This is a genomic window from Variovorax sp. 10N432, from assembly GCF_056394465.1.
Genome location: NZ_JBFTHX010000009.1, coordinates 57,672 through 166,971, shown reverse-complemented (window position 1 = coordinate 166,971; position 109,300 = coordinate 57,672). Strand labels below are relative to the sequence as shown.

114 protein-coding genes, 2 tRNA genes, 1 pseudogene and 1 riboswitch (2 of these 118 only partly in view) are annotated in these 109,300 nt (G+C 67.6%); of the genes and pseudogenes, 63 read left to right on the top strand and 54 right to left on the bottom strand.

Annotated elements, in window-relative coordinates; genetic code table 11:
• From AC1DF3_RS13500 to AC1DF3_RS13480, 5 genes and pseudogenes are all read left to right on the top strand, one after another.
• Positions 1–555, top strand: the 3' portion of a protein-coding gene (locus AC1DF3_RS13500) for an ABC transporter ATP-binding protein (RefSeq protein ID WP_286532582.1). It extends 150 nt beyond the left edge of the window; the window shows 555 of its 705 coding nt (coding positions 151–705); its start codon lies beyond the left edge, outside the window; its stop codon occupies positions 553–555.
• A 51-nt stretch (positions 556–606) separates the two neighbouring features.
• Positions 607–1,008 carry an SRPBCC family protein gene (locus tag AC1DF3_RS13495; protein ID WP_286532584.1) on the top strand — a complete coding sequence of 134 codons (402 nt, stop codon included), beginning with the start codon at positions 607–609 and terminating at the stop codon, positions 1,006–1,008.
• A gap of 12 nt (positions 1,009–1,020) precedes the next feature.
• Positions 1,021–1,116, top strand: a pseudogene (locus tag AC1DF3_RS13490) (DUF6429 family protein); the annotation flags it as partial.
• A gap of 111 nt (positions 1,117–1,227) precedes the next feature.
• Positions 1,228–1,536 (top strand): FitA-like ribbon-helix-helix domain-containing protein, encoded by a 309-nt coding sequence (locus AC1DF3_RS13485; RefSeq protein ID WP_478139879.1) that lies wholly within the window; start codon positions 1,228–1,230, stop codon positions 1,534–1,536.
• Positions 1,537–1,648: 112 nt separating this feature from the next.
• On the top strand, positions 1,649–2,119 hold the full coding sequence (locus AC1DF3_RS13480) for a PIN domain-containing protein (protein ID WP_478139878.1): 471 nt from the start codon (positions 1,649–1,651) through the stop codon (positions 2,117–2,119).
• Here the strand turns inward: AC1DF3_RS13480 and AC1DF3_RS13475 are convergent.
• The gene (locus AC1DF3_RS13475; protein ID WP_301815076.1) at positions 2,116–2,733 is read right to left on the bottom strand and encodes an NAD(P)-dependent oxidoreductase; all 618 of its coding nucleotides are present in this window, start codon (positions 2,731–2,733) and stop codon (positions 2,116–2,118) included. The two genes, AC1DF3_RS13480 and AC1DF3_RS13475, sit on opposite strands and share 4 nt — an antisense overlap.
• A gap of 97 nt (positions 2,734–2,830) precedes the next feature.
• On the opposite strand from AC1DF3_RS13475, the gene AC1DF3_RS13470 reads away from it, so the two are divergent.
• Positions 2,831–3,790: a LysR family transcriptional regulator gene (locus AC1DF3_RS13470; protein ID WP_478139877.1), complete on the top strand. Its 960-nt coding sequence runs from the start codon at positions 2,831–2,833 to the stop codon at positions 3,788–3,790.
• Here AC1DF3_RS13470 and AC1DF3_RS13465 read toward each other — a convergent pair.
• From AC1DF3_RS13465 to dnaG, 4 genes are all read right to left on the bottom strand, one after another.
• Positions 3,735–4,862, bottom strand: coding sequence for an HPP family protein (locus AC1DF3_RS13465; RefSeq protein WP_478139876.1), 1,128 nt, complete (start codon positions 4,860–4,862; stop codon positions 3,735–3,737). The genes AC1DF3_RS13470 and AC1DF3_RS13465 overlap by 56 nt on opposite strands.
• Positions 4,863–4,866: 4 nt before the next feature.
• Positions 4,867–6,105 (bottom strand): multidrug effflux MFS transporter, encoded by a 1,239-nt coding sequence (locus AC1DF3_RS13460; protein WP_478139875.1) that lies wholly within the window; start codon positions 6,103–6,105, stop codon positions 4,867–4,869.
• Positions 6,106–6,194: 89 nt separating this feature from the next.
• On the bottom strand, positions 6,195–8,504 hold the full coding sequence (rpoD, locus tag AC1DF3_RS13455; protein ID WP_286532598.1) for an RNA polymerase sigma factor RpoD: 2,310 nt from the start codon (positions 8,502–8,504) through the stop codon (positions 6,195–6,197).
• 299 nt (positions 8,505–8,803) lie between these two features.
• Entirely contained in the window at positions 8,804–10,762 is a 1,959-nt protein-coding gene (dnaG, locus tag AC1DF3_RS13450) for a DNA primase (protein ID WP_478139874.1), read from the bottom strand.
• Between the two features lie 81 nt (positions 10,763–10,843).
• Here dnaG and AC1DF3_RS13445 point away from each other — a divergent pair, with 81 nt between their 5' ends.
• Positions 10,844–11,848: a YihY/virulence factor BrkB family protein gene (locus tag AC1DF3_RS13445; protein WP_286532602.1), complete on the top strand. Its 1,005-nt coding sequence runs from the start codon at positions 10,844–10,846 to the stop codon at positions 11,846–11,848.
• A gap of 190 nt (positions 11,849–12,038) precedes the next feature.
• Here the strand turns inward: AC1DF3_RS13445 and AC1DF3_RS13440 are convergent, their stop codons facing one another.
• Together AC1DF3_RS13440 and AC1DF3_RS13435 are read right to left on the bottom strand one after the other, a co-directional pair.
• Complete coding sequence (locus AC1DF3_RS13440) at positions 12,039–12,797, bottom strand: 3-hydroxyacyl-CoA dehydrogenase (protein ID WP_478139873.1); 759 nt, start codon at positions 12,795–12,797, stop codon at positions 12,039–12,041.
• Positions 12,798–12,940: 143 nt separating this feature from the next.
• The gene (locus AC1DF3_RS13435) at positions 12,941–13,498 is read right to left on the bottom strand and encodes a phasin family protein (RefSeq protein ID WP_286524543.1); all 558 of its coding nucleotides are present in this window, start codon (positions 13,496–13,498) and stop codon (positions 12,941–12,943) included.
• A 235-nt stretch (positions 13,499–13,733) separates the two neighbouring features.
• Between AC1DF3_RS13435 and AC1DF3_RS13430 the strand changes: the two genes are divergently transcribed.
• Positions 13,734–14,171 carry an acyl-CoA thioesterase gene (locus tag AC1DF3_RS13430; protein WP_286532606.1) on the top strand — a complete coding sequence of 146 codons (438 nt, stop codon included), beginning with the start codon at positions 13,734–13,736 and terminating at the stop codon, positions 14,169–14,171.
• A gap of 69 nt (positions 14,172–14,240) precedes the next feature.
• Here the strand turns inward: AC1DF3_RS13430 and AC1DF3_RS13425 are convergent, their stop codons facing one another.
• Positions 14,241–14,642, bottom strand: coding sequence for a hypothetical protein (locus tag AC1DF3_RS13425; RefSeq protein ID WP_286532608.1), 402 nt, complete (start codon positions 14,640–14,642; stop codon positions 14,241–14,243).
• 38 nt (positions 14,643–14,680) lie between these two features.
• Complete coding sequence (locus tag AC1DF3_RS13420) at positions 14,681–14,914, bottom strand: CsbD family protein (protein ID WP_286524538.1); 234 nt, start codon at positions 14,912–14,914, stop codon at positions 14,681–14,683.
• 187 nt (positions 14,915–15,101) lie between these two features.
• Between AC1DF3_RS13420 and pncB the strand changes: the two genes are divergently transcribed.
• Genes pncB through AC1DF3_RS13395 form a run of 5 tightly spaced genes read left to right on the top strand, consistent with a single transcriptional unit; the run spans position 15,102 to position 21,246 of the window.
• Positions 15,102–16,319 (top strand): nicotinate phosphoribosyltransferase, encoded by a 1,218-nt coding sequence (gene pncB / locus AC1DF3_RS13415; RefSeq protein ID WP_286507398.1) that lies wholly within the window; start codon positions 15,102–15,104, stop codon positions 16,317–16,319.
• The gene (locus AC1DF3_RS13410) at positions 16,316–17,746 is read left to right on the top strand and encodes a sodium:proton antiporter (protein ID WP_286532611.1); all 1,431 of its coding nucleotides are present in this window, start codon (positions 16,316–16,318) and stop codon (positions 17,744–17,746) included. Before pncB ends, AC1DF3_RS13410 begins: the two co-directional genes overlap by 4 nt.
• 2 nt (positions 17,747–17,748) lie before the next feature.
• Positions 17,749–18,735, top strand: a complete 987-nt coding sequence (locus AC1DF3_RS13405; protein ID WP_286532614.1) for a 2-hydroxyacid dehydrogenase — start codon at positions 17,749–17,751, stop codon at positions 18,733–18,735.
• Between the two features lie 4 nt (positions 18,736–18,739).
• Complete coding sequence (locus AC1DF3_RS13400; RefSeq protein ID WP_478139872.1) at positions 18,740–20,074, top strand: DNA recombination protein RmuC; 1,335 nt, start codon at positions 18,740–18,742, stop codon at positions 20,072–20,074.
• Positions 20,071–21,246, top strand: coding sequence for an MFS transporter (locus AC1DF3_RS13395; RefSeq protein WP_286532616.1), 1,176 nt, complete (start codon positions 20,071–20,073; stop codon positions 21,244–21,246). Before AC1DF3_RS13400 ends, AC1DF3_RS13395 begins: the two co-directional genes overlap by 4 nt.
• Here AC1DF3_RS13395 and AC1DF3_RS13390 read toward each other — a convergent pair whose 3' ends face one another.
• The 3 genes from AC1DF3_RS13390 to earP form a co-directional block, all read right to left on the bottom strand.
• The gene (locus AC1DF3_RS13390) at positions 21,247–22,116 is read right to left on the bottom strand and encodes an LOG family protein (RefSeq protein ID WP_286532618.1); all 870 of its coding nucleotides are present in this window, start codon (positions 22,114–22,116) and stop codon (positions 21,247–21,249) included.
• 127 nt (positions 22,117–22,243) lie between these two features.
• Positions 22,244–22,798 (bottom strand): elongation factor P, encoded by a 555-nt coding sequence (gene efp, locus AC1DF3_RS13385; protein WP_286367245.1) that lies wholly within the window; start codon positions 22,796–22,798, stop codon positions 22,244–22,246.
• Positions 22,799–22,952: 154 nt separating this feature from the next.
• Entirely contained in the window at positions 22,953–24,020 is a 1,068-nt protein-coding gene (gene earP / locus AC1DF3_RS13380; RefSeq protein WP_478139871.1) for an elongation factor P maturation arginine rhamnosyltransferase EarP, read from the bottom strand.
• 49 nt (positions 24,021–24,069) lie between these two features.
• Between earP and AC1DF3_RS13375 the strand changes: the two genes are divergently transcribed.
• The 4 genes from AC1DF3_RS13375 to AC1DF3_RS13360 all read left to right on the top strand — a co-directional run bounded on the left by AC1DF3_RS13375 (position 24,070) and on the right by AC1DF3_RS13360 (position 28,280).
• A complete protein-coding gene (locus tag AC1DF3_RS13375; protein ID WP_478139870.1) occupies positions 24,070–24,552 on the top strand; it encodes an OsmC family protein in 483 nt (160 codons plus the stop codon).
• A 5-nt stretch (positions 24,553–24,557) separates the two neighbouring features.
• Entirely contained in the window at positions 24,558–26,525 is a 1,968-nt protein-coding gene (gene uvrC, locus AC1DF3_RS13370) for an excinuclease ABC subunit UvrC (protein ID WP_286532627.1), read from the top strand.
• A gap of 319 nt (positions 26,526–26,844) precedes the next feature.
• The gene (pgsA, locus tag AC1DF3_RS13365) at positions 26,845–27,411 is read left to right on the top strand and encodes a CDP-diacylglycerol--glycerol-3-phosphate 3-phosphatidyltransferase (RefSeq protein WP_478139869.1); all 567 of its coding nucleotides are present in this window, start codon (positions 26,845–26,847) and stop codon (positions 27,409–27,411) included.
• Positions 27,408–28,280 (top strand): DMT family transporter, encoded by an 873-nt coding sequence (locus tag AC1DF3_RS13360; RefSeq protein ID WP_286532633.1) that lies wholly within the window; start codon positions 27,408–27,410, stop codon positions 28,278–28,280. Before pgsA ends, AC1DF3_RS13360 begins: the two co-directional genes overlap by 4 nt.
• Here the strand turns inward: AC1DF3_RS13360 and AC1DF3_RS13355 are convergent.
• Complete coding sequence (locus AC1DF3_RS13355) at positions 28,273–29,211, bottom strand: LysR family transcriptional regulator (protein WP_478139868.1); 939 nt, start codon at positions 29,209–29,211, stop codon at positions 28,273–28,275. The two genes, AC1DF3_RS13360 and AC1DF3_RS13355, sit on opposite strands and share 8 nt — an antisense overlap.
• A gap of 74 nt (positions 29,212–29,285) precedes the next feature.
• On the opposite strand from AC1DF3_RS13355, the gene AC1DF3_RS13350 reads away from it, so the two are divergent.
• The 7 genes from AC1DF3_RS13350 (at position 29,286) to AC1DF3_RS13320 (ending at position 34,507) form a co-directional block, all read left to right on the top strand.
• Positions 29,286–30,182: an alpha/beta fold hydrolase gene (locus tag AC1DF3_RS13350; RefSeq protein WP_478139867.1), complete on the top strand. Its 897-nt coding sequence runs from the start codon at positions 29,286–29,288 to the stop codon at positions 30,180–30,182.
• Positions 30,179–31,264, top strand: a complete 1,086-nt coding sequence (locus AC1DF3_RS13345; protein WP_286532639.1) for a tartrate dehydrogenase — start codon at positions 30,179–30,181, stop codon at positions 31,262–31,264. The genes AC1DF3_RS13350 and AC1DF3_RS13345 overlap by 4 nt, the downstream gene beginning before the upstream one ends.
• Positions 31,265–31,487: 223 nt before the next feature.
• Entirely contained in the window at positions 31,488–31,760 is a 273-nt protein-coding gene (locus AC1DF3_RS13340; protein WP_007830705.1) for an HU family DNA-binding protein, read from the top strand.
• Between the two features lie 18 nt (positions 31,761–31,778).
• A tRNA-Val gene (locus AC1DF3_RS13335) sits at positions 31,779–31,854 on the top strand.
• A gap of 74 nt (positions 31,855–31,928) precedes the next feature.
• Entirely contained in the window at positions 31,929–33,842 is a 1,914-nt protein-coding gene (locus tag AC1DF3_RS13330) for a SurA N-terminal domain-containing protein (protein ID WP_478139866.1), read from the top strand.
• Between the two features lie 31 nt (positions 33,843–33,873).
• Positions 33,874–33,949 (top strand) — tRNA-His (locus AC1DF3_RS13325).
• Positions 33,950–34,168: 219 nt separating this feature from the next.
• Complete coding sequence (locus AC1DF3_RS13320) at positions 34,169–34,507, top strand: H-NS histone family protein (protein WP_286532644.1); 339 nt, start codon at positions 34,169–34,171, stop codon at positions 34,505–34,507.
• A 191-nt stretch (positions 34,508–34,698) separates the two neighbouring features.
• Here AC1DF3_RS13320 and AC1DF3_RS13315 read toward each other — a convergent pair whose 3' ends face one another.
• The gene (locus AC1DF3_RS13315; protein WP_478139912.1) at positions 34,699–35,685 is read right to left on the bottom strand and encodes an NADPH:quinone oxidoreductase family protein; all 987 of its coding nucleotides are present in this window, start codon (positions 35,683–35,685) and stop codon (positions 34,699–34,701) included.
• Positions 35,686–35,814: 129 nt separating this feature from the next.
• Between AC1DF3_RS13315 and surE the strand changes: the two genes are divergently transcribed.
• From surE to rlmD, 5 genes are read left to right on the top strand one after another with little or no spacing between them, the layout of a single operon-like run.
• A complete protein-coding gene (gene surE, locus AC1DF3_RS13310; RefSeq protein ID WP_286532647.1) occupies positions 35,815–36,588 on the top strand; it encodes a 5'/3'-nucleotidase SurE in 774 nt (257 codons plus the stop codon).
• A gap of 2 nt (positions 36,589–36,590) precedes the next feature.
• Positions 36,591–37,364 (top strand): protein-L-isoaspartate(D-aspartate) O-methyltransferase, encoded by a 774-nt coding sequence (locus AC1DF3_RS13305; protein ID WP_478139865.1) that lies wholly within the window; start codon positions 36,591–36,593, stop codon positions 37,362–37,364.
• A gap of 14 nt (positions 37,365–37,378) precedes the next feature.
• The gene (locus AC1DF3_RS13300; protein ID WP_478139864.1) at positions 37,379–38,326 is read left to right on the top strand and encodes a peptidoglycan DD-metalloendopeptidase family protein; all 948 of its coding nucleotides are present in this window, start codon (positions 37,379–37,381) and stop codon (positions 38,324–38,326) included.
• A gap of 4 nt (positions 38,327–38,330) precedes the next feature.
• Positions 38,331–39,317: a sigma-70 family RNA polymerase sigma factor gene (locus AC1DF3_RS13295; RefSeq protein WP_286532657.1), complete on the top strand. Its 987-nt coding sequence runs from the start codon at positions 38,331–38,333 to the stop codon at positions 39,315–39,317.
• 44 nt (positions 39,318–39,361) lie between these two features.
• Complete coding sequence (rlmD, locus tag AC1DF3_RS13290; RefSeq protein WP_286532659.1) at positions 39,362–40,795, top strand: 23S rRNA (uracil(1939)-C(5))-methyltransferase RlmD; 1,434 nt, start codon at positions 39,362–39,364, stop codon at positions 40,793–40,795.
• 45 nt (positions 40,796–40,840) lie between these two features.
• On the opposite strand, the gene AC1DF3_RS13285 is transcribed toward rlmD, so the two are convergent.
• Complete coding sequence (locus tag AC1DF3_RS13285; RefSeq protein WP_478139863.1) at positions 40,841–41,542, bottom strand: Bax inhibitor-1/YccA family protein; 702 nt, start codon at positions 41,540–41,542, stop codon at positions 40,841–40,843.
• A 165-nt stretch (positions 41,543–41,707) separates the two neighbouring features.
• Here AC1DF3_RS13285 and AC1DF3_RS13280 point away from each other — a divergent pair, with 165 nt between their 5' ends.
• A complete protein-coding gene (locus AC1DF3_RS13280) occupies positions 41,708–42,115 on the top strand; it encodes a GlcG/HbpS family heme-binding protein (RefSeq protein WP_286532665.1) in 408 nt (135 codons plus the stop codon).
• A 174-nt stretch (positions 42,116–42,289) separates the two neighbouring features.
• Here the strand turns inward: AC1DF3_RS13280 and hemP are convergent, their stop codons facing one another.
• The 13 genes from hemP to bfr form a co-directional block, all read right to left on the bottom strand.
• The gene (hemP, locus tag AC1DF3_RS13275) at positions 42,290–42,502 is read right to left on the bottom strand and encodes a hemin uptake protein HemP (protein WP_286524492.1); all 213 of its coding nucleotides are present in this window, start codon (positions 42,500–42,502) and stop codon (positions 42,290–42,292) included.
• 104 nt (positions 42,503–42,606) lie between these two features.
• A complete protein-coding gene (locus AC1DF3_RS13270; RefSeq protein ID WP_286524491.1) occupies positions 42,607–43,020 on the bottom strand; it encodes an ExbD/TolR family protein in 414 nt (137 codons plus the stop codon).
• 5 nt (positions 43,021–43,025) lie between these two features.
• Positions 43,026–43,739 carry a MotA/TolQ/ExbB proton channel family protein gene (locus AC1DF3_RS13265; protein WP_286532668.1) on the bottom strand — a complete coding sequence of 238 codons (714 nt, stop codon included), beginning with the start codon at positions 43,737–43,739 and terminating at the stop codon, positions 43,026–43,028.
• A 20-nt stretch (positions 43,740–43,759) separates the two neighbouring features.
• Positions 43,760–44,452, bottom strand: a complete 693-nt coding sequence (locus tag AC1DF3_RS13260; RefSeq protein WP_478139911.1) for an energy transducer TonB — start codon at positions 44,450–44,452, stop codon at positions 43,760–43,762.
• A 106-nt stretch (positions 44,453–44,558) separates the two neighbouring features.
• The gene (locus tag AC1DF3_RS13255) at positions 44,559–44,831 is read right to left on the bottom strand and encodes a (2Fe-2S)-binding protein (RefSeq protein WP_286532671.1); all 273 of its coding nucleotides are present in this window, start codon (positions 44,829–44,831) and stop codon (positions 44,559–44,561) included.
• Between the two features lie 116 nt (positions 44,832–44,947).
• Positions 44,948–45,628 (bottom strand): Fe2+-dependent dioxygenase, encoded by a 681-nt coding sequence (locus tag AC1DF3_RS13250; protein ID WP_286532673.1) that lies wholly within the window; start codon positions 45,626–45,628, stop codon positions 44,948–44,950.
• Between the two features lie 82 nt (positions 45,629–45,710).
• Complete coding sequence (locus AC1DF3_RS13245; protein ID WP_478139862.1) at positions 45,711–48,104, bottom strand: catecholate siderophore receptor Fiu; 2,394 nt, start codon at positions 48,102–48,104, stop codon at positions 45,711–45,713.
• Between the two features lie 218 nt (positions 48,105–48,322).
• Positions 48,323–49,705: a sulfite reductase subunit alpha gene (locus tag AC1DF3_RS13240; protein WP_478139861.1), complete on the bottom strand. Its 1,383-nt coding sequence runs from the start codon at positions 49,703–49,705 to the stop codon at positions 48,323–48,325.
• Positions 49,702–50,682 (bottom strand): FAD:protein FMN transferase, encoded by a 981-nt coding sequence (locus AC1DF3_RS13235; protein WP_478139860.1) that lies wholly within the window; start codon positions 50,680–50,682, stop codon positions 49,702–49,704. Before AC1DF3_RS13235 ends, AC1DF3_RS13240 begins: the two co-directional genes overlap by 4 nt.
• 41 nt (positions 50,683–50,723) lie before the next feature.
• Positions 50,724–51,527 (bottom strand): DUF4198 domain-containing protein, encoded by an 804-nt coding sequence (locus AC1DF3_RS13230; protein ID WP_478139859.1) that lies wholly within the window; start codon positions 51,525–51,527, stop codon positions 50,724–50,726.
• A gap of 34 nt (positions 51,528–51,561) precedes the next feature.
• Complete coding sequence (locus tag AC1DF3_RS13225) at positions 51,562–52,083, bottom strand: DUF2271 domain-containing protein (RefSeq protein ID WP_286532683.1); 522 nt, start codon at positions 52,081–52,083, stop codon at positions 51,562–51,564.
• 19 nt (positions 52,084–52,102) lie between these two features.
• Complete coding sequence (locus tag AC1DF3_RS13220; protein ID WP_478139858.1) at positions 52,103–52,747, bottom strand: PepSY-associated TM helix domain-containing protein; 645 nt, start codon at positions 52,745–52,747, stop codon at positions 52,103–52,105.
• 196 nt (positions 52,748–52,943) lie between these two features.
• Complete coding sequence (bfr, locus tag AC1DF3_RS13215) at positions 52,944–53,420, bottom strand: bacterioferritin (protein WP_286524467.1); 477 nt, start codon at positions 53,418–53,420, stop codon at positions 52,944–52,946.
• Between the two features lie 214 nt (positions 53,421–53,634).
• On the opposite strand from bfr, the gene ahpC reads away from it, so the two are divergent.
• Both ahpC and ahpF read left to right on the top strand, forming a co-directional pair.
• Positions 53,635–54,207 (top strand): alkyl hydroperoxide reductase subunit C, encoded by a 573-nt coding sequence (gene ahpC, locus AC1DF3_RS13210; protein WP_286507442.1) that lies wholly within the window; start codon positions 53,635–53,637, stop codon positions 54,205–54,207.
• A gap of 81 nt (positions 54,208–54,288) precedes the next feature.
• Positions 54,289–55,866: an alkyl hydroperoxide reductase subunit F gene (gene ahpF, locus AC1DF3_RS13205; protein ID WP_478139857.1), complete on the top strand. Its 1,578-nt coding sequence runs from the start codon at positions 54,289–54,291 to the stop codon at positions 55,864–55,866.
• Positions 55,867–55,918: 52 nt separating this feature from the next.
• Here ahpF and ppsR read toward each other — a convergent pair whose 3' ends face one another.
• Positions 55,919–56,740: a posphoenolpyruvate synthetase regulatory kinase/phosphorylase PpsR gene (gene ppsR, locus AC1DF3_RS13200; RefSeq protein ID WP_286532687.1), complete on the bottom strand. Its 822-nt coding sequence runs from the start codon at positions 56,738–56,740 to the stop codon at positions 55,919–55,921.
• 188 nt (positions 56,741–56,928) lie between these two features.
• On the opposite strand from ppsR, the gene ppsA reads away from it, so the two are divergent.
• The 7 genes from ppsA (at position 56,929) to dnaB (ending at position 63,118) form a co-directional block, all read left to right on the top strand.
• Positions 56,929–59,322 (top strand): phosphoenolpyruvate synthase, encoded by a 2,394-nt coding sequence (gene ppsA / locus AC1DF3_RS13195; RefSeq protein WP_286532690.1) that lies wholly within the window; start codon positions 56,929–56,931, stop codon positions 59,320–59,322.
• A 171-nt stretch (positions 59,323–59,493) separates the two neighbouring features.
• Positions 59,494–59,985, top strand: coding sequence for a hypothetical protein (locus tag AC1DF3_RS13190; RefSeq protein ID WP_478139856.1), 492 nt, complete (start codon positions 59,494–59,496; stop codon positions 59,983–59,985).
• A 110-nt stretch (positions 59,986–60,095) separates the two neighbouring features.
• Positions 60,096–60,470 carry a 30S ribosomal protein S6 gene (gene rpsF, locus AC1DF3_RS13185; RefSeq protein ID WP_286507454.1) on the top strand — a complete coding sequence of 125 codons (375 nt, stop codon included), beginning with the start codon at positions 60,096–60,098 and terminating at the stop codon, positions 60,468–60,470.
• Between the two features lie 4 nt (positions 60,471–60,474).
• Positions 60,475–60,777, top strand: a complete 303-nt coding sequence (priB, locus tag AC1DF3_RS13180; protein ID WP_286524444.1) for a primosomal replication protein N — start codon at positions 60,475–60,477, stop codon at positions 60,775–60,777.
• Positions 60,778–60,795: 18 nt separating this feature from the next.
• Positions 60,796–61,077, top strand: a complete 282-nt coding sequence (gene rpsR, locus AC1DF3_RS13175; protein WP_007830781.1) for a 30S ribosomal protein S18 — start codon at positions 60,796–60,798, stop codon at positions 61,075–61,077.
• A 13-nt stretch (positions 61,078–61,090) separates the two neighbouring features.
• Entirely contained in the window at positions 61,091–61,543 is a 453-nt protein-coding gene (gene rplI, locus AC1DF3_RS13170; protein WP_478139855.1) for a 50S ribosomal protein L9, read from the top strand.
• Positions 61,544–61,714: 171 nt separating this feature from the next.
• Positions 61,715–63,118, top strand: a complete 1,404-nt coding sequence (dnaB, locus tag AC1DF3_RS13165; RefSeq protein WP_286507457.1) for a replicative DNA helicase — start codon at positions 61,715–61,717, stop codon at positions 63,116–63,118.
• 65 nt (positions 63,119–63,183) lie between these two features.
• Here the strand turns inward: dnaB and AC1DF3_RS13160 are convergent, their stop codons facing one another.
• From AC1DF3_RS13160 to AC1DF3_RS13130, 7 genes are all read right to left on the bottom strand, one after another.
• Positions 63,184–63,867 carry a helix-turn-helix transcriptional regulator gene (locus AC1DF3_RS13160; protein ID WP_286532697.1) on the bottom strand — a complete coding sequence of 228 codons (684 nt, stop codon included), beginning with the start codon at positions 63,865–63,867 and terminating at the stop codon, positions 63,184–63,186.
• A gap of 49 nt (positions 63,868–63,916) precedes the next feature.
• Positions 63,917–64,396: a GyrI-like domain-containing protein gene (locus AC1DF3_RS13155; protein WP_478139854.1), complete on the bottom strand. Its 480-nt coding sequence runs from the start codon at positions 64,394–64,396 to the stop codon at positions 63,917–63,919.
• Positions 64,397–64,416: 20 nt separating this feature from the next.
• Entirely contained in the window at positions 64,417–64,881 is a 465-nt protein-coding gene (locus AC1DF3_RS13150; RefSeq protein ID WP_286532701.1) for an EVE domain-containing protein, read from the bottom strand.
• A gap of 4 nt (positions 64,882–64,885) precedes the next feature.
• Positions 64,886–65,260, bottom strand: coding sequence for a VOC family protein (locus AC1DF3_RS13145; RefSeq protein ID WP_286532702.1), 375 nt, complete (start codon positions 65,258–65,260; stop codon positions 64,886–64,888).
• Positions 65,261–65,476: 216 nt separating this feature from the next.
• Entirely contained in the window at positions 65,477–67,216 is a 1,740-nt protein-coding gene (locus tag AC1DF3_RS13140) for a PhoH family protein (RefSeq protein ID WP_286532704.1), read from the bottom strand.
• A 190-nt stretch (positions 67,217–67,406) separates the two neighbouring features.
• A complete protein-coding gene (locus AC1DF3_RS13135; protein ID WP_478139853.1) occupies positions 67,407–67,883 on the bottom strand; it encodes a peroxiredoxin in 477 nt (158 codons plus the stop codon).
• Positions 67,884–68,057: 174 nt separating this feature from the next.
• Positions 68,058–68,432, bottom strand: coding sequence for an Mth938-like domain-containing protein (locus AC1DF3_RS13130; RefSeq protein WP_286524426.1), 375 nt, complete (start codon positions 68,430–68,432; stop codon positions 68,058–68,060).
• Between the two features lie 66 nt (positions 68,433–68,498).
• Here AC1DF3_RS13130 and AC1DF3_RS13125 point away from each other — a divergent pair, with 66 nt between their 5' ends.
• The 6 genes from AC1DF3_RS13125 to moaD are packed head-to-tail and all read left to right on the top strand — an operon-like array spanning position 68,499 to position 74,551.
• Positions 68,499–69,725: a pyridoxal phosphate-dependent aminotransferase gene (locus AC1DF3_RS13125; RefSeq protein WP_286532708.1), complete on the top strand. Its 1,227-nt coding sequence runs from the start codon at positions 68,499–68,501 to the stop codon at positions 69,723–69,725.
• Positions 69,726–69,755: 30 nt separating this feature from the next.
• Positions 69,756–71,078: a homoserine dehydrogenase gene (locus tag AC1DF3_RS13120; RefSeq protein WP_286532710.1), complete on the top strand. Its 1,323-nt coding sequence runs from the start codon at positions 69,756–69,758 to the stop codon at positions 71,076–71,078.
• Entirely contained in the window at positions 71,078–72,496 is a 1,419-nt protein-coding gene (gene thrC, locus AC1DF3_RS13115; protein WP_478139852.1) for a threonine synthase, read from the top strand. The genes AC1DF3_RS13120 and thrC overlap by 1 nt, the downstream gene beginning before the upstream one ends.
• A gap of 15 nt (positions 72,497–72,511) precedes the next feature.
• Entirely contained in the window at positions 72,512–73,057 is a 546-nt protein-coding gene (gene mobB, locus AC1DF3_RS13110) for a molybdopterin-guanine dinucleotide biosynthesis protein B (RefSeq protein WP_286532716.1), read from the top strand.
• Positions 73,050–74,297 (top strand): molybdopterin molybdotransferase MoeA, encoded by a 1,248-nt coding sequence (locus AC1DF3_RS13105; RefSeq protein ID WP_286532717.1) that lies wholly within the window; start codon positions 73,050–73,052, stop codon positions 74,295–74,297. Before mobB ends, AC1DF3_RS13105 begins: the two co-directional genes overlap by 8 nt.
• Before the next feature lie 2 nt (positions 74,298–74,299).
• A complete protein-coding gene (gene moaD / locus AC1DF3_RS13100) occupies positions 74,300–74,551 on the top strand; it encodes a molybdopterin converting factor subunit 1 (protein ID WP_286532719.1) in 252 nt (83 codons plus the stop codon).
• Here moaD and dapA read toward each other — a convergent pair.
• From dapA to AC1DF3_RS13065, 7 genes are all read right to left on the bottom strand, one after another.
• Positions 74,538–75,431 (bottom strand): 4-hydroxy-tetrahydrodipicolinate synthase, encoded by an 894-nt coding sequence (gene dapA / locus AC1DF3_RS13095; protein ID WP_286532721.1) that lies wholly within the window; start codon positions 75,429–75,431, stop codon positions 74,538–74,540. The genes moaD and dapA overlap by 14 nt on opposite strands.
• A gap of 275 nt (positions 75,432–75,706) precedes the next feature.
• Positions 75,707–76,213 (bottom strand): GspH/FimT family pseudopilin, encoded by a 507-nt coding sequence (locus tag AC1DF3_RS13090; RefSeq protein ID WP_478139851.1) that lies wholly within the window; start codon positions 76,211–76,213, stop codon positions 75,707–75,709.
• Between the two features lie 40 nt (positions 76,214–76,253).
• Positions 76,254–79,355, bottom strand: a complete 3,102-nt coding sequence (locus tag AC1DF3_RS13085) for a pilus assembly protein (protein WP_286532725.1) — start codon at positions 79,353–79,355, stop codon at positions 76,254–76,256.
• A gap of 29 nt (positions 79,356–79,384) precedes the next feature.
• Positions 79,385–79,945, bottom strand: a complete 561-nt coding sequence (locus AC1DF3_RS13080; RefSeq protein ID WP_286532729.1) for a pilus assembly PilX family protein — start codon at positions 79,943–79,945, stop codon at positions 79,385–79,387.
• Positions 79,942–81,099, bottom strand: a complete 1,158-nt coding sequence (locus AC1DF3_RS13075; RefSeq protein WP_286532732.1) for a PilW family protein — start codon at positions 81,097–81,099, stop codon at positions 79,942–79,944. Before AC1DF3_RS13075 ends, AC1DF3_RS13080 begins: the two co-directional genes overlap by 4 nt.
• Positions 81,099–81,671: a prepilin-type N-terminal cleavage/methylation domain-containing protein gene (locus tag AC1DF3_RS13070; protein ID WP_286532736.1), complete on the bottom strand. Its 573-nt coding sequence runs from the start codon at positions 81,669–81,671 to the stop codon at positions 81,099–81,101. Before AC1DF3_RS13070 ends, AC1DF3_RS13075 begins: the two co-directional genes overlap by 1 nt.
• Positions 81,665–82,051: a type IV pilin protein gene (locus AC1DF3_RS13065; protein WP_286532738.1), complete on the bottom strand. Its 387-nt coding sequence runs from the start codon at positions 82,049–82,051 to the stop codon at positions 81,665–81,667. The genes AC1DF3_RS13070 and AC1DF3_RS13065 overlap by 7 nt, the downstream gene beginning before the upstream one ends.
• A gap of 279 nt (positions 82,052–82,330) precedes the next feature.
• Between AC1DF3_RS13065 and AC1DF3_RS13060 the strand changes: the two genes are divergently transcribed.
• The 3 genes from AC1DF3_RS13060 to AC1DF3_RS13050 all read left to right on the top strand — a co-directional run bounded on the left by AC1DF3_RS13060 (position 82,331) and on the right by AC1DF3_RS13050 (position 85,081).
• Positions 82,331–83,152 carry a DUF6502 family protein gene (locus AC1DF3_RS13060; RefSeq protein ID WP_286532740.1) on the top strand — a complete coding sequence of 274 codons (822 nt, stop codon included), beginning with the start codon at positions 82,331–82,333 and terminating at the stop codon, positions 83,150–83,152.
• Complete coding sequence (locus AC1DF3_RS13055; protein ID WP_478139850.1) at positions 83,149–84,489, top strand: DUF5666 domain-containing protein; 1,341 nt, start codon at positions 83,149–83,151, stop codon at positions 84,487–84,489. Before AC1DF3_RS13060 ends, AC1DF3_RS13055 begins: the two co-directional genes overlap by 4 nt.
• Positions 84,490–84,601: 112 nt before the next feature.
• Positions 84,602–85,081 carry a molybdenum cofactor biosynthesis protein MoaE gene (locus AC1DF3_RS13050; RefSeq protein ID WP_286532742.1) on the top strand — a complete coding sequence of 160 codons (480 nt, stop codon included), beginning with the start codon at positions 84,602–84,604 and terminating at the stop codon, positions 85,079–85,081.
• Positions 85,082–85,084: 3 nt separating this feature from the next.
• Here AC1DF3_RS13050 and AC1DF3_RS13045 read toward each other — a convergent pair whose 3' ends face one another.
• On the bottom strand, positions 85,085–86,077 hold the full coding sequence (locus tag AC1DF3_RS13045) for a Bug family tripartite tricarboxylate transporter substrate binding protein (RefSeq protein ID WP_478139849.1): 993 nt from the start codon (positions 86,075–86,077) through the stop codon (positions 85,085–85,087).
• A gap of 91 nt (positions 86,078–86,168) precedes the next feature.
• On the opposite strand from AC1DF3_RS13045, the gene clpB reads away from it, so the two are divergent.
• From clpB to AC1DF3_RS13025, 4 genes are all read left to right on the top strand, one after another.
• The gene (gene clpB / locus AC1DF3_RS13040) at positions 86,169–88,790 is read left to right on the top strand and encodes an ATP-dependent chaperone ClpB (RefSeq protein ID WP_478139848.1); all 2,622 of its coding nucleotides are present in this window, start codon (positions 86,169–86,171) and stop codon (positions 88,788–88,790) included.
• A gap of 5 nt (positions 88,791–88,795) precedes the next feature.
• Positions 88,796–89,128, top strand: a complete 333-nt coding sequence (locus tag AC1DF3_RS13035) for a hypothetical protein (RefSeq protein WP_286532747.1) — start codon at positions 88,796–88,798, stop codon at positions 89,126–89,128.
• 26 nt (positions 89,129–89,154) lie between these two features.
• Positions 89,155–89,568 carry an alternative ribosome rescue aminoacyl-tRNA hydrolase ArfB gene (gene arfB / locus AC1DF3_RS13030; RefSeq protein WP_286532749.1) on the top strand — a complete coding sequence of 138 codons (414 nt, stop codon included), beginning with the start codon at positions 89,155–89,157 and terminating at the stop codon, positions 89,566–89,568.
• Positions 89,569–89,647: 79 nt separating this feature from the next.
• Positions 89,648–90,436, top strand: coding sequence for a GntR family transcriptional regulator (locus AC1DF3_RS13025; RefSeq protein ID WP_478139847.1), 789 nt, complete (start codon positions 89,648–89,650; stop codon positions 90,434–90,436).
• 16 nt (positions 90,437–90,452) lie between these two features.
• Here the strand turns inward: AC1DF3_RS13025 and AC1DF3_RS13020 are convergent, their stop codons facing one another.
• From AC1DF3_RS13020 to AC1DF3_RS13005, 4 genes are all read right to left on the bottom strand, one after another.
• Positions 90,453–91,190 (bottom strand): amino acid ABC transporter ATP-binding protein, encoded by a 738-nt coding sequence (locus AC1DF3_RS13020; RefSeq protein ID WP_478139846.1) that lies wholly within the window; start codon positions 91,188–91,190, stop codon positions 90,453–90,455.
• Positions 91,168–91,857, bottom strand: a complete 690-nt coding sequence (locus AC1DF3_RS13015) for an amino acid ABC transporter permease (RefSeq protein ID WP_478139845.1) — start codon at positions 91,855–91,857, stop codon at positions 91,168–91,170. Before AC1DF3_RS13015 ends, AC1DF3_RS13020 begins: the two co-directional genes overlap by 23 nt.
• The gene (locus AC1DF3_RS13010) at positions 91,857–92,525 is read right to left on the bottom strand and encodes an amino acid ABC transporter permease (protein ID WP_286532756.1); all 669 of its coding nucleotides are present in this window, start codon (positions 92,523–92,525) and stop codon (positions 91,857–91,859) included. Before AC1DF3_RS13010 ends, AC1DF3_RS13015 begins: the two co-directional genes overlap by 1 nt.
• 76 nt (positions 92,526–92,601) lie before the next feature.
• Positions 92,602–93,435, bottom strand: coding sequence for a transporter substrate-binding domain-containing protein (locus AC1DF3_RS13005; protein ID WP_478139844.1), 834 nt, complete (start codon positions 93,433–93,435; stop codon positions 92,602–92,604).
• Between the two features lie 164 nt (positions 93,436–93,599).
• Here AC1DF3_RS13005 and AC1DF3_RS13000 point away from each other — a divergent pair, with 164 nt between their 5' ends.
• The 6 genes from AC1DF3_RS13000 to AC1DF3_RS12975 are packed head-to-tail and all read left to right on the top strand — an operon-like array spanning position 93,600 to position 99,168.
• On the top strand, positions 93,600–93,965 hold the full coding sequence (locus AC1DF3_RS13000; RefSeq protein WP_478139843.1) for a (2Fe-2S)-binding protein: 366 nt from the start codon (positions 93,600–93,602) through the stop codon (positions 93,963–93,965).
• Entirely contained in the window at positions 93,958–95,406 is a 1,449-nt protein-coding gene (locus tag AC1DF3_RS12995) for an FAD-dependent oxidoreductase (RefSeq protein ID WP_478139842.1), read from the top strand. Before AC1DF3_RS13000 ends, AC1DF3_RS12995 begins: the two co-directional genes overlap by 8 nt.
• Positions 95,403–96,551 (top strand): NAD(P)/FAD-dependent oxidoreductase, encoded by a 1,149-nt coding sequence (locus AC1DF3_RS12990; RefSeq protein ID WP_286532764.1) that lies wholly within the window; start codon positions 95,403–95,405, stop codon positions 96,549–96,551. Before AC1DF3_RS12995 ends, AC1DF3_RS12990 begins: the two co-directional genes overlap by 4 nt.
• An 11-nt stretch (positions 96,552–96,562) precedes the next feature.
• Positions 96,563–97,498 (top strand): dihydrodipicolinate synthase family protein, encoded by a 936-nt coding sequence (locus AC1DF3_RS12985; RefSeq protein WP_478139841.1) that lies wholly within the window; start codon positions 96,563–96,565, stop codon positions 97,496–97,498.
• Between the two features lie 25 nt (positions 97,499–97,523).
• Positions 97,524–98,936 (top strand): dihydropyrimidinase, encoded by a 1,413-nt coding sequence (hydA, locus tag AC1DF3_RS12980; RefSeq protein WP_286532770.1) that lies wholly within the window; start codon positions 97,524–97,526, stop codon positions 98,934–98,936.
• A gap of 10 nt (positions 98,937–98,946) precedes the next feature.
• Positions 98,947–99,168 (top strand): FmdB family zinc ribbon protein, encoded by a 222-nt coding sequence (locus tag AC1DF3_RS12975; protein ID WP_286532775.1) that lies wholly within the window; start codon positions 98,947–98,949, stop codon positions 99,166–99,168.
• An 18-nt stretch (positions 99,169–99,186) separates the two neighbouring features.
• Here AC1DF3_RS12975 and AC1DF3_RS12970 read toward each other — a convergent pair whose 3' ends face one another.
• Positions 99,187–100,887 carry a SulP family inorganic anion transporter gene (locus tag AC1DF3_RS12970; RefSeq protein WP_286532776.1) on the bottom strand — a complete coding sequence of 567 codons (1,701 nt, stop codon included), beginning with the start codon at positions 100,885–100,887 and terminating at the stop codon, positions 99,187–99,189.
• Between the two features lie 70 nt (positions 100,888–100,957).
• On the opposite strand from AC1DF3_RS12970, the gene AC1DF3_RS12965 reads away from it, so the two are divergent.
• A complete protein-coding gene (locus AC1DF3_RS12965) occupies positions 100,958–102,355 on the top strand; it encodes a coniferyl aldehyde dehydrogenase (RefSeq protein WP_478139840.1) in 1,398 nt (465 codons plus the stop codon).
• A gap of 10 nt (positions 102,356–102,365) precedes the next feature.
• Here the strand turns inward: AC1DF3_RS12965 and AC1DF3_RS12960 are convergent, their stop codons facing one another.
• On the bottom strand, positions 102,366–103,220 hold the full coding sequence (locus AC1DF3_RS12960) for an AraC family transcriptional regulator (protein ID WP_286524395.1): 855 nt from the start codon (positions 103,218–103,220) through the stop codon (positions 102,366–102,368).
• An 89-nt stretch (positions 103,221–103,309) separates the two neighbouring features.
• On the opposite strand from AC1DF3_RS12960, the gene AC1DF3_RS12955 reads away from it, so the two are divergent.
• Positions 103,310–104,554, top strand: a complete 1,245-nt coding sequence (locus tag AC1DF3_RS12955) for an MFS transporter (RefSeq protein WP_478139839.1) — start codon at positions 103,310–103,312, stop codon at positions 104,552–104,554.
• An 18-nt stretch (positions 104,555–104,572) separates the two neighbouring features.
• On the opposite strand, the gene AC1DF3_RS12950 is transcribed toward AC1DF3_RS12955, so the two are convergent.
• The 4 genes from AC1DF3_RS12950 to AC1DF3_RS12935 form a co-directional block, all read right to left on the bottom strand.
• A complete protein-coding gene (locus tag AC1DF3_RS12950) occupies positions 104,573–105,085 on the bottom strand; it encodes a 6,7-dimethyl-8-ribityllumazine synthase (protein ID WP_286532786.1) in 513 nt (170 codons plus the stop codon).
• An 87-nt stretch (positions 105,086–105,172) separates the two neighbouring features.
• Positions 105,173–105,331: riboswitch (FMN riboswitch) on the bottom strand.
• Positions 105,332–105,436: 105 nt separating this feature from the next.
• Positions 105,437–106,531: a DNA glycosylase AlkZ-like family protein gene (locus tag AC1DF3_RS12945; protein WP_286532788.1), complete on the bottom strand. Its 1,095-nt coding sequence runs from the start codon at positions 106,529–106,531 to the stop codon at positions 105,437–105,439.
• Positions 106,532–106,542: 11 nt separating this feature from the next.
• Positions 106,543–107,118, bottom strand: a complete 576-nt coding sequence (locus AC1DF3_RS12940; RefSeq protein ID WP_286532790.1) for an NnrU family protein — start codon at positions 107,116–107,118, stop codon at positions 106,543–106,545.
• A gap of 48 nt (positions 107,119–107,166) precedes the next feature.
• Complete coding sequence (locus tag AC1DF3_RS12935) at positions 107,167–107,676, bottom strand: GNAT family N-acetyltransferase (RefSeq protein ID WP_478139838.1); 510 nt, start codon at positions 107,674–107,676, stop codon at positions 107,167–107,169.
• A gap of 126 nt (positions 107,677–107,802) precedes the next feature.
• On the opposite strand from AC1DF3_RS12935, the gene AC1DF3_RS12930 reads away from it, so the two are divergent.
• The 3 genes in view from AC1DF3_RS12930 to AC1DF3_RS12920 are tightly spaced (at most 2 nt apart) and all read left to right on the top strand, a layout consistent with a single transcriptional unit that may run on beyond the window.
• Positions 107,803–108,453, top strand: a complete 651-nt coding sequence (locus AC1DF3_RS12930; RefSeq protein ID WP_286532795.1) for an FMN-binding negative transcriptional regulator — start codon at positions 107,803–107,805, stop codon at positions 108,451–108,453.
• Positions 108,454–108,455: 2 nt separating this feature from the next.
• Positions 108,456–108,860, top strand: coding sequence for a hypothetical protein (locus tag AC1DF3_RS12925; RefSeq protein ID WP_478139837.1), 405 nt, complete (start codon positions 108,456–108,458; stop codon positions 108,858–108,860).
• Positions 108,844–109,300, top strand: the 5' portion of a protein-coding gene (locus tag AC1DF3_RS12920) for a hypothetical protein (RefSeq protein WP_478139836.1). 104 nt of this gene lie beyond the right edge of the window; 457 of the gene's 561 nt are visible here — the first part of the coding sequence; the start codon lies at positions 108,844–108,846; the stop codon falls past the right edge of the window. Before AC1DF3_RS12925 ends, AC1DF3_RS12920 begins: the two co-directional genes overlap by 17 nt.

Sequence of the window (109,300 nt, the reverse complement as noted above, 5' to 3'; positions counted from 1 at the left end):
GCGGGCGCGACGCGCCAGCACGGCGGCAGCATCACGCTAGGCGGCACGGCGCTGCACAAGCTGTCGCCGCACCTGCGGGCGGCGGCCGGCATCGGCTGGGTGCCGCAGGAACGCAACATCTTCAAGTCGCTGACGGTGCACGAGAACCTGACGGCGGTGGAGCGGCCGGGCCGCTGGAATCCGCAGCGGGTCTACGAGATGTTCCCGCGGCTGGCGGAGCGCAAGGGCAACCTGGGCACGCAGCTGTCGGGCGGCGAGCAGCAGATGCTGGCCGTCGGCCGCGCGCTGGTGCTGAACCCGACCTTGCTGCTGCTCGACGAGCCGCTCGAGGGGCTGGCGCCGATCATCGTCGAAGAGCTGCTGCGGGCGATCCGCCGCATCACCCGCGACGAAGGCCTGGCGGCGATCATCGTCGAGCAGCATCCGCAGGCGATCCTCGCGATCTCCGACGAGGCGGTGGTGCTCGACCACGGCACCGTGGTGCATGCGGACCACGCGGCCAGCCTGCGGGCACAGCCCGAGGTGCTGGAGCGGCTGCTGGGGGTTGGTCGATAGGGCGCATCGGCCTAAACTCACGGGCCCTTGTTGCCGGTGAAAGGGTCGAACATGGCATCGATTCGACAGGAAATCCAGGTCGCGGCCCCGGCCGAGAAGATCTGGGACGCGGTCCGCGACGTCGGCGAAATCCACCGCCGGCTGGTGCCGGGTTTCGTCACCGACTGCAAGCTCGACGGCGATGCCCGCATCGTCACCTTCGGCAACGGCGTGGTGGCGCGCGAAGTCATCGTCGACCTCGACGACGCGGCGCGCCGCGCCGTCTGGTCGGCCAGCGGCGGCCGCCTCACGCACCACAACGCCTCGCTGCAGGTGTTCGCCGAAGACGCGGGGCACAGCCGCCTGGTCTGGATCGCCGACCTGCTGCCGCACGAGATGAAGCCGGCGATCGCGGGCATGATCGCCGAGGGGCTGAAGGCGATGAAGAGGACCTTGGAGAACCCCGGCATCTGACAGGAGAAGATCATGGAACTCGATGTGCGCGCCATCGACGAAACCGTGCTGGCGCTCCTCTATCTGACCCTGCATGAACGGAATCGGGCCTGGAAAGGCCATGAATGGGGGGCGGCAGTCTGACGGAGGCCTGCTCAGGCGCCATCCCTGGAACCGTGGCGAGTCGGTGCTAGCAATGAAAGCAATGACTACAATCGGATTCCACGGGAGGAACGCGCGATGGCAACCCTGACGATTCGCAATCTGGAGGATCCGCTCAAGAGCCGGTTGCGTCTGCGTGCGGCGGCCCGCAACCGGTCGATGGAAGAAGAGGCGCGTCAGATCCTGAGGGCCGCGCTGCAGGAGTCGCCGCAGCCGTCGCTGGATTTGAGCGCCCGCATTCGCTCTCGATTCGCGACCCTGGGCGATGTTCAATTGCCCATCGAGGCCAGGGCTCCGGTGCGCCCGCCGCCCGACTTCGGCGACGAGGCAGCCGCGTCCGCGCCGAGCAAACCAAAGTCCGCCCCTGCGCCCCGGAAACGACGATGAGCGGCCCGGCCGCTCAGAAGGCGAATGCCGCAGCGCTGCTGCGCAGCAGCTTTTCGGCGAGCCGGAGTCTCGCTCCAAAGAAGTCCAAAGCGCCGCTCTGCGAAAGCGCTCGATGAGCACGCTTCTCGACACCAACGTCCTGTCGGAACTCTTGCGGGCGACCCCCGACCCGGGCGTGCTGAGATGGTTCGAAGCCCAACCGGCCGACACCCTGTTCGTCAGTTCGATCACGCAGGCGGAAATGATGCTTGGGGCGCGACTGTTGCCTGCAGGCGAGCGGCGTGCGGCGCTCGAAACCGCTGTTCGGGCGATGTTCGACGAGGATTTTGGGGGGCGCATACTGCCGTTCGACCCCTCGGCAGCTTGGGTCTACGCCGATATCGTGAGCGCGCGGCGGGCTGCCGGTCGTCCCATCAGCCAGTTCGACGCTCAGATCGCCGCGATCGCGAAGCACCATGGTGTCCAGTTGGCGACCCGGAACGTCACCGATTTCGAGGGCTGCGGGCTCCTGGTCGTCGATCCATGGAAGTCGACATCCGGGGTCGGCAGCCGCTTGAAAATGCCGACCCGTCCGCCCCTCTAGTACCCCACCGTGAAACGCTGACGCGGATGCTTCGGGGACTCGATCTCGTCGGCCATCGCGATCGCGTAGTCCTCCATCGAGATCCAACTCTTGCCGCCGGCGTCGCTCAGCAAGCTGTCGCCGCCGACGCGGAACTTGCCCGTGCGCTGGCCCGGCTCGAAGATCGCCGAGGGCGACAAGAAGGTCCAGTCAATGTCCTTCTCCGCGCGCAGCGCGGCCAGCATCGCGCCGCCGGCGGCGGCCTCGGCCTTGTAGGCGTCGGGGAAGCCGGGCGCGTCGATCAGCGCCGCGCCGGGCGCGACCTCGAGACTGCCCGCGCCACCGACCACCAGCAGCCGCGGCACGCCGGCCTGCCGGGCGGCGGCGATCAGGGTCGCGGCGTCCGTGCCGCCCGCGAAACGGGTCGCGCTCACGAGCACGTCATGGCCGCGCAAGAGCGGCACCAGGGCGTCGAGCGCTTTCGCGTCGGCGGCGTGGAGGCTCAGTCCGGGGCGGGCGTCGACGCCGTCGACATGGCGGGCGACGCCGGTCACGCTGTGGCCGCGCGCCAGCAGTTCGTCGGCGATGCGGGAGCCGGCGCGGCCGGTGATCCCGAGAAGGGCGATCTTGCTCATGGGTGTTCCTTGGGTGGTGTTGCCCGTATCGTATGTTTCTCTATCCGATCGAAAAACCGCGTAGCATGCAATGGTTTGTTGCTTGATTCGATCGAATATGGACCGCATCGTCGCCGCCGAGGTTTTCGTCCGCATCGCCGAGCGCGGCAGCATGACCGCGGCCGCCGAGACGCTCGACATGTCGCGCGCCATGGTGACGCGCTATCTTGCGCAGATGGAGCAGTGGGCCGGCGCCCGGCTGCTGCATCGCACGACCCGGCGCCTCAGCCTCACCGAGGCCGGAGAAGAAACACTGGCGCGCTGCCGCCGCATGCTCGAGGTCGCGGCCGAGATGGCGACTGCCGCCAGCGCCTGCGCGGAAGAACCGCGCGGCCTGCTGCGGGTGGCCTGCGCGCAGTCGCTGGCCCAGGACGTGCTCGCCTCGGCGGTGGCCGACTACCTGCGCCGCCATCCCCGGGTGGCGATCGACCTGCACATCGACGCCCGGCCGGTGAACCTGATCGAGGAACGCATCGACCTCGCGATCCGCATCACCAACGATCTCGATCCGAACCTGATCGCCCGGCCGTTGGGCCGGTGCGACTCGGTGGTCTGCGCCTCGCCGGCCTACCTGGCGGCCCACGGCGTGCCGGCCAGCGTGCAGGACCTGGCAGGGCACAACTGCCTGACGTATTCCTACTTCGGCAAGAGCCTGTGGCAGTTCGAGCAGGGCGCCGAGCGCATCGCGGTGCCGGTCAGCGGCAACCTGAGCGCCAACGAATCGCAGGTGCTGCTGGCCGCGGCCATCGAGGGCGCCGGCATCGCGATGCAGCCGGCCTACTCGGCCCGCGGGCCGATCGCCCAGGGCCGGCTGGTGGCGCTGCTGCCCGACTTCGAGCCGCAGGGCCTGGGCGTCTATGGTGTCTACGCGTCGCGGCGCCAGATGCCGGCGTCGCTGCGGACGCTGCTCGATTTCCTGGTGGCGCGCTTCGCCGAGCCGGCCCACTGGCCGCCCGGCGGGCTCAGTTCTCCGGCCCGACCGCGCGGTAGAGCGCGCGCACGAAATCCGACTGCGTGATCATCCCGGCCAGGCGGCGCTCGGCGTCGATGATCGGGATGTGGTGGTGGCCGCCTTCGGAGAACAGCGGCACCAGTTCGGCCAACGGCCGGTCCTCGCTGGCCACGCGCACCTGGCGCGTCATGATCTGGCCCACCACCTCGGGCTTGTTCGACATCACGCTGCGGGTCGCGCGGATGAAGTGGCGCAGCCGGCCGCCGATGCCCTCGTGGTGCTCCAGGTCGATCTGGCGGAAGAAGTCGGCCTGGGTGACGATGCCGACCACCCGGCGCGTCCGGTCGGTCACCGGCAGCGCCTTGATGCGGCGCTCGTGCATCAGGGTCCAGGCGTCCTGCAGGGGCATGCCGAACTCGGCCACCACCGGGTCGCGCGACATGATGTCGGCGCAGCGCACGGTGCCGAGCCGCCGGTGCCAGGATTCCAACTCGGTCTGCCGGATCAGCGATTCGAGGTCGTCGCGGCTGATGTCCAGCACCTGGTTGTAGCGCGCCAGCACGGCGTCGATGTCGGCCGACATGGCGCCCGCATCGGCCCCGGGCGGGCGCGGCGGCGCCAACTGCAGGTGCGGATAGCGGCGTCCCGTCAAGCTGTTGTAGACCACGCCGGCCAGCACCAGCAGCAGCGAATCGGCGAACACCGGCAGGAAGGCGAAAGGCAGCTCGCCGGTGTGGGTCAGCACGGCCAGCAGCGCCACCGCGCCGCCCGGCGGATGCAGGCAGCGCATGGCGAACATCAGCCCGATCGCCAGGGCGGTCGCCAGCGCGCCGGTCCAGACGGCGTCGGGCAGCCAATGGGCGCAGGCAACGCCGACCAGGGCCGCGAGCGTGTTGCCGCCGATCACCGGCCAGGGCTGGGCCAGCGGGCTGGCCGGCAAGGCGAACACCAGCACCGCGCTGGCGCCGAGCGGGGCGATCAGCCAGCCGCTGCCGCCGGCCACCCATTCGCAGGCGAGGCCGGTGAACAGCAGGCCGATCGCAGCCCCCACGACCGCGCGCAGCCGTTCGCGCCCGTCGACGACGGTGGGCCCGGGCAGCCAGGCGCGGGCGAAGCTTCGCAGATCGAACGACCGCATCGCTTCAGGCCGCCTCGCCGGCGACCCGCCGACCGATCTCGGGCCAGCGCCCGTGCAGCCAGACCCAGGCCACCAGCCCGACGCCCAGCATCAGCAGCGAGGTGGCGGCCAGTGCCAGCGTGGAGTGCATCACCAGCGGCGCGACCACGCCGGCGACGATGCCGTTGGCGGTCGAGCCGATGACCGCCTGCAGCGACGAGGCCATGCCGCGGCGGTCCGGGTGCAGGTCGAGCACCAGCAGGGTCACGACCGGCACCATCAGTGCCCAGCCGAAGGCGAACACCGCCAGCGGCCACAGCGCCCAGGCGGCATGCGGGGTGAAGAGGGCGTTGGCGGCCACGTTCAGGATCGAGGTCGCCAGCATGATCACGAAGCCGTCGCGGATCTGCCGCTTCGGCGCCACCTTGCCGGCCATCCGGCCGCTGGCCCAGGCGCCGCTCATGATGCCGCCGATGGTCAGGATGAAGAACCAGAAGAACTGGGTCGGCGCCAGCGCCAGGTGCTCGCCGAGGAAGGCGGGCGCGGCCAGCACGTAGAGGAACATGCCGTTGAAGGGCACGCCGCTGGCCAGCGCCAGCAGCAGGAAGCGCGGGTCGGAGCAGAGGTCCCAGTAGCCGCGCATGAGATGCCGCACCTCGAAGGGCTGGCGATGGTCCTTGTGCAGCGTCTCTGGCAGCAGCTTGAAGTTGGCGACCCACAGCACCACGCCGACGCCGACCAGGAACCAGAAGATCGCGTGCCAGCCCAGGTGCACGAACAGGAAGCCGCCGACGATCGGCGCGATCGCCGGCGCGATGCCGAAGTAGATCGTCACCTGCGACATCACCTTCTGCGCCTCTGCCGGCGGGAACATGTCGCGGATCACCGCCCGCGAGACCACGATGCCGGCGCCGGTCGACAGGCCCTGCAGGGCGCGGAACAGCACCAGTTGCCCGATGGTCTGCGACAGCGCACAGCCCAGCGATGCGACCGTGAACACCGCCAGCCCCCACAGCACCACCGGCCGGCGGCCGAAGCTGTCCGACAGCGCGCCGTGGAACAGGTTCATGAAGGCGAAGCCGAACAGGTAGGCCGACAGCGTCTGCTGCATCTCGGCGGGCGTGGCGCCGATCGAGCGCGCGATGCCCGAGAAAGCCGGGATGTAGGTGTCGATCGAGAACGGACCCAGCATGCCCAGCACCGCCAGCAGCACGGCCAGCGCCCAGCGCGGCGCGCGCCAGAGTTTGTCGGCTTCGGGGTTCATGGGCGGCGGCTCCGGTGGATTCTTGGTGTTCTTGGAAAAAAGAAGGGCGCCCGAGGGCGCCTTCTTGTCGTCTGCTTGCGAGTGCGCGCTTACAGAGTGTCGATGAAGCTGCGCAGCTTGTCCGAACGGCTCGGGTGCTTGAGCTTGCGCAGCGCCTTGGCCTCGATCTGGCGGATGCGCTCGCGCGTCACGTCGAACTGCTTGCCGACTTCTTCCAGCGTGTGGTCGGTCGACATCTCGATGCCGAAGCGCATGCGCAGCACCTTGGCTTCGCGCGGCGTCAGGCTGTCGAGGATGTCCTTGACCACGTCGCGCAGGCCGGCCTGCATCGCGGCCTCGATCGGCGCCGTGTTGCTGCTGTCCTCGATGAAGTCGCCCAGGTGCGAATCGTCGTCGTCGCCGATGGGGGTTTCCATCGAGATCGGCTCCTTGGCGATCTTCATGATCTTGCGGATCTTGTCTTCCGGGATCTCCATCTTGGCGGCCAGGATGCTGGCGTCGGGCTCGAAGCCGAACTCCTGCAGATGCTGCCGGCTGATGCGGTTCATCTTGTTGATGGTCTCGATCATGTGGACCGGGATGCGGATGGTGCGSGCCTGGTCGGCGATCGAGCGGGTGATCGCCTGGCGGATCCACCACGTCGCGTAGGTCGAGAACTTGTAGCCGCGGCGGTATTCGAACTTGTCGACCGCCTTCATCAGGCCGATGTTGCCTTCCTGGATCAGGTCCAGGAACTGCAGGCCGCGGTTGGTGTACTTCTTGGCGATCGAGATCACGAGGCGCAGGTTGGCCTCGATCATTTCCTTCTTGGCATCGCGCGAAGACGATTCGCCTTCGTTCATGCGCTTGTTGATGTCCTTCAGCTGCGTCAGCGGCACCACCACGCGCGACTGGATGTCGGTCAGGCGCTGCTGCAGTTCCTGCACCGGCGGGATGTTGCGCGCCAGCACGGCGCTCCAGGGCTTGCCGGCGGCGGCCTGCTTCTCGACCCACTTGAGGTTGAGCAGGTTGGAGGCGACGCGGTTGCCGTTCTTGTCGTAGCCGCTGAAGTCGCGGATGAACTCTTCCTGAGGGAAGCCGCACTTGTCGACGATGATGCGGCGCAGCTCGCGCTCCTTCTTGCGGACGTCGTCGACCTGGGTGCGCACCAGGTCGCACAGCTTCTCGATCGTGCGGGCCGTGAAGCGGATCGTCATCAGCTCTTCGGACAGGGCGTGCTGCGCCTTCTCGTAGGCCGGCGTGCCGTAGCCTTCCTTGTCGTAGATCTTGTGGACCTTCTCGAACAGCACGGCGATGCGGTCGAAGCGCTCGAGCGCGTCGCGCTTGAGTTCCTCGAGCTTCTTGGTCAGCGCCTTGGAGCCGCCCTTGCCGTCGTCGTCGTCTTCCTCGTCGAATTCGTCGAAGTCTTCCTCGGCCACGTAGTCGTCGGCCTCGTTGGGGTTCGAGAAGCCGTCGACGATGGTCGAGATGACGACCTTGCCGTCACGGATTTCCTGGCCCAGGCGCAGGATCTCGGCGATCGTGGCGGGGGAGGCCGAGATGGCTTCCATCATCGCCATCAGGCCGCCTTCGATGCGCTTGGCGATCTCGATTTCGCCTTCGCGCGTGAGCAGCTCGACCGTGCCCATCTCGCGCATGTACATGCGCACCGGGTCGGTGGTGCGGCCGAATTCGCTGTCGACGGTCGACAGGGCGGCTTCGGCTTCTTCTTCGGCTTCCTCGACCGTGGTGGCGGTCGGGGCGGTGTTGTTCAGCAGCAGGGTCTCGGCGTCGGGGGTCTGCTCGTAGACGGCCACGCCCATGTCGTTGAGCATCGTGACCACGACTTCCATGGTCTCGGCGTCGACCAGCTTGTCGGGCAGGTGGTCGGAGATTTCGCCGTGCGTCAGGTAGCCGCGGGTCTTGCCCAGCGTGATCAGGGTCTTCAGGCGCGAACGGCGCTTGGCCAGGTCTTCTTCGGACAGCACGGTCTCGTCGAGGCCGAATTCCTTCATCAAGGCCCGTTCCTTGGCCTTGCTGATCTTCATGCGCAGCGGCTTGACCTTTTCTTCGGTCGTGGTCGCTGCCGGCTCCTCGCCGGCCAGGTCGTCCTCGATGTCGGACAGATCGATGTCGCTGCCCGCCGATTCATTGCCGGCCTTCGGCTTGCGGCCGCGCTTGGCGCCGGTGGTGGTGCCGGCGGCCTTGGGCGGACGGCCCACCTTCTTGGCGGCGGGCTTTTCGATGGTGGGATCGGCGGAGAGAGTCGTTTTGGTGGGCACGGTTTTCACTTTCGTTGCTGCTGACGCCTTGGAGGCGACGGCACCCGTCTTGGTTGCCTGCAGCGCGGCGGTCTTCGACGGTTTTTCTGCAGCGGGCTTCTTRGCAGCGGACACGGCAGGCTTCTTTGAACTGGGCATACGACCTCGTACAACAAGATGGACCAAGCGGAATCACACGCGCCTCGAAACCCGGCGCAGGCAGGAGCACAAACACTGAGGCTGGGGGAACGCGAGCCCCCCGGCAGCCGTCAAAAGGCAAGATGTCGGGCGAACATTTGGTGTGCAGTCCTTGCGGTGTATTGACCCTTTTCCCGTCGGGAAGTGCATTGCGCTTGGGGTCGGCCCGGAGGTGCTGCTGTCGCTCTTGCCTATTTTTGCTTCAACCAGACGCCTCGAGCGTCTGGCTAAGCCTTACATTATAGCGCGCTGCCAGTTTTTCAAGCACTGTTTGTGCTCGGCCTGAGGCGATTTCGCAACTCCAGCCGGCGCGCTTCGAGCGCCTTGTAGCGTTCCAGCGCCCGCGGATCGCTGCCGACCGCCGCGATCGCCTCGCTTTGCTGGGCTTTGAGCAGGTCGTCCAGCATGTAGTCGAGCACGTTGCGCAGTTCGCGGGCCGCATCGGCCGCCTGCTCGCCCTCGGCATCGCCGATCGGACCGCCGTCCGGGCCGGTCATGACCCGCACCGCCAGCGCTTCGAAGCTCAGGCCGCGCAGGCCCTCGCGCAGCGCCGCCCAGGGCTGGATCCCATGCTCGTGCCCCTGGCTGTCGAGCCAGGCGAACAGCTGGCCGTGCTCGCCGGGCAGGTCGCAGAGCAGGGCGTGCAGCTCGTGCGACAGGGCTTCCCATTCGGCCGGATTCGACAGCACCAGCCGCGCCGCCACGTCGGCCCGGCTGGTCGGCAGCCGGCGGCCGCCCGGGGGTGGGCGGGGAGGTGGCGGCTGGCGGAACGACTTGAAGCGCTTTTTCTCGGAACCGCCGCGCGCCTGTTCGTCGAACCACTGGTCCCGGCTGGCCCAGTCCTCCTCGGTCATTTCGGATGCGACCGGCGCGCTGGCCCGCGAAGGCGCCGGTGCGGGCGGGCGCGGCGCCGCCGGCGTCCAGAGCTCGGCCAGCTCCTGGGTGCCGAGCTGCGCGAGGGCGGCGATCTCGGCCAGCAGCTGGCGCTTGAGTGCGCCTTCGGGCAGGGCGCTCCAGAGCGGGCGGGCATTGCTGGCCATGTGGGCGCGGCCTTCGGCGGTCGACAGTTCGCAGCCTTCGCGGGCCGCCTCGATCAGGAAGCGGCTCAGCGGCGTGGCTTCGGACACGAAGCGGGCGAAGGCGTCGGCGCCGAACTCGCGGATGAAGCTGTCGGGGTCGTGCTCGGCCGGCAGGAACAGGAACTTGATGCTGCGCACGTCGGTGGCGTAGCTCAGGGCGCCGTCGAGCGCCTTGCGGGCCGCCCGCCGGCCGGCGGCGTCGCCGTCGAAGCTGAAGACCACCGATTCGGTGAAGCGGAACAGCTTCTGCACGTGCTCGGGCGTGCAGGCGGTGCCGAGGGTCGCGACCGCGTTCGGGAAGCCCAGCTGCGCCAGCGCCACGACGTCCATGTAGCCCTCCGTGACCAGCGCGTAGCCGCGGTCGCGGAAGGCCGCCCGGGCTTCGTAGAGCCCGTAGAGCTCGCGGCCCTTGCTGAACACCGGGGTCTCGGGCGAGTTCAGGTACTTGGGCTTCTCGTCGCCCAGCACCCGGCCGCCAAACCCGATGCATTCGCCCTTGACGTTGCGGATCGGGAACATCACGCGGTCGCGGAAGCGGTCGTAGCGCTTGGCTTCGCCGCCTTCCTCGGCCTCGCCGACGATCACCAGGCCGCTCTCGGCCAGCAGCGGGTCGTCGTAGTCGGGGAAGACGCTGGCCAGCGAGCGCCAGCCGGCCGGGGCGTAGCCGATGCCGAACTGCTTCGCGACCTCGCCCGAGACGCCGCGGCCCTTGAGGTAGTCGATCGCACCGGGCGATTGCCGCAGCTGCTTGCGGTAGGCCTCGCCGGCCTTCTCGAGCACCTCCGACAAAGTGGCCTGCTTCTGCCGCTGGCCGGCGGCGCGGGCCCGTTCCTCGGGCGAGGCGTCGTCCTCGGGCACCTGCAGGCCGTACTGGCCGGCCAGGTCGTGCACCGCCTCGACGAAGCCCATGCCGGCATGCTCCATCAGGAAGCCGATCGCGTTGCCGTGCACGCCGCAGCCGAAGCAGTGATAGAACTGCTTGGTCGGGCTGACCGAGAAGGACGGGGATTTTTCGCCGTGGAAGGGGCACAGGCCCATGAAATTGGCGCCGGCCTTCTTGAGCTGGACATAGCGTCCGACGATTTCCACCACGTCCGCGCGTGCGATCAGTTCCTGGATGAAAGAAGCGGGGATGGTCATGTAGGCTCGGAACTCCAAATGATACGCAAGCCGTCAGGCCCGCGCCGGGCCCACGAACCGCCGATGGCCCGAAAGCACCGAATGATCCGCCGTTCCCTCACCCACCCGATCGGCCCCGTGCTGCGCCACCCCCTGCGTTTCATCTGGCAGGCGCTCAAGAGCTTCAAGGCCAACCAGGGCCTGCTGCTCGCGGGCGCGGTGGCCTACTACGCGCTGCTGTCGATCGTGCCGCTCCTGATCGTCAGCGTCATCGCGCTGTCGCATTTCGTCGACCAGGCGGCGCTGCTGAGTGCGGTCGGGCGCTACCTGGCCTGGCTGCTGCCCGGCCAGTCGCAGGCGATCGTCGGTGAACTGTCGAACTTCCTGACCCATGCGGAGGTGCTCGGCCCGGTGCTGCTGGTGACGATGATCTTCTTCAGTTCGCTGGCCTTCACGGTGCTGGAGGGCGCGATGGCGGTGATCTTCCACCACCGCAAGGCCGAGCATTCGCGGCACTTCCTGATCTCGGTGGTCATGCCCTACATCTACATCCTGTGCCTGTGCGTGGGCCTGATGCTGGTGACCCTTGTGACGGGCGCGCTGCAGGTGATCGGCGAGGAAAGCGTCGAGCTGCTCGGCTACAGCTGGTCGCTGTCGGGCGTCTCGGGCGTGCTGCTCTACCTGCTCGGGCTGGGCGGCGAGATCTTCATGCTGACCTCGCTCTACCTGGTGATGCCGGTCGGCCGGCTGCGCCTGCGGCATGCCTTGATCGGCGGCGTGACCGCCGCCTTGCTGTGGGAGGTCACGCGCCGGGTGCTGGTGTTCTATTTCGCCACCCTGTCGCAGGTCAACGTCGTCTACGGCTCGCTCACCACCGCGATCGTGGTGCTGCTGAGCCTGGAGATCGCCGCCACGCTGGTGCTGTTCGGCGCCCAGGTGATCGCCCAGTTCGAGCGCCTGGAGCGCACCGGCAGCCTGAAGCCCGACGAGGCTGCTGATGGTGCCCTCGGCGGCCAGCCACCGGACGAGAGGGGCCACCCAGGCCGGCGCCGGGCCGCCCCAAGGCGGCCTGCGGCCCCCTCGGGGGGCAGCGACTACACGAAGTGAGGGAGCGTGGGGGCCACCCAGGCCGGCGCCGGGCCGCCCCCAGGCGGCCTGCGGCCCCCTCGGGGGGCAGCGACTACACGAAGTGAGGGAGCGTGGGGGCCAGTCAGACCGGCGCCGGGCCGCCCCAAGGCGGCCTGCGGCCCCCTCGGGGGGCAGCGACTACACGAAGTGAGGGAGCGTGGGGGTCAGTTCAGCGGGGCGCCAAGCGGATCGCGCCGTCGAGGCGGATCACCTCGCCGTTGAGCATGTCGTTCTCGATGATGTGCTTCGCCAGCTTGGCGTAGTCCTCGGGCGTGCCCAGGCGCGAGGGGAAGGGCACGCTGGCGGCCAGGGCGTCCTGCACCTCCTGCGGCATGCCGAACAGCATCGGCGTGCCGAAGATGCCGGGGGCGATCGTCATGTTGCGGATGCCGCTGCGCGCCAGGTCGCGGGCGATCGGCAGGGTCATGCCGACCACGCCGCCCTTCGAGGCGCTGTAGGCGGCCTGGCCGATCTGGCCGTCGTAGGCCGCCACCGAGGCGGTCGAGATCAGCACGCCGCGCTCGCCGGTGGCCTCGGGCTCGTTCTTCGCCATCGCGTCGGCCGCCAGTCGGATCATGTTGAAGCTGCCGATCAGGTTGACCGTGACCGTCTTGCTGAACACCGCCAGCGCGTGCGGGCCGTTCTTGCCGACGGTCTTCTCGGCCGGCGCGATGCCGGCGCAGTTGACCAGGCCGACGAGCTTGCCGAACTGCAGCGCGGCTGCCACCGCGGCCTGGCCGTCGGCCTCCTGGCTGACATCGCACTTGACGAAGACGCCGCCGATGTCCTTGGCGACCGCTTCGCCCTTGTCGGCCTGCATGTCGGCCACGACCACCTTGCCGCCGTTCGCTGCCAGCATCCGCGCCGTGCCTTCGCCCAGGCCCGAAGCGCCACCCGTCACGATAAAAACCTTGCCGTTGATTTGCATGCCGATCTCCAAATGGTGTGGCGGACATTATCGAAGACCCGATCGGCCATAAAAAAAGGCCCCGTCCGGAGACGGGGCCCTGAATTGGATCCCGAAGGACCCAAGGAGACAATCGCGGCCCGTTCGCAGCGGGCCTGAAATGCTTAGCGCTTGCGCGTGGCGGTCTGGGCGGTGCTCTTGGCGGCGTTCACGGCGGTGGTCTGCACGGCCTGGAAGTTGGCTTCGGCGACGTCCGAGGCTTGCTTGACAGCCTTTTGCACCGATTCGAAGGCGTTGTTGGCGGCAGCCACGGCGCTCTTCATGACGGCGACGGCGGTTTCCGAGCCGGCCGGGGCGTTCTTGGCGGCGCTGTCGACCAGGCCGACGAAGGCTTGCTGGGCTTCAGCGGCCTTGACTTCGAAAGCCTTGGTGAACTCGGCGCTGGTGCCTTGGGCGATGTCGTACAGGTGACGGCTGTAGGCAGCGGTCTTTTCGGCCAGGGGCTGGAACAGGCTGGCTTGCAGCGTCAGCAGCTCTTGCGCATCCTTGACGCTCAGCAGGGCCTGGCTGGTGCCGGCGGCTTCGGTCAGGGCGGCCTTGGAAGCGGTCACATTGAGTTCGACCAGCTTTTCGACGCCTTCGAAGGCCTTGGTGGTCAGGCCGAACAGGGTTTCCAGGTTGGCTTTTTGCGAAGAGATGATTTGGTCGGCGGTGAGGGCCATGTTGGTGCTCCAGTTGAATTGAAAATGTTGATTCACGCTTGAGCTGCCCCTTCACTTATGTTGCGGTGCAGCATGGCCTCAAGTATAGGCAGCCACGCGTTCTGGACAAGGGTTTTTTATTGCGCTGCAGCAATTTAGAACGTGTTTTCTAAAACTTGTCCATGGGAATGTTCCGAAGGCGTTGCATTCCATTTCCGCCAGGATCGCCGAGACGGCGCTGGCAGAATGCCGCGCCATGAGCGCTGTTCGACCGACCCCTCAATCCCGCAGCGGCTATCGCTGCTTTCGGCGCATCCAGACGCGCTGGGCCGACAACGACATGTACGGCCACGTCAACAACGTCGTCTACTACGCCTGGTTCGACACGGCGGTGAATACGCTGCTGATCGAGCGCGGGGCGCTCGACATCCACCAGGGTGCGACGATCGGCTTCGTGGTCGAGACCCAGTGCCACTATTTCGCCCCGCTGGCTTTCCCCCAGACCGTCGAGGCCGGCATCCGGGTGGCGCATGCCGGCAGTTCCAGCGTGCGCTACGAGATCGCCCTGTTCGCCGAAGGTGCCGAGACGGCCGCGGCGCAGGGGCATTTCGTCCACGTGTATGTCGACCGCGAAACTCAGCGGCCGGTGAAGCTGCCGGCCGCCCTGCGAGCCGTAGTGGACGAACTCAAATAGCGAAACCCCCTGCCAGTGCTCCCGGCAGGGGGTGGGTGGCGACCAAAGATCAGCCAGCCCGGAGGCGCATTACATCTTCATGGCCTTGATCTCGGCCTTGCCCTTGGCTTCATCGGCCTTGGCCTGCTTCTCGCAAGCGCTCTTGGCATCGCTCTTCAGGTCGTCGCACTTTTCCTTGGCGACTTCGTAGTTGGCCTTGACCTTTTCTTCGGCCACGTTGCGGGCGTGCGCCGGGCTCGGCTTGTACTGCTGTTCGAGTTCGGCCTTGGCGACGTTTTCATGTCCCTTGGCTTCCTTCTCGCAGACGTCCTTGGCGTTGTCCTTCAGGGTGTCGCACTGGGCCTTGGCGACCTTGTAGTCGGCCTCGATCTTTTCCTTGGCGACCTTGTATTCGTCCTGCGTCATCGCGCTGGCCTGGCCGGCGACGAAACAGGTGGACGCGATCGCAAGCATGAGCAGATGTTTTTTCATTTCGATTCTCCAGAGTTGTGATGGGGTGGGGTGGGACGTCAGACGCGTTCCATCCAGATCGCGGCGGGGGTGCGGCCATCGCGGCGTTCCCAGTCGGCGACCTGCTTTTCGGCTTCATCGCGGCTGATGCCGTGACGCTCCTGGATGCGACCGAGCAACTGGTCGCGCTTGCCGGCGATGACGTCGAAATCGTCGTCGGTCAGCTTGCCCCATTGCTCCTTGATCTTGCCCTTGAACTGCTTCCAGTTGCCTTCGACGGTGTCTTTGTTCATGACGTATCTCCTTCAGCTTCAGATGGTTGCTCGCCGGTCGCATCGCTTGCTGGCCGACGTGGAGACACTGTCGCGTGGGGCCGCCGTCGCCCCGGTAGGACGCCCGGGGAAGGGGCCGTAGGCACTTGCCGACGCCGCCCGTGATAATCGAACGCACACCGAAATCCGGAGACCAGCGCGCCGCACCATGATCATTCACAGCCTGCTCGATACCGACCTCTACAAGTTCACGATGATGCAGGTGGTCCTGCACCATTTCCCGGGCGCGCGGGTCGAGTACCGTTTCAAGTGCCGCAACCCCGGCATCGACCTGGCGCGCTTCGCCGTCCAGATCCGCGAAGAGGTGCGGCATCTCTGCTCGCTGCAGTTCCGCGAACCCGAACTGAGCTACCTGCGCTCGATGCGCTTCATCAAGAGCGACTTCGTCGACTTCCTCGGGCTGTTCAGGCTCAACGAGAAGTACATCGACATCGTTCCCCAGCCCTCGGGCGAGCTCGAGATCAGCATCAAGGGGCCGTGGCTGCACACCATCCTGTTCGAGATTCCCGTGCTGGCGATCGTCAACGAGGTGTACTTCCGCAATACCCAGCCCCAGCCCGACCTGGCCGAGGGCCGGCGCCGGCTCGAGACCAAGATCGCCCAGCTCCAGGACGACCGGCTGGCCGACCTCAAGATCGCCGACTACGGCACCCGCCGGCGCTTCTCGAAGGACTGGCACGAAGAGGTGCTGCGCACGCTGGTCAGCCGGCTCGGCGCGGTCACGGCGCCGGCGCCGCTGCACGCGATGTCGAAGCTGCCGCAGCTCGCTGGCACCAGCAACGTGCTGTACGCCATGAAGCTCGGCCTGATTCCGCTCGGCACCATGGCGCACGAATACCTGCAGGCCTGCCAGGCGCTCGGCCCCCGGCTGCGCGACAGCCAGGTCTTCGGCTTCGAATCGTGGGCCCGGGAATACCGCGGCGACCTCGGCATCGCGCTGTCGGACGTCTACGGCATGAGCGCCTTCCTGCGCGACTTCGACCTCTATTTCTGCAAGCTCTTCGACGGTGCGCGCCACGACAGCGGTGACCCATTCCAGTGGGGCGAGCGGATGCTGGCCCACTACCTCGCGAGCCGGGTCGACCCCCTGACCAAGACCCTGATCTTCAGCGACGGCCTCACGGTGCCCAAGACCATCGAGCTGTACCAGCAGTTCCGCGGCCGCTGCCAGCTGGCCTTCGGCATCGGCACCAACCTGACCAACGACCTCGGCTACGAGCCGCTGCAGATCGTCATCAAGATGATCCGCTGCAACGACCAGCCGGTGGCCAAGCTCTCCGACACGCCGTCCAAGAACATGTGCGAGGACGAACGCTACCTGGCCTACCTGCGGCAGGTCTTCGAGATCGAGCAGCCCGCGGCATGAGGGCGCCGATCCGCTGCGGCCGCTGGCTGCGAATCGGGGTGGCCGGTGCGTCGACCCTGGCGTTTCCGGCGCTTGCCGCCGCCGCCGAGTTCGACGGCGGCAGCCTGTCGCCGCTGTGGGGCCTGCCCTTCGCCGGCATCCTGTTGTCGATCGCGCTGCTGCCGCTGCTGGCGCCCTCGTTCTGGCACCACCACTACGGCAAGGTGTCGGCCGCCTGGTCGCTGGCCTTCCTGCTGCCCTTCGGGCTGATCTACGGCGCCCCCCAGGCCGGGGCCCAGCTGGTCCATGCGCTGGTGGCCGAATACATCCCGTTCATCATCCTGCTCACGGCCCTGTTCGCGGTCGCCGGCGGCATCCATATCCGCGGCAACCTGCGCGGCTCGGCCGGCCTGAACACCGCGATCCTCGCGATCGGGGCGGTGCTCGCCAGCCTGATGGGCACCACCGGCGCCTCGATGCTGCTGATCCGGCCGCTGATCCGTGCCAACGACGACCGCAAGCACAAGGTGCACGTGGTCGTGTTCTTCATCTTCATCGTGTCGAACGTCGGCGGGTCGCTGACGCCGCTGGGCGATCCGCCGCTGTTCCTCGGCTTCCTCAAGGGCGTCGATTTCTTCTGGACCGCGAAGAACATCTTTCCCGACACGCTGTTCGTGGTCGGCGCGCTGCTGGCCCTGTTCTATGCGCTCGACCGCTGGTACTTCCGCCACGAAGGCGTCACGCCCTTCGACCCGACCCCCGACACCGGCGGCATCGGCTTCGACGGCGCCGTCAACTTCTGGCTGCTGGGCGGCGTGCTCTTCCTGGTGCTGCTGAGCGGCGTCTGGAAGTCGCCGCTGGGCTTCGACATCCACGGCACCTGGGTCGGCCTGCCGGGCCTGGTGCGCGACGTCGGGCTGGTGGCGCTGACCTTGCTGTCGCTCAAGCTCACCGCGCCCAAGGTCCATGCCGACAACCAGTTCGGCTGGGGCCCGATGGCCGAGGTGGCCAAGCTGTTCGCGGGCATCTTCCTGACCATCGTGCCGGTGATCGCGATGCTGAAGGCCGGCCTCCATGGCCCGTTCGGCGCCATCGTCTCGGCCGTCACCCGGCCCGACGGCCAACCCGACCCGGCGATGTACTTCTGGGCCACCGGCATCCTGAGCTCGTTCCTCGACAATGCGCCGACCTACCTGGTGTTCTTCAACACCGCGGGCGGCGACCCGCAGGCGCTGATGACCACCTATGCGACGACACTGGCGGCGATCTCGGCCGGTGCCGTGTTCATGGGCGCCAACACCTACATCGGCAACGCGCCCAACCTGATGGTCAAGGCCATCGCGGAGAGCCGCGGCGTGCGCATGCCGAGCTTCTTCGGCTACATGCTGTGGTCGGGCGCGATCCTGATCCCGCTGTTCATCCTCACCACCTTCATCTTCTTCCGCTGACCATGACCCAAGCCAAAGTCCTCGTCGCCCGTTCGATCTTCCCCGAGACCATCGCCCGGCTCCAGGCCCACTTCGACGTCGAGGCCAACCAGGCCGACGACGACTGGAGCGCGGCCCAGCTGATCGAGAAGCTGCAGGGCAAGCAGGGCGTCTTCACCACCGGCAGCGAGCGCATCGACGGCGCGCTGCTCGCGGCCTGCCCCGACCTGAAGATCTGCGCCAACATGGCCGTGGGCTACAACAACTTCGACCTCGACGCCATGACCGCGCGCGGCGTGCTGGGCACCAATGCGCCCGACGTGCTGACCGAGACCACGGCCGACTTCGGCTTCGCGCTGCTGATGGCCACGGCGCGGCGGATTGCCGAAAGCGAGCATTTCCTGCGCGCAGGCCAGTGGAAGAAGTGGCGCTACGACATGTTCTCGGGCTCCGACATCCATGGCTCCACGCTCGGCATCATCGGCATGGGACGCATCGGGCAGGGCATCGCGAAGCGCGGTGCGCTCGGCTTCGGCATGAAGGTGATCTATCACAACCGTTCGCGGCTCGATGCCGCGCTCGAAGCCGAGTGCAAGGCCAGCTACGTCGGCAAGGAAGAGCTCCTCAAGACTGCTGACCACGTCGTCCTGGTGGTGCCCTACACGCCGGCTTCCCACCACACCATCGGCGCCGCCGAACTGGCGCTGATGAAGCCGACCGCGACCTTGGTCAACATCGCGCGCGGCGGCATCGTCGACGACGCCGCGCTGGCCGTTGCGCTGCGCGAGCGCCGCATCGCCGCCGCCGGCCTCGACGTCTTCGAGGGCGAACCCAAGGTGCACCCCGACCTGCTGACCGTTCCCAATGTGGTGCTGACGCCCCACATCGCGAGCGCCACCGTGCCGACCCGCCGGGCCATGGCCGATCTCGCGGTCGACAACCTGATCGGCTTCCTGGTCGACGGCAAGCCGGTGACGCCGCTGAACCCCGCGGTGCTGGGGGCACGCTGAGCCCGTGACCGAGACCTGGATCCTGCTGGCCCTCGCGGCCTTGAATATCGTCCTCCTGCTGTGGCTGCTGCTGCGGCCCGCACCGCCTTCCGACCATTCGGCGCTTCTGGCCAGCAACGAGCGCATCGAGCGCGAACTGCGCCATGAGATCGGCGAATCGTCGCGCGGCGCGCGCCAGGAAAGCGCGCAGGCCTTCGCCACCTTCCAGCGCGCCTTGCTGCACCAGGGGGCGGAGTCCACGCGCACCCAGAACGCCCAGATCGACGCCTTCGCGCAGCAGCTCGCGCTGTTGCAGAAGACGCTGGCCGACACCCTCAACACCCAGCTCCAGGGGCTGTCCGAGTCCAACGCCCGCCGGCTCGCCGAGGTGCGCGCGACGATGGAAACCCAGCTCGCGCAGCTGCAGCAGAGCAACACCGCCAAGCTCGACGAGATGCGCCAGACCGTCGACGAGAAGCTGCAGAGCACGCTCGAGGCGCGGCTCGGCGAGAGCTTCAAGCAGGTGGCCGAGCGGCTCGAGCAGGTGCACAAGGGGCTGGGCGAGATGCAGTTGCTGGCGGTGGGCGTTGGCAGCCTCCAGCGGGTGCTGACCAACGTCAAGACCCGCGGCGTGTTCGGCGAAGTGCAGCTCGAGGCGCTGCTCGAGCAGGTGCTGACGGCCGAGCAGTTCGCCCGCCAGGTCGAGACCAAGCCGCGCAGCGGCCAGCGGGTCGATTTCGCGGTCCGCTTCCCGGGCCGCGGCGGCGACGGCGCGCCGGTCTGGCTGCCGATCGACGCCAAGTTTCCGCGCGACGACTACGAGCGCCTGATCGACGCCCACGAGCGGGCCGACGCAGCGGCCGCCGAGCTGGCCGCCAAGGCGCTCGAGGCGCGCATCCGCAGCGAGGCCAAGTCGATCGCCGACAACTACCTGGCGGCGCCGCACACCACCGATTTCGCGATCCTGTTCCTGCCGGTCGAGAGCCTCTACGCCGAGGTGCTGCGCCGGCCGGGCCTGATGGATGCCATCCAGCGCCAGCATCGCGTGACGCTGGCCGGCCCGACCACGCTGCTGGCCATGCTCAACAGCCTGCACATGGGCTTTCGCACGCTGGCGCTGGAGCACCAGGCGTCCGAGGTCTGGAAGGTGCTGGGCGCGGTCAAGACCGAATTCGAGCGCTACGGCGAATGGGTGGCGCGCATCAAGGAGCAGGTGGCCAAGGCCTCCGACACGCTCGACAAGGCCGACACCCGGGCCCGGCAGATGCGGCTGGCGCTGCGCAAGGTCGAGGCGCTGCCCGAGGCGCAGACCCAGGCCTTGCTGCCGCAGGCCGACGACGAGGACGCCGCCGCCCCGTGAACCCTGGATTGCTTCGCCTGATCCTGGCGCAGGTCTGCCTGCATGCCGCGATGACGGGCACCCGGCTGGCGGCCCCGCTGCTGGCCTTGCGCGACGGCTACAGTCCGGCGGCCGTCGGGATGCTGCTGGCGCTGTTCGCGCTGACCCAGGTGTTCCTGGCGCTGCCCGCCGGCCGCTTCGCCGACCGGCACGGGCTGCGGCTGCCGCTCACGATCGCAGTCGTGGCGGCGACCACGGGTGCGGCGCTGGCCGGGGCTTTCCCGGTGTTCCCGGTGCTCTGCGTGGCCGCTCTGCTGACGGGCGGCGCGACCGGCATCGCCGTGATCGCGCTGCAGCGCCATGTCGGCCGCGCGGCCACCAACCCGACCCAGCTCAAGCAGGTGTTCAGCTGGCTGGCGATCGCGCCGGCCGCGGCCAACTTCGTCGGCCCCTTCGCCACCGGGCTGCTGATCGACCACGCCGGCCCGGTGCCCGGAGACATGATCGGTTTTCGCGTGGCCTTCGCGCTGCTGGCGCTGCTGCCCATCGCCTGCTGGCTGCTGGCGCGCGGCACCGTCGAGTTGCCGCACATCAGCCTGCCGGCCGGCGCGCCCAGGCCGCGCGCCTGGGACCTGCTGGCCCAGCCGATGTTCAGGCGGCTGCTGTTCGTCAACTGGATGCAGTCGGCCGCCTGGGATGTCCATACCTTCGTGCTGCCGCTGCTCGGTCACGAGCGCGGCCTGAGCGCGTCGATGATCGGATCGATCCTCGGCGCCTTCGCGGTCGCGGCGGCCGCCATCCGCGTCGTGCTGCCGCTGGTCGCATCGCGTTTCAGCGAGCGCAGCGTGATCGCGGCATCGAACGTGGTCACGGCGCTGGTCTTCGCGGTCTATCCGCTGATGACCAGCGCGCTCGGCATGGGCGCCTGCTCGGTGGTGCTCGGCATCGCCCTCGGCGCCGTGCAGCCGATGGTGATGAGCATGCTGCACCAGATCACGCCGCATGCGCGCCACGGCGAGGCGCTCGGCCTGCGCGTGATGACGCTCAACGCCTCGAGCGTGGCGATGCCGATGCTGTTCGGCGCCGCCGGCGCGCTGATCGGCGTCGCCGGCGTGTTCTGGATCGTCGGCGGCGTGGTGGCCGCGGGCACTCGCTCGGTGTGGGGCCTGCAGGTGCCGCCGCGCGGCGAGTAGCTACAGCTTGTAGAAGGTCTTGATGTAGTTCCAGGCGTCCTGGGGCGCGTCGACGTACTCGATCAGCTTCACGTCGTTGGGCGAGATCACGCCTTCCTCGGCCAGGAACTCGAAGTTGATGAGCTGCTTCCAGTAGTCCGAGCCGAACAGCACGATCGGCACCGGCTTGGCCTTCTTGGTCTGCACCAGCGTGATGACCTCGAACAGCTCGTCGAGCGTGCCGAAGCCGCCCGGGAAGGCCACCAGCGCCTTCGCCCGCATCATGAAATGCATCTTGCGGATCGCGAAGTAGTGGAACTTGAAGCTCAGCGCCGGCGTCACGTAGGGATTGGCTTCTTCTTCCATCGGCAGCGCGATCGCCAGCCCGACCGACAGACCGCCGCCCTCGTAGGCGCCGCGGTTGGCGGCCTGCATGATGCCGGGCCCGCCGCCGGTGCAGACGAAGAGCTTGTCCTGCGGTTCACGGTCGTTGCTGTACTGCGCCACCAGCTTGCCGAAGGCGCGCGCCTTCTCGTAGTAGTGCGAGCTGCGCGCCAGCTTGCGCCAGCGGTCTGCGGCCACGCTGTCGCCGGCGGCCTCGGCCTGGGCGATCAGCGCGCCCGATTCCTCCTCGCTGCGGAAGCGCGCGCTGCCGAACACCACCACCGTGTTCTCGATGCCGTGGGCGCGCATCTCGAGGTCGGGTTTCATGAGTTCGAGCTGCATGCGCAGGCCGCGGGTTTCGCGCCGCAGCAGGAATTCCGGGTCGGCGAAGGCCAGCCGCGAAGGATCGGTGTGCAGCGGCAGTCCCTTGTCCGAATGGGCCTGCAGGGTGGCCCAGGCGTCGGCGAGCCGCTTGTCGTGAAGGTCGTGAGTGCTGTGGTTGTCCATGGTCGTGCGGGGGAAGGCGGATTCTGGATTGTGCGCGTTGCAGGTTTCGGGCCCGTTGCGGCCGCGCATCAGGGACCGGGACGCAAAAAAGGCTCCCGCGGGAGCCTTTTTGCAGGGTGGCGGTCGGTCAGACGCGCTTGCGGTATTCGCCGGTGCGGGTGTCGATTTCGATCTTGTCGCCCTGGGCGACGAACAGCGGCACGCCGATCTCGAAGCCGGTCGAGATCTTGGCCGGCTTCATGACCTTGCCCGAGGTGTCGCCCTTGACGGCCGGCTCGGTCCAGGTGATTTCGCGCTCGACGCTGGTCGGCAGTTCGACCGAGATCGCCTTGCCGTCGTAGAACACCACTTCGACCGGCATGCCGTCTTCGAGGTAGTTGAGCGAGTCGCCCATGTTCTCGGCTTCGACTTCGTACTGGTTGTACTCGGTGTCCATGCAGACGTACATCGGGTCGGCGAAGTAGGAGTAGGTGCACTCCTTCTTGTCGAGCACGATCTGGTCGATCTTGTCGTCGGCCTTGAACACCACTTCGGTGTTGAAGTTGGCGATCAGGCTCTTGAGCTTCATGCGCACGGTGGCGGAATTGCGGCCGCCACGGCTGTATTCGGTCTTCAGGACGACCATCGGGTCCTTGCCATGCATGATCACGTTGCCAGCGCGGATTTCTTGAGCGATTTTCATAATCAGGGTCTCTGGATGTTGGCCGCTCGTGCACTGTAGGGCTCGGCCCTCTGGCGCATTCACCGCGGCGGGTTCAGCGGAAGCTTCGATCGGCGTTCGGTCCAGGGGACACCTGGGTCGGGAGCGCTGTCGGAATTCCGCAAAGCCCGCAATTTTAGCTTTTTTGGGCGACGAATCGCCGAAGTCGGGTCAAAAGGTCGTCCTGCGCGAGCAACCGGGCGCGCGCCGCCTCTGTGGTTTCGGCCCAGGACGCCAAGGTGGCGGGGTCCAGGAGAGGCAGGTCGCCGTCCTGGATGCCGCTCCACAGGTGATGAAAGCCGCGCAGCGTCGGCGGCGCCTGCAGCCAGTCCAGGAAGGCGTCCAGTTTCTCGTGGTGGGCGTCGTCGTCCTGCGGATAGATCTGCCAGACGAAGGGGGCGCCGGCCCAGAGCGCACGCACCAGCGAATCCTCGCCGCGCACGAAGTTCAGGTCGCAGGCCCACAGCAGGTGGTCGAACTCCGGCTGGGGCAGGGTGGGCAGCCAGCTGATGGCGAGGGCGCCGCGCCGGGGCGGGCCGGGCGGCAAGGCGGCAGCGGCGCGCCCGGCGGTGACCAGCAGGCGGGTCGGCTCGGCCGCATGCTCGAATTGCGCCAGCAGCGCCTCGAGGGCCGGCGGTTCGTAGCAGAACAGCGAGACCACCCGCTCGCCCTGCCAGTCGATGCCCTGGCGCCGGAACCAGGCGGCGCGGTCGAAGCGGGCGCGTCGCGCCATGAGGTCCGGCCCGCGCAGCAGCCCGCCCGTGCGCTCGGTGAACCCCGGGTAGAAAAAATACTTGGTCAGGCCCGCGCCGGGGGCCCGGAACACGGGGGAGGGCAGGCCGTGCAGGCGTTCGACGTAGGGCTCTGCGGACAGGTATTCGAGGTTGATCCAGTGGCGGCGGGCGCCCTCATGGCCCGCATGCTCGGCGAAGCGGGCAATGACCTCGGGGGCGGGATCGCAGCCGAAGGCCTCGATCAGCACGTCCGGCGCCGCCTCCGAAGCGGCCCGCGCCGCGTGGGTCGGGGTCCAGGGAACGACCGTGACGCCATCGCAGCCGCCGGGTGCCATCCAGGCCAGCGCCGACGGGTCGTCGATCCAAAGGCGGACGATGTCGTCCGGACCGGCCAGCGATGTGGCCAGCCGCCAGCAGACGCCTACGTCGCCATGGTTGTCGATCACCTTGCAGAAAATGTCCCAGCGCATCGCGGGATACTCTACAGCCCTCCACCCGAAGACACCGGAGACAGCCCCCATGTCACAACACTCGGCCGACATCCTCTGGCAGCGCGGCGACCAGGATTTTCTCGGCAACCGCTACAGCCGCCGCCACGCCATCCGTTTCGACGGCGGTGCCGAATGGCTGGGCTCGTCCTCGCCGCACGTGGTGCCCGTGCCGCTGTCGGACGCCGCCGCGGTCGATCCCGAAGAAGCCTTCGTCGCCTCGCTGTCGAGCTGCCACATGCTGTGGTTCCTGTCGATCGCGGCCTCGCGCGGCTTCTGCGTCGAGCGCTACGCCGATCACGCCAGCGGCAAGATGGGCCGCAATGCCGAAGGCAAGATCGCGATGACCGTCGTCACCTTGCGTCCCGAGGTGCAGTTCTCGGGCCAGAGCCAGCCGTCGACGGAACAACACGAGGCGATGCACCACTCGGCACATGACCAGTGCTTCATCGCCAACTCGGTCAAGACGGACGTGCGCTGCGAGCCGGTGATCGCGGCCTCCTCGCAACTCTGAGAACGATGCCTGAGACCCCTTCCGTCCATTCCGACCAACTGCTCAGCGAAGTGGCGGCCCTGCCGCAGCTGCCGGGCGTCTACCGCTACTTCGACGCCCAGGGCGGCGTGCTCTACGTCGGCAAGGCGCGCAACCTCAAGAAGCGGGTCGCGAACTATTTCCAGAAGAGCCACGGCGGCACGCGCATCGGCCACATGATCTCGAAGATCGCCCGCATGGAGACCACCGTGGTGCGCTCCGAGGCCGAGGCGCTGCTGCTCGAGAACAACCTCATCAAGTCGCTCAAGCCGCGCTACAACATTCTTTTTCGCGACGACAAGAGCTACCCTTATCTCAAGATCGCGTCGCACGAGTTCCCCAGGCTGGCCTACTACCGGGGCTCGGTCGATCGCAAGCACCGCTATTTCGGCCCGTACCCCAGCGCATGGGCGGTGAAAGAATCGATCCAGCTGCTGCAGAAGGTCTTCAAGCTGCGCACCTGCGAAGACACGGTCTACGCCAACCGCGCCCGGCCGTGCCTGCTCTACCAGATCAAGCGCTGCACCGCGCCCTGCGTCGGCCACATCACGCCCGAGGCCTATGCCCAGGACGTGGCCAACGCCGAGGCCTTCCTGATGGGCGACACGCAGGCCGTCCTGACCCAGCTCGAGGCGCGCATGATGGCGCATGCCGAGAAGCTCGAGTTCGAGCAGGCGGCCGAGCTGCGCAACCAGATGTCGGCCCTGTCGCGCGTGCTGCACCAGCAGTCGATCGAGATCGCTTCCGACAAGGACGTCGACATCCTGGCGGTCAAGGTGCAGGGCGGCAAGGCCTGCGTGAACCTCGCCATGGTGCGGGGCGGGCGGCATCTGGGCGACCGGGCCTACTTCCCGGTGCATGTCGAGGATGCCGCGCAGATGCAGCACGCCGAGGGCGAGGGCGACGACGGCCCGCCGCCGCCGGCCGACGCGGTCGAGGTGCAGGTGCTCGAGGCCTTCATCGCCCAGCACTACATCGACGTCCCGGTGCCGGCCACGCTGGTGCTCAGCGAGCTCGTCAGCCGCGAGCTGATCGAGGCCGTGTCGCAGCAGTCGGGCACCCGTGTCACGGCGGTCTTCCAGCCGCGCGAGCAGCGCCGCCATTGGCTCGAGATGGCGACCAAGAACGCCGGGCTGCAACTGGCCCGCCTGCTGGCCGAAGAAGGCTCGCAGCAGGCCCGCACGCGGGCGCTGGTCGATGCGCTCGAACTGGCGCCCGACGACCTCGACAATTTCCGCGTCGAGTGCTTCGACATCTCGCACACCGCTGGCGAGGCGACCCAGGCCTCGTGCGTGGTGTTCGAGCACCACGCCATGCAGAACCGCGAATACCGGCGCTACAACATCGAAGGCATCACGCCGGGCGACGACTACGCCGCGATGCGCCAGGTGCTGCACCGGCGCTACGGCAAGCTGGCCGAGGCGATGGCGGCCGAGACCGAGGCGCCGCCGGCCGGCGATGCCGCGGGCGTCGGCACCGACGCCAAGCCGGGCACGCGGACCGCGCGGATGCCGGAGCTGGTGCTGGTCGATGGCGGCAAGGGCCAGGTGTCGATGGCGCGCGAGGTGTTCAGCGAGCTGGGCCTGCCGCTGTCGCTGATCGTCGGCGTCGAGAAGGGCGAGGGCCGCAAGGTCGGCCTCGAGGAACTGGTGTTCGCCGATGGCCGCGAGAAGGTCTACCTGGGCCGCGACTCCGCGGCGCTGATGCTGGTGGCGCAGATCCGCGACGAGGCGCATCGCTTCGCCATCACCGGCATGCGCGCCAAGCGCGCCAAGGTGCGGGTCGGCGGCAGCCAGCTCGAGGACATCCCGGGCATCGGCCCGAAGCGGCGCGCGCGCCTGCTGCAGCGCTTCGGCGGCATCCGCGGCGTGGCGGCGGCGAGCGTGGAGGACATCGCGTCGGTCGATGGCATCGCCTTCGACCTGGCCGAAGAGATCTACCGCGCTTTGCACTAGGCCTGCGGCCCCCTTGGGGAGCGTGGGGGCGATCCAGGCCGGCGCCGGGCCGCCCCAAGGCGGCCTGCGGCCCCCTCGGGGGACAGCGACCCACACGCAGTGGGGAGCGTGGGGGCGATTCAGGCCGGCGCCGGGCCGCCCCAAGGCGGCCTGCGGCCCCCTCGGGGGGCAGCGAGCCACACGCAGTGGGGGAGCGTGGGGGCGATTCAGGCCGGCGCCGGGCCGCCCCAAGGCGGCCTGCGGCCCCCTCGGGGGGCAGCGACCCACACGCAGTGGGGGAGCGTGGGGGCGATTCCTCCGGCCCCTATACTCCAGCGCAATGTTCTGGACTCTGCCAACGATCATGACCTGGACGCGCATCGTCGCGATCCCCCTGATCGTGGGCGTGTTCTATCTGCCGCTGGACGTGCCGATGCGCAACTGGATCGCGACGGTGATGTTCATCGTCTTCGCGGCCACCGACTGGCTCGACGGTTTCCTGGCGCGCCGGCTCAAGCAGACCTCGGCCTTCGGCGCCTTCCTCGATCCGGTGGCCGACAAGTTCCTGGTCTGCGCCTCGCTCCTGGTGCTGGTCCACCTGAACCGCGCCGACGTCTTCGTGGCGCTGATCATCATCGGCCGCGAGATCGCGATCTCCGCCCTGCGCGAATGGATGGCGCAGATCGGCGCCAGCAAGAGCGTGGCGGTCCACATGGTCGGCAAGGTGAAGACCGTGGTGCAGATGGTCGCGATCCCGTTCCTGCTGTTCGACGGCGTGCTGTTCGGCCGTATCGACACCGGCACCTGGGGCCAATGGCTGATCTGGCTGTCGGCCGTACTCACCGTCTGGTCGATGGTCTACTACCTGCAAAAGGCGATCCCCGAAATCCGGGCCCGCGCGAAATGAGCGCTGCGGCCCGGTCGACGGGCTGGCTGCGGGCCATGCCGGCGGTATTCGTGCTGATCTGGAGCACCGGCTTCATCGTGGCGCGCTTCGGCATGCCCCATGCGCCGCCGCTCAAGTTCCTCGCCGTGCGCTATGCGCTCTCGATGGTCTGCTTCCTGGTCTGGGTCCGCTGGGCCCGCGTCGCGTGGCCGCGCGATCGTCGCCAGTGGGGGCATCTCGCCGTCATCGGCGTCTTGATGCAGGCCGGCTACCTCGGCGGCGTCTGGGCCGCGGTGCGGGCCGGCATGGGGTCCGGGCTGGTCGCGCTGCTGGTCGGTATCCAGCCGGTGCTGACCGCCGTCTGGCTCAGCATGTTCGGCGGCCGGATCACGCGGCGCCAATGGACCGGGCTGCTGCTCGGATTCGGCGGCCTGGTGCTGGTCGTGTCGCGCAAGCTCGGGCAGGGCGGGGAGGTCAGCGCACTGACCATGGGGCTGGCCTTGCTGGCGCTGTTGTCGATCACCGCCGGCACGCTGTACCAGAAGCGTTTTCTCGCGCCCTGCGACGTCCGCAGCGCCAGCGCGATCCAGATGGCCGCAGCCTTGATCGTCACCTTGCCGTTCGCGGCGCTCGAGCCCGACAGCATTCACTGGAACCTGGCCTCGGGCGGCGCCATGGCGTGGTCGGTGCTCGCGCTGTCGCTGGGCGGCAGTTCGCTGCTCTACATGCTGATCCAGCGCGGCACCGCCACCGCGGTGACCAGCCTGCTCTACCTGGTGCCGCCGTGCACGGCCGTGATGGCCTGGCTGCTGTTCGCGGAACCGATCACCGCCCTGACCCTGGCCGGCATCGCGATCACCGCGGTGGGCGTCAGCCTGGTCGTCAAGTAGGCCCGACGGCCTTCCACGGCTCGGCCCGAAAACTCTCGACCAGGAAATCGATCAGCAGCCGCACCCGGCGCGGCGTCTTGGGACGCCAGGGTGCGATCCACTGGATGTCCGCATCCGGCATCGCATGCTGCGGCAGCACGCGCACCAGTTCGCCGGACGCAAGCTGTGGCGCGATGTCCCACAGGCTGCGCAGCATGATGCCGTGGCCCGACAGGCACCAGTCGCGCACCATCTCGCCCGAGTTGCTGGACAGCGGGCCGCGCACCCGCACCCGCGCGGTGCTGCCGTCCCTGGCCCGGCGCAGCGTCCACAGGGCGAACTCGCGCTCGCCGCCGACGCTGTTCTCGCGCGCCACCAGGCAGTCGTGCGCCGCCAGCGCCGCCACGTCGGCCGGCATGCCGCGGCGCGCGAGGTAGTCCGGGCTCGCGGCCAGCACCCGCTGGTTGCGCGCGATGCGCCGGCTGACCCAGTCGCCGGCCCGGCGCTGCTGCGGCGCCCAGAGCCAGACCGCGCCGTCGAAGCCCTCGGCGCCGAGATCGGGCAGGGCCTCGACCAGCTGCAGCTGGATTTCGAGCCCGGGGTGGCGCTGGTTGAAGCTCGCCAGCGCCGGGCCCAGCCAGCGGCGGCCGAAGCCGAAGGTGCCGGCCAGCCGCACCGGCCCGCTGAGTTCGCTCTGGCGTTCGCCGAGCTCGTTCTCGAGCGCTGCGAAGCCTTCGAGCAGACCCTTGGCATGCTGGCACACGGTTTCGCCCTCGGCGGTGGCGCTGAGGCGGCGCGTGGTGCGCTCGAACAGCCGCTGGCCGAGCCGGGCCTCCAGCGCGCCCAGGCGCTTGGTCACCACCGACGGGACCACGTCGAGCGCGAGCGCGGCGCCGGCCAGGCTGCCGCGGCTGCGGATCGCCAGCACAAGCTCCAGGTCACTGCGTTCCATTCATGCCATTTCGGAAATTATCAATTGGCCCATTGTTGCTTGATGCCACGAGTGGCGCAACGCACAATCGACCCATGTTCGATGCCTTCACCTCCTTCGACCTGACGCGCAATGGCGTCAAGGTGCATGGCCGCATCGGTGGCCGCGGCGCGCCCCTGCTGCTGCTCCACGGCCATCCGCAGACGCACGCCAACTGGCATCGGGTGGCACCTCGCCTGGCCGAGCAGTTCACGGTCGTCCTGGTCGACCTGCGCGGCTACGGCGACTCGGGCCGGCCGCCCGCCGACGAGGCCCATTCGAACTACAGCAAGCGCGAGATGGCGCTCGATGCGCTGCACGCCATGCGCGCGCATGGCTTCGAACGCTTCGGCGTGCTGGCGCACGACCGCGGCGCGCGCGTCGCCCATCGGCTGGCGGCCGATCACCCGCAAGCGGTCGAGCGGCTGATGCTGCTCGACATCGCGCCGACGCTCGCGATGTACGCGAACACCACGGAGGCCTTCGCCCGGGCCTACTGGCACTGGTTCTTCCTGATCCAGCCGCCGCCGCTGCCGGAAGCGCTGATCGAGAGCGATCCGGTCCGCTATATCCGCAGCGTGATGGGTGGACGGCACGCGGGTCTCGCGCCTTTCACGCCCGAGGCGCTGGCCGAATACGAACGCTGCGCCGCGATCCCCGGCAGTGCGCAGGCGATTTGCGAGGACTACCGTGCGTCGGCCGGCATCGACCTCGACCACGACCGTGCCGATATCGCCGCCGGCCGCAGGCTGGCACAGCCGCTGCGTGTGCTGTGGGGCGCGCACGGCGCGGTCGGGCGCTCGTTCGACGTGCTGTCGCTGTGGCGCGAGCGGGCCGACGACGTCGCCGGCGGCGCGCTGCCGTGCGGCCACTACATTCCCGAGGAAGCGCCGGCCGAGTTGCTGGCCGAGGCGCTTGCTTTCTTCAACGCGAACCCAAGGATCGAGACATGAGCACCCAACGCATCGCAGTCATCGCCGGCGACGGCATCGGCAAGGAGACCATGCCCGAGGGCCTGCGCGTGCTGGATGCCGTCAGCCGCAAGTTCGGCATCGACCTCAAGTTCGACCATTTCGATTTCTCGAGCTGGGACTATTTCGAGAAGCACGGCAAGATGCTTCCCGACGACTGGAAGGACCAGATCGGCGGCCATGACGCGATCTACTTCGGTGCCGTCGGCTGGCCCGAGAAGATCGCCGACCATGTGTCGCTCTGGGGGTCCCTGCTGCTGTTCCGGCGCGAGTTCGACCAGTACATCAACCTGCGGCCGGCCCGCCTGATGCCCGGCATCGTGGCGCCGGTGGTGCGGCGCGACGGCACGCCGCGCGAACCCGGCGAGATCGACATGTACATCGTGCGCGAGAACACCGAGGGCGAATACTCGAGCATCGGCGGGCGCATGTTCGAAGGCACGGCGCGCGAGATCGTGATCCAGGAAACCGTGATGTCGCGCGTCGGCGTCGACCGGGTGCTGAAGTTCGCCTTCGAGCTGGCTGCGTCGCGGCCGAAGAAACACCTCACGAGCGCGACCAAGTCCAACGGCATCTCGATCACCATGCCCTACTGGGATGAGCGCGTGGCGGCGATGGCGAAGCACTATCCGGGCGTCGCGCTCGACAAGTTCCACATCGACATCCTGACCGCGCACTTCGTGCAGCGGCCCGACTTCTTCGATGTGGTGGTGGCGAGCAACCTGTTCGGCGACATCCTCTCCGATCTCGGCCCGGCCTGCACCGGCACCATCGGCATCGCGCCCAGCGCCAACCTCAACCCCGAACGCACCACGCCGTCGCTGTTCGAGCCGGTGCACGGGTCGGCGCCCGACATCGCCGGGCGGGGCATCGCCAATCCGATCGGCCAGATCTGGTGCGGCGCCATGATGCTGGAGTTCCTGGGCCACAAGGCGGCGCACGACGCCATCCTGGCCGCGATCGAGAAGGTGCTCGCGCCCGGCAGCGGTGCCCCGCGCACACCGGACATCGGCGGAACCGCGCGAACCGCCGATCTGGGCCAGGCCATCGCCGAGGCGCTTTGAAAATCGGTTCGCCAAAACGCCACTAAAATTGCGGTCCTCGCTGCGTTTCACGGGGCTGCGTCGTATTGACACCCCCGAGACCAGTGGTTGTAATCCTTGTCGGCAGCGCGCTGCCGGCGCGTCAGAGCTGCCACCCACCTGCTGTACCCACCCCCGTGGCGTCGCCACGGGGCTGGCGCCGCTTCTGACGACCCTGATCAACAATTTTCTGCAAGGGGCCCTTGTGAACAAAACCGAACTGATTGAGCACATCGCAAAGAACGCCGACATCTCCAAAGCCGCTGCCACGCGGGCACTCGAATCCACGATCGGCGCCATTCGTACCACGCTCAAGAAGGGCGGCTCGGTCTCGCTCGTCGGTTTCGGCACTTTTGCAGTCGGCAAGCGCGCCGCCCGGACCGGTCGGAATCCCCGCACCGGCGACGCGATTAAAATCAAGGCCGCCAAGATTCCCAAGTTCCGTCCCGGCAAGGCGCTCAAAGACGCGCTGAACTGAGACCATCGTTTGAAGGTGGGGTGCTTAGCTCAGTTGGTAGAGCGGCGCTCTTACACGGCGTAGGTCGGGGGTTCGAGCCCCTCAGCACCCACCACCCGATGCAAAGGCGAACGGATCGTTCGCCTTTTTTCTTGCTGCGTCAATTTTCGTCCTAGAGAGTGCTCAAGCATGTTTGATTCCTTCCGCAAGTACAACAAGATCATCATGGTGTTCTTGTTCTTGCTGATCATTCCCTCGTTCGTGCTGTTCGGCGTCGATCGCTACCAAGGCGGCGGCCAGGGCGAGAAGGTCGCACGCGTGGCCGGTACCGACATCACGCGGCCCGAGTGGGATGCCCAGCATCGCAACGAGGTCGACCGGATTCGCCAGCAGGCGCCCACCATCGACCCGGCGATGCTCGACTCTGATGCGGCGCGCTACGCCACGCTCGAGCGCATGGTGCGCGAGCGGGTGCTCGCGGCGGCAGCCTCGAAGTCGAACATGTCGGTGTCCGAGGAACGGCTGGCGCGGCTGTTCGCGGCCGATCCGGGCCTGGCGAGCTTCCGCACCGCCGACGGCAAGTTCGATCGCGAGACCTTCATGCGGGCGACCGGCCGCACGCCCGAGCAGTACGAAGCCTCGGTGCGCGCCGACCTGGCGACGCAGCAGGTGTCGCTCGGGGTCTCGGGCACGGCCTTTGCCACGCCGGCCCAGGCCGCGGTCACGCTCAACGCCTTCTACGACCGCCGCGAGATCCAGGTCGCGCTCTTCAAGCCGGCCGACTTCGCGTCCAAGGTCAGCGTCAGCGACGCCGATCTCGAGGCCTTCTACAAGGCCCATACGGCGCAGTTCCAGCAGCCCGAACGCGCGAAGGTCGAGTACCTGGTGCTCGATCTCGAAGCCGCCAAGAAGAACATCGCCGTGAGCGAGGCCGACCTGCGCAGCTACTACGACCAGAACGCCGCCCGCTTCGGCTCCAAGGAAGAGCGGCGCGCGAGCCACATCCTGATCGCGGTGCCGCAGGGCGCGCCGGCCGCCGAGCGCGAGCAGGCCCGCAAGAAGGCCGAACAGCTGCTGGCCGACCTGCGCAAGGCACCCAACACCTTCGCCGACGTGGCGCGCAAGAATTCGCAGGACCCGGGTTCGGCGGAGAAGGGCGGCGACCTCGACGTCGTGACCCGCGGCGCGATGGTCAAGCCCTTCGAAGATGCGCTGTTCGCGCTCAAGAAGGGCGAGATCAGCAGCGTGGTGGAGACCGAGTTCGGCTATCACATCATCCAGCTCAACGACATCAAGCCGGCCGTGGTGCCGCCGTTCGACAAGGTGCGCGCGACCATCGAGAACGAAGTACGCAGCCAGCAGGCGACGGCGGAATTCGCCAAGGCCGCCGAGGCTTTCACCGACATCGTCTACCAGCAGCCCGACAGCCTGCAGCCGGCGGCCGACAAGCTCAAGCTGACGATCCAGACCGCCAGCAATGTCGCCCGCACGCCCCTGCCGGGCGCCACCGGCGCGCTGGCCAGCCGCAATTTCCTGAATGCGCTGTTCGCGCCCGACACGTTGGAGCGCAAGCACAACACGGAGGCGATCGAGATCGGTGCCAATCAACTGGCCTCGGGCCGGGTGGTGCAGTACGAACCGGCGCGCGCATTGCCGCTCGACGAAGTCAAGGACAAGGTGCGCACCCAGTTGGTCGCCGAGCGTGCGGCGGCGCTGGCGCGGGCCGAGGGCGAGGCGAAACTGGCCGCCTGGAAGGCCGATCCGGCCGGCGCCAGCTTTGGCGCTCCGGTCACGGTGTCGCGGCTCGACCCCCAATCGCAGCCGCTGCCGGTGATCGAAGTCGCGCTGCGGGCCGACACCGGCAAGCTGCCGGCACTGGTCGGCGCCGATCTGGGTGCCCAGGGCTATGCCGTGGTGCGGGTGATCAAGAACGTGCCGCGCACGCCGCCGGCGCCCGAGATGGCCAAGCAAGAGACCGAACAGTACGCCCAGGCGGTGGGCGGGGCCGAGACTGCCGCCTACTACAACCTGCTCAAGAACCGCTTCAAGGCCGAGATTCTGGTGCCGAAGCCTGCAGATTCGACGGTGGCCGCCGGACGCTAGCTTTTTTCACGCTACAATTGATGGCTTAGCGGTGGCTGTAGCTCAGCTGGTAGAGTCCCAGATTGTGATTCTGGTCGTCGTGGGTTCGAGTCCCATCAGCCACCCCAAAGACATTCGTCAGCAAACAGGCACTTCGGTGCCTGTTTTGCTTTGTGCGCCCGCCCGACGACCCGCCGCGGGAGATTGGCGCTCCAATCAAGCCCCGAACATGCCTGCCATTGACACAAACCCGTAGTCGAGCCGGGGTGTTTTTTTTCATCGGCCCGGCTTGCGGCAATTGGGATTTGAATTAAAATTTTGGCTTTCCAATTAGAGGATAAGCACAGATGGCTTCAACCCTTGCCGACATCAATTCCCAGATCAAGAAGCACGACGAGCAGATCGCGCAATTGCGCAAGCAAGCCGAAGATCTGCGGAATCAGGAGCGGGCTGGCGTTATCGAAGAGCTGCGCAAGAAGATCGCTGAATACGGCCTGACCGCCAGCGATCTCAAGCTCGGCGCGCGCGCCGGCAAGCGCAGTGCCACCACGGCGGCGCCCAAGAGCGCCGCCAAATACCGCAGCCCGACCGGCGAGACCTGGTCCGGCGGCCGTGGCCGCAAGCCGCGCTGGATCACCGAAGCCCTGACCGCCGGCAAGTCCCTGTCCGATTTCGAGATCAAATAACCCCGGCGGTCCTCGCCAGGCCAGCAGGCCCATCAAAAAGCCCCGCATCGCGGGGCTTTTTGCTTCCCGAGGCCGGCCTAAGCCTGGCCCGTTGGTGAAACACGCGGAACCGGCTCCGCCGGGCCGCTGGTGTTGCCCCCGGTCGGGGGTGGGCGCGCGGACACGAAGTGCCGGGCAACCTGGGGGCGAGCTCAATTCACCATGACCAGCTTTCCCTTGACGCCCCGTGAACCCATGTGCGCATAGGCCGCCTTGAGTTCGGACATCGGCATGGTCTGGTCGATCACGGGCTTGATCCTGCCCTGGCCGTACCAGGTGGCCAATTCGGCCATCATCTGCGCATTGGCCTTGGGCTCGCGGCGGGCGAAATCACCCCAGAACACGCCGACCAGCGAGGCGCCCTTGAGCAGCGTCAAATTCAGCGGCAGCGAAGGAATCGGGCCGGCCGCGAAACCGACGACCAGATAGCGGCCGCGCCAGCCGATGGAGCGGAATGCGGGCTCGGCGAATTCACCGCCGACCGGGTCGTAAATCACATCCGGGCCCTTGCCATCGGTCGCTGCCTTGACGGCATCGCGGAAGCCATTGGGCAGTACATGTGTGGTGTAGTTGATCGTGGCATCGGCGCCAATCGACTTGCAAAGCTCGCATTTCTCGTCGGTCGATGCGGCTGCAATGACGCGGGCGCCAGCGGCCTTTGCAATTTGGATGGCCGCGGTGCCGACGCCGCCGGCGGCTCCCAGCACCAATACGGTTTCGCCGGCCTTCAATTGGGCCCGATCCATCAATGCATGCCACGAAGTCGCGTAGATCATGATGAACGCCGCGGCGTCGATATGGCCGAAGCCTTCCGGCAATGGCATGCACAGCGCCGCGGGGGCCAGCGTGTGGGTGGCGAAACCGCCGGTGCCGGACAGGCAGGCGACGTTCTGGCCGACCTTCAGGTGCGTCACGCCTTCGCCGACCGCGGCGATCACGCCGGCATATTCGGATCCGGGGACGAAGGGCAGGGGCGGCTTCATCTGGTACTTGTTCTGCACGATGAGCAGGTCCGGGAAATTGAGGCTCGCGGCCTTGATTTCGATCAGCACCTGTCCCGGGCCCGGATTGGGCGTGGGCAGTTCTTTCCAGGTCAGCGCCTCGACGCCGACGGGGTTCTCGCAGAGCCATGCGTGCATGCTCGTCTCTCCTGTGATTGAGTCTTGGGGCAACGGAAAATCCGGGCCATGATAGGCGGCTGTCCCGGTCGCCGCGTGTCCCTGCCGTGACCCCACCCCCGCCTACAATCGCCGCCACAGACTGACGCCATGAAGATACTTATTTCGAACGACGATGGTTTCCAGGCGCCCGGCCTCGTCGCCCTGCACGACGCGCTGAAGGACATCGCCGAGGTCGAGGTCGTGGCCCCCGAGCACAACAACAGCGCCAAGTCGAATGCCCTGACATTGGCGGCGCCGCTGTACGTGCACAAGGCGCACAACGGCTTCCGCTACGTGACCGGCACGCCCGCCGATTGCGTGCACATCGCACTCAAGGGACTGCTCGACTACCGGCCCGATCTGGTCGTGTCCGGCATCAACAACGGCGCCAACATGGGCGACGACACCATCTATTCGGGCACCGTCGGGGCCGCCATGGAGGCTTATCTCTTCGGCATTCCGGCGATCGCCTTCTCGCAGATCGAGAAGGGCTGGGCGCACGTCGATGCCGCCGCGCAGGTGGCACGCCGGCTGGTCCAGCAGATCGAGCGCGAGAAGCTGATCGGCGGCAACCCCTTCCTGCTCAACGTCAACGTGCCGAACCTGCCCTTCGATGAATTGAAGCCGGTCAAGGTCTGCCGGCTGGGCCGCCGCCATGCGGCCGAGAAGGTCATCACGCAAGACAGCCCGCGCGGCGAGACCATGTACTGGATCGCAGGCGCCGGCGGTGCCAAGGACAGCGGCGAAGGCACCGATTTCCACGCCACCGCGGCCGGCCACGTGGCCCTGACGCCGCTGCAGATCGACCTCACCGACCACGCGAACCTCGGGGACTGGAACGACACCATGGCGCGTGTCGCGCGCAGCGCGGCGGGAGGCTGACCTTGGCAAGTCAACGGCCAGGTTTTCCGGTACGCCTGACGCCTACGGCCTCCGCGGCAACGCGCGGACGAATGCCTGCGGTGCCGGTCAAGCCGCTCGTTCCGACCACGCCCTCGATGGCGTCCGATGCGGTGCGGGCGCGGATGGTCCAGCGGCTCGCGGCCCAGGGCATCGCCGACGCCCGCGTGCTGCGCGCCATGGGCACCGTCGAGCGCCACCTGTTCGTCGACAGTGCGCTGGTCAACCAGGCCTACGAAGACACCAGCCTGCCGATCGGGCTGGGCCAGACGATCTCGAAGCCGAACGTGGTGGCGCGAATGATCGAGCTGCTGCTGGGCGCTCCGGCGCTGGCCCACAAGCCCGGCGAGCGCCTCGGACGCGTGCTCGAGATCGGCACCGGCTGCGGCTACCAGGCGGCGGTGCTGAGCCACGTCGCGGCCGAGGTCTACAGCATCGAGCGGCTGCGCGGCCTGCACGAGAGGGCGCGGGTCAACCTGCGCCCGTTCCGTCTGGCGACGGTCCACCTGATGCTGGGCGACGGCATGGTGGGCTACGCGAAGGGCGCGCCTTATGCGGGCATCATCGCTGCTGCCGGCGGCGAGGCGGTGCCCGAGGCCTGGGTCGCGCAGTTGGCGGTCGGCGGCCGGATCGTCGCGCCGACCCAGTCCGCGAGCGGCGGCCAGGCGCTGGTCGTCATCGACAAAACCGCCCGCGGCCTCGAGCGCCGCATTCTTGAGGCGGTCCACTTTGTCCCCCTAAAATCGGGAATTGCTTGAAGGGAAATAACACAATGCAGGGTATTGGCAATCGGAGCTGGCTCGCCGGCGTGATGCTGGTGGGTGCGCTCGTGATTGCGGGGTGTGCCGCACCGCGCGGTCCGGTGCCGGTCGAAGACCGCGGCACCATGTCGCAGGCGCCGGGCGCCGCGGCCCCCGGCTCGGGCGTTCCGGGCGGGCCCCCGATCACCACCGATGCTTCCGGCAAGCCGCTGCTGGGCATCGAGAACTACGGCAAGCCCGGCTACTACGCAGTGCGCCCGGGTGACACCATCCGCCGCATCGGCATCGAGACCGGCCAGACCTGGCAGAACATCGCGCGCTGGAACAATCTCGACAATCCGGACCTGATCGAAGTCGGCCAGGTGCTGCGCGTGATCCCGCCGACCGGCGCGTCGGCCACTGATGCCACCACGCGGCCGGTGACCCAGCCGATCGTCGCCCCGGCCACGTCGGCCGCGGCTGCTGCTGCGGCGGCGGCGGCGTCGACCCCGACCGGTGCCACGACTCCCGCCCCGGCAGCCGGCGCGGCCACCAAGCCGCCGGCGCCCGTCACGGCATCGCCGACGCCGCCGGCAGCGGCGTCGGGCGACGAGGACGTGGGCTGGATCTGGCCTGCGCAGGGCTCCTTGATCGCCGGCTTCGACGAAGCCAAGAACAAGGGCCTCGACATCAGCGGCAAGGCGGGCGACTCGGTGCTGGCCGCGGCGGACGGCCGCGTCGTCTATGCCGGCGCCGGTTTGCGTGGCTACGGCAACCTGATCATCCTCAAGCACAACAACACCTACCTCACGGCGTATGCGCACAACCGCACCCTGCTCGTGAAGGAAGACCAGTCGGTGCAGAAGGGCCAGAAGATTGCCGAGATGGGCAACAGCGACGCCGATCGCGTGAAGCTGCACTTCGAGATCCGCCGCCAGGGCAAGCCGGTCGATCCGGCCCGCTATCTGCCGGTGCGCTGATGCCATGGCCGCCACTCGCCCTCATCGCACCGCGGACGTGCGGCGAGCGGCGGGCAACGGCGGCGTTCTTCCCCTGGCGCGGATCGCCGAATCCGACCCGGACGACAGGGTCGGCGAGGCGCTGCCCGGCGAGTTGGGCGCCAGCGACTCGCTGACGCTCTACCTGCGCGAGATCCGCCGCACCGAGCTGTTCACGCCCGACGAGGAATATCGCACCGCCTGCGCCGCGCGCGGCGGCGACTTCGCGGCGCGGCAGTCGATGATCGAGCACAACCTGCGCCTGGTGGTCAACATCGCCAAGGGCTACCTGGGCCGCGGCGTGCCGATGGCCGACCTGATCGAGGAGGGCAACCTCGGGCTGATGCACGCGATCAACAAGTTCGAGCCCGAGCGGGGCTTCCGGTTTTCCACCTACGCGACCTGGTGGATCCGGCAATCGATCGAGCGTGCCGCCATGATGCAGGCCCGCGCCATCCGCCTGCCGGTGCACGTGGTGCGCGAGCTGCACCAGGTCATGCGGGCGCGCCGCACGCTCGAGGGCGATGCCGAGTTCCTGTCCCGCCGGCCCGATGGCGTGCGGGTCGAAGACCTGGCCGCACTGCTGGGGCGCGAAGTCCAGGACGTCGCCGACCTGCTGGCGCTGGCGGAGGCGCCGCGTTCGCTCGATGCCGGCAGCGAGCGCGGCGACGACAGCTTCACGCTGGCCGACACCGTGGCATCGGACGACGAGGGCGGCGACCCCACGGGCGTGACGCAGACGCACGAGGTCGAGCAGCTGCTGGGTCGCTGGATCCTGGCGCTGAGCGAGCGCGAGCGCGAAGTGCTCGAAGGCCGCTTCGGGCTGCATGACCGCGATCCCGAGACGCTCGAGGTGCTCAGCCTGCGGCTGGGCCTCACGCGCGAACGGGTGCGGCAGATCCAGAACGAGGCCCTGGCCAAGATGCGCCGGCAGCTGGCGCGCGCCGGCGTGCAGCGCGATGCCCTTCTGTAGGGGCGGGTCCCGGAGGTCCGCCGCCGCCCTGAGACAATCCGGGGATGACGGAAGCTACAGACAAAAAGGAAGCGCCCGCTGCGCACGATGAATGGCTGCGGGTCGAGTCGCTCGACCTCGACGCCCAGGGCGTGGCGCACAAGGCCGACGGCATGGTGGTCTTCATCGAGGGCGCCTTGCCGTTCGAGGAGGTGCGCCTCAACGTGCACCGCAAGAAGAACAACTGGGCCCAAGGCACGGTCACCGCGATCCGCAAGGAATCCTCCCAGCGCGTGCGCCCCGGCTGCCCGCATTTCGGCCTGCACCCGGGCGCCTGCGGCGGCTGCAAGATGCAGCACCTCGATGCGGCAGCGCAGGTCGCCGTGAAGCAGCGTTCGCTCGAGGACAACCTCTGGCATCTCGGCAAGGTGCGGCCCGAGAACGTGCTGCGGCCGCTCGAGGGGCCGGCCTGGCACTACCGCTACCGGGCCCGGCTGTCGGTGCGCCACGTGGTCAAGAAGGGCACCGTGCTGATCGGCTTCCACGAGCGCAAGAGCCGCTACCTGGCCGACATGCAGGTGTGTCCCGTGCTGCCTTCGCAGGTCAGCGCCATGCTGATGCCGCTGCGTGCGCTGATCGGCTCGATGGATGCGCGCGAGACCTGTCCACAGATCGAGCTGGCCTGCGGCGACTCGCCCGGCGGGACCGGCCTCGGCGTGATCGCCCTGGTGCTGCGGCACCTGGAGCCGCTGTCCGCGGCCGACGTGGCGCGCCTCAAGGACTTCGCCGCGGGCAACGAGGGCGTGCAGTGGTGGCTGCAGTCGAAGGGGCCCGAGACCGTCAAGCTGCTCGAAGAAGGCGGACCGGCGCTGGCCTACGCGCTGCCCGAGTTCGGCGTCACGATGCCTTTCAAGCCGACCGATTTCACCCAGGTCAACCCGCACATCAACCGGGTGCTGGTCGGGCGCGCGCTGCGCCTGCTCGACGTCCGGCCCGACGAACGCGTGATCGACTGGTTCTGCGGCCTCGGCAACTTCACGCTGCCGCTCGCCAGCCGGGCCCGCGAGGTGCTCGGCATCGAGGGCAGCGACACGCTGGTGGGGCGCGCCGGCGCCAACTACGAGCGCAACCGCGCCGCCGTGCCCGGCCGCCGCGCGCTGTCGCCGACGACCTTCGTCGCCCGCAACCTGTTCGAGATGACGCCGGCGATGCTGGTGGCCGACGGTGCCGCCGACAAGTGGCTGGTCGATCCGCCGCGCGAGGGCGCCTTCGCGCTGGCCAAGGCGCTCGCCGACCTGCACCAGCAGGTCGAGCCGCACGACGGCGGCTGGGCGCCGCCGAAGCGCATCGTCTATGTCAGCTGCAACCCCTCGACGCTGGCGCGCGATGCCGGCCTGCTGGTGCACCAGGCGGGCTACCGCTGCACCCATGCGGGCGTGGTGAACATGTTCCCGCACACGGCGCACGTCGAGTCCATCGCGGTCTTCGAGCGGGCATGAAAAAGGGCCCCTCGGGGCCCTTTGGCGAACACGGAGGAAAGGGGCTCAGTCCCTTTCGCCGCCGAAGATGCCGAGCAGGGCCAGCAGGCTCTGGAACACGTTGAACAGGTCCAGGTACAGCGCCAGCGTGGCACTGATGTAGTTGGTCTCGCCGCCGTCGATGATCTGCTTCAGGTCGTACAGCATGTAGGCCGAGAAGATGCCGATGGCCGCCACCGAGATGGCCAGCATGCCGGCGCTCGAGCCGACGAAGATGTTGATGATGGCGCCGAACATCAGCACCAGGGCGCCGACGAAGAGCCACTTGCCCATGCCCGACAGGTCGCGCTTGATCACGGTGGCGAGCGAGGCCATGACGAAGAACACGCCGGCGGTGCCGCCGAAGGCCGTCATGATGAGCTCGGAGCCGTTCCGGAAGCCCAGCACCATCGCGATCAGGCGCGACAGCATCAGGCCCATGAAGAAGGTGAAGCCGAGCAGCACCGGCACGCCGGCCGCCGAATTCTTGGTCTTCTCGATCGCGAACATGAAGCCGAAGGCGCCGCCCATGAAGACCATCAGGCCCAGGCCGCCGGTCAGCGAGCGGGTGATGCCGGTGGCGACGCCCAGCCAGGCGCCCAGCACGGTGGGCAGCAGGCTCAGGGCCAGCAGCCAGTAGGTGTTGCGCAGGACGCGCTGGTGCTCCGCCTGCGGCAGCGTCTGGCCGTAGCCGACGGAGGTGTCGAGGGTATTGAGGCGGTCGTTCATTGCTGAAGCTCCTGGTTGGCTGCAATGCTGCAGGTGGGCGCATTCTAGGGGGCTGCAAGGCCGGGCCGGCAGAAAAACCCCGACATCGAACATTCCTGCCTTCGCCGGGGTCGGCCCCCATCCTGAACGCTATGCTTGCGGGTTGCTCAACTTTCCTGCAAGACCATGAAGACCAAATCCTTTCTCGAACTGTCCGACCTCAAGGCGATCGCCGCCGCTGCCGAGGCCGAGGCGCTCAAGAACAACTGGGCCGTGACCATCGCGATCGCCGACGACGGCGGCAACCTGCTGTGGCTGCAGCGCCTCGACGGTGCAGCGGCCCTGTCGTCCCACATCGCTCCGGCCAAGGCCCATACCGCGGCCATGGGGCGTCGCGAGAGCAAGACTTACGAGGACATGATCAACGGCGGCCGGACCTCGTTCCTGACCGCGCCGGGCGTGCAGGGCCTGCTCGAAGGCGGCGTGCCGATCGTCAAGGACGGCCAGGTCATCGGCGCCGTCGGCGTCAGCGGCGTCAAGTCGAACGAGGATGCGCAGATCGCCAAGGCCGGCATCGCCGCGCTGGGCCTCTGACACGGCGTCGCGCCAAACAGAAACGCCGTCCTCCTGGACGGCGTTTTTCATGGCTCAACGTGAAAAAAAAGCTTGGCTGGTCGGCGAACCGTTGGCTAGCAAAAAACGACCCTTCGGAGATGAATCTCCTCGAGTCGCCCCACGATGAAACTTGCGCGAGGGGCGTGGCCGATCCTATTTGGTCAGGATCAGCTTGCCGAGTTTGGTGGCTTGCAGGCGGTACAGCGAGCCGTTGTGAAGGATCCCGACGGCCTTGCCGCCCTTGAGCAGCTCGGCGCTCTCGAACAGGGGGGCGGGGCGGGCCGTTTCGGCAGCAGCACGACCGCCGCCTGCGTGATCCAGCGAGGGATGGTTCAGCACGGTGAAGGCGTTGGGTGTTGCGGACATTCGATGACTCCTGATTCGAATAGGTTTGTTAATGATAACCATTCTCAATTGAAAGTCAATCGCGGCGATCGGTTTTTTTGACTTGCACGCCGCGCTTGCCGCGCTTACTTGGCATCGGGCTCGGTGATGAAGCCGATCTTGCGCACGCCGGCTTCCCGGGCCGCCGACATGGCCTTCGCCACGCGCTCGTAGCGCACCGCCTTGTCGCCGCGGATGTGGAGTTCGGGCTGCGGCTCCTTGGCCGCCTCGGCGGCCAGCCGGCCGACCAGTTCGGCATCTTCGATCTTCTGTTCGTTCCAGAAGTAGCTGCCGTCGGCCGCCACGGTGAACACGATGTTCTGGGGCTTGGTCTGCTCGGGCTCGCTGGTGGCGCGCGGCAGATCGATGTTCACGGCGTGCTTCATCACGGGCACCGTGATGATGAAGATGATCAAGAGCACCAGCATGACGTCGACCAGCGGCGTCATGTTGATCTCGTTCATGACCTCGTCGGGTTCGTCCTGGGTTCCGAAAGCCATGGCGCTCAGACCTTCTTGAGGGGCACGACCGTGGCTTCGCCGCCGCTCTGGACACGGGCGCCGGTCACGAAGTAGGCGTGCAGGTCATGCGCGAAGCTGTTGAGCTTGGTCAGCACGAACTTGTTGCCGCGCACCAGGGCGTTGTAGCCCAGCACCGCGGGGATCGCGACCGCCAGGCCGAGGGCCGTCATGATCAGCGCCTCGCCGATCGGGCCGGCCACCTTGTCGATGGTCGCCTGGCCGGCGGAGCCGATGCTCATCAGCGCGTGATAGATGCCCCAGACGGTGCCGAACAGGCCGATGAAGGGCGCCGTGGAGCCCACCGATGCGAGCACCGCCAGGCCGGTCTGCAGCCGTGCCGTGAACTCGTCGATGCCGTTGCGCAGCGCGCGGGTGATCCAGTCGCTGACATCGAGCGCGTCATGCAGGTGGGCCTTGGTGTTGCGATGGTGGGCAGCGGCTTCACGGCCTTCGAGCGCCAGCGCCCGGAAGGGGTTGGCGTCGTCCTTGCCGAGCTTGGCGAGCGCGGTGGCGAAGTCTTCGCTGTGCCAGAAGTCCTGCGAGTGCTTTGCGAGGCGCTTGTACCGRACGACGTCGATCGCCTTGATCAGGATCACGATCCAGGAGGCGAGCGACATGCCGATCAGCAGCAGCGCGACAGCCTTGGTGACGAAGTCGCCTTGCTGCCAGACATTCATCAGGCCGAATTGGGAATCCATATGAAACTACTCCAAGAAAACTATTTGAGAACCCAGTTGATCGGCACGTTGAACTCCATCGGCTCAACAACCCCATTGCGTTTGCCCGGCACGTAGCGCCAGCTCATGACGGCCTGACGTGCCGCGTCGTCGAGGCGGTCATAGCCGCTCGACTGCTTGATGCTGGCCTCCTTGGGAAGCCCGTCGACCCCGATCAGTACCCGCACGATCGTCTTGCCCTGTTCGCCGAGCCGCTTGCTCATGGCGGGATAGACCGGCTTGGGGTTCTGCAGGTAGTCGGCATCGGTCGACGGCAGCTGCACCGAGGGCGGTGCGGGCGGCGCCGGCGGCGGCGCGGGCGGTTCCGGCGGGGCGGGAGGGGCCGGCGGGGCAGGCGGCGGGGGCGGTTCGATGCTGCCGGTGGGTGCGTTCGGCGCCGGCGTCGGCTTGGGCTCGCGGATCGCCTGCGGGCGCGGCGGCGGCGGCGTCTTGGCGACCTGGGGCTTGGGGGCGGGCGGTGGCGGCGGAGGCGGGGGGAGTTCCTTCGGCTTCGGCGGCTCGATGAACTCGCTCAGGATCTCGACCGGGATCACCACCTCGGCGGCGCGGCGCAGCAAGCCGCTTTGCAGGGCCCAGAGCGCCGCGACGTGGAACAGCACCACGCTGCCGGCGATGATGGCATTGCGCGACAGGCCAAGGGCCGAGGGAGGCGGGGAAAAGCGGTCAGACACGATCAACCATTCGAATACGAGAGGCGCAAAGAGTGCCTCGTGGCAGCAGAACCGCTACACCGAAAAATCTACTTGCGAAAAATCCACCAGACCGAGCTGGCGACCAGGATCAGGCTGCCGCAGACAGCCGCGAAGAGTTCCATGCGTTGCTTTCCTTGATGGAATTGGCAAGCTGGATCGCCTGGGCGCCGGTGTCGCGGTGGAGCGCGGCGACCGGATGCGAGGCGCTGCACTGCGCGACCACGTCGCGCGCACAGCCTTCGCACTGGCCGCATTGGGTGGCGACGCCGAGTTCGAACTGCACTTCGTCGAAGGTCATTCCGGCGCGTGCATGGCGCGCGATTTCACGGTCGGAGACTCGGCGGCAGACGCAGACGATCATGGCGGTGAAGGCGGCTTTTGGCTGGCTTGATTGAAGAGGACTCGATTATAAATACGAATTCTTCGCATTTGCAATAACTATCCGACCCGCAGGGTCGGGAAGTTGCCCGCCCCTGCCTAGACTTCCGACCACATCCGAAGCAGGTTGTGATATTGCCCGGTGAGCGCCACCGATTCCTCGCACTCGCCGAGCCGCCCGCGCAGCTTCTGGATGACCTGGTCGAGTTCGAACAGCATGGCGCGCTGGCGCTCGTCGCGCACCATGCTCTGCAGCCAGAAGAACGAACAGACGCGGGAGCCTCGGGTCACAGGGTGGACCCGGTGCAGGCTGCTGGACGGGTAGAGGATCAGGTCGCCGGCCGGCAGCTTGACCTCGTGCGTTCCGTAGGTGTCGACCACCTCCAGTTCGCCGCCCTCATAGTCCTCGGGGTCGCACAGGAAGAGGGTGCATGACAGGTCGGTGCGCAGTTGCTCGCCGGTGCCCGGGACCGCGCGCACCGAACCGTCGACGTGCAAGCCGTAGTGCTCGCCGCCTTCGTAGCGATTGAACAGCGGCGGCACGAAGCGCAGCGGCAGGGCGGCGGCGAAGAACAGCGGATTGCGCGACAGCGCCGCCAGGATGACCCGGCCCAGTTCGCGGCCGATCGGCGATTGCTCCGGCAGCTGCCGGTTGCGCTTGACCTGCGCCCCCTGGTCGCCGACGGTCTCGCGGCCATCGACCCAGTCGGTGGCGTCCAGGGTGGCTCGAATCTTGTGCACCTGTTCGGCGCTCAGCACATCGGGCACGTGCAGCATCATCTTCAGCAGTCCTCAAAGAAAAAGCCCCGGCAGGCCGGGGCTCGAGTGTCGCACCGCGAAGATGCGCGCGGGTTGATCGGCGTCAGAACGCGAAGTTGGCGGTCAGGCGTGCCGAACGCGGAATGCCCGGCGTGTAGCGGTAGCCGCTCTTGTTGATCGCCGCCACGTACTGCTCGTCGAAGATGTTGTAGACGTTCAACTGCAGCTCGACGTTCTTGTTGATGCGGTACGAGGCCATGGCGTCGAACACCCAGTAGGCGTCCGTGTAGGCCGGGGTGCCGATCGCGCCGTCGGTGCCGCGGTTGAGCTTGCCGTTGTAGCGTGCGCCGCCGCCGATGGTCAGGCCGAAGGGCAGCTGGTAGCTGGTCCACAGCGTGAAGGCGTTCTTGGGCGTGTAGGCCAGCACGTCGCTGCCGTCCGCGGTCACGGCCGGACCGCTCACGACCGAGGTGTCCATGGTGGTGAAGCCGGCGCTGACGCCCCAGTTGTCGGTGATCGCGCCGGCGGCGCCCAGCTCGATGCCCTGCACGCGCTTCTTGCCGGTCTGGTAGTACAGCAGCGTGGTGGGGTCCTGCACCACTTCGTTCCTGACCTCGGTGCGGTAGAGCGCGGCGGTCAGCGACAGGTGCTTGTTCAGCACGTCCCACTTGGTGCCGACCTCGTAGGTGGTGGCTTCCTGCGGCTGGAAGTCGACGCGCGAGGCGCTGCTGCCGGTGCCGCCGGCGGCCAGCGCGAAATTGGCGCCGCCCGGGGGCTGGGCGGAGGTGCCCCAGGCCGCGTAGATGCTGCCGTTCTCGGCCGGCTTGTAGACCACGCCGAGCTTGCCGCTCCAGAGGTCGCCCGAGGTCGACAGGTCGGTCGGGGTGATGGCACGCGACGGCAGCGTCAGCGCGGTCGCGCTGTAGCTGGTGTCGTAGTGGTCATAGCGCACGCCGCCCGTGAGCTGCCATTGCTCGTTGATCTTCATGGTGTCGAAGGCATACAGACTGACCGTGTCGGTCTTGCCGAACGAGCCCGTGCCGTTGGAGATCCGGTTGTAGCCGGTCACGTTCGGGTTCGGGTTGTACAGGTTGGCGACCGGCCAGGAACCGGCCGGCGCGAAGGTCGTGTTCACCGAGGCGAAGCCCGGGGCGTAGAAGTTGCCGGCCGTCTGCTCCTCACGCATCAGTTCGAGACCGAAGTTCGCCGTGTGGCTGAAGCTGCCGGTCTTGAACTTGGACGAGAGGCTGGTCTGGTTCAGGAGGATGGTGTTCTCCTGGTCCTTGTTGGTCGGCAGGTTGCGCGTGACGGTCCAGCTCAGCGGGTTGCTCGGGTTCGGCGTGTTGATGAAGCCGGCCGTGACCGCCGGCACCGTGCCGTTGTAGGTGTTGGTCGTGCCGACGCGGGTTGCCGTGAGGCCGCCGAGCATGAACGAGGTCAGCATGTAGTCCTGCTGGGTCTTGCCGTAGCGCGTGATGTTGCGCAGCGTCATGTCGGGCGTGATGTCGTGCTCGACGCGCGCGGTGAACATGTCGGTCGTGACGTCGTTGAAGTCGGACGTGGTGCCGTAGAAGTTCTTCGAATCGACGGGCTGCGCATAGTTGAGGAAGGTCCGGCGCAGGATCGGCGAATTGATCAGCAATGCGTCCGGCGTGGTGTAGCCCGGCAGGCCRATGGTCGGCACGCCGCCGTCGGGCACGTTGTTCTGCTTCACGTGCAGGTAGTCGAGGTATACGCGGGTCGGCGTGTTGAGGCCGAAGGCGATCGAGGGCGCGAAGCCCCAGCGCTTGTTCTTCACCTCGTCGCGGCCGGCGACACCGCCGTCTTCGGCGACTGCATTGATGCGGAAGGCGGTGGCCGAGCCGTCGGCGCCGCTGATCACGCGGTTCCAGTCGAGCGTGCCGCGGCCAAAGTCGGCGCTGCCGTAGGTGAGCGAGCCCGAGAAGCTGTTCTCGAGTTTCGGCTTCTTGCTGATCAGGTTGATGTAGCCGGTCGGCGAGGTGCGGCCGACGTCGGTGCCCGACGGCCCCTTGACCACTTCGACCTGCTCGATGTTGAACATGTCGCGCGAAATGGAGCCGAGGTCGCGCACGCCGTCGACGAAGATGCTGCTCGAGGCATCGAAGCCCCGCATGAAGATCGAGTCGCCGGTGTTGGTGCTGCCGTTCTCGCCCAGGAAGAAGGCGCCGGCGCCCGGGGTGTTTCGCAGCGCCTCGGTCAAGGTGGTGGCGCCTTGCTCGCGCATCAGCGCTTCAGGGATGACCTGGATCACCTGCGGGATGTCGACCAGCGGCGCGGTGAACTTGGGGTTGGCCGAGTTCTCGACCCGGAAGTCGTCCGCCGTGCTGTCCTCGACGCGCACTTCCTTCAGCGTGTTGGTGGAAGTCTGGGCGATGGCGGGCGCTGCCAGGGCGATCAGCGTGGCGGCGGCAGCGGCGCTGCCGAAAGGTGGGAGCGCGCGCGCGACAGCGTGCTTGCGGCTCTTGATGTAGGCCATGAGATTCTCCGAGAGGAATGAAAACCGGGAACTCGACTGGCGGGTCCCGCGCGGCCTCGGCGTCGCGGCGGCGGGATTGGCTGGGTGAGTTGTTTCGCGGAAACGCGAAGTGTCTTAATGATAATGAATCTCAATACGCCTGTTAACACAGCGTTCACATTGAGAGGAATTTTGTAAAGGCCGGCGACTTTTCGTTGCTTCAGAGCAACGCTGTAGCTTCAGTAGACGTCGCGGCGGTAGCGCCCGGCGGCCGCGAGTTCGCGCATCGACCCATCGCCCGCAATCTGGCGCAGCGCGGCGTCGACGCCGGAGGCCATGCCTTGCAGGCTGCCGCAGACATAGATCGCGGCACCACGTGCGATCCAGTCGCGCACCTCGTCGTGCCGTTGCAGCAGGCGGTGCTGCACATAGAGCCGTTCGGCCTGGTCGCGCGAGAACACCATGTCGAGCCGCTGCAGCACCCCGGCTTGCTGCCAGGCTTCGATCTCTGCACGGCAAAGAAAATCGTGCTGCGCGTTGCGCTCGCCGAAGACCAGCCAGTTGTCGTGCCGGCCCTGCGCTGCGCGGGCGCGCAGGTGGCCGCGCAGGCCGGCCAGCCCGGTGCCGTTGCCGATCAGCAGCAGCGGGCGCTCCAGGTTCTCGCCCAGCCGGAAATTGCGGTGCGCACGCAGCTGCAGCTGGACCGTGTCGCCCAGGCGAAGGGTCGAGGTCAGCAGGCCGGAAGCGGCGCCCAGCCTGCCGTCGGGGTGCTGTTCCTGGCGCACCAGCAACTCGAGGTTCCCGTCGGCGGGGATCGAGGCGATCGAATAGTCGCGCGGCCGTCCGGGATCGCTGGCGAGGGCAAGCCGCGCGATGTCACCGGATTCCCAGCCGGCGGCCGGTGCGGCCATCGGCGCGAAGGCCAGTCGGTACACCGGCGTGCCGGCGCTGCCTTCATTGAGGAGCGTGCGAGACGCCAGTCGCCACGGCATGGCGGCCGCCGCCGCGGCTTCCGATCGGTCCGCGGTGTCGTCGGCCGCCGCGCCGCCGCCGCACTGCGCCTGCCAGGCGGCCAAGGTGGCGGGCTCGGCATTGTCGACATCGATGCGCTCGAAGCTGCGGGTCGCGCCGGCTGCGTGCAGCCACTCGTCGAGCAGGCGGCCGAAGCGGCAGAAGTTGGCGTACTGGCGGTCGCCCAGCGCGAGCACCGCATAGCGCAGCGAAGACAGCTCGGCCTTCGCACCCATCACGTGCTCGGCGAACAGGCTGGCGCCGTCGGGCGCATCGCCTTCGCCATACGTGCTGGCGATGAAGAGGGCGTTCGGCGCCCGCCGCAGCAGGTCGATATCGACCTCGTTGAGCGGCATCACGCGCGCCGGTGTCCCGGCCGCATGCAGCCAGCCGCCGGTCTGCCAGGCAAGGGCCTCGGCCTGGCCGGTCTGGCTGGCATACAGCACCAGGGTGGCGGCGCCGGCCCCGGCCCCGCTGCCGGCCAGCGCGGAGGCCCTCCGCTCGCTGGCATCGCGCTGCCGTCGCCGCCGCCAGTAGATCGCGGCGCACAGCGCGGCATAGGCGAACACGGTGAAGCAGGCGGCGAGCGCCCGCAGGGTCGGCTCGGTCACTGGATTGGCCAGGCGGGGCTGACGAAGGCGCGCGGGCCCTGTTCGGCGCGGCACACGAACAGCGCCGCCACGCCGTGGCGGCGGGCAAAGGCCAGGCCGTCGTCGGGACCCAGCACGGTCAGCACGGTGGCCAGCGCGTCGGCCTCCATGCACTCGGGATGCAGCACCGTCACCGAAGCCAGCGCATGGCGGACCGGCTCGCCGGTGCGCGGATCGAGCGTGTGCGACCAGCGCCGTCCCTGGTGCTCGCGGACATGCCAGCGGTCACCCGAGGTCGCGATCGCCAGGCCGTCGAGCGGCACCCGGTGCGTGTGGCCGGGCAGCGCGTCGACCAGCACCTGCCACGGATCGCCGCCGGGGCGACGGCCTGCCGCGCGCAGCTCGCCGCCGACTTCGACCAGGAAATCGCCGAGCCCGAGTGCCTGCAGCGCCGCGGCGACCTGGTCGACCGCGAAGCCCTTGGCGACGCCCGACAGGTCGAGTGCCGCGCCGCCCGGCTGGATGGCGGTGCGGGTCTCGGGGTCCAGCGCCAGGCGCTGCCAGCGGACGCGCGCACGCGCCCGCGCGATCGCAGCGGGGGAGGGCGGCCTGTCGTTCGAGGCGTCGGCACCGAAGCCCCAAAGCGCGACCAGCGGGCCGATGCTCGGGTCGATCGCGCCGTCGCTGGCCGCGGCCCATTGAAGGGCGCAGGCCAGCACCTTGGCAAATTCGGGTTCGAGCACGTGCCGGCTGCCGGCTTCGGCATGGTTGAAACGGCGGATGTCCGAGTCCGCTTCCCACGTGCTCATCTGCGCGACCACGCGATCGAGCGCGGCCTGGGCCGCGGCGCGCACGTCCTCGAGCGCGACCATGCGCGGGTTGTCGAAGCGCAGCGACCAGGTCGTGCCCATGCTGCGGCCGGCCAGCGCCTGCAGGCTGGCAGGGTCGGCACGGCGCGGGCTGGGCGTGTTGGCGTAGCCGCCCGCAGCCCAGGACACGAAGGACGCTCGCGCGGGCGCCGGGACTTTCGCGGCGGGACTCAGGGCATCACTTCCAGGGTCGCGGCGTAGTTCAGGCGCCGTTCCTTGGCCTGCGGCACCGAGGTCTTCTTGTCGGTCGTGCTGGCGTCGAGCCAGTACATGCCGGCCTCCGGCCAGGTCACGCTGAACTGGCCCTTGGCATCGGTCTTGACCTTGAGCTCGTCGAGCTTGTCGCGATAGCGCGTGTTGCCCAGCGTGACCGTGACCTCGAGGTCCTTGGCCGGCTGGCCGTCGAGCTGCAGCGTGAAGGCGGTCTTCTCGCCCTTCACCAGGTCGGTCGGGTTGGCCGTGACCAGTTCGAGGCCCTTGCCGCTGGCACGCAGCGCGCTGGGCTTGCCGACGGTGACGAAGGTCTCGTTGCGGCCCGCCGATTGCGTGACCTCGACCTCGGTCGCATCGGCCGGGATCTGGCTGGCGATGTTCTCGGGCGTGCCGCGGGCGCGCTTGGTCTGGCCGGTCGCCTTGTCCTTCCAGCGTGCGAAGACGCCTTCGTTGACCAGGGCCAGGCGGTAGGTGCCGGGCTGCGTGAGGTTCAGGTCGAAACCGGCCCGAAGCTTGCCCTTGAACATGTTCTCGGGCTTGACCGTGCTGCCGTCGGGCGCCGTGACCGCCAGGCTGTCGAGGTTCAGCGGGTTGTGGTTGAAGAAGAACAGGTCGTTCGACACCGCGGCGTCGACCGTGATCCAGTCGGCCTTCGACAGCACGGTGCTCGACGGCATCAGCCAGGCGTTGTGGGCCTGGACGGCCGCGGTGCCGGCGCAGAGGGCGATGCCGAGTGCGAGGGTGCGCAAGGAGAGCTTCATGATGGGTTCCCGGGAAGTTGGTGACGAAGTGGAATCAGGGCTTGAGTTCGAGCGAGACCTCGCCCAGCTCGCTGTTGCCGGCGACCTGCGACTGCTCGGCCTTGGCCGGCGGCCACTGGAAGGGAATGCTCACGATCTCGCGGCCGCCGACCTCGCGCGCCGCCTCGACATACAGCTTGTAGGCGCCGGGCGCCAGCTTGGGCAGCGCCACGGAACCCTCGGACACGGCGATCTGGTGCTTGCCGGCCGGCCGCGTCGCGCTGCTCACGCCATCGGTCGGCATCTGCAGTTCGCGGCCGGTGCGGCGCCACCACTGGCGCAGGTCCTTCAGCCACTTGGTGCCTTCGCCCTCGGCGCTGCCCTTGTTCTTGACGTCATACCAGACCGCCAGCGTGCCGGCCACCGACTGGTCGGGCCGCTCGATCCAGGCCGCCACGTAGGGGCGGTGGTACTCCGCCACGTTGAGGCGCGGCACTTCGACGTTGACCGTGAGCCCCGCCGCGAAGGCCGGTGCGCCGAACAGTGCGGCGAGCGCGAGGGAATAGCGAACTTGCACGAAAAACCTCTTTCCTGGATCAGTGGATGAACAGCAGCGCGAGCAGCACCGGGATCACCAGGCCCATGCCGACCATCGGCCAGGTGAAGGGCCGGTTGCCGGCGTGCATCTTGAGAATGAAAAGTCCGGTGATCGAGAACACCAGCGTGGCGGCCGCGAAGATGTCGATGAACAGGCTCCAGGCCGCGCCGCTGTTGCGCCCCTTGTGCAGGTCGTTGAAGTAGGAGAGCCAGCCGCGGTCGGTCCGCTCGTACTCGGCTTCGCCGTCGATCAGGCTCAGCCGCAGCCAGGCATCGCCGCCCGGGCGCGGCAGCGACAGGTAGATCTCGTCGTCCGACCATTCGGCGTCGCGGCCGGCGGTGTCGACCGCCCACTGCGCCTGGATCCAGGCCTGCAGTTCGGCGGGCAGCTCGGCCTTGCCTTTGCGGGCCTTGGCGGCGGGGAGTTCCTTCAGCAGGGCCGCGCGCAAGGCGTCGTCGACGGTGGCGGTCCGGCTCGTCACCTTCGGCCTGGCCTCGATGCTGGCCGCATGGTTGAGCGTGAAGCCCGTGATGCCGAACAGCAGCAGCCCGATCAGGCACAGCGCCGAGCTGACCCAGTGCCATTCGTGCAGGGTCTTGAGCCAGTAGGCGCGGCGGCGGTTGTCGGTGGAGGCGGCGGTCATCGGAGCGGGCGATTCTAGCCGCTCAGATGAGAATGAATTCTATTTGCAGCTTGCTTGGCTGCGCCGGGCGCGGTATCCGGATGCGCAGAAAAGTCCCGTCGAATCTGACTTCATTGCTCCTTTTTCGATAGCAATGAAGTTTCGTAAAGTCAAAAAAAAGCGGGGCATGGCCCCGCTCGCCGGAAGCCGTGCCGGCCTACTCGTTCTCGCCCATCTGCGACTGCAGGTAGTTCTGCAGGCCGACCTTGCCGACCAGATCGATCTGGGTTTCCAGGAAATCGATGTGTTCCTCGGTGTCGTCCAGGATCTCCTGCAAGAGGTCGCGCGAGACGTAGTCGCGCACGCTTTCGCAGTGGGCGATGCCGGCCTTGATGGTCGCCTGCGCGCCGGTCTCGGAGCGCAGGTCGCATTCGAGGATCTCGGGGACGTCTTCGCCGACCTGGAGCTTGGCCAGGTCCTGCAGGTTGGGCAGGCCGTCGAGCATGAAGATCCGGTCCATGATCCGGTCGGCGTGCTTCATCTCGCCGATCGACTCGTCGTATTCCTTCTTGGCCAGCTTGTCGAGGCCCCAGTGCTTGAGCATCCGGTAGTGCAGGAAATACTGGTTGATCGCGGTCAACTCGTTCTTGAGCTGCGCCTGCAGATGATCGATGACTTGTGGGTCGCCCTTCATGGTTTTTCCTTGTTCTTAAAGGAGCGATTGTGCGAGTCCGCCGGGCGGCCGCGCAAGCAAACCCATGCGCAATCGGTCTGCATGCGGGTGAGGGTGATAGGTGTTCGCATTCATAGGGGTGGGCAATGCAATTAATAGCCCAAGGCTATCTGAAAGCGGATATTGGTAGTTATACTAATCACTCGCACTTTTCATCAGCCTCCAAGGAAACTCAATGTCCCTGATCAACACAGAAATCATCCCGTTCAAAGCCACCGCGTATCACAACGGCAAGTTCGTGCCCGTCAGCAACGACAACTTCAAGGGCAAGTGGTCCGTCGTCGTGTTCTACCCGGCCGACTTCACCTTCGTGTGCCCGACCGAACTGGGTGACCTGGCCGATCACTATGCCGAATTCCAGAAGCTCGGCGTCGAGGTGTATGGCGTGTCGACCGACACCCACTTCACGCACAAGGCCTGGCACGACACGTCCGAGACCATCGGCAAGGTGCAGTACCCGCTGATCGGCGACCCGAGCCAGCAGCTGGCCCGCGCCTTCCAGGTCCTGATCGAAGAAGGCGAAGACGCCGGCCTGGCCTACCGCGGCACCTTCGTGATCGACCCCGAAGGCAAGATCAAGACCATCGAAGTGCACGACAACGGCATCGGCCGCGACGCCGCCGAACTGCTGCGCCGCGTGAAGGCAGCCCAGTACGTCGCCGCTCACCCGGGCGAAGTCTGCCCCGCCAAGTGGACCGAAGGCGCCGAAACGCTCAAGCCTTCGTTCGACCTGGTCGGCAAGATCTAAGCCGCCTGACTCGCGCCACAGCCCGGGCGCGTTCGCACCCGGGCTTTTTTGTTTCCACCGCATTTGAAAAAGAAAGTCACCATGCTCGACGCCGGCACCAAATCGCAACTCAAAAGCTACCTCGACCGCATCACGCAGCCGATCGAGATCGTCGCTTCGCTCGATGACAGCAAGGCGTCGGGCGACCTGAAGGCGCTGCTGAAGGACGTGGCCGAGTCGTCCGCGCTGGTGAAGGTCAGCGAGAGCCGGGAAGACCAGCATCGCAAGCCGTCTTTTTCCATCAACCGGCCCAGCGAAAACCACGGTCCGCGTTTCGCGGGCCTGCCGATGGGCCACGAATTCACTTCGCTCGTGCTGGCCCTGCTGCAGGTCGGCGGCTACCCGCCCAAGGTCGACGACGCGGTGCTGCAGCAGATCCGCGCGCTCGACGGCGACTTCGAGTTCGAGATCTACATCTCGCTGACCTGCCACAACTGCCCGGACGTGGTCCAGGCGCTGAACCTGATGGCGATCCAGAACCCGCGCATCAAGACCACGATGATCGACGGCTCGCTGTTCCAGGACGAGGTCAAGGAACGCCAGATCATGGCCGTGCCGACCGTCTTCCTGAACGGCACGGAATTCGGCCAGGGCCGCATGAGCCTCGAAGAGATCCTGGCCAAGATCGACACCAGCGGCGTCGAGCGCGAAGCGAAGAAGATCGCCGCCAAGGAACCCTTCGACGTGCTGATCGTCGGCGGCGGCCCCGCCGGTGCCGCGGCCGCGGTGTACGCGGCGCGCAAGGGCATTCGCACCGGTGTCGCATCGGAGCGCTTCGGCGGCCAGGTGCTCGACACCATGGGCATCGAGAACTTCATCTCGATCAAGGAGACCGAAGGACCCAAGTTCGCCCTGGCGCTCGAGGAGCACGTGCGCGACTACGACGTCGACATCATGAACCTGCAGCGCGCCGCCGGCCTGGTGGCGGGGGACGACTTCATCGAGATCAAGCTCGAGAGCGGGGCATCGCTGAAGAGCCGTTCGGTCGTGATCTCGACCGGTGCGCGCTGGCGCAACATCAACGTGCCCGGCGAGCACGAGTACAAGAACAAGGGCGTGGCCTACTGCCCGCACTGCGACGGTCCGCTGTTCAAGGGCAAGCGGGTGGCGGTGATCGGCGGCGGCAACTCGGGCGTGGAGGCGGCGATCGACCTGGCCGGCATCGTCGGCCACGTGACCTTGATCGAGTACGACACGCAGCTGCGCGCCGACGCGGTGCTGCAGCGCAAGCTGCGCAGCCTCGCCAACGTCACGGTGCACCTCAACGCGCAGACCACCGAGATCACCGGCGACAGCCAGAAGGTCGACGGCCTGGTCTACAAGGACCGCGCGACCGGCGAGAGCCGCCGCGTGCCGCTCGAAGGCGTGTTCGTGCAGATCGGCCTGGTGCCCAACACCGATTGGCTCAAGGGCACGGTCGAGCTGTCGAAGCACGGCGAGATCGTGGTGGACGCCAAGGGCCAGACCTCGGTGCCGGGCGTGTTCGCCGCGGGCGACGCCACGACGGTGCCGTTCAAGCAGATCATCATCGCCGCCGGCGATGGCGCGAAGGCGGCGTTGAGCGCCTTCGACCACCTGATCCGCACCTCGGCGCCGGCGGAAGAAGCGGTCGCAGCCTGAGCGGGTCGGCGCGGTTGCCGCACAAGCGACCGGGATGCCGGCTGGCAACTGACTAGTACGTGAGTCGCTCGGGGCGCAGTTCCTGCAGGATCGTGGTCGCGATCTCCTCGATCGACTTGGTGGTGGTCGACAGCCAGCGGATGCCGGCCCGCCGCATCATGGCCTCGGCCTCGCTGACCTCCTGGCGGCAGCTCTCGAGGCTCGCGTAGCGGGAATTCGGCCGTCGCTCGTTGCGGATCTCGCTCAGCCGCTCGGGCTGGATCGTGAGCCCGAAGATCTTCTTGCGGTGCGGCATCAGCGCCGGCGGCAACTGGCGGCGCTCGAAATCCTCGGGGATCAGCGGGTAATTGGCCGCCTTCAGGCCATGCTGCATGGCCAGGTAGAGCGAGGTCGGCGTCTTGCCGCTGCGGCTGACGCCGACCAGGATCACGTCGGCGCCCTCGAGATCGCGGTTGCTCTGGCCGTCGTCGTGCGCCAGGCTGAAATCGATCGCCGCGATCCGGGCGTCGTATTCCTTGCTCTTGCTGACGTCGCTGAAGCGGCCGATGCGATGGTTCGATTTCATGGCCAGCTCGATCTCGAGCGGGCGCACGAAGGTGCCGAACATGTCGAGCAGCATGCCCTTGCAGCCGGTTTCGATGACCTCGAGCACTTCCATGTTGGCCAGCGTCGTGAAGACGATCGGCCGGACGCCCTCGATTTCGGCCGTGTGGTTGATTTTTCGCACCGCCTGGTGCGCCTTGTCGACCGTGTCGGTGAAGGGTAGCCGCACGTGGCGCGGCTTCATCTCGAACTGGGCCAGAACGGCATTGCCGAAGGTTTCGGCAGTGATGCCGGTGCCGTCGGAAACGAAGAAAACTGTGCGCGTGTGCATGAATTGGCGACCTTGTCCTGCGGCACGCCGAACCCCGCCGCGCCTACAATTCGCCCCATTATCGGGAAAGCCGAGCACTTTTCCCCTTCGAATTCCAGCATGCACCCCCCGCCGATGCCCAGAGCAAGAAGAACGATCGCGTCGTGCCGCCTGCATGCAGCCACAGTTTCAACTTCTGGAGCTTTCCCATGTCTGACCTCTTCGAAGCGACCGCCCTGGTCGTCCCTTTCGAAAACCTGAGAATGACCGACGTCGAGTCGGTCGGCGGCAAGAACGCCAGTCTCGGCGAGATGATTTCCCAGCTGCCGCAGGGCGTGCGGGTGCCGACGGGCTTCGCCACCACGGCCCACGCCTTCCGCCAGTTCCTGGCCCATGACGGCCTGGCCGACAAGATCAGCGCCAAGCTCGCCGCGCTGGACACCGAGGACGTGCGCGCCCTGGCCACCGTGGGTGGCGAAATCCGCGCCATGGTCGAGGCCCAGCCTTTCCCGGCCGATCTGCAGAAGGCGATCGCGGATGCCTTCGCCACCCTGTCGGCTGGCAATCCCCAGGCCAGCTTCGCGGTCCGCTCCTCGGCCACCGCCGAAGACCTGCCCGACGCCTCCTTCGCCGGCCAGCAGGAGACCTTCCTCAATGTGGTCGGCATCGAGGACGTGCTGCACAAGATGAAGGAGGTGTTCGCCTCCCTCTACAACGACCGCGCGATCAGCTACCGGGTCCACAAGGGCTTCGCCCACGACGTGGTGGCGCTGTCGGCCGGCGTCCAGCGCATGGTCCGCAGCGACCTCGGCGCCGCCGGCGTGATGTTCACGATCGACACCGAATCCGGCTTCGAGGACGTGGTGTTCATCACCTCGAGCTACGGCCTCGGCGAGACGGTGGTGCAGGGCGCCGTGAACCCCGACGAGTTCTACGTCCACAAGCCGACCCTGCGCGCCGGCAAGCGGGCGGTCATCCGCCGCAACCTGGGCTCCAAGCTGATCCAGATGGAGTTCGCGAGCGCGGCCGAAAAGGCCGCCAGCGGCAAGCTGGTCAAGACCACCGACGTGCCGACCGAGCAGCGCAACCGCTATTCGCTGACCGACGCCGACGTCGAGCAGCTCGCCAGGTACGCCCTCGTGATCGAGGAGCACTACGGCCGCCCGATGGACATCGAGTGGGGCAAGGACGGTACCGACGGCCAGCTCTACATCCTGCAGGCGCGCCCTGAAACCGTGAAGAGCCAGCAGCAGGGCAAGGCCGAGCAGCGCTACAAGCTGCTGGGCCGCGGCGCCGTGCTGGCCGAAGGCCGTGCGATCGGCCAGAAGATCGGCACCGGACCGGTGCGCCTGGTCCACAGCATCAGCGAGATGGACAAGGTCCAGGCCGGCGACGTGCTGGTCACCGACATGACCGACCCCAACTGGGAGCCGGTGATGAAGCGGGCCGCGGCGATCGTGACCAACCGCGGCGGGCGCACCTGCCACGCGGCGATCATCGCCCGCGAACTGGGCATCCCGGCGGTGGTCGGCTGCGGCGACGCCACCGACCTGCTCAAGGACGGCACCCTGGTGACCGTGAGCTGCGCCGAAGGCGACACCGGCTTCATCTACGACGGCTTGATCGAAACCGAGGTGACCGAAGTGCAGCGCGGCGAAATGCCCCCCATCGACCTCAAGGTCATGATGAACGTCGGCAACCCGCAGCTGGCCTTCGACTTCGCCCAGCTGCCGAACCACGGCGTCGGCCTGGCGCGGCTCGAGTTCATCATCAACAACAACATCGGCGTCCACCCGAAGGCGATCCTCGACTACCCGAACGTCGATGCCGACCTCAAGAAGGCGGTCGAATCGGTGGCCCGCGGGCATGCATCGCCGCGCGCCTTCTACGTCGACAAGGTGGCCGAGGGCATCGCCACCATCGGCGCCGCCTTCTGGCCCAAGCCGGTGATCGTGCGGCTGTCGGACTTCAAGTCGAACGAGTACCGCAAGCTGATCGGCGGCAGCCGCTACGAGCCCGAGGAAGAGAACCCGATGCTCGGCTTCCGGGGTGCCGCGCGCTACCTGAGCGGCGAGTTCGGCGAGGCCTTCGCGATGGAATGCGAGGCGCTCAAGCGCGTGCGCAACGAGATGGGCCTGACCAACGTGCAGATCATGGTGCCCTTCGTGCGCACCCTGGGCCAGGCCCAGCGCGTGACCGAACTGCTGGGCGAGCACGGCCTGAAGCGCGGCGAAAACGAGCTCAAGCTGATCATGATGTGCGAAGTGCCGAGCAACGCGATCCTGCCCGAGGAGTTCCTGAAGTTCTTTGACGGCTTCTCGATCGGCTCCAACGACCTGACCCAGCTCACGCTGGGCCTGGACCGCGATTCCGGCCTCGAATTGCTGGCCGCCGACTTCGACGAGCGCGACCCCGCGGTCAAGGCTCTGCTGGAGAAGGTCATCAAGGCCTGCAAGGCCCAGGGCAAGTACGTCGGCATCTGCGGCCAGGGGCCCAGCGACCATCCGGATTTCGCGCTCTGGCTGGCGGAGCAGGGGATCGAGTCGATTTCGCTGAATCCCGACAGCGTCATCGAGACCTGGCAGCAGCTCGCCAAGCGCTGACCGATCGTGAGGCGCGACGGGTGTCACCGTCGCGCAACGACTTTGTTCACGGACTGGGTGTAATCCCCGTGTCAGCTTGGTGTATTTGAAACCAAATGCATCTTTGCTGTCACACTCCAGGCATTTCCGGGGGGCCCGAGCCGCGCCCCTGGTCCTGGCGTCGAGGAACCCATGATTCTTGTCAAGACTGAAGCCGGTCAGCGTGTCCTGAAGGATCGTTCGATCGCGCTGACACCCCGCCAGCGCACGGCGTTCATCCTCTGCGACGGCAAGCGTAGCGTCGGCGACGTGCTCGAGGCCGGGATGGGCGTGAGCCGCGAGGAAATCGACCAGATGATCGCGCAGGGCCTGCTGGCGCTGGTCGGCGAGGCCAGCGCGCCTGCGATTCCCGCCGCTCCCGCAGGTGCTGCGTCGCCGGCGCCCGCCMCCGCGCCCGTGGTTGCTGCGCCGACTGCGGGCCGCTCCGACCAGCAGCGCTACAAGGACGCCTATCCGATCGCGACCCAGCTGACGGGCAGCCTGGGCTTGCGTGGCTTCAGGCTCAACCTGTCGGTCGAGGGCACCGCCAACTACGAACAGCTGCTGGAGCTGTTCCCGAAGATCCAGGCGGCGGTGGGGCCTGACAAGGCCGCCGCACTCGAACGGGCACTGCGCGGCGCCTGAGTGCTATAATTTACGGCTTTGCCTTGCCACACCACGTCTGACGCCGCGGGTGGCTCAACCCCTTTCCTCGACCAACATCGGGGAATCCAAACGGACCACAAGGAGTGCCAATGCGTCACTATGAAATCATTTTGCTGATCCACCCGGATCAGAGCGAGCAGGTTCCGGCCATGCTGGAGCGCTACAAGGGCCTGATCACGGCCGGCGGCGGCAAGATCCACCGCGTCGAAGACTGGGGCCGCCGTCAGCTGGCCTACCAGATCAACAAGCTGAACAAGGCGCACTACCTGTGCGTGAACATCGAAGCCGAGCAGACCGTCATGGCCGAACTCGAGCACGCGTTCAAGTTCAACGACGCCGTCCTGCGCCACCTGACCGTGGTCAAGAAGAAGGCCGACACCGGTCCTTCGTCGATGATGAAGACGGTCGAGCGCGAAGAGGCCCGCAAGGCCCAGCAGGCCGAATACGCCGCCAACAACAACTGATGGCGTGAGCGTTGCCGCGGTCAATCAGCTGTTGCTGACTGCCTGCGTCGCCGAACTCGGAGCCCTGCGTTTCACGCCTGCCGGTCTGCCCGCCGTCGACCTGCGACTCGAACACGAGTCGACAGTGACCGAAGCGTCCCAGCCCCGACAGGTCAAGGCGGCCATCAAGGCCGTCGCCTTCGGCGCAGTGGCCGAACGGCTCGCAAGGCAGGAGCTGGGCAGTCTCTGGCGATTCCAGGGCTTCCTCGCGACACCGGGCAACGGCAAGCATCCAGTGCTTCACATCCAGAACTTTCAGCAAGATTAATTTTCTAGAGGTCCAAACATGGCCACGTTCAAGAAATTCAACAAGGACAAGCGTCCGAAGCGCAACACCCAGTCGCTGCTGTTCAAGCGCAAGCGCTTCTGCCGCTTCACCGTCGCCGGCGTCGAAGAGATCGACTACAAGGACATCGACACCCTGCGCGACTTCATCAGCGAAAACGGCAAGATCATCCCCGCACGCCTGACCGGCACGCGCGCGATCTACCAGCGCCAGCTCAACACCGCGATCAAGCGTGCCCGCTTCCTCGCGATGGTGCCGTACAGCGACCAACACCGCGTCTAAGGAGCGACACACCATGCAAGTCATTCTTCTGGACAAAGTCGTCAACCTCGGCGTCCTCGGCGAAATCGTCAAGGTCAAGGACGGTTACGCCCGCAACTTCCTGATCCCGTCGGGCCGTGCCCGCCGCGCCACCGAAGCCAACAAGGCCGAATTCGAAGCCAAGCGCGTCGAGCTGGAAAAGGCTGCGGCCGCCAAGCTGGCCGAATCGCAAGCCCACGGCGAAAAGCTCGGCGGCACCACCGTCAAGCTGACCCAGAAGGCCGGCGTCGACGGCCGCCTGTTCGGCTCGGTCACCAACGCCGACATCGCCGAAGAGCTCGGCAAGCAAGGCTACAAGGTCGCGAAGGCGCAAGTGCGCATGCCCAACGGCCCGATCAAGGTCGTCGGCGACAGCACCGTCAGCGTCGCGCTGCACACCGACGTGGTGGTCGACATCACGGTCACGGTCTACGGCGAGAGCGCCTAAGACGCCCCACGCGCTTCGTGCGCGTGAAAGAGCCGCCTTCGGGCGGCTTTTCTTTTTCCGGCGGCCTGGGTTGTCCCGCACGCCGCACCGGAAGATCACTGCTTATTCACAGCCTTGTCCACGTGACGCCGCGCCCCGCCCGGCTTAGCATGCATGGTTGCAAGGAACTTCATGTCCGCACTCTTTTCCTACGCCGATAACGACCCGTCGTCAGACCGCCAGATCGCGCAACTGCGCATCCCGCCGCATTCGATCGAGGCCGAATCGAGCGTGCTGGGCGGCCTGCTGCTCGACAACGGCGCCTGGGACCGAATGGGCGACGTGGTGGTCGACGGCGACTTCTACCGCCACGAGCACAAGCTGATCTACGCGGCCATCGGCACGCTGATCAACGCCAGCAAACCGGCCGACGTGATCACGGTCTACGAGCAGTTGCAGAACCTCGGCAAGGCCGACGAGATCGGCGGCCTGGCCTACCTCAACTCGCTGGCGCAGTACGTGCCGAGCGCGAGCAACATCCGGCGCTACGCCGAAATCGTGCGCGAGCGCTCGATCCTGCGCAAGCTGGTGAGCGCGAGCGACGAGATCGCTACCAACGCCTTCAACACGCAAGGCAAGGCGGTCGACAAGATCCTCGACGAAGCCGAGCAAAAGATCTTCAACATCGGCGAGGAAGGCTCGCGCATGAAGCAGGGGTTCCAGGGCATGGATTCCCTGGTGGTCGAACTGCTCGACCGCGTGACCGAGATGGCCGAGAACCCGAACGACATCACGGGCGTGCGGACCGGCTTCTACGAATTCGACAAGATGACCTCGGGCTTGCAGCCGGGCGACATGATCGTGCTGGCGGCGCGGCCCTCGATGGGCAAGACCTCGCTGGCCATCAACATCGCCGAGCACGTGGCCCTCAACGAAGGCCTTCCGGTGGCGGTGTTCTCGATGGAAATGGGCGCCTCGCAGCTGGCGGTGCGTATCGTCGGCTCGATCGGCCGCATCGACCAGGGCCACCTGCGCACCGGCAAGCTGACCGACGAGGAATGGCCGCGCCTGACCGAAGCCATCGAGAAGCTGCGCAACGTGTCGCTGCACATCGACGAGACGCCCGGCCTCACCACCAGCGAGCTGCGCGCCAACGCGCGCCGGCTGGCGCGCCAGTACGGCAAGCTCGGCCTGATCGTGGTCGACTACCTGCAGCTCATGAGCGTCTCGAGCAGCATGAACGACGAGAACCGCGCCACCGCCGTGGGCGAAATCTCGCGCGGCCTGAAGATGCTGGCCAAGGAGCTCAAGTGCCCGGTGATCGCGCTGTCGCAGTTGAGCCGCGGCGTCGAGAGCCGCACCGACAAGCGCCCGATGATGAGCGACCTGCGCGAGTCCGGCGCGATCGAGCAGGACGCCGACATCATCATGTTCATCTACCGCGACGACTACTACGACAAGAACAGCAAGGAGCCGGGCGTCGCCGAAGTGATCATCAGCAAGCATCGCAATGGCCCGACCGGCACCGTCAAGCTGGCCTTCCTGAAGCCGCTGACCAAGTTCGAGAATCTTGCCGGGGGCGGCAACGACTTCTGAGAATCTTGAGACCTTGCGGGACAGACCAAAAACTGCGCAGCAGTTCTTGCTCTGTCCTCAACCGACTAGGCATCCGCTTTGAGCCGGCGCAGCATGTCCGCAAGGGTCTTCCCCGGCTCGTCCCTGAAACGCTCCGGCATCACTTCGATGCGGTCGATGCGGTCGATCCGAAAGCCGCGGAAGTCGTCGCGCAGCTCGCACCAGGCCGAGAAGGTCCACACCTTGCCCCAATAGAAGCAGCCCAGCGGACGCACCGTGCGCTGGCTGGGAGCGCCGGCGACATCGCGGTAATCCATGCGCAGCTTGTGGCGTGACTGCACCGCCTCGCGCAGGGTCTGCAGTCGATCGCGCGTGCCGGCGTCGAGCACGTAGGCCGGCGCGTAGAGCGCCAGGCTCTCGGCCGACACCCGCGCCGCCGGCGGCAGCACCGACAGGATCTTGCCGAGCGCCGATTCGATGTCGCGCGCCATCGCGGCGTCGACCCAGCTCTGCGCCAGGCGCGCCGAGGCGACCAATGCCGCCGCCTCGTCCTGCGTGAACATCAGCGGCGGCAGGTCGAAGCCGGAGCCGAGCCGGTAGCCGACGCCGGCTTCACCTTCGATCGGCACGCCCTGGAGTTGCAGGTCGGCGACATCACGATAGACCGTGCGCTCCGAGACCTCGAGCCGCTGCGCCAGGAAGGCGGCCGTGGTGAGGCGGCGTCCGCGGATGAGCTGGACGATCTGGAACAGGCGGTCGGCACGGCGCATGAAGAGGGGTCAGGCTCCGATGATTCGGGTAGCGAAATCTTCGCTCATGTCATTCCGTCAGGATTCCGATGTGGATGGCGACCTGGTCGGGGCCGCTATAGGCCTCGAAGTCGGTCTTGTAGCGACGCTTGATCTCGGGGTGCGCATCGAAATAGTGCCAGATCGCCTGCCACACCGCGAGCACCATCTGCGGCATCTCGCCGTGGCCGTGGAAGACCAGGTAGTCGCCGCCCTCGATCCGCACGCTCGCGGGGCCGTCCGCCACGGCGACGCCGGTCGTGATGTCGAAGGCCCCATGGGCATCGGCCTCGTAGTCCGAGTAGACGCCGAACAGCCGCATGTCGTCGACGCGGTACGGCGTCTTCTCGTAGACCCGCTCGCCGAAGAAGCGGTCCCAAAGGGTGCCGATGCGGGCGGCCTGCGGATCGCTCTCGTCGCGGTTGGTGGTGCGCGCGGTCAGCCCCGCGACGCGGAAGGGTTCGAGACGTTGACGTTGGGGTTGGGGTTGAGATTGGGATTGGGATTGCATGGTTTTCTCCATCATCGGTTTCAAGGGCCGAGGCCTTGCAGCTCGGCCTGCATGGCGGCCGCGATCAGTCCGAAATCGTGGTCGTTGACCTCGAACAGGCCGAAGCGGAACTTGCCGCCCCAGTGCTTCGGGTCGTCGACGAAATCGAACTGCTCGATCAGCGGCAGGATCGGCGCTTCCCGGGCCGCCGAGGCGTAGCGGACGTCGCGCCGCCAGGGAACGAAGCCATTGCCCATGTCGGCCTCGTAGGGGTGGTCGCCGTGGACCACGCCGATCGACACGAAGCTCTGCAGCCGGTCGGCGTGGCCCAGGGTGGTGGTCGGCGCGTAGTAGGCGACATGGTCGCCGGCCCGGATGCGCTTGAGCGGCGCCAGCTTGCCGTGGCCGACCTGCATGAAGCCGCCCGCGGGATCGTCGCGGCCGCGCCGCGCATGCTCCGCGCTGGCGACGGCGATCCAGTTCCTGTGCCGGGTGGGGGCGGTCATGGCGTCAGGCCAGGGCGTGCAGCCCGACTTCGTTGCCTTCGGTGTCGCGCAGCACCGCGAAGGAGCCCATGTCGCCGGGCAGCGCCGTCTTCGGCGTCACGACCTGCCCGCCCGCCGGCGCCACGCGCGACAGCGCGGCGTCGATGCTCGGCATGCAGTCGAGATAGATCCGAACGCCGCCGCCCGTGGCGGCGGCGCGCGGCCCGCCGGCCACCAGGCAGCCGCCGGTGGCCGGTTCTTCGTAGGCGAAGATCGCCATCGCCGCGCCGCCCATGTCCTCGCGCTTGAGCGCGCGGCCGAGCACCTTCTCGTAGAAGGCCTGGGCGCGATCCAGGTCGGCAACGGGGATTTCGAACCAGTTGATGGTGGTGGCAGTCATGGAGCTCTCCTCAGTCAGTGATTGAAGGCCTCATGCTGCGCGCCGCCTGCTGACAACGTAGTGTCAGCAGACTTCAGCAGGGTGAAGAGAAGGGCGGCCGCGCGCAGCGAGGCCCGTTCGGGAAACACCGCGGAACTGGCTTTGCCAGGCCGCTGGTGTTGCCCTCGGCAGGGGGTGGGCGCCCGGACACGAAGTGCCGGGCAACCTGGGGGCGAGCTACAGGACTTCGCTGGCGAAGTCGGCGAGCCTGGAGCGTTCGCCGCGCGCCAGCGTGATGTGCCCGCTGTGCGGCCAGCCCTTGAACTTGTCGACCGCGAAGGTCAGGCCGGAAGAGCCCTCGGTGAGGTAGGGCGTATCGATCTGGGCCAGGTTGCCCATGCAGATGATCTTGGTGCCCGGGCCGGCCCGCGTCACCAGCGTCTTCATCTGCTTGGGCGTCAGGTTCTGCGCCTCGTCGATGATCACGTACTTGTTCAGGAAGGTACGCCCGCGCATGAAGTTCATGCTCTTGATCTTGATGCGGCTGCGGATCAGCTCGTTGGTGGCCGCCCGGCCCCATTCGCCGGCGCCGCCGCCGTCGCCCTTGGCCAGGAACTCGAGGTTGTCGTCGAGCGCGCCCATCCAGGGGCCCATCTTTTCTTCCTCGGTGCCGGGCAGGAAGCCGATGTCCTCGCCGACGCTGACGGTCGCGCGGGTCATGATGATCTCGGTGTAGCGGCGGTCGTCGAGCACCTGCGTCAGGCCCGAGGCCAGCGCCATCAGGGTCTTGCCGGTGCCGGCGGTGCCGGTCAGCGTGACGAAGTCGACGTCCGGGTCCATCAGCAGGTTCATCGCGAAGTTCTGCTCGCGGTTGCGGGTGTTCACGCCCCACACCGCGTTCTTGACCGAGCCGTAGTCCTTCAAGGTCTTGAGCACCGCGGTCTTGTCGCGGATCTCGGTCACGCGCGCATACATGCTCGGCTCGCCGGGCGCCTCGAAATACACGAACTGGTTGATGTAGAGGTTCGGCACGATCGGGCCGCTGATGCGGTAGAAGGTGCTGCTGCCGCTCTGCCAGCTTTCGACCGTCTTGCTTTGGCGGGTCCAGAAGTCGGCCGGCAGGGCCAGCGAGCCGGCGTAGAGCAGGTCGCCGTCCTCGAGGGTCTTGTCGTTCTGGTAGTCGTCGGCGGCCAGCCCGAGGGCGCGTGCCTTGACGCGCATGTTGATGTCCTTCGACACCAGCACCACTTCCTGCTTCGGCCGGCTGGGCGCGTCCTCGGCGTAGAGGTCGCGCAGCGCCTGCACCACGCCCAGGATCTGGTTGTCGGCCTTGCCCTGCGGCAGGCTGGTCGGCAGCGTGTAGTCGAGCGGCGCGGTCTGGAAGAACAGCTTGCCGCCGGCCTCGCGGTGGCCGGTGGTGTCGAGTTTCAGCCCCTTGCCGATGTCGGCACCCTGCGCGCCGGCCAGCGCGTCGAGCGTGCGGCTGGTCTGGCGGCCGTTGCGCGCGACTTCGGTGGTGCCTTTCTTGTGGCCGTCGAGCTCTTCCAGCACGATCATCGGCAGAAAGATGTCGTGCTCCTCGAAGCGGAACAGGCACATCGGGTCGTGCAGCAGCACGTTGGTGTCCAGCACGAAGAGCTTCGCCGGACCGTTGGACTTGCTGCGCTTGGGACGCTGGGCGACCTGCGGTGCCGGGGCGGGCGCGCGGACGCGGGTCTCGACCTGCACGGCCGGCTCCTGCACCGGACGCGGCGGCGCCTTGGCCCGGGGCAGCGGCGGCGGCTCGATCGCGGCGCCAGCCTCGGCCGCGTGGCGATCGAACAATTCGAGCGGCTGGGGCCCGTTCGAGTCGCTTTGCTCAGTCCTGCGGTCGGCCGAGCGGCGGCCGCTGCGTCCGTGCGAGGAACGGGCGGGCGCGTCGTGGGCGTCCGGCGAAAGCAGTGCGGCGCGTTTCGTGGGGGCGGGAGGCAAGGGCATGGGGGGTGTYGCTCGCAAAAGTAAAGGGGCCAGAAAGCGAAAAAGCCGCCTGAAGACCAGGGCGGCTTTTTTCGGTGGATGCGGTCGTGGAGCTCAACGGCATGAAGCCATTATGCACATCGCACGTGACGCAGCCTTTGATCGTTGCGCTTCGCCAACGCGAGCGCGAAAAACCACACGAATTCGGGTTTCAGGCGGATTTCTTGAGCGCCTTGACTGCCTTCAGGACGTCGTCGACGTGGCCCGGGACCTTGAGGCCCCGCCATTCGGCCTTCAGGATGCCGTCGGCGCCGATCAGGAAGGTGCTGYGCTCGATGCCCTTGACCTTCTTGCCGTACATGATCTTGTTCTTGACCACACCGAACATGTGGCACATCTTTTCTTCGGTATCGGCGATCAGCTCGAAGGGGAGTTCGAGCTTCGCCTTGAATTCGTCGTGCGACTTCATGTTGTCGCGCGAGACGCCGAACACGGTGGCGCCCGCCTTCTCGAAGTCCTTGTAGCGATCGCGGAATTGCATCGCCTCGGTCGTGCAACCCGGGGTATTGTCCTTGGGGTAGAAGTACATGACCAGTACATGGCCGAGGTGAGAGGTGTTCGAGACCTTCAGGCCGCCTGTCGCATTGGCGTCGAATTCGGGAATGGGTTTGTTGACAACGATCGCCATGAAACTTGTTTTCTCCGTTTGATTCCATGTCCGACCCGGTCGGGATCATGGAGGATTGGTCGTTGCTTTACTGGGCTAGCTACTGGGCTGGCTACTAGGCTGGCTGCCGGTTCGCAACCCGCGATTTTACCCCGAAATGACTCCAATTGCCCTCAGGGCGACTCCAATTGCCCCTCAGGGCTTCTCGATCAACAGCGCAGCGAGCACATGGCGCCCCTCGCTCGCGAGGATGTTGTAGGTGCGGCAGGCCGCGGCCGTGTCCATGGTTTCGACGCCGGTGCGCTGCGCCATCAGGGGCTGCAGCCAGGCCGGCTGCGGGAAGCGGATGCGCTTGCCGCTGCCGAAGATGATCAGTTCGGCGCCCAGCGAGGCCAGTTGGGCGAAATGCTCGGCGCCGAGCTGGCCGAAGTCGCTGGCGTCCCACTCGAAGCGCTCCCCGCGGGAGCCGACCACGACGCTGGATTCGACCCGTTCATTGTTGATCGCGACCCAGCCCGGGCCGTGCGCAGTGAGGGTCTGGACGTCGGATTTGTCAGGCTGGAGCTTCATCGGAGAGGGGGTTGAAATGTGGTCAAATTATAGGTTTTCCCCTGCGCAGACCCCCTTGGAGGGACTTTGAAACCGCTCAAGAAATCGGCCAAGCTGGCCAATGTGCTCTACGACATCCGCGGCCCGATCATGGACGCCGCGAAGCAGATGGAGGAAGAGGGCCAGAAGATCATCAAGCTCAACATCGGCAATCTGGCCGTGTTCGGCTTCGATGCGCCCGAGGAGGTGCAGCAGGACATGATCCGCAACCTGCCGGCCTCGGCCGGCTACTCGGACAGCAAGGGCATCTTCGCGGCGCGCAAGGCGGTGATGCACGAGACCCAGAAGCAGGGCATCGCCGGTGTCACGCTCGACGACATCTACCTCGGCAACGGCGCCAGCGAGCTGATCGCGATGGCCACCAACGCGCTGCTCAACGACGGCGACGAATTGCTGCTGCCGGCCCCCGACTATCCGCTGTGGACCGCGGTCGCGAGCCTGTCGGGCGGCCGCCCGGTGCATTACGTGTGCGACGAGGACAACGGCTGGATGCCGAGCCTCGACGACATCCGCGCCAAGATCACGCCGCGCACCCGCGGCATCGTGGTGATCAACCCGAACAACCCCACCGGCGCGCTCTACTCGGACGACCTGCTCAAGGGCATCGTCGCGATCGCCCGCGAGCACGGCCTGGTGATCTTCGCCGACGAGGTTTACGACAAGGTCCTGTACGACGGCGTCCGGCACACGGCGATCGCCAGCTTGTCGAAGGACGTCCTGACGCTGACCTTCAACTCGCTGTCCAAGAGCTATCGCTCCTGCGGCTACCGCGCCGGCTGGCTGGTGGTGTCGGGCGACAAGAAGATGGCGCGAGACTACATCGAGGGCCTCAACATGCTCTCGAACATGCGGCTGTGCGCCAACGTGCCGGGCCAGTGGGCGATCCAGACCGCGCTCGGCGGCTACCAGAGCATCAACGACCTGGTCGCCCCGGGCGGGCGCCTGCGCCGCCAGCGCGACCTAGCCTACGACCTGATCACCGCGATTCCGGGTGTGAGCTGCGTCAAGCCCAGCGCGGCGCTCTACATGTTTCCCAAGCTCGATCCGAAGGTCTACCCGATCGAGGACGACCGGCAGTTCTTCCTCGATCTGCTGAAGGAGACCAAGGTGATGCTGGTGCAGGGCACGGGCTTCAACTGGGCCACGCCCGACCATTTCAGGATCGTGTTCCTGCCGCACGAAGAGGATCTGCGCGAGGCGGTCAACCGCATCGCCGGCTTCCTCGAACGCTATCGAAACCGGGTTGCGGCCTGAGTCCCCCCATTGCTCCAGAAGACACATCGAATGAAACCCATCCAAGTTGGCCTGCTCGGCATCGGCACCGTCGGTAGCGGCACCTTCCAGGTGCTACGCCGCAATCAGGAAGAAATCAAGCGCCGCGCCGGCCGCGGCATCGAGATCACGATGGTCGCCGACCTCGACACGGCGCGCGCGAAGGCGGTGGTCGGCGAGGGCGTGCAGGTGGTCGCCGACGCGCGCGCCGTGATCGCCAACCCCGAGATCGACATCGTGGTCGAGCTGATCGGCGGCTACGGCATCGCCAGGCAGCTGGTGCTCGAGGCGATCGCCGCCGGCAAGCACGTGGTCACGGCCAACAAGGCGCTGCTCGCGGTGCACGGCACCGAGATCTTCGCGGCCGCCCATGCCAAGGGCGTGATGGTGGCCTTCGAGGCGGCGGTGGCGGGCGGCATCCCGATCATCAAGGCGCTGCGCGAAGGGCTGACGGCCAATTCGATCCAGTGGATCGCCGGCATCATCAACGGCACCACCAACTTCATCCTGTCCGAGATGCGCGACAAGGGGCTCGATTTCGCGACCGTGCTCAAGGAGGCGCAGCGCCTGGGCTACGCCGAGGCTGACCCGACCTTCGACATCGAAGGCGTCGATGCGGCGCACAAGGTCACGCTGATGAGCGCGATCGCGTTCGGCATCCCGGTGCAGTTCGACCGTGCGCACGTCGAGGGCATCACCAAGCTCGCGGCGCAGGACATCAAGTACGCCGAGCAGCTGGGCTACCGCATCAAGCTGCTGGGCGTGACCCGCCGCGTGGCGCAGGGCGTCGAGCTGCGCGTGCATCCGGCGCTGGTGCCGTCGAAGCGCCTGCTGGCCAACGTCGAGGGCGCGATGAATGCGGTGGTGGTTCACGGCGACGCCGTCGGCACCACGCTCTATTACGGCAAGGGCGCGGGCAGCGAGCCGACCGCCAGCGCGGTGATCGCCGACCTGGTCGACATCGCGCGCCTGCACACGGCCGACGCCGCGCACCGCGTGCCGCACCTGGCTTTCCATCCGGACGCGATGAGCGACCTGAAGATCGTGCCGATGGCCGAGGTCGTGACCAGCTACTACCTGCGCCTGCGCGTGGCCGACGAAGCCGGCGTGCTGGCCAAGGTCACGGGCCTGCTGGCCAGCGCGGGCATCAGCATCGACGCCGTGCTGCAGCGCGAAGCCGACGAAGTGGGCGGCGAAGGCTCGACCCAGACCGACCTCATCATCCTCACGCACGACACCCGCGAGGGCACGCTCGACGACGCCATGGCGCAGCTGCAGGCACTGCCGACCGTGCTGGCGCCGATCGTGCGCATCCGCAAGGAAGAGCTCTCCTGATGCGCTACCTGTCCACGCGCGGTCACCCGGACCGCCGCCGCTTCTGCGACATCCTGCTCGAGGGCCTGGCGCCCGACGGCGGCCTCTACCTGCCCGAGCAGTATCCGAAGGTCGATGCGGCGACGCTCGAGAAATGGCGCGGCCTGAGCTACGCCGAACTGGCTTTCGAGGTGCTCTCGCTTTACGTCGATGACATCCCGGCCGCCGACCTGAAGGCACTCTGCGCCAGGACCTACACCGCCGAAGTGTTCGGCAGCGACGAGATCGTGCCGCTGCGCGAACTCGAGGACGGCGTCTACCTCGAAGCCCTGTCGAACGGCCCGACCCTGGCCTTCAAGGACATGGCGATGCAGCTGCTCGGCAACCTGTTCGAGTACGAACTGAACCGCCGCGGCGAGCAGCTCAACATCCTCGGCGCCACCAGCGGCGACACCGGCAGCGCGGCCGAGTACGCGATGCGCGGCAAGAAGGGCGTGCGGGTCTTCATGACCTCGCCCGACGGCCGCATGAGCCCGTTCCAGCAGGCCCAGATGTTCAGCCTGCAGGACGCGAACATCCACAACATCGCCATCAGCGGCGTGTTCGACGACTGCCAGGACATCGTCAAGGCGGTGTCGAACGACCTGGGCTTCAAGCGCAAGTACAAGATCGGCACGGTCAATTCGATCAACTGGGCGCGGCTGCTGGCCCAGGTCGTGTATTACTTCGCCGGCTACTTCCAGGCCACGGCTTCGAACGACAAGCAGGTCAGCTTCACCGTGCCTTCGGGCAACTTCGGCAATGTCTGCGCGGGCCACGTGGCCCGCATGATGGGCCTGCCGATCCGCACGCTGGTGGTGGCGACCAACGAGAACGACGTGCTCGACGAGTTCTTCCGCACCGGCGTCTACCGCGTGCGCGCGGCCGCCGACACCCACGAGACCTCGAGCCCCTCGATGGACATCTCCAAGGCCAGCAACTTCGAGCGCTTCGTGTTCGACCTGGTGGGCCGCGACGGCGCCAAGACACGTGCACTCTTCGAAGGCGAACTGGGCCGCGCCGGCCGATTCGACCTGAGCGGCGACCCGGTCTTCGCCGAGGCGGCGAAGCGCTTCGGTTTCGCCAGCAGCCGCAGCACCCATGCTGACCGCCTGGCCACCATTCGCGATACCGACAAGCGCTTCGCGACACTGATCGACACCCATACCGCCGACGGCCTCAAGGCTGCGCGCGAGCACTTGGTCGCGGGCGTGCCGATGATCGTGCTCGAGACCGCGCTGCCGATCAAGTTCGCCGAGACCATCGTCGAGGCGCTGGGCCACGAGCCGGAGCGGCCGGCGCGCTTCGATGGCATCGAGGCGCTGCCCAAGCGGGTCGTCAAGCTGCCGGCCGATGCCGAGGCCGTGAAAGCCTACATTGCCCAGCACTGCGACGACTGAGCGGGCCGACGGCGCATGAAAGTCATCGGCTTCGCCGGCTACTCCGGCGCCGGCAAGACCACGCTGGTCGAGCGCTTGATCCCGGTGCTCAGGCTGCTGGGCCAGCGCGTGTCGGTGGTCAAGCATGCGCACCACAAGTTCGACATCGACCATCCGGGCAAGGACACCTTCCGCCATCGCGAGGCCGGTGCCTTCGAGGTCGTGGTGGCCTCCGACAAGCGGCTGGCGCTGATGCGCGAGTTCGAGCGCCCGACCGAGCTCGGCGTGCACGCGCTCATCGCGGAACTCGACCACGGGGTCGACTGGGTGCTGGTCGAGGGCTTCAAGCACAGCGACCTGTTCAAGATCGAGGTCTTTCGCGCGCCCGCCGAGGGTGAGGCGCCGCGCCCGGCACGCTACCTCGAGGACGCCTTCGTCGTCGGCATCGCGACCGACGATCCCGCGCGCCTGCCCCGGCCCACCGAGCTGCCGATCTTTGACCTCGACGACGTCGATGGCATCGGCGACTGGCTGCTGCGGCATGCCGAGCGTTTCGACTACAAGGTAGACCACCATGGCTAGCGCTTCGAACCGTCCCCCCCTGATGCCGCTCGATGAGGCGCTGGCGCGATTGCTCGCCGCCGCCACGCCCCGCCTGGGCAGCGAGAGCGTGTCGACCTTCGAGGCCGACGGCCGGGTGCTGGCGCAGGACGTGGTGTCGGGCCTGACCGTGCCGCCGCGCGACAACAGCTCGATGGACGGCTACGCGGTGCGCAGCGCCGATTGCGCGACTGCGGGCACCGTGCTGCGGGTGGCGCAGCGGATTCCGGCCGGCAGTGTCGGCACGCCGCTCGCCGCCGGCACCGCGGCGCGCATCTTCACCGGCGCCCAGATCCCCGAGGGCGCCGATGCCGTCGTGATGCAGGAAGACACGGCTGCGCTGGCCGAGGAGGGCGGCCTGGGCCGCGTGCGCATCGAGCTCGCGCCGGCTGCCGGCCAGTGGATCCGCCGCGCCGGCGAAGACGTCGCGGCGGGCGACGTGGTCCTTGCCCGCGGCGAGCGGCTGACGCCGGCCGGACTCGGCCTGGCGGCCAGCGTCGGGCTCGACCGGCTGCAGGTGTCGAGGCGCCCGCGCGTGGCCTTGCTGTCGACCGGCGACGAGCTCGTGATGCCGGGCGAGGTGGCGCCCGAGGCGATGAAGCCGGGCTCGATCTACAACTCGAACCGATTCTTCATGCGGGCCCTGCTGGTGCGGCTCGGGTGCGAGGTCAACGACCTGGGCATCGTGCCGGACCGGCGCGAGACGACCATCGAGGCGCTGGCCGCCGCATCGCTCGGCAACGACCTGATCATCACCACCGGCGGCGTCTCGGTCGGCGAGGAAGACCATATCAAGGCCGCGGTGCAGCATCTCGGCCAGCTCGATCTCTGGTCGCTGTCGATGAAGCCGGGCAAGCCCTTCGCCTATGGCCGCATCGGCGACACGCACCTGACGGGGCTGCCCGGCAATCCGGTCTCGAGCTTCCTGACTTTCCTGCTGCTGGTGCGGCCCTTCCTGCTGACCCTGCAGGGCGCGACGCGCGTGGCGCCCGAGCCGATCGCGGTGCGTGCCGATTTCGACTGGCCGAGGGCCGACCGGCGGCGCGAGTTCCTGCGCGCCCGGCGCAATGCGGCGGGCGGGCTCGACGTGTTCGGCAACCAGAGCTCCGGCGTGCTGACCTCCATGGTCTGGGGCGACGGCGTGATCGACACGCCGGCGGGCCAGCCCTTCAAGGCCGGCGACACGGTGCAGTTCATTCCCTTCGCCTCGCTGCTCGGCTGACCATGCAAGTCAAGGTCCGTTACTTTGCTTCGGTGCGCGAGGCGCTGGGAACCGGCAGCGAGACCGTCGACACCCGCGCGGCCGACCTCGGCGCCCTGCGCGACGAACTGATCGCGCGTGGCGAACCACATGCCAGCGCGCTGGCCCGGGGCCGGGCCGTGCGCATGGCGCTCGACCAGATCATGAGCAGCGAGAGCGCAGCGCTGCGCGAGGGCAGCGAGGTCGCTTTCTTCCCGCCGGTCACGGGCGGCTGAGCCCCTGCAGCGTGTCGAGCAGGCGCTGGCGCCGCTCGGGCGGAACGCGGGTCATCGGCGGGCGCAGCTCGTCCTGCATCAAGCCCCGGGCGGCGAGCGCCGCCTTCAGCGGACCCGGGTTGGCATCGGAGAACATGGCTTCGATCAGGGGCAGCAGCGGCTGCCATTCGGCCCGTGCCTCGGCCAGCCGCCCCTCGTCCAGCAGGCGCAGCACCTTCACGAAGCGCTCGGTCTGCAGATGCGCACTGGCGGCGATCGCGCCGGCACCGCCTTCGGCCACCGTGGCGAAGAGTTGCGCGTCCTCGCCGGCCAGCACCTGCAGGCGGCCGTCGGCGATCAGGGCCCGGGTCTTGGCCATGTCGCCGCCGCAGTCCTTGATGCCGCGGATCCGCGGGTGGGCCGCCAGCGCCAGCAGGGTCTCACGCTCGATCGCGACGCCGGTGCGGTACGGAATGTCGTAGACCAGCAGCGGGACCGCGCTGGCGTCGGCGATGGCCCCGAACCACTCTTCCAGGCCGGCTTGCGAAGGGCGGATGTAGCTCGGCGCCGGCACCAGCAGGCCGGCCAGGCCGCAGCCAGACAGCTTCCGGACCCAGGCCAGCGTCTTGCCGAGGTGGTAGCCCGACAGGCCCATGACGCGGGGCAGCGAGGGGGCGGCCGCGGCGACCGTCGCCAGCACCGCCATCTGCTCGTCCTCGTCGAGCGCGGCGGCCTCGCCGGTCGAGCCGCAGACCACGAAGCCGGCGATGCCGGTGGCGGCCAGCTTTTCGGCCAGCGCGGCGAGCGCGGCATGGTCGACCGCGTGGTCCCGGAACGGGGTCACGAGCGGGATCCAGAGACCCGAGAAGTCGGGGGAAGGGGAGTGATGAGCGTCTTGCACGCAGTGGTCCTTTCAGGAATCGACCGATGGAGGAAACCACCGTCGAATGCGCGCACGCCACCCACTTCGGCCCGAGGCCTTGCAGTTCCGTCGCTCATCCGACGACGGAACCTGTGCTCCGGTCAGACGAGCTCGGGTTTTTTGGCTTTGCCTTGCAGGCGCACGCTGGCCGTTGCTTCGCGAGAAGCGGGCAGGCGTTGGAGGGCGCTGGAAGGCATCGCGCGAGTGTATCGCAGCGCCTCGATCCGGCACGCCTCCAAGTCGAGGCAGTGGCCTCAGGCGCAAGCCGCGGGAGTCGTCGTCGTGATCGAGGTTCGTCCCGTCGCGCTGATCTTGACCAGGCGTCCCTGGCCGCCCAGCGTCGGGCTGGCGCGGCAGGCCGTGATGCTGGCCTGGGTGGCGCCCAGGCCCGTGGCCTCGTAGTTCAGGGCGGACGCGCCACCGGCCTCGCGGATGTGATAGCCGTTCACGGCCGCCGGCTGCTGGCGCAGCACGGTCGTGCCGCTGAGCACGATCCAGCCCGCTTCCCATTGGCCGTTGGTGGCGCAGGTGAGGCCGTCGGCCGAGGCGCACAGGGTGACCGATGCGTTGCGCTTGATCGCTTCGCTGCGCGCGAGCTGGCTGGCCGCGACCAGCGAGTTGGAATAGGAGCTCAGCCGGGTGCTCAGAGTCACACCGTCGAAGGCGGGCACCGCGACCGCAGCCAGGACCGCCAGCACCGTGATGGTGACGAGCAGTTCGATCAGCGTGAAGCCCCGACCTCGCACACGCGGGCACGACATCCGATGCTTGGAAAGGCGCAGCACGGCCATCGTATTCACCCTATCGCTGGATGAACCAGTAGACCCGGCCCTTCGGCTGCTTGAAGCCTGCCTGAGGCACGGCGCCGGTCGGGGCCAGGGGCGAAACCGGGCTGCCGCCGACCACCACGTCGCGCTGGCTGCCGTCGTCCAGCAAGACCCGGTGCACCACGGGCGAGGGCGACAGGCCGCCGCCCACCACGTTCTGGAAGCGTCCGGTACCGGTGCCTTCCGCATTGGCGTAGGCGAGGTTGTAGACGTTGGCCGTGCCAAGGTCGGCCTTGCACGACTGGATATGGTTCGGGTCGCTCGGAATATGGGTGCTGAAGGTCGTCGTGCCGTAGGCCGTGACGGACGAGGTCACGACCTGCTCGCCTGCCGCCAGCGCCAAGTACCAGCCCTTCTTGCTGGCCAGCGCCGCCGGGTCGGGGTTGGTGGTGCCATTGATCGCGAGAAGCGACGCCTGGCACATGAACCCGTTGCCGACGCCGCAATTGGCGCTCTCGTTGCTCAGCCAGGTGCTGTCCGACGGCTTGTCCACCAGCATGTAGAAATGATTGACCACACTGAGTGCGCCCGTGTAGCTGCGCAGCGGCTTCTCGCGGTCGCCGGAGCCGATCAGCAGCACGTTCGCGCCGCTGCTGTCCTCGACGACGTCGGGGCTGAACATGAACTTGCGGCTGGGGCTGCAGGTCGTCACAGTGTCGCAGCCCAGCGAGGCCACCCGGGTGAGGGTCCATGCACCGGGCGCCGAGGTGGCCATGCCGTCGATGCGGTAGACGTTGCCGCCCAGGTCGGCCGCATAGGCGATCTTGGCCTTGCCAGTGCTGTCGTTCAGCACCGTGATCTCGCCGGTCACCCCGCGGCTCGTTGAGAACGTCTTGAGTATGCTGCCGGTGTCCGCATCGACCACGTAGATCTGATTGCCCTTGCTGGTGCCGGTGCAGCTGCTGGGGTCGGCGTCCTCGCATTTGTCGTAGCCGCCGCCGACCAGCAGCAGGGGGCTGGTGCCGCCGCCGTAGTTCGGCGCGGTCAGCACCTTGGGAACCGACCAGGTCTGGCCGATACCGGACGCGCCCGTGCTGCAGCCCGTGTCGTCGGATGCATTCGGGCAGCCCAGGCGCCACTTGAGCGTCGGCTTGGTCATGTTCGAGGCGTCGAAGGCATAGATCGAGCGGCCGCCGCGCCGCATGCCGGCGTAGACCCAGATCGAATTGCCGCCCGGGCTTTGGTAGCCCGCCACGGGGCCGTCCATGCCATAGGCCTTGGGTTGCGGGGCGGGGGCACTCGCGACGGTCACCAGGCCGGGGTAGCTGATCTGGGGGCTGTTGCCGTACAGGCGACCCAGGCTGCCATAGAACTCCGGCGGCATGAAGGACCACAGCTCGCTGCCGGCGGCATTGCCGTTGATGGCCGCAGTGCGGTTGCCGTTGACGGCACGCAGCACGCCGTCATTGCCGCCGTAGAACACCACCACCTGGGGCGAAGCATCGGTGCCGTAGTTGAGCGCCACCGGCCGTGAATGCACGACGTCGCCATGCACCGAGGGCCGCATGGCGGTGGCCGCCACATTGGTCAGCAGCTTGTCGGCGTCGCCGGTCACGGTGCTGTTGTTCAGGCCGCGCGCCCAATTGATCAGGTTGGTGCGGGCCGTGGTCGACGCCACGCCGAGCAGGGTCTGGGTGATCGCGGTGTTCGCGTCGTCGAAGTTGGCCAGGGCGGTGCAGCCGCTGCTCGAGCAGGTCAGCAGATTGCGACTGGCCACCGGCATGTTGCGAAGCAGGTAGCCTTGCGCGCCTTTTTCCACGACGTTGCCGTCCGGGCTGTTGGAGCTTTCGGCGTTGAGGCAGTCACCCGAGGGTGTTTGGGCCCAATAGCTGTCCGCCGCCGAAGAGGTCCAGAAGCTGCGCGCGCAGGGGGTGATGAAACCGGTCTGCGAATTGACGGCGTTCTTGTCGGCCGCATCCTGCAGGATCAGGTTGTTGCCGGCATCCAGTCCCAGCTTGTATTGCTTGATGTTGCCGTTCCAGCGCGGCTGGGCTGCGGCGTCAGGCCGGAACATGCCGATGAAGATCTGGTTCAGGTAGGTCCCTTGCGTGTTCACGCTCATCGGCAGGCTCACCGAGGCGAAGGCGCTGTTGACCGACTGGATGCGGCTGAAGATGTCGCCGAACGCATCGGTCAGGTCCTTTTCCAGCGTGGCACTGTTGGTGAGATTGAAGTAGGTGCCCTGGCTCACGGTGGCCATGCTCTGCAGCATCGCGGACCAGCCCGGGCCTTGGCCGGTCGTGCCGGGAAGGACGTCGAGGGTGAAGGTCTTCACGCCCATGCTCTGGAACAAAAAGCGCGCCCATTCGTCGGCCACGTTGTCCTGTGAGCCGCTGGGGCTGAGCACGATCGGCGTGGTCCAGTCGGTCAGGGGCAACTTGGGCGTGAAGCCAGCGCCGGCCGCCTTGAGTTCGCTGGTGGCCGCCTTGGTGTCGCTCGTGTTGTCCTGCACCGGGCCGTTGCTCAGGTAGATGATGAAGGTCCCGGCACACCCGGCCGATGTGGGCGCCAGGTAGGGCGAGCCGGCTTTCGAACCCAGCGCATTGCCGGCCAGCGCGTAGAGGGCGTCGGACGCCGTGCTGACACCCGTGTTGGTCTTGAAGTCCGTCTTTGCCTTGTTGTTGCCCGCGTAGGGGGCACCACCGGTGAGATAGCGGTAGACCTCGACCATGGTCTTCCCGGCCTTGCCGCCGTTGGACTTGTCGTTCGTCACGTCGAGGCTCTTGATCAGGGCGCTGTACTTGGGTTGCGACGTACCGTCCAGGGTCCGGATGGCGGCGCGCAGGTAGGCGCCGTCGGAATTGCTGTCACCCTTTCCCGTCTCCGTGAACATCATCACTCCGACGCGGAACTTGTTGGCCGGCAGACTGTTGAAGGCGGTCTGCAGCGCGGCCATCTCCGCCGTGAAGGGCTGGTTCCAATTGGCTGTGTTGTCGAGGACGAACAGCACGTTCGGAATATCCGTCGTGGACTGGTTGAAGCCGGTGAAGAGGTCGATGTCGTCGGCCTGCGCCGGACCCATCTGCAGCAGCAGCAGCACCGAAGCGCAAATTGCCTTGATGAGATTTTTTTTCATGGTGCGAAGCTGCGGTGGTGTGTGAAGTGCTAGTGGCAGAAGGCGTCGTACTGCGCCTGGTTGAGCAGCACGCGCACGCCGGCGCGCACGGCGGTGTTCACGCCTGTGGCGAGGTCGGCGATGGAGGTGCTGATGTCCCAGACCGAGTTGTAGGCGTTGGGCACGCCGGACAGGCCCGAGCCGCTGGAGGAGCCGCCCCCGCTGATGCCGCCGGGACCGCTTGCGCTGCCGCCGGAGCCGGACACCTGGATCGCGCGCACGCACGTGGGGGCTGCCACCTGCACCGTGTAGTCGGTGTTGCCGTCGTTGTTGATGTCCACGTTGCTCACTGTGGCGACCGGCGTCACGAGCGAGGGCGTGCCATCGGCGGCGGGCGGCAGCAGCGAGGTCATCACCTCCTCGATCGCGCGGTTGCCAGCGGCGACTGCCTCGTTGCGCACCTGGACGTTGCCCACCGCCTTGAGGTTGGCGTTGGTGAGCGAGAAGGCGGCGACCACCGTGAGCGTGATCAGCACCAGCATGATCAATCCGACGATCAGCGCTGCGCCGCGCTGACCCCGGATGCGGGCTGCTCGGACCACTCGCCTCACGGTGTGTCTCTCCGGCCAGCGACGTTGTTCAGGCGGACGCTGCTGGAGAAGGCGTGCCGCTTGTAGTGGTCGTTGAAGGGGCCCAGCGTCGCGCCGCCGAGGGTATAGCTGCGCGAATCGGTATGGCTGGGTGTTTGCTCGATGCTGCGCGCCAGCACGTAGATTTTGACGGCCACTGCGTTGATGAGCTGATCGGCCGTGCAAGGCGCAGCAGCGCTGCAGTGCACGAATGCGCCGTCGGGGCTGCCGTCGCCGCGGTCGGTCGGCGTGCTCCTGTTGCTGGCGTCGGCCCAACTGGTGGCCTTGGTGTAGTCGACCGCCGCGCCGGTGGAACTCAGGGTGTCCAGTCCCAGTTCGACGCGAAAGCCTTCGATTCCTTCGATCAGCGCCACGGGCGGCTGCTGTCCCAGAGCGCCGCCTGAGAGGTCGAAGCGCGAGCGCGCGAGTGTCGGAATGCCGTCGCCCACGGTGTCGGCGTAGTCGCGCACGTAGTAGATGTCGGAGACGAACTTGCGCTTGGGCGACGGCGTGGTGCAGTTTCGCGCCAGCATCGTGGCGAAGCCTGCCGTCGAAAGATCGAAGTCGGAAGGCTTTTGCGTGCCGCAGGTCGACGACTGGAAATACAGCGCGCCCGGGGTGTCGACACCGCAGGTGGGCGACGGCAGGCAAGTCTCGGCATGGCGCACCACCAGCACGTCGGTGTTGGCCTTCTTGTTCTTCAGCACCGCGGCGCAACCGGCGGGCACCGCATCGTAGACCTGCACCGCCACGTCGAGCAGGCTGCGCATGTAGCCGGGAGTCCAGTTTGCGGGCGTGTAGGCCAGGCAGGGATCGGGCGGTGCGCCGGTCGGCACGTTGGCCGGGATGGTGGTCAGGGTCAGGTCATCGAACTGGGGCATGTAGTTTTCCCAGAAGCCGGCATGCGCGATTTCGTTTTCCAGCACGAACATGCTGACGCGGCCGCTTTCGATTTGCTGGTTGATCTTGGCCATCTCACGCTGCGCGTTGCTCACGTTGAGGAACAGCGCTATCAGCGCGGCCACGACGATCAACGTGATGGTGATCGACACCATCAATTCGATCAGCGTCAAGCCGCGCTGGACGCGGCGCGACCGTGCGTGCGAGCGGATGACAAGGGTATGGCTGCCGCGCATCACGAGAGCTTTCCGATGCGTACCAGCGTGGTGACGGTGCGGCGGCACAGGTCGTTCTTGCAACGGGTGTTCGCGTCGTCGTACTGGTTCTTTCCGCAGGCGACGCCGGCCGAAGGTGCCGCGAGGGGCACGAGGCCTTGCCAGGCCACGGTGACCAGGTACTCGTCGTTGCCCAGGCTCTCGACGCAGCCGCGCCCGCCGATCACGGCGCCGACCTTGCTGGTGCCCGAGGTTTCACCCGCGCCCAGCAGCGCGTTGCACCATTCGGCCGCGTCGATCTGCTGTCGGGTCCCGGTGGCGCTCGGGCAGGCTGCGCCTGCGCCCAGCGGGCTGCCCGTGACGTAGCTCAGGGCCGCACGCCGATTGGTGGTGATACGGCTGGCCATGTCGTCGAGCAAGGTCAGCGCCTGCGAACGCTGGTAGGCCTCCATCTCGGTGGTCTGCATCCGTGCATGCAGCCCCACCAGGCCGAAGAGGCCGAAGGCGACAATCAGCAGCGTGACCAGCACCTCGATGAGGGTCGCGCCACGCTGTGCGCGACGAGGCGGGACATGGGGGAGGCCGGTCACCATTTGTCGGCCGGCGACTTCACGCCTTCGCTGGTGAGAGTGAGCGTGCCGTCGCTGGCCTGAGCGCCGGTGGGCGTGAACGTCAGCGTGAAGCCCGGCACGGCGGTGGTCGACAGCGTGATGCCGTAGCCATAGTTCGCGCTGACATCCGCAGGCAGCGCGTAGCCACTGTTTGCCAGCGTGGCCGCATCGGCGTAGCTGCGATTGGCCAGCAGGAATTGCTGCTGGCGGTTGGCGATGTCCATCATCTGCGACTGCGCCGCCGAACGCTTGGAACGGATGATGTATTTCGTATAGGACGGCAACGCGATGGCGGCCAGGATGGCGACCATCGCCACCGTGATGAGCACCTCGATCAACGTGAATCCATTTCGCCTGCGCATGCTCTCTCCGTTTCGCCCGCCTCACGTTGGACCGCGACATGTGTCTGAATGCGAACAATTGTAAATGGGAACTTATCACATATGGTCGTAGGACCTGTCTGACAAGCGGACTTTCATCACGGATTGGGGGCAAAGCCCCAAATGAAAAGCTGTTCAGCGAGACCCTCCGGTGAGAGCGTTCCGGCGCTGGTGGGGCGGGATTTCATGGTCTAATCTGTGACCATTAGTTACACGTAAGGTCGCACGACAGCACTCGGCGAGCAGACATGCCACATCGCCATGGATAACCGACTTGCCTGGACCCGGGCCGCGTGCGCGCGCGTCATGCGGCCGGTGGTCAAGCTGGCGTTGGCAGTGGGGTTGAAGCACTCTCACCTGGAGGAACTCTTGCGAGATCTCTTCCTGGACGAGGCGCGTCGCCTATGGCGCAGCCAGGGCGTCAGGGAGCCGAACATCAGCCAGCTGTCAGTGTCGACGGGGCTCAATCGCAAGGCAGTCACCGCCAAGGTGCGGGAGACGAACGGCGTGCTACCCGGTACCGAGGCATCCACCGCTGCGAAGACGTTCACGCTCTGGCTGCAGGGTTTCGCAGGCGACGCTGCTCTCCGGCGTTTGCCGATCACCGGTCGCGACCAGGCGCCATCATTCGAAAATCTAGCGAGACGGGCAAGCCGTGGCGATCTGCACCATCGCGCCATCCTGGACGAACTGGTGCGGTTGGGTATGGCGAAGGAGGAGGGTGGATATGTCGAGCTCGCAGCCGAAGCCTTCGTTCCTGCGCAGGACCTCCAATCCATGCTTGCGTTTTTTGGCGACAATTCGCGTGATCATTTGTCCGCCGGCGTCGCCAACATACTTGGGCAACAGCCTTCCCTGCTTGAGCGCTCCGTGTATGCGAATGGCCTGACGATGCAGGATTGCGAAGACATCCACATGCTCGTGCGCCAGCGCTGGAGCGCGTTGCATCATGAACTGACCCACGAAATGTTTCGCGCAGTCGGCGCGGCGGGCGATGCGGGTTCAGGCCGCATCCGCGTCGGCATCTACACCTACTACGAAGACGCCGCCGCAGACGCTGGCGCCAGGGTTAGCCAATCGTGAATTCCAGACCGTGGCTCGCGAGCCTCTGGCTCCTTCTGACCTTGCTGCTCCTTTCCTGTGGTGGAGGCGGCAGCAGCGGCGTGTCGGCGATCAGCGGCATCCCGGCCGGGGCGACGGCCGCTGCGGCGGCCGGCGCCGCCGCCAGCGCGCCGGCCGGCGATGCGGGCGGCGACGCGACGGGAGGCACATCGACCGCCGCGGGCGGTATCGCCGGTACGAGTACGGCCTCGAGCGGCGACACCTCCGGCGTGGGGTCGGGCGGAACGGGCGTCAGCACCGCGGATGCGACCAGCGTCGGTTCCGTCGACGGCATGGGCAGCATCATCGTGAACAGCGTTCGCTACAACGTCGACACTGCGACCGTGAACCTTCCGGATGCCGGGTCGCTCCAGATCGGTATGTCCGTCGAGGTCACGGGCACGATCGACGCTTCGAAGGTCAATGGCGTGGCCCGCCAGGTGACGTCCGCGCTGGAACTGCGGGGTCCGGTCGAATCGGTCGACCTGGTCGGCGGAAGCTTCAAGGTCATGGGCGCCAGGGTCACGCTCGACGACGCCACGGTGTGGGGCAACGTGACGGGGCTGGCCGACCTGGTGGTTGGCACGCCGGTGCAGGTCTGGGGTCTGCCGGCGGACCCTGGCGTCCTGCGCGCCACGCGTGTCGAGCGCACGGCAGCCAATGCGGCGCCGGTCGTCACTGGCGCTGTGCAGCAATTGGATCCGCTCGGCCGCACCTTGGTGCTGGGCGGTCTCACCGTCGCGTACGGCAATGCCGGCTTCGCCGGCGGCGTGGATGCGACCACCTTGGCGAACGGCGCCATCGTGCGGGTTCGCGCCGCGGCCCAGCCGTCGGGCGGCCTGCTCATCGCGACCCAGCTGGAGAGCTGGTACCAGGTCCCCAAGACGACGGGTACACAGGTACAGCTCGAGGGCCTGATCACCAACTTCGCCACGCTCGGCGCGTTCCAGGTCCTGGGTTCTACCGTCGACGCGTCCGCGGCCACCGTCACCGGCGGCCGCGCTTCCACGATCGGCAACGGGGTCAAGGTGGAGGTGAGCGGAACGCTCGTGAACGGGGTGCTCATCGCAACGCAACTCAAGATCAGGCACATTCCCGGCGCGGGTTCCTTGCCTTCCTACACATTGATCGGTTCGGTAGGCAACTACACGTCTGCCGCCCGTTTCCGCGTGCGCGGACAGTTGGTCGACGCGAGTTCGCCCGGTGTGGTGTTCATGAACGGAACGTCAGCCGGCCTGTCGAACGGCGTCAACGTCACCGTGCTTGGCACTCAGGTCGTCAACGACGTGCTGATCGCCAACCAAGTGAGCTTCGACTAGCCCGCCGACGTGTTTTTCGCGCTCGCGGGCTGGCGGCGCGGTGCCACAATCCGCGCATGAGACATCCGGTTCCAACCCCCAGATGTCTGGATGTCGAGCAGGAGTTTGGCCAGTGAGCACCGCCCGTGTTTCGATCCAGACAGAGGACTTCGACCTGCAGCAGGAGGTCGCCGCGTTGCGTGCCGGCGACGCCGGGGTCGGCGCAGTGTGCTGCTTCATCGGCACGGTGCGCGACCGCAACGACGGCAGCGCCGTGGCCTCGATGGAACTCGAGCACTACCCGGGCATGACCGAGAAGGCGATCGAGGCCATGATCGACGAGGCCCGCAAGCGCTTCGACATCCTCGGCGCCCGCGTGATCCACCGCGTCGGCCTGCTGCAGCCGCAGGACCAGATCATGATGGTCGCCGTGACCTCGGCGCACCGCGGCCAGAGCTTCCTGGCCTGCGAGTTCCTGATGGACTACCTGAAGACCCAGGCGCCGTTCTGGAAGAAGGAAGAGACGCCCGAGGGCGCCCGCTGGGTCGATGCGCGCGCGACGGACGACGAGGCCGTGGCCCGCTGGGGCATCGCCTCCGGCAATGCCGCCTGAGCCTCACTGGGGCTGGAAGCCGCTGTTCTTGATGATCTGCGCCCAGGTCTGGGTGTAGCTGCGCACGCGGCCGGCGAACTGGCCCTGCGGCATGAATTCGACCGTGAGGCCCATCGCAGTCAGACGCTCGCGCACATCCGGCATCTTGAGCACCTTGGCCAGCGCGATACCGAAGCGGTCGATCACGGGCTGCGGCGTGCCGACCGGCGCGAAGATGCCGTAGTAGGGCAGGTCTTCCAGGCCCGCCAGGCCCAGTTCGGCGAAAGTCGGCACCTGCGGCAGCACGGCTTGGCGCTTGTCGCCGATCACGGCGACGACGCGGATCTTGCCGGCCTTCTGGTTCTCGATGAAGTCGGGAACCGAGCCGATGCCGGCCGAGATCTGGTTGCCGAGCATGTCGGCCAGCATCGGTGCGCTGCCGCGGTAGGGTGCAGCCTGGACGTCGATCTTGTACTTGGCGCCGATCAGCTTGACCAGGAACTCGGGGATCGAGGCCGGCGCCGGAACGCCGATCGTGTCCTTGCCGCCGCGCTCCTTCCTGACCCAGGCCACGTAGTCGTTGACCGACTTGGCGGGCGTGCCGCCCGACACCGCGAGCGCATTGGCGAAGGTCGCGAAGCCGGCCACCGGCACGAAATCGCGCGCCGCATCGAAGCCCGGGTTCTTCACCACCAGCGGCAGGATCGAGATCGAATGGTCGTGCGAGAGGAACAGCGTGTGGCCGTCGGCCGGCGCGGCCTTCAGCGCCTGGGCGGCGATCTGGCCGCCGGCGCCGGCGCGGTTGTCGACCACCACGGAGGTGCCCAATTCGTCCTTGAGCTTCTCGGCCAGCGTGCGGGCGATCACGTCAGTGCCGCCGCCGGCCGGAAAGCCGACCAGCAGCCGGATCGGCGTGCCGGCCGGCTGGGCCAGCGCCACGCCTCCAGCGGCCAGCAGGCCAGCCGCGAAAAGGCCGCGCATGAGGCGCGTGGCGCCACTCCATGTTGACTTCAGCATCTATCGACTCCAATGATTGCGGGTAGAAAAAAGTCCGGACGGTCTTGAACTCGCCACGGAACGGCCCTATTTTGAATGCAGGAATCAAGCCATGCGACAAGACAAACTCACCACCAAGTTCCAGGAAGCCCTCGCCGACTCGCAGTCGCTCGCGCTGGGCAACGACAACGCTTATATCGAACCGGCCCACTTGCTGGTCGCGATGCTGCGCCAGGACGACGGCCCGCGTGCGCTGCTCGAGCGCGCCGGCGCCAATGTGCCGGGCCTGCTGCAGGCCGCCGAGGCGGCGATCAAGAAGCTGCCGAAGGTCGAGGGCCATGACCAGGTGCAGGTCGGCCCCGAACTCGGCAAGCTGCTGCAGGCGACCGAGAAGGAATCGATCAAGCGCAACGACCAGTTCATTGCCAGCGAACTGTTCCTGCTCGCGCTGGCCGACAGCAAGGCCGACATCGGCAACCTCGCGCGCAGCAATGGCGTGACGCGCAAGTCGCTCGAGGCCGCGATCGATGCGGTGCGCGGCGGCCAGGGCGTCAACAGCGCCGACGCCGAAGGCCAGCGCGAGGCCCTCAAGAAATACTGCCTCGACCTCACCGAGCGCGCCCGCCTGGGCAAGCTCGACCCCGTGATCGGCCGCGACGAGGAAATCCGCCGCGCGATCCAGGTGCTGCAGCGCCGCACCAAGAACAACCCGGTGCTGATCGGCGAGCCGGGTGTCGGCAAGACGGCGATCGTCGAGGGCCTGGCCCAGCGCATCGTCGCCGGCGAGGTGCCCGATTCGCTCAAGGGCAAGCGCGTGCTGTCGCTCGACATGGCGGCGCTGCTGGCCGGTGCCAAGTTCCGCGGCGAATTCGAGGAGCGGCTCAAGACCGTGCTCAACGAGCTCGCCAAGGACGAAGGCCAGACCATCGTCTTCATCGACGAACTGCACACCATGGTCGGCGCCGGCAAGGCCGAAGGCGCGATGGACGCCGGCAACATGCTCAAGCCCGCCCTGGCGCGCGGCGAGCTGCACTGCGTCGGCGCCACCACGCTCGACGAATACCGCAAGTACATCGAGAAGGACGCCGCGCTGGAGCGCCGCTTCCAGAAGATCCTCGTGGGCGAGCCGAGCGTCGAGGCCACGGTCGCGATCCTGCGCGGCCTGAAGGAAAAGTACGAAGTCCACCACGGCGTCGACATCACCGACCCGGCGATCGTCGCCGCGGCCGAGCTGTCCGACCGCTACATCACCGACCGCTTCCTGCCCGACAAGGCGATCGACCTGATCGACGAGGCGGCGGCCAAGATCAAGATCGAGATGGACTCCAAGCCCGAGGTCATGGACCGGCTCGACCGCCGCCTGATCCAGCTGCAGATCGAGCGCGAAGCCGTGCGCCGCGAGAAAGACGAGGCCTCGCAGAAGCGCTTCGGCCTGATCGAGGACGACATCGCGAAGCTGCAGAAGGAGATTGCCGACCTCGACGAGGTCTGGCAGGCCGAGAAGGCCCAGGCCCAGGGCAGCGCGCAGATCCGCGAAGAGATCGACAAGATCAAGTTCCAGATCGCCGAATTCACCAGCAAGGGCGACTTCAACAAGGTCGCGGAGCTGCAGTACGGGAAGCTGCCGGGCCTCGAGAAGCGGCTCAAGGAAGCGCAGGACACCGAGGCCAGCAAGGGCAAGTCGAGCGCGCCTACGTTGCTGCGCACGCAGGTCGGCGCCGAGGAGATCGCCGAGGTGGTCGCACGCGCCACCGGCATCCCGGTGTCCAAGCTGATGCAGGGCGAGCGCGACAAGCTGCTCATGATGGAAGGCAAGCTGCATGAGCGCGTGGTCGGCCAGGACGAGGCCATCGGTGCGGTCGCCAACGCGATCCGCCGTTCGCGCTCGGGCCTGTCGGACCCGAACCGCCCGACCGGCTCGTTCCTGTTCCTCGGCCCCACGGGCGTGGGCAAGACCGAGCTGTGCAAGGCACTCGCCGGCTTCCTGTTCGACAGTGAAGACCACCTGATTCGCGTCGACATGAGCGAGTTCATGGAGAAGCATTCGGTCGCCCGCCTGATCGGCGCGCCACCGGGCTACGTGGGCTACGAAGAAGGCGGCTACCTGACCGAGGCGGTGCGCCGCAAGCCCTACAGCGTGCTCCTGCTCGACGAGGTCGAGAAGGCCCATCCGGACGTCTTCAACGTGCTGCTGCAGGTGCTGGACGACGGCCGCCTGACCGATGGCCAGGGCCGCACCGTGAACTTCAAGAACACGGTGATCGTGATGACCAGCAACATCGGCTCGCCGATCATCCAGTCGATGGTCGGCAAGCCGACCGAGGAGATCAAGGAAGCGGTCTGGGACGAGCTCAAGAACTACTTCAGGCCCGAGTTCCTGAACCGCATCGACGAGACCGTGGTGTTCCACGCGCTCGACGCCAAGAACATCGAGGCGATCGCGGCGATCCAGCTCAAGGTGCTGAAGGACCGCCTGGCCAAGATGGATCTGGGGCTGGAGGTGTCGCCGGCGGCGCTGGCCGAGATCGCAAAGGTCGGTTTCGACCCGGTGTTCGGTGCCCGGCCGCTGAAGCGGGCGATCCAGCAGCGGATCGAGAATCCGTTGTCGAAGCTGCTGCTCGACGGCAGCTTCGGGCCCAAGGACACGATCAGCGTCGGGACCGATCCGATCCGGGCGCCGGGGCAGTTCACGTTCAGCAATGACCGGGAACCCAGCGCCGGAGCGGTAGCCTAAGCACGATGCTGAACTTCTTTCTCCGTCTGGTCTTGTTCATGCTGGGCCTGGTCTTCGCGGCCAGCCTGGCGGTCGCCGTGCTGCTGCTGGCGGCCGTCTGGGGGCTGCGCTACGCCTGGGCGCGGCTCACCGGCAAGCCGGTGCAGCCGTGGGTCATGCGCTTCGACCCGCGCGGCGGCTTCGACCGTTTTCGCGCCGCGGGCCGGCCGGCCGAGCCGACGGCGGCCGACGTCGCGGGCGCCCGGGCCCAGGGGCAGGCGGCCGATGCCCCGGTGCGCCTGCGCGATCCGGGTGTGGTCACCGACGTGCAGGCGCGGCCGGTGTCGCGCGACGACTGACACCCCGGGGCCGGTCAAAATAGCGGATGTCCACGCCGCGCCCGCCCGTCCTCGTCGAACCGCTCGAAGTCGAGTTCAGCGCCATCCGCGCGCAGGGCGCTGGCGGCCAGAACGTCAACAAGGTCTCGAGCGCGGTGCATCTGCGCTTCGACATTCCCGCCAGTTCGCTGCCTGAAGACGTCAAGGAACGGCTGCTGGCCCTGCGCGACAGCCGCATCACGCAGGAAGGCGTGCTGGTGCTGAAGGCGCAGAAGCACCGCAGCCAGGACATGAACCGCGCCGATGCGCTGGCGCGGCTGCAGGAACTGGTCGACGGCGTCGCCGTGGCGCCGCGCGTGCGGCGCGCCACCAAGCCGAGCTACGGCTCGAAGCAGCGACGGCTGGCGGGCAAGAGCCAGCGCTCGGAGATCAAGAGCTTGCGCGGGCCGGTCAAGGACTGAGCACCCAGTGGCACGGGGGCGGAGAACCCCGTATGCTGTGGTTCCCGGTTCGATTGCACACAGTTTGTAGACAAATCATATGAAGTCCAAAGTCGCGTCCAAGCCACCGGCGCATGCGAAGGCCAGGAAGACGGCGGCACCGGTCAAGACCGTGCGATCTCGCAAGCCCGCGCCGTCGGAAGCGCCGCCCGCGAAATCCGCGCCCGTCCCTGCCGGCGAGGCCTCGACGAACCTGACCGACCGGGCCTATGCCGTCGTGCGTCGGCTGATCCTGCAGCGAGAGCTGATCGGCGGCGAAGTGCTGGTCGAGGGACGGCTCGCCGAGCGACTCCAGATGTCTCGCACGCCGCTGCGCGAGGCCTTGCTCCGGCTGGAGGGCGAAGGACTGCTGGTGCGCGCCAATGCCCGCTCCTACGCGGTGCGGCGGATCACGGCGTCGCATTACTTCCAGTGCCTGCAGGTGCGCGAGCGGCTCGAATCGCAGGCCGTCTCGCTGGCAATGGGACGCGTGCCGCCGGACCAGGTACAGGCCTTGCGCAGCGCCATCCTGGGCTTGGATTCGAGCCAGCAGGGCTCGAGCCACTGGCAGGCCGATGACCAGATCCATGGCCTGTTCGCGCGCGCCTCGGGCAACGCGATGCTGGCCGACACCATCGCGCATCTGCGCGTGCTGTGCCGTCTGTTCGAGGTGGTCGACCCGTTCAGCCGCATCGAGGACGACCGCACCGAGCACCTGGCCATCCTCGACGCCTACATCGCCGGCAACGAGAAGGCGGCCGAGGATGCGGTGGTCGCGCACCTGCGCAACCTGGCCCGCTACACCTTGTCGAGGCTCAGCAACGGGCTGGTGACCGAATTCGCGCAGTAGGCCGGCCGGCGGCGCCTCAGTGGCGCAGGATCTTGCCGACGAACTCGCGCGTGCGGGCCTCGCGCGGCTGGTCGAAGATCTGCTTCGGACCGCCGATCTCGACCACCTGCCCGCCGTCCATGAACACGACCTTGCTCGACACCTCGCGCACGAAGCCCATTTCGTGCGAGACGATGAACATCGTCATGCCCTCGGCGGCCAGCAATCGCACCGTGTCCAGCACTTCATTGACGAGCTCGGGGTCGAGTGCCGCGGTGACCTCGTCGAGCAGCAGGATGCCGGGCTGCAGGGCCAGCGCCCGTGCGATCGCCACGCGCTGCTGCTGGCCGCCCGAAAGCTGGTCGGGATAGGACTTGAGCTTCGCGCCCATGCCGACCTTCTCGAGCAGTTGGATCGCATACGCCTCGACCTGCTTGCGCGGCCGCCCCTTGACCTTGATCGGCGCGACCGTCACGTTGTCGAGCACGCTCATGTTCTGGAACAGGTTGTACTGCTGGAACACGATCGCCATCTGCGAGCGGATCCGGCGCAGCTGTTCGCGGTCGTTGTAGTCGAGCGCCTGGCCGTCGATGCGCACCTGGCCGGCAATGGGCGGCAGCAGGCCCATCAGCACGCGCAGCAAGGTGCTCTTGCCCGAGCCCGAGGGGCCGATGAGACTGACGATCTCGCCCTTGTCGACCGACAGGTTGATGCGCTCGAGTACGGTGTGGGTGCCGTAGTTGGCCTTGAGGTCAACGATTTCGAGTTGGGGCAAGCTTGTTCTCCAGGTGTTTGCCGAACCGGGCCAGCGGATAGGACAGCATGAAATAAAGAGCCAGCACCGTGCCGTAGACCAGTGTGGCCGAGAAGCCCTTGTTGTTCATCGTCTTGCCGGCGAAGGCCAGCTCGACCACGCCGATCTGGGAAGCGAGCGCGGTGTCCTTGATGAACAGGACGAAAAAGCCGAAGACCGGCGGCAGGATGATCTTCCAGGCCTGCGGCACGATCACGAGGCGCAGCGTCTGGAGGTAGCTGAAGTTCATCGTCTCGGCGGCGTCCCATTGGTTCTGGTGCACCGATTCGAGACCGCTGCGCACGATCTCGGCGATGAAGGCGGTGGCGATCAGGCAGACGCTGATCAGGGCCACGGTGAACATTGCGAGGTCGGCGTCGAGCCCCTGGAAGATGAAGAAAGCCAGCATCAGCGTGACCAGGAACGGGATGCGCCTGAACAGCTCGATGAAGACCGTGGCCGCCACGCGCAGCGGCCGGCCCGCAGGCCGGCGGCCGAGCCGCACCGCCGCCAGCAGGAAGCCGAGCGAGAAGCCGACGATGCAGCCGATGGCCGACAGGGCGAAGGTGACGCCCAGCGCCTTGGCGAAGAAGACCAGGTTGTAGTAGCTGAAAAAGCGCGGCAGCTCCTGGATGATCTGTTCGAGCATCAGAACCACCTCATCTTGGCGCGGAAGAAGCGCTTCCCGACGAAGGCGAGCGACAGGGTGGCGATCAGCGTGATCGCGATGTAGAGCATCGCGGCAACCGAGAACACCTCGATCGAGCGGAAGGTCTCCGAGTTGATGTTGTAGGCCCGCCCGGTGAGCTCCTCGACGCCGAACACGGCCGCCATCGAGGTACCGAGCGTCATCAGGATGTACTGGTTGGAGAGCGGCGGGAACAGCACGCGCACGATGTGCGGCAGGATCACGTAGCGAATGGTCTGGATGCGCGAGAAGCCCAGCGTCTCGGCCGCCTCGAGTTCGGGCCGGCGCACCGATTCGAAGCCCGCGCGCTGGATCTCGGTGAGGTATGCACCGGCATTGAGCGTCATGCCGATCAGCACCGCCTGGTAGGGCGACAGCACGATGCCGGCGTCGGGCAGCGCGAAGAAGATGAAGAAGATCTGGATCAGCTGCGGCGTGTTGGTGAAGAACACCACATAGGCGCCGACCAGGCGGCGCGCCCAGCGCGGGCCGTAGGCGCGCACCGAGGCGCCCGCCAAGCCGAGCAGCATGCCCAGGGCGAACGCCAGGAAGGCGATCTGCAGGCTCAGCCAGGCGCCGCCGACCAGGTAGGGCAGTCGTTCGAGAACCGGTGTGAAGTCGAATTGCATGGGGAGTCGAGGGCTTGAATGATCGGCGCCGCCGGCAGGCTGGCTGCCGGCGGCGCCGGAACCGTCGGCCGCGACCTTACTTGTAGCTCGGTGCGGAGCGCGGGTCGTGCAGCATCGGGCCGCCGAACCACTTCTTCCAGCGTTCGTCCACGAAACCGCTCTTGTGCATGTCCTTGATGGCGCCGTTGAGCTTCTCGCGCAGCGCATCGTTGCCCTTCTGCACGCCGATGGCGCAGAAATAGACCTCGATCGGCGCATCGACGATGCGCCAGTCGACCTTGTGCTTGGCGGTGTGCTCGGTCATGAAGTCCATCACGTCGATCATCGCGTCGGCCCGGCCCTGGGCGATGGCGCGCACCGCGTCCGGGTAGTTGTCGAGCAGCAGCAACTGGGCCTTGGGCAGCTTCTCCTGCACCAGCTTCACGGGCGTGGCGCCGCGCACTTCGACCAGCTTCACCGCCGGGTCGTTGAGCTCCATCCAGTCCTTGTAGGGCTTGGCCTTGGTGGTCAGCACGCCCAGCACCTCGGTGTGCAGCGGGACGGTGAAGTCGATCACCTTCTGGCGCTCGGCCGTGATCGTCATGGCGCCGAGCACGGCGTCGATCTTGCCGCTGCTCACGAAGGGGATGCGGTCGGGCGAGCCGACCTGCAGGATCTCGGTCTTGACGCCGAGCAGTTCGCCGAGCTTGCGGGCGATGTCGACATCGAAGCCGTCGATCTCGTTCTTGTCGTTGAAGATGCCGAGCGGGGGCAGGGTCGGGTTGACGCCGATCACGATCTTCTTGCTGGCCACGATTTCATCGAGCGTGCGCGCCGTCGCCGCGGCCGAGAGGCCCAGCAGCGTCGAGCCCAGTGCGAGCGATCCGGCCACCAGCAGGCTGCGGCGGATGGCGTTCCTTGTTTGCTTCATCGAGAAGAACTCCTAGAGGTTGAAGGTGGAACCGGGCTGCCGATGCGGCCCGAGTGCGGGGGACAACGAACGCAAGACGAATGCCAGTTTACAGTTTGTCGGCAAAAAATATAACTTCTATATATGAAATGTATACAATAAACTCGGAGCGGTCCAGTTCGAGCATGCGCTCCCTGTTCGATGGCTCCCAAGACTTCTTCCTCATGACACCAAGTCCATCTTCTGCAGCGCCGGTGCTGCGCGCCGACCAGTCCGTGCGGCGCGGCCCTGCGCTGCGCTTCCTGGCCGACGGCTGCAGCGTCGATGCCTTCGAGGGTGAAAGCGTTGCGGCGGCCCTGTTCGCGGCCGGGCGGCGCGAACTCCGGCGCAGTCCGCGCGATGGCGCGCCGCGCGGCATGTTCTGCCTCATGGGCTCCTGCCAGGAGTGCCTGGTGTGGGTCGGCAGTCGCAAGCTGCCCGCCTGCCAGGTGCCGGTGACGCCTGGCCTGGAGATTGAAACGCTCGACTTCCGGGAGCAGCGCCTTGGTTGAAGCGCAGCCCGGTGCGGTCGACCTGCTGGTGATCGGGGCGGGTCCGGCCGGCGCGCGCGCGGCGCTGCGCGCGCAGGCCTGCGGCCTCGGCGTGCTGCTGGTCGACGAAAACCCGGATGCGGGCGGACAGGTGTGGCGTCCGCTGCCTCCGGGTTTCGCGCGGGCGGCCGGGGTTCAACCCTCCACCGAGGCCGTTCAAGGGGATGCCCTGCGGGCCGAACTGCGTGGCGCCGGCGTGCGCTGCCTGTTCGGCCACAAGGTCTGGAACGTGGGCCGCAGTCTTCGCACCGACCTGATCGGACCCGACGGCGTGTGCAGCTGGCAGCCGCGCGCCTTGCTCGTCGCCACCGGCACGACCGAGCGCGTCATTCCTTTTCCGGGCTGGACCTTGCCCGGCGTCATCGGCCTGGCTGCGGCCACCGTCCTGCTCAAGTCGCAGAACATGCTGCCAGGTCGTCGCACGCTGGTCGCCGGCAGCGGTCCATTGCTGCTGGCGGTCGCGAACGGCATCCTCAAGGCCGGCGGCGAAGTGGCCGCGGTGCTGGACCTGGCCAGCCGGGCCGATTGGCTCCGGACCTTGCCCTCGCTCGCCGCGCGTCCGGATCTGCTCTGGCATGGTGCCCGATGGCAGCTCGCCCTTCGCAAGGCCGGCGTGCCGCTGCTCTATCGCCATGGGATCGCGTCGGCGGAGGTCCTGGGCGATGGCTTCAGGATCCGGGCTCGGCAGGTCGATGCCAGCGGTGCGCCGATCGCGAGCGCATCTTCGTCCGATTTCGAAGCCGATGCGCTGGCGGTCGGTCACGGCCTGGTGCCCGGCACCGATGTCACGCGGCTGTTGCGTGCGCGCCATCGCTACGAGGCCTCGCACGGAGGCTGGATCGCGGACGCGGATGCCGAAGGGCGCACTTCGGTGGCCGGGCTGTACGTGGCCGGCGACGGTGCAGGCATCGGCGGCGCCGCAGCGGCCGGCGCCCACGGCGAACTGGCGGCGGTGGCTTGTGCCTTCGACCTCGGTCGACTGTCGGCGCAAGACCATGCGCGGGCACGCGATCGCCTGTTTGCCGAATGGCGCAGGCCCGCCCGTTTCGGCCGCGCGATGGCGGGCTTGATGGCATTGAGGGATGGCGCCGTCGCCGCCATCCCGGCAGCCACCGTGGTCTGCCGCTGCGAAGACGTGACGCGCTCCGAGATCGACGCCGCGGCACGCGACGGCGCGCGGGACATGAATCAACTCAAGGCCTGGACGCGCTGCGGCATGGGGCCGTGCCAGGGACGCACCTGCGGCGACGTCGCGGGCGCGTTGCTGGCCGCTCACGTGGGCGGCCGCGAAGCCGCAGGCTGCTTCACCGGCCGGGCGCCGCTGCGGCCGGTCTCGCTCGCCGAAGTCGCCGGCGACTACACCTATGCCGACATCCCGATTCCGAAGGCGGCACCACTGTGAGCGCGACCTCGCATTCCCCTGGCGCCTATGACGCGGTCGTGATCGGCGGCGGCGTCATGGGCTGCTCGACCGCCCTGCATCTCGCGCAGGGCGGCATGCGGGTCGCGGTGGTCGATCGCGGACCCTTGTGCCGCGAGGCCTCGGGCGTCAATGCCGGCACGCTGACCCTGCACATGACCCGCGCGGCGCTGGTGCCTTACGCGATGCGTGCCTGGCAGATGTGGATGGACGCCGAGAAGTGGCTGGGCATGGGCGTGCTCGCGACCCGCGTGCCGGGCCTCACGCTGGCCTTCACCGAGGCCGAATGCGAACTGGTCGAGCTGCGGGCCCAGGCGCGCCGCGCCTTCGGTGCGCCGATCGAGGTCATCACGCCGGCCCGGGCGCGGGAGATCGAGCCCGGCGTGCATCCGAGCCTGCTGAAGGCCGGCTACTGCGAGATCGACGGCTTCGCCAGCGCCTACCTGACGGGCCGCGCCTTCCGCCATGCGCTGGTCCGGGCCGGCGTCGACGTGATCGAGAACGCAGCCGTTGCGTCGATCGATTCCGGCGACGCCGGCCATGTCGTTCGATTCGGTGACGACAGCGGCCGGGCGCCGCTGCGAGCGGCGCGCATCGTTCTGGCCGGCGGCGTGTGGATCGAGAACATGCTGGCCTGGCTGGGGGTCCGGATCCCGATCAAGGTGCTGATCAACCAGCTGATCGTCACCGAGCGAATCCGGCCCGTGATGCGCACCGTGCTGAGCGTCGCCAACGGCCTGCTGTCGCTGAAGCAGTTCGCCAACGGCACGGTGCTGATCGGCGGCGGCTGGCAAGGCGAGGGCGACCGCGAGCGCGGCGGCCTCGAAGCGCGGCCGCAGAACCTGGTCGGCAACATGCGACTGGCTGCCTATGCGGTGCCGGCGCTCGCCGAGGCGCGCATCGCGCGCATCTGGCTCGGCCTCGAAGCCGAAACCGCCGATGCGATGCCGATCATCGGCGATGTTCCAGGCGTACCGCGGGCCTACGTGGTCGGCAGCGCGCATTCGGGCTACACGAGCGGCCCGTTCATGGGCCGGATCATGGCCCAGCACATCCTCGGACAGCAGCCCGAGTTGCCACTTTTCGATCCCTCCCGCCTGCTGGGCATGCCGATGCCCGGCGCTTGATTCCACTTCCCATGATTCCTCGACAACCCGACGCTTTCCAAGGCATCTATGCCGCCACCCTGTGCCCGTTGCTCGACGACGGCCGCATCGACGAGGCCACGCTGGCGCGGCACCTGGAGGCCAATGCCTTCGTGCCCGGCATGAAGGGCCTGCTGATCAACGGCCATGCCGGCGAGAACTTCTCGCTCTCGCGCGATGAAAAGCGGCGGGTAACCGAGATCGCGTTCGAAGTGTGCGGCCAGCGATCGCTGCTGGTCTGCGGCATCAATGCCGAGGACAGCGTCGAGGCGCAGCGCCATGTCGATGACGCCAAGGCGRCCGGGGCCGATGCGGTGCTGGTGTTCCCGCCGTTCTCGTGGGCCCTGTCGCAGGATTCGCGCATGGCTGTGACGCACCATGCGATCGCCAACGCCAACGCGCAGATGCCGTTGATGCTCTACCAGGCCGGCGTCAACGCCGGCACGATGGCCTATCGCCCCGAGGTCCTGGCCGAGCTCGCGCAGCTGCCGAACGTGGTCGGCATCAAGGAAGGCAGCTGGGAAGCCGCCGCCTACGAAGCCAACCGCAGGCTGGTGAAGCGCGTCGCCCCGCAGGTCGCGATGATGGCTTCGGGGGACGAGCACCTGCTGACCTGCTTCGCGATCGGCAGCGAGGGCAGCCTGGTGAGCCTGGCCGCGGTCGTGCCCGAGCTGGTGATCGACCTCGACCGGGCGATCCGACGTGGCGACCTCGCCGAGGCGCGCCGTCTCAACGATCGCATCTATCCGCTCGCCAAGGCGATCTACGGGACGGCCCCCGGCGGCTACGCGACGGCGCGGCTCAAGACGTGCCTCAAGTTGCTCGGCCGATTTCCGAGCGACGCCATGCGCCCGCCGATCGGCCCGCTGCCGCGCGCGGAAATTGCTGCATTGGAAGCTGCGCTGGCCGAGGCCGGCGTGCCCGCATGAACCGAACCCGACCAGGAGCTTGCCCATGACCCAGAAGCTGATCCGCAACGGCCGCATCGTCACGGCCGTCGACGACTACACGGCCGACCTGCTGATCGACGACGGCCGCATCGTCGCCATCGGCCGTGCGCTCCCCGCCGGCGCCGACGTCGAGGTCATCGATGCCGCCGGCATGCTGGTGCTGCCTGGCGGCGTGGACTGCCATACGCACATGGACAACACCTTCGGCGACTCGACCACCTGCGACAGCTTCGAGTCGGGCACGCGCTCGGCGGCCTTCGGCGGCACGACGACGATCGTCGACTTCGCTTTCCAGCGCAAGGAGGTGAGCGTGCTCGAAGCGATCGAGCGGGCCCGCGCCAAGGGGGCCGACGGCGCCTGCATCGACTACGGCTTCCACGTCATCGTGACCGGCGTCGACGAGCAGACTCTGGTCGACATGCAGCATGCGATACGGCACGAGGGCGTATCGAGCTTCAAGATGTTCATGGCCTATCCGGGCTCGGTGATGGTCGACGACGCGGCCATCTTCCAGGCCATGCGGATGGTCGGCCAGCATGGCGGCATGATCGCGCTGCATGCCGAGAACGGCACCATCATCGAGCTCCTCATCAAGGAGGCGCTGGCGCAGGGCCACACGGCGCCCAAGTACCACGCGCTGACGCGGCCGGCGATCATGGAAGGCGAGGCCACGCACCGCGGCATCAAGCTGGCGGAGCTCGCGGAGGCCCCCGTGTACTTCGTCCACCTTTCCGCCAAGGAGGCGCTCAAGCATGTGATCGAGGCCCGCGACATGGGTGTGCCGGTGTTCGCCGAAACCTGCCCGCACTACCTGTTCTTCGACGACAGCGCCTACGACAGCGAGGACTTCGACCTGGCGCGCTACGTGATGAGCCCGCCGCTGCGCTCCAAGGAGTCGCAGCAGGCGCTGTGGACCGCGCTGCGCACCGACGACCTGCAGCTGGTGTCGACCGACCACTGCCCTTTCTGCATGAAGGAAGGGCACCTGGGGCGCATCAACCAGAAGCCCTACGGCCGCAACGATTTCTCGAAGATTCCCAACGGCGTGCCAGGCGTCGAGACGCGCATGGCGACCCTCTACGACGGTGGCGTCCGTGCCGGCCGGATCTCGCTCAACCGCTTCGTCGAGCTGACTTCCACGGCACCGTCGAAACTCTTCGGCCTGTTCCCGCAGAAGGGCACCATCGCGGTCGGCAGCGATGCCGACCTGGTGCTGTTCGACCCCGAAGCGCAGCACGTCATCTCGGCAGCCACGCAGCACGGCAACTGCGACTTCACGCTGTTCGAGGGCAAGGGCGTCACTGGACGGGTCCACAAGGTGCTGCTGCGCGGCGAACTGATCGTCGACGGCGACCGATGGCTCGGCAAGACCGGCAGCGGCCGCTACGTGGCGCGCGGCGAATCGGGCGGCTGGTAGCACGGCGGCCATGCCCAGCTACGACTACGCCTGCGAGCGCTGCGGCCCCTTCGTCGCGCGTCGGGCGCTGGCCCAGTTCGACCAGCCGGCGCCGTGCCCGGCATGCGGGGCCCCGTCGCGGCGCGCGCTCACTGTGCCTGCTGCGGGACCACAGCGCCGCCGCGCCGCACCGGCCGAGGACGCGGGTTACCGGCGGCTCAGGCACGGCGGCGCCTGCGCCTGCTGCCCGTAGCCGTACCCAGACCGGAGGTCAACTGGCGGTGATCTCGGCCGCGGGCTGCGGCGCTGGCACCCGGCTCAGCGCCGCCAGCGCCTCCGCATCCGTGCGGTAGCTGAACAGCATCGGCCCCGGCGCCAGCAGCCCGGCGCGTTCGAGCACCTGCTGCGCCGGCAGCTTCAGGCCCGAGATGTGCAGCCGCACGCCCTGCGACTCCAGCAGGCGGCGGATGCTGCCGAACACCTCGGCGCCGGTGATGTCGATCCGGTTGATCGGGTAGGCGAACAGGCAGACGTCGGTCAGCCCGGGCCGCTGGGCCAGCGCCACCGTGATGGCGCGCTCCAGCGTGCTGGCGGATGCGAAGTCGAGTTCGGCGTCCATGCGCAGCGCGTACAGGTCGGGCGCCAGTGGTGGCAGGTGCCACAGGTGGCGGTCGCGCAGGCTGCCGTCCGGGTGCAGGCCGACCTCGATGATGCGCGGGTGCAGGTGGCGGTACATGTAGTGCGCCAGCGCCGCCAGCAGGCCGCCCAGCACGCCCCAGTAGATCGACGGCGCGGTGGCGATGGTCAGCGCGAAGGTGCCGAGCGCGATCGCGGCCTCGATGCGCGAGATCCGCCACAGGGCCACGAAGGCCGAAGGCCGCAGCAAGCCGATGGTGGCGGTGGCGACGATCGCGGCCAGCACCGCCTGCGGCACGTGGTAGAGCAGCGGCATGGCCCACAGCAGCGCGGCCGCCACCACAGCCACGCTGAACAGCGTCGCCCACTGGGTCTTGGCGCCGGCATACAGCGTGATGGCCGAGCGCGAGAACGAGGAGCTGGTCGGGAACGATCCCGTCAGGCCCGAGGCGATCTTGCCCAGCCCCTGGCCGATCAGGTCCTGGTTCTCGTTCCAGAGCTTGCCGGCGCGGGCGTTGTCGACCTTGGCGCTCGATGCGGTCTCCAGGAAGCTCACCAGCGTGACTAGGAAGGCCGGCAGCAGGAGGTTGCCGAGCTCGTTGACGGTGAGGCCGCCCGGCCAGTAGAAGTGCGGCAGGCCCGCGGGCAGCTTGCCGATCACCGCGCCGCCGTTCAGCGCATAGCCGACCGCGGCACTGATCGCCGCGGCGGCCGCGACCAGCGCCATGGTGGTCGGGAACTTGGGCGCCAGCCGCTTGCCGAGCCACAGCATCGCCATGCCGCCGAGCCCGAAGGCGATCGCGACCAGGTCGGGCAGCGGGCCGTGCATCAGCTGGACCACCGAGCGGCCGGTGTAGCCCAGCAGGGCCGGCAGCTGCGACAGCGTGATCAGCACCGCCGCGCCCTGCGTGAAGCCCATCAGCACCGGCGAATTGACCATCCGCAGCAGCCAGCCGAAGCGGGCCGCGCCCAGCGTGACCTGCATCAGTCCCGACAGCAGCGTGAGCCAGACCGCGTAGGCCACCCATTCGGCGCTGCCCGGGATCGCCAGCGGCGCCAGCGAGGCGCCGACCAGCAGGCTGGTCAGCGCGGTGGGTCCGACCGACAGCCGGGCCGAGGAGCTGAAGAGCAGCGCGACCAAGGCCGGCAGCAGCGCGGCGTAGACGCCGGTCACCAGCGGCATGCCCGCCAGCGCCGCGTACGCCACGCCCTGCGGGATGACCATCAGCGCGACGGTGACGCCGGCCGCGGCCTCGTTGACGAGGAGGGCCCGGTCGGGGCGTGGCCAGGTCAGGAAAGGGAGCCAGCGCTCGAGCTGGACGCGGGTCAGGGCCATGCGCGGTGTCCGCGGGGTGTTGGGGAATGCACCCGCCGATGATACGAAAGCGCCAAGGTAGATTCCCTCCATGACCGAACTGCGATCCCTTTTCGATGCCCAGCACCGGGCCAGCCGCGAGACCGCCGACCTGTCGGTCGCCGAGCGGCGCGATCGCGTGCGGCGGGTGCAGCGCCTGCTCGACCAGCACGGGGAAGCGATCTCGGCCGCGGTCGAGGCCGACTTCGGCGTCCGTTCCGCGGCGCTCACCGAGGTGGCCGACCTGCTGGTGCTGCGCAGCCTGCTCAAGCAGCTGCTGCACCGCCTCGAAGCCTGGAGCCGGCCGGTGCGCGTGCGCACGCCGCTGCAGCTGAAGCCCGCGCGGGCCTTCGTCCAGCGCCAGCCGCTGGGCGTGGTCGGCGTGATCTCGCCCTGGAACTATCCGCTTCAGCTGTCGCTCGGGCCGGCGGCGACCGCGCTGGCGGCGGGCAACCGCGTGATGCTCAAGCCGAGCGAGCTCACGCCGCGCACCTCGGCGCTGCTGGCCGAGTTGGTCGCGCAGGCTTTCGCCCCGCAGGAATTCACCGTGGTGCAGGGCGATGCGGACGTCGCCGCGCGCTTCGCGAGCCTGCCCTTCGACCACCTGTTCTTCACCGGCTCGACCGCGGTCGGCCGCAAGGTGGCGCAGGCCGCGGCGGCCAACCTGACGCCGACCACGCTCGAGCTGGGCGGCAAGTCGCCGTGCATCGTCGATGCCTCGGCCGACCTCGAAGAGGCGGCGCTGCGGATCGCGCACGGCAAGCTGCTCAATGCGGGCCAGACCTGCATCGCACCCGACTATGTGCTGCTGCCGCGCGGCCGCGAGGATGCCTTCGCGGCCGCCTGGCAGCGCGCGGTGACACGGTTGTTCCCGCGCTTCGACGGCAATCCAGACTACGCATCGATCCTGGGCGAGGGCCACCTGGCGCGCCTGCGTGCGCTGCTCCAGGAGGCGAAGGACAGCGGCGCCCGCATCGAGCAGGCGGCCGCTGCCGGGCCGCCGGGCTCGCGCCAGCTGGCGCCGGCGCTCGTCATCGGTCCGGACGCCGGGCTGCGGCTGCTGCGCGAGGAAATCTTCGGCCCCATCCTGCCGGTGCTGCCCTGCGACGACGGCGACGAGGCGATCCGCTACATCAATGCCCGTCCGCGGCCGCTGGCGCTCTATTGGTTCGGCACCGACACGGCGGCCCGCGACCGCGTGCTGGCGCGCACCGTGAGCGGCGGCGTGACGGTCAACGACACGCTGATGCACATCGTGCACGACAACCTGCCGTTCGGCGGCGTCGGCGAAAGCGGCTGGGGCGCCTACCACGGCGAGGCCGGCTTCCTGCGCTTCACCCAGCAGAAGGCGGTGCTGGTGCAGTCGCGCTGGTCGGCCGGCGCGATGATCTACCCGCCCTACGGCGAGAGGTTCCGCCGCATGATGAAGCTGCTGCGCCTGCTGGGATGAGGCTCGGGCGTCAGCCGCGCTTCTTGTGCTGGAAGGCGGTCGGGGACTGCCCGGTGGCGGCCTTGAACATCGCGCAGAAGGCGCTGTCGGTGGCGTAGCCGCTGGCCGAGGCCACCAGGCTCACCGCCATGCCGCGCGCCAGCAGCGGCAGCGCATGGGCCAGCACCGCCTGCTGGCGCCACTGCTGCCAGCTCATGCCGAGCTGGTCGCGAAACAGCCGCGCCACGGTGCGCTCGCTGGCGCCGATCTGCTGCGCCCGCTCGGCCAGCGTGGCCCGGTTGGCCGGATTGCGCAGCAGCGCCTCGCACAGCTGGCGCAGGCGCTTGTCGGTGGGCAGCGGCACGTCGATGCGGATCTGGGTGGCGCGCTCGAGCTCGTCGACCAGCAGCGGCGCGATCCAGCGCTCGCGCTGGGCGGCGTGCGGGTCGGCCGGCGGCAGCCCGTCGGGCGTGGTGTCCAGCGCCAGCATCAGCGCGCGCAGCAGCGGACTGATCTCGAGCACCTCGCAGCGCTCCCAGGCCGGGCCCAGCCAGCTGTGGAGGTAGACGGTGCGCAGCTCGGCATCCTCGATCAGCGAGATGCTGTGCGGCATGTCGGCTGGTACCCAGAGGGCGCGCGAGGGCGGCACGATGTAGCTGCCGTCCTCGGTGCTCAGGCGGATCACGCCCCGGGTCGAGAAGGTCAGCTGCGGCCAGGGATGCTGGTGCAGCTCGACCTGCGTGTCGGCGTTGAGGAAGTGCTCCTTGGCCCGCAGCGGACGCAGCGCATCGGGCGCGTAGAGGTGCGGCGTGAGCGGCCCGACGCTGTTGGCGGGCGCGGAGCCGGGAGCGCGGTCGGTCGCGGAAGGGGCAGCGATGGGCGGCATGAATTCGACAAATCTTGTCTCGGTATCGCCATTCTGCCGCTCCGGCCCAGCTTAGGATCGACCCCCGAGCCAGTTTCTTGTAGCAATCCATGTCTTCCGCCACCCATTCCCCCGCCGCGCCCACCGTGCGTTCCGACGTCAAGCTGATCGGCCTGGTCGGCCTGGCGCATGCGGTCAGCCACTTCAGCCAGCTGCTGCTGGCGCCGCTGTTCCCGTGGCTGAAGGACGCCTTCAACGTCAGCTACACCGAGCTCGGCGCGGTGCTGACCGCGTTCTTCGTGGTCTCCTGCGTGGTGCAGGCCGCCTCGGGCTTCATCGTCGACAAGCTCGGCCCGCGGCCGGTGCTGTTCGTCGGGCTGGGGCTGCTCGGGCTGGCGGCCTTTGGCTATGCGCTGGCGCAGAACTACTGGATGCTGCTCGGCGCGGCTGTCGTCGCGGGCGTCGGCAACGGCGTGTTCCATCCCGTGGACTACACCCTGTTCAACCGCAAGGTGGCGCCGACGCGCCTGGGCCACGCCTACAGCGTGCACGGCATCACGGGCAGCCTGGGCTGGGCGCTGGCACCGGCCATGATGGTGCCGCTGGCGATGGCTTTCGGCTGGCGCGTCGCGCTGGCGGCGGGCGGCGGCGTGGCGGTGGTGGTCCTGCTGGTGCTGTGGCTCAACCGCAGCGTGCTGTCGCTCGACGTCAAGGCGGTGCAGCACGCGACCGGCACGGCCGGCCCGGCGGCGGGCGGCGAGTTCGCCTTCCTGAAGATCCCGGCGGTCTGGATGTGCTTCGGCTTCTTCTTCTTCTATGCCATGGCCCTGAGCGTGGTGCAGACCTTCGCGCCGTCCGCGGCCGGACGGCTGCACGACGTGCCCGTGGCGCTGATCGCGATGTGCCTGACGATCTACATGGTCGCCAGTGCGGCCGGCATGGTGGTGGGCGGCTTCCTGGCTTCGGACCCGACGCGCTGCGAGCGCATCGTCGGTGGCGGTTTCGGGGTGGCGGCGGGGCTCGCGCTGGTGCTGGCCCTGGCCGACTTCGCGCCGGTGCTGGTGCCGGTGATGTTCGGCGCCATGGGCTTCGCCTCGGGCATCGCCGGGCCGTCGCGCGACCTGCTGGTCAAGCGCTCGACCCCGGCCAATGCGACGGGCCGCGTCTACGGCGTGGTCTACGCGGGTCTCGACATCGGCCAGGCGGTGGCGCCGCTGATCTTCGGGCGCCTCATGGACCACGGCCAGTACGTCAGCGTGATCGTCGGGCTGGCGGTGGTGCAGGGCGTGCTGATCGCCAGCGCCTTCAATGTCCGGCGGGTGCGGCGCGAGGCGCTGGTGCCGGCCTCGGCCTGACGCCGCTCCGCCGCTCGCTCAGGCGGCGATCAGTGCCTCGACGCGGCGCAGGCCCTCGATGGTCTTGACGCAGGCCTCGGCGGCCTCGGTGCCCTTGATCGCGAAATGCCGGTGGAAGTACTTGCGGTGCTCCACGTGCTCGTGGAAGTGGTGCGGCGTCAGCACCGCCGACAGCACCGGCACGCCGGTCTCGAGCTGCACCCTCATCAGCGAATCGACGACCGTGGCGGCCACGAAGTCGTGGCGGTAGATGCCCCCATCCACCACCAGCGCGCAGCCGACGATCGCCGCATAGCGGCCCGAGCCGGCCAGGCGCTTGGCATGCAGCGGGATCTCGAAGGCTCCCGGCACGTCGAAGACGTCGATGGTGTCGACCGGCACGCCGAGGCGCTTCATCTCGGCCAGGAAGGCGTCGCGCGCCTGGTGGACGATGTCCGAATGCCACTGCGCCTGCACGAAGGCGATGCGCTGGCCGCGCGGTGCATCGGCGGCCGGAATGGCGGAGAGGGGAAGGTCGTTGATCTGACTCATGGTTTGCCTTTGCAAGGATTGCCTGAATCAGGGCGCACGAACCCGCGGCAGGGGCCGGCACGCGACGGCGCCGACCCCGCCACGGGGTCGCGCTCTCTTTCATCCGGACTGTGACCGTCGGCCCCGGGATCGCACCGGGTCTGCTGACCCTGCGGCGAGTTGCCTCGCCGCAGGCGCTCGCGGGCTCGTGCAGCCTGGGCTGCCATCACCGCCGGTGGGGAGTTTCACCCCGCCCTGAGAACGCTTGCCTCGACGGTTGTCGAAGCAGCCCGGATTCTAGGCAAGTCGGCCGCGGCGCGCTGTCGCCCACGAGCCAAGTCCCATCGCGGGGCAGGGCCGCGCCACGGCGCATCAGCGGGCGGCCAGGAATTGCGCCATGCGCTGCAGCTCGTCGTCGAGCGCGGCACGGAACGCGGCGCCCTGCGGCTGGCCTGCGGCGTAGCCGAAGGCGGGTTGCAGCCGGCCGTCGCGGGCCGGGACGTTGGCCCAGCCGATCACCTGGTCCCGCCACAGCATCGGCAGGGCGTAGTAGCCGAACTGCCGCTTCTCGGCCGGGGTGTAGGCCTCGAACTTGTACGTCCAGCCCCATAGCAGCGTGAAGCGGCGGCGGTCCCAGACCACCGGGTCGAAGGGCGCGAGCAGGCGCAGTTCATCGTCCGGCGTGTGGCGCTGCGAGCGCGGGTTCTCGTCGGCCGGCCAGTACCAGGTCGTGCCGTCGATGCGGCAGCTGGCTAGCTGCTCGCGCGCCAGCGCCAGCGCGGCTTGCGTCTGTGCCGACAGGTGCGGGGCGCCGTAGCCAAGCAGCCGCACCAGGTAGGTGAGGCTCGCGGCCGGCAGCGGCGCGTACTTGCGCACGATCAGGTCGACCAGCGCGGCGGCGCGCCGGGCGCGGCCGGCCGGGCTGTCGTCGGCGGGCGGGTGGGTCACCGCCTCGTAGATGCGGGTGCCGCCGTCGCGCCGCTGGACCCGCAGCAGGCCGCGGTAGTGCATGTCGTCGAGCAGATGCGTGCTGGCATTGCTGGAGCCGCCCCAGTAGTTCTTCATGCGGCCGTGCGCGAATTGCAGCTCGACCGCGCGCGGATGCACCGGCCCGCGCTCGCGCACGAAGGCCAGCACCTCGGCCGCCTTGCGCCGGGTCTCGGCGTCCCAAGGGCGGGCGGCCTCGCGCGGGTGCATCAGCGCCAGGTGCTCGCGCGGCAGGAAGCCGTAGTTCACGAGGCAATCCTCCTCGACCGCGAGCCGCGCGTAGCGGCCTTCGAGGTCGCCGGCGCGATAGTCCTTGACGCGATGGCGCAGGGTCAGGTCCTGGGCCCGCGCAGGGGCGCGGATCGGATCGGCCTGCACGAAGCCCAGGCGCCGGATCGCGGCCGGCAGCGTGGTGGGCGTGAAGAGGGTGCGCGCCACCGCGTAGCGGCGCAGGTGTTCGAGCGTGGGGTCGGTGGGCATGCGGTGGTGGGTCAGCCGAGCAGCGGCATGCCCGTGAGCCATCCGTGGACCTTGAACAGGAAGGCGGCATACACGCCCAAGCCGCCGACCACCACGACGATGTCGTTCACGGCGCTCGGCGGCGCACCGGGCACGCTGCGCGGCACCGCGCGGCGCTTGACGGAAATGCGGTCAGCCACGGCCCAGGCGAGAAAGGCGCCGAACAGGAGCACATCGGCCAGCGTGCCGTTGGCCAGCAGGTGGGCGGTGGCCCAGAGCTTCACCGCCAGCAGCATGGGGTGCCGCGCCGCGCGTTGAATGCGCCCGGGCAGGTAGGCGGCGAAGAGCAGTGGAAACACCGGCAGCATCAGCAGCAGCGCGAGATGCCGCATCCCGGCAGGCGGCGTGTAGAGCACCACGGGGGTCAGGCGTGCCTGACCGTATCCATGAATGAGCAACAGCAATCCGGCCAGCGAGGCCAGGGCGTACATGCCTTTCCACGCCCGCTCGCCGCGTCGCGCCACCTGCGCATCGCGCCAGGCGGGCGCGACGATCGACACGGAATGGATGCCGAGGAACAGGACGAGGCCGATGACGAGAAGGGACATGACGAACGCTCCGGATGGTGTTCAACGGTCGTTGGGAGGCGAATCAGCTTACAGCCAGGAGGGCTTGGCGATGAAGGCCTGCCTTGCCTGTCGATCGAATCCGGCGGATTCATAGAACTGGAATGTGGCTTCGTCCTTCCTGCCGGTCATCAGCATGACCTTGTAGCAGCCTCGGGACCAGGCGACGGACAGAGCCTCTGCCAGGACGGCCTTGCCGAACCCGCAGGCGCGGTGCTCCGCCTGGGTGACGACATTCTCGATGACGCCGTAGGGCCTGCCGCCGCGCGTGAGGTTCGGGATCACGGCCAGCGTGCAGCTGGACACCAGTTGAGATTCGACGAACGCCCCGAAGTAGCGAATGCCCCAGTTCGCCTGGATTTCATGCCAGACCGCTTCGATCCGCGTGGGTTCCGGAAGGGGCTCGTCGGCGTCGTGGAGATGTTTGTAGAGATGGAGCAGTGCGGGAAGGTCGGAGTGGGCGAGCTCACGTATTTGCATGGGCGGATCGATCGGAGAGCGGCTTCTATTTTGTTCCCCGCATCCTATCGATGCGGCCACGCGATGACATGGGAAAGGTCCGAAAGCCGGCCAGTGATTTCAGACGGTTCCAAGTCTTCGCCTTGGACGCCACGGCTACCATTGCGCGCATGCAGGCGCGTCCCGGTCGTCGCTCGAAATTTCCCCATGTACGTTCCCAGACACCATGAACTGCCCGGCAGCGATGCCGCCCACGCATTGATCGAGGCCCATCCGCTCGGCGCCTGGGTCGTGCCAGGTGCCGACGGGCTCGTTGCCAACCATCTGCCGTTTCTTCTGGATCGGTCGCGCGGCAAATTCGGAACCCTCCTTGGCCACGTTTCACGAGCCAATCCGGTCTGGCGCCAACTTGATGCATCGAAGCAATCGATCGTCATGTTCCAGGGTCCCGACGCCTACATCACGCCGGCTTGGTACCCGGGCAAGCGCGAGCACGGAAAGGTCGTCCCGACCTGGAATTACGAGGTCGCGCACGCGCATGGTGTCGCACGAGCCATCCACGATACGGGCTGGTTGCGCGATCTGCTGGCGCGCCTCACGGCCGACAACGAGGCGGCACGGACCATGCCGTGGACGATGGCAGACGCGCCGAGCGAATTCATCGACAAGCTTCTCCGGGCCGTCGTCGGCATCGAGATTCCGATCGACGACCTCGTCGGCAAGCGCAAGGCAAGTCAGGACGAGGAACTGCAGGACCGGTGGGGCACCGTGAAAGGTCTGATGGCCGAAGGCAGCGACAACGCACTGGCGATGGCGTCGCTGGTGCGAAACGCGATCGGCCGGTCCGAGGGCGCCTGACCATGCCCGCGCAACACCCGCTGCCGACGCACCTGTGGGTGCTCGCCGTGCTGTACTTCATCGCCAGCCTGGCGCATTTCACCCACAACGCCGAGTTCATCGCCTTCTATCCCAACATGCCGAAGCGGCTCACGCAGGAGCATGTGTACCTTGCATGGCTGGCGATCACCTGCCTCGGCATTGGCGGGCTGCTCCTCGTTCGGCGCGGCCTTCGCGCCTTGGGCTTGGTGCTGATCGCCGCATACGGCGCCATGGGCCTGGACGGCCTGGCGCACTACACACTGGCGCTGTGTTCGGAGCACTCGGTCGCGGCCAACGCCACCATCGGAGCCGAGGCCGCGAGCGGCGTGGCCCTGATGCTCGCGGCGTTGCTGCAGACAAGGAATGTAGATGCCGTTGATCGATGACTTCCTGCCCGTTTTTCAGTTCCGCGAGCGGCACGCATTGATCACCCGCGCGACGCCCAAGGCACTGCTGAACGCCGTGCTTCTCCCAGGCGTGGCCGAAGATCCTTTGGCGCGCTTCTTCATCCGCCTGCGCGAGGCACCGGACCGCCTGCTCGGCGCCCGAAGCGGCCTGGCCGGGCGCCCCGCCTTCGGCATCGAGGACTTCATGATCCTGGGCCGCGACGCCGACCGCGAACTCGCCTTCGGGCTGGTGGGACGCTTCTGGCAGCGCGACTACGGCCTCATCACGCTGGCCCACCCGAGGCAGCAGTTCGCCGGCTTTTCCGAACCCGGGCTGGCCAAGCTGGTGCTGAATGTCAGCACCGAAGCGCTGTCCGGCGGACGCACGCGACTGATGACCGAAACCCGCGTGCATTGCATCGACGCCAGTGCACGACGTC

What these genes read in the sequence shown, in the direction of transcription:
- AC1DF3_RS13495 (WP_286532584.1), top strand. Translation starts at nt 607, where the DNA reads ATGGCATCGATTCGACAGGAAATCCAGGTCGCGGCCCCGGCCGAGAAG.
- AC1DF3_RS13485 (WP_478139879.1), top strand. Translation starts at nt 1,228, where the DNA reads ATGGCAACCCTGACGATTCGCAATCTGGAGGATCCGCTCAAGAGCCGG.
- AC1DF3_RS13480 (WP_478139878.1), top strand. Translation starts at nt 1,649, where the DNA reads ATGAGCACGCTTCTCGACACCAACGTCCTGTCGGAACTCTTGCGGGCG.
- AC1DF3_RS13475 (WP_301815076.1), bottom strand. Translation starts at nt 2,733, where the DNA reads ATGAGCAAGATCGCCCTTCTCGGGATCACCGGCCGCGCCGGCTCCCGC.
- AC1DF3_RS13470 (WP_478139877.1), top strand. Translation starts at nt 2,831, where the DNA reads ATGGACCGCATCGTCGCCGCCGAGGTTTTCGTCCGCATCGCCGAGCGC.
- AC1DF3_RS13465 (WP_478139876.1), bottom strand. Translation starts at nt 4,862, where the DNA reads ATGCGGTCGTTCGATCTGCGAAGCTTCGCCCGCGCCTGGCTGCCCGGG.
- AC1DF3_RS13460 (WP_478139875.1), bottom strand. Translation starts at nt 6,105, where the DNA reads ATGAACCCCGAAGCCGACAAACTCTGGCGCGCGCCGCGCTGGGCGCTG.
- dnaG (WP_478139874.1), bottom strand. Translation starts at nt 10,762, where the DNA reads ATGACCATCCCCGCTTCTTTCATCCAGGAACTGATCGCACGCGCGGAC.
- AC1DF3_RS13445 (WP_286532602.1), top strand. Translation starts at nt 10,844, where the DNA reads ATGATCCGCCGTTCCCTCACCCACCCGATCGGCCCCGTGCTGCGCCAC.
- AC1DF3_RS13440 (WP_478139873.1), bottom strand. Translation starts at nt 12,797, where the DNA reads ATGCAAATCAACGGCAAGGTTTTTATCGTGACGGGTGGCGCTTCGGGC.
- AC1DF3_RS13435 (WP_286524543.1), bottom strand. Translation starts at nt 13,498, where the DNA reads ATGGCCCTCACCGCCGACCAAATCATCTCTTCGCAAAAAGCCAACCTG.
- AC1DF3_RS13430 (WP_286532606.1), top strand. Translation starts at nt 13,734, where the DNA reads ATGAGCGCTGTTCGACCGACCCCTCAATCCCGCAGCGGCTATCGCTGC.
- AC1DF3_RS13425 (WP_286532608.1), bottom strand. Translation starts at nt 14,642, where the DNA reads ATGAAAAAACATCTGCTCATGCTTGCGATCGCGTCCACCTGTTTCGTC.
- AC1DF3_RS13420 (WP_286524538.1), bottom strand. Translation starts at nt 14,914, where the DNA reads ATGAACAAAGACACCGTCGAAGGCAACTGGAAGCAGTTCAAGGGCAAG.
- pncB (WP_286507398.1), top strand. Translation starts at nt 15,102, where the DNA reads ATGATCATTCACAGCCTGCTCGATACCGACCTCTACAAGTTCACGATG.
- AC1DF3_RS13410 (WP_286532611.1), top strand. Translation starts at nt 16,316, where the DNA reads ATGAGGGCGCCGATCCGCTGCGGCCGCTGGCTGCGAATCGGGGTGGCC.
- AC1DF3_RS13405 (WP_286532614.1), top strand. Translation starts at nt 17,749, where the DNA reads ATGACCCAAGCCAAAGTCCTCGTCGCCCGTTCGATCTTCCCCGAGACC.
- AC1DF3_RS13390 (WP_286532618.1), bottom strand. Translation starts at nt 22,116, where the DNA reads ATGGACAACCACAGCACTCACGACCTTCACGACAAGCGGCTCGCCGAC.
- efp (WP_286367245.1), bottom strand. Translation starts at nt 22,798, where the DNA reads ATGAAAATCGCTCAAGAAATCCGCGCTGGCAACGTGATCATGCATGGC.
- earP (WP_478139871.1), bottom strand. Translation starts at nt 24,020, where the DNA reads ATGCGCTGGGACATTTTCTGCAAGGTGATCGACAACCATGGCGACGTA.
- AC1DF3_RS13375 (WP_478139870.1), top strand. Translation starts at nt 24,070, where the DNA reads ATGTCACAACACTCGGCCGACATCCTCTGGCAGCGCGGCGACCAGGAT.
- uvrC (WP_286532627.1), top strand. Translation starts at nt 24,558, where the DNA reads ATGCCTGAGACCCCTTCCGTCCATTCCGACCAACTGCTCAGCGAAGTG.
- pgsA (WP_478139869.1), top strand. Translation starts at nt 26,845, where the DNA reads ATGTTCTGGACTCTGCCAACGATCATGACCTGGACGCGCATCGTCGCG.
- AC1DF3_RS13360 (WP_286532633.1), top strand. Translation starts at nt 27,408, where the DNA reads ATGAGCGCTGCGGCCCGGTCGACGGGCTGGCTGCGGGCCATGCCGGCG.
- AC1DF3_RS13355 (WP_478139868.1), bottom strand. Translation starts at nt 29,211, where the DNA reads ATGGAACGCAGTGACCTGGAGCTTGTGCTGGCGATCCGCAGCCGCGGC.
- AC1DF3_RS13350 (WP_478139867.1), top strand. Translation starts at nt 29,286, where the DNA reads ATGTTCGATGCCTTCACCTCCTTCGACCTGACGCGCAATGGCGTCAAG.
- AC1DF3_RS13345 (WP_286532639.1), top strand. Translation starts at nt 30,179, where the DNA reads ATGAGCACCCAACGCATCGCAGTCATCGCCGGCGACGGCATCGGCAAG.
- AC1DF3_RS13330 (WP_478139866.1), top strand. Translation starts at nt 31,929, where the DNA reads ATGTTTGATTCCTTCCGCAAGTACAACAAGATCATCATGGTGTTCTTG.
- AC1DF3_RS13320 (WP_286532644.1), top strand. Translation starts at nt 34,169, where the DNA reads ATGGCTTCAACCCTTGCCGACATCAATTCCCAGATCAAGAAGCACGAC.
- AC1DF3_RS13315 (WP_478139912.1), bottom strand. Translation starts at nt 35,685, where the DNA reads ATGCACGCATGGCTCTGCGAGAACCCCGTCGGCGTCGAGGCGCTGACC.
- surE (WP_286532647.1), top strand. Translation starts at nt 35,815, where the DNA reads ATGAAGATACTTATTTCGAACGACGATGGTTTCCAGGCGCCCGGCCTC.
- AC1DF3_RS13300 (WP_478139864.1), top strand. Translation starts at nt 37,379, where the DNA reads ATGCAGGGTATTGGCAATCGGAGCTGGCTCGCCGGCGTGATGCTGGTG.
- AC1DF3_RS13295 (WP_286532657.1), top strand. Translation starts at nt 38,331, where the DNA reads ATGGCCGCCACTCGCCCTCATCGCACCGCGGACGTGCGGCGAGCGGCG.
- rlmD (WP_286532659.1), top strand. Translation starts at nt 39,362, where the DNA reads ATGACGGAAGCTACAGACAAAAAGGAAGCGCCCGCTGCGCACGATGAA.
- AC1DF3_RS13285 (WP_478139863.1), bottom strand. Translation starts at nt 41,542, where the DNA reads ATGAACGACCGCCTCAATACCCTCGACACCTCCGTCGGCTACGGCCAG.
- AC1DF3_RS13280 (WP_286532665.1), top strand. Translation starts at nt 41,708, where the DNA reads ATGAAGACCAAATCCTTTCTCGAACTGTCCGACCTCAAGGCGATCGCC.
- hemP (WP_286524492.1), bottom strand. Translation starts at nt 42,502, where the DNA reads ATGTCCGCAACACCCAACGCCTTCACCGTGCTGAACCATCCCTCGCTG.
- AC1DF3_RS13270 (WP_286524491.1), bottom strand. Translation starts at nt 43,020, where the DNA reads ATGGCTTTCGGAACCCAGGACGAACCCGACGAGGTCATGAACGAGATC.
- AC1DF3_RS13255 (WP_286532671.1), bottom strand. Translation starts at nt 44,831, where the DNA reads ATGATCGTCTGCGTCTGCCGCCGAGTCTCCGACCGTGAAATCGCGCGC.
- AC1DF3_RS13250 (WP_286532673.1), bottom strand. Translation starts at nt 45,628, where the DNA reads ATGATGCTGCACGTGCCCGATGTGCTGAGCGCCGAACAGGTGCACAAG.
- AC1DF3_RS13230 (WP_478139859.1), bottom strand. Translation starts at nt 51,527, where the DNA reads ATGAAGCTCTCCTTGCGCACCCTCGCACTCGGCATCGCCCTCTGCGCC.
- AC1DF3_RS13220 (WP_478139858.1), bottom strand. Translation starts at nt 52,747, where the DNA reads ATGACCGCCGCCTCCACCGACAACCGCCGCCGCGCCTACTGGCTCAAG.
- bfr (WP_286524467.1), bottom strand. Translation starts at nt 53,420, where the DNA reads ATGAAGGGCGACCCACAAGTCATCGATCATCTGCAGGCGCAGCTCAAG.
- ahpC (WP_286507442.1), top strand. Translation starts at nt 53,635, where the DNA reads ATGTCCCTGATCAACACAGAAATCATCCCGTTCAAAGCCACCGCGTAT.
- ahpF (WP_478139857.1), top strand. Translation starts at nt 54,289, where the DNA reads ATGCTCGACGCCGGCACCAAATCGCAACTCAAAAGCTACCTCGACCGC.
- ppsR (WP_286532687.1), bottom strand. Translation starts at nt 56,740, where the DNA reads ATGCACACGCGCACAGTTTTCTTCGTTTCCGACGGCACCGGCATCACT.
- ppsA (WP_286532690.1), top strand. Translation starts at nt 56,929, where the DNA reads ATGTCTGACCTCTTCGAAGCGACCGCCCTGGTCGTCCCTTTCGAAAAC.
- rpsF (WP_286507454.1), top strand. Translation starts at nt 60,096, where the DNA reads ATGCGTCACTATGAAATCATTTTGCTGATCCACCCGGATCAGAGCGAG.
- rpsR (WP_007830781.1), top strand. Translation starts at nt 60,796, where the DNA reads ATGGCCACGTTCAAGAAATTCAACAAGGACAAGCGTCCGAAGCGCAAC.
- rplI (WP_478139855.1), top strand. Translation starts at nt 61,091, where the DNA reads ATGCAAGTCATTCTTCTGGACAAAGTCGTCAACCTCGGCGTCCTCGGC.
- dnaB (WP_286507457.1), top strand. Translation starts at nt 61,715, where the DNA reads ATGTCCGCACTCTTTTCCTACGCCGATAACGACCCGTCGTCAGACCGC.
- AC1DF3_RS13160 (WP_286532697.1), bottom strand. Translation starts at nt 63,867, where the DNA reads ATGCGCCGTGCCGACCGCCTGTTCCAGATCGTCCAGCTCATCCGCGGA.
- AC1DF3_RS13155 (WP_478139854.1), bottom strand. Translation starts at nt 64,396, where the DNA reads ATGCAATCCCAATCCCAATCTCAACCCCAACCCCAACGTCAACGTCTC.
- AC1DF3_RS13150 (WP_286532701.1), bottom strand. Translation starts at nt 64,881, where the DNA reads ATGACCGCCCCCACCCGGCACAGGAACTGGATCGCCGTCGCCAGCGCG.
- AC1DF3_RS13145 (WP_286532702.1), bottom strand. Translation starts at nt 65,260, where the DNA reads ATGACTGCCACCACCATCAACTGGTTCGAAATCCCCGTTGCCGACCTG.
- AC1DF3_RS13140 (WP_286532704.1), bottom strand. Translation starts at nt 67,216, where the DNA reads ATGCCCTTGCCTCCCGCCCCCACGAAACGCGCCGCACTGCTTTCGCCG.
- AC1DF3_RS13130 (WP_286524426.1), bottom strand. Translation starts at nt 68,432, where the DNA reads ATGAAGCTCCAGCCTGACAAATCCGACGTCCAGACCCTCACTGCGCAC.
- AC1DF3_RS13120 (WP_286532710.1), top strand. Translation starts at nt 69,756, where the DNA reads ATGAAACCCATCCAAGTTGGCCTGCTCGGCATCGGCACCGTCGGTAGC.
- thrC (WP_478139852.1), top strand. Translation starts at nt 71,078, where the DNA reads ATGCGCTACCTGTCCACGCGCGGTCACCCGGACCGCCGCCGCTTCTGC.
- mobB (WP_286532716.1), top strand. Translation starts at nt 72,512, where the DNA reads ATGAAAGTCATCGGCTTCGCCGGCTACTCCGGCGCCGGCAAGACCACG.
- AC1DF3_RS13105 (WP_286532717.1), top strand. Translation starts at nt 73,050, where the DNA reads ATGGCTAGCGCTTCGAACCGTCCCCCCCTGATGCCGCTCGATGAGGCG.
- moaD (WP_286532719.1), top strand. Translation starts at nt 74,300, where the DNA reads ATGCAAGTCAAGGTCCGTTACTTTGCTTCGGTGCGCGAGGCGCTGGGA.
- AC1DF3_RS13090 (WP_478139851.1), bottom strand. Translation starts at nt 76,213, where the DNA reads ATGTCGTGCCCGCGTGTGCGAGGTCGGGGCTTCACGCTGATCGAACTG.
- AC1DF3_RS13085 (WP_286532725.1), bottom strand. Translation starts at nt 79,355, where the DNA reads ATGAAAAAAAATCTCATCAAGGCAATTTGCGCTTCGGTGCTGCTGCTG.
- AC1DF3_RS13075 (WP_286532732.1), bottom strand. Translation starts at nt 81,099, where the DNA reads ATGCGCGGCAGCCATACCCTTGTCATCCGCTCGCACGCACGGTCGCGC.
- AC1DF3_RS13070 (WP_286532736.1), bottom strand. Translation starts at nt 81,671, where the DNA reads ATGGTGACCGGCCTCCCCCATGTCCCGCCTCGTCGCGCACAGCGTGGC.
- AC1DF3_RS13065 (WP_286532738.1), bottom strand. Translation starts at nt 82,051, where the DNA reads ATGCGCAGGCGAAATGGATTCACGTTGATCGAGGTGCTCATCACGGTG.
- AC1DF3_RS13060 (WP_286532740.1), top strand. Translation starts at nt 82,331, where the DNA reads ATGGATAACCGACTTGCCTGGACCCGGGCCGCGTGCGCGCGCGTCATG.
- AC1DF3_RS13045 (WP_478139849.1), bottom strand. Translation starts at nt 86,077, where the DNA reads ATGCTGAAGTCAACATGGAGTGGCGCCACGCGCCTCATGCGCGGCCTT.
- clpB (WP_478139848.1), top strand. Translation starts at nt 86,169, where the DNA reads ATGCGACAAGACAAACTCACCACCAAGTTCCAGGAAGCCCTCGCCGAC.
- AC1DF3_RS13035 (WP_286532747.1), top strand. Translation starts at nt 88,796, where the DNA reads ATGCTGAACTTCTTTCTCCGTCTGGTCTTGTTCATGCTGGGCCTGGTC.
- arfB (WP_286532749.1), top strand. Translation starts at nt 89,155, where the DNA reads ATGTCCACGCCGCGCCCGCCCGTCCTCGTCGAACCGCTCGAAGTCGAG.
- AC1DF3_RS13025 (WP_478139847.1), top strand. Translation starts at nt 89,648, where the DNA reads ATGAAGTCCAAAGTCGCGTCCAAGCCACCGGCGCATGCGAAGGCCAGG.
- AC1DF3_RS13015 (WP_478139845.1), bottom strand. Translation starts at nt 91,857, where the DNA reads ATGCTCGAACAGATCATCCAGGAGCTGCCGCGCTTTTTCAGCTACTAC.
- AC1DF3_RS13010 (WP_286532756.1), bottom strand. Translation starts at nt 92,525, where the DNA reads ATGCAATTCGACTTCACACCGGTTCTCGAACGACTGCCCTACCTGGTC.
- AC1DF3_RS13005 (WP_478139844.1), bottom strand. Translation starts at nt 93,435, where the DNA reads ATGAAGCAAACAAGGAACGCCATCCGCCGCAGCCTGCTGGTGGCCGGA.
- AC1DF3_RS13000 (WP_478139843.1), top strand. Translation starts at nt 93,600, where the DNA reads ATGCGCTCCCTGTTCGATGGCTCCCAAGACTTCTTCCTCATGACACCA.
- hydA (WP_286532770.1), top strand. Translation starts at nt 97,524, where the DNA reads ATGACCCAGAAGCTGATCCGCAACGGCCGCATCGTCACGGCCGTCGAC.
- AC1DF3_RS12975 (WP_286532775.1), top strand. Translation starts at nt 98,947, where the DNA reads ATGCCCAGCTACGACTACGCCTGCGAGCGCTGCGGCCCCTTCGTCGCG.
- AC1DF3_RS12970 (WP_286532776.1), bottom strand. Translation starts at nt 100,887, where the DNA reads ATGGCCCTGACCCGCGTCCAGCTCGAGCGCTGGCTCCCTTTCCTGACC.
- AC1DF3_RS12965 (WP_478139840.1), top strand. Translation starts at nt 100,958, where the DNA reads ATGACCGAACTGCGATCCCTTTTCGATGCCCAGCACCGGGCCAGCCGC.
- AC1DF3_RS12960 (WP_286524395.1), bottom strand. Translation starts at nt 103,220, where the DNA reads ATGCCGCCCATCGCTGCCCCTTCCGCGACCGACCGCGCTCCCGGCTCC.
- AC1DF3_RS12955 (WP_478139839.1), top strand. Translation starts at nt 103,310, where the DNA reads ATGTCTTCCGCCACCCATTCCCCCGCCGCGCCCACCGTGCGTTCCGAC.
- AC1DF3_RS12950 (WP_286532786.1), bottom strand. Translation starts at nt 105,085, where the DNA reads ATGAGTCAGATCAACGACCTTCCCCTCTCCGCCATTCCGGCCGCCGAT.
- AC1DF3_RS12945 (WP_286532788.1), bottom strand. Translation starts at nt 106,531, where the DNA reads ATGCCCACCGACCCCACGCTCGAACACCTGCGCCGCTACGCGGTGGCG.
- AC1DF3_RS12940 (WP_286532790.1), bottom strand. Translation starts at nt 107,118, where the DNA reads ATGTCCCTTCTCGTCATCGGCCTCGTCCTGTTCCTCGGCATCCATTCC.
- AC1DF3_RS12930 (WP_286532795.1), top strand. Translation starts at nt 107,803, where the DNA reads ATGTACGTTCCCAGACACCATGAACTGCCCGGCAGCGATGCCGCCCAC.
- AC1DF3_RS12925 (WP_478139837.1), top strand. Translation starts at nt 108,456, where the DNA reads ATGCCCGCGCAACACCCGCTGCCGACGCACCTGTGGGTGCTCGCCGTG.